This window comes from Streptomyces sp. NPDC059008 (assembly GCF_042749045.1).
In the GTDB taxonomy this organism is placed as follows: Bacteria; Actinomycetota; Actinomycetes; order Streptomycetales; family Streptomycetaceae; genus Streptomyces.
The window spans coordinates 1-113849 of sequence record NZ_JBHYJC010000012.1 but is presented as its reverse complement, the minus strand read 5'-3'; the positions used below and the strand labels follow the sequence as shown (position 1 = coordinate 113849).

General features: G+C 72.8%; 93 protein-coding genes, 4 tRNA genes and 2 pseudogenes. 53 read left to right on the top strand and 46 right to left on the bottom strand.

Annotated features, from left to right (window positions below; translation table 11 throughout):
• Nucleotides 1-112: 112 nt before the first annotated feature.
• The 3 genes from ACFWZH_RS17370 to ACFWZH_RS17360 are packed head-to-tail and all read right to left on the bottom strand — an operon-like array spanning nucleotide 113 to nucleotide 3371.
• Nucleotides 113-1033, bottom strand: a complete 921-nt coding sequence (locus ACFWZH_RS17370) for a sugar phosphate isomerase/epimerase family protein (protein ID WP_384431047.1) — start codon at nucleotides 1031-1033, stop codon at nucleotides 113-115.
• A complete protein-coding gene (locus tag ACFWZH_RS17365) occupies nucleotides 1030-2223 on the bottom strand; it encodes a dihydrodipicolinate synthase family protein (RefSeq protein WP_384431044.1) in 1194 nt (397 codons plus the stop codon). The genes ACFWZH_RS17370 and ACFWZH_RS17365 overlap by 4 nt, the downstream gene beginning before the upstream one ends.
• Entirely contained in the window at nucleotides 2220-3371 is a 1152-nt protein-coding gene (locus ACFWZH_RS17360; protein WP_384431041.1) for a Gfo/Idh/MocA family protein, read from the bottom strand. Before ACFWZH_RS17360 ends, ACFWZH_RS17365 begins: the two co-directional genes overlap by 4 nt.
• A 161-nt stretch (nucleotides 3372-3532) precedes the next feature.
• Here ACFWZH_RS17360 and ACFWZH_RS17355 point away from each other — a divergent pair, with 161 nt between their 5' ends.
• The 3 genes from ACFWZH_RS17355 (at nucleotide 3533) to ACFWZH_RS17345 (ending at nucleotide 7474) form a co-directional block, all read left to right on the top strand.
• Nucleotides 3533-4606 carry a GNAT family N-acetyltransferase gene (locus tag ACFWZH_RS17355; RefSeq protein WP_384431039.1) on the top strand — a complete coding sequence of 358 codons (1074 nt, stop codon included), beginning with the start codon at nucleotides 3533-3535 and terminating at the stop codon, nucleotides 4604-4606.
• 41 nt (nucleotides 4607-4647) lie between these two features.
• Nucleotides 4648-5463, top strand: coding sequence for a sugar phosphate isomerase/epimerase family protein (locus ACFWZH_RS17350; protein WP_384431036.1), 816 nt, complete (start codon nucleotides 4648-4650; stop codon nucleotides 5461-5463).
• Between the two features lie 178 nt (nucleotides 5464-5641).
• Entirely contained in the window at nucleotides 5642-7474 is a 1833-nt protein-coding gene (locus ACFWZH_RS17345; protein WP_384431034.1) for a glycoside hydrolase family 3 protein, read from the top strand.
• A gap of 76 nt (nucleotides 7475-7550) precedes the next feature.
• Here ACFWZH_RS17345 and ACFWZH_RS17340 read toward each other — a convergent pair whose 3' ends face one another.
• The 3 genes from ACFWZH_RS17340 to ACFWZH_RS17330 form a co-directional block, all read right to left on the bottom strand.
• Complete coding sequence (locus ACFWZH_RS17340) at nucleotides 7551-8969, bottom strand: S28 family serine protease (protein WP_384431031.1); 1419 nt, start codon at nucleotides 8967-8969, stop codon at nucleotides 7551-7553.
• A gap of 128 nt (nucleotides 8970-9097) precedes the next feature.
• Complete coding sequence (locus tag ACFWZH_RS17335; protein WP_384431027.1) at nucleotides 9098-12961, bottom strand: ABC transporter ATP-binding protein; 3864 nt, start codon at nucleotides 12959-12961, stop codon at nucleotides 9098-9100.
• 89 nt (nucleotides 12962-13050) lie between these two features.
• Entirely contained in the window at nucleotides 13051-15855 is a 2805-nt protein-coding gene (locus ACFWZH_RS17330; protein ID WP_384431024.1) for a discoidin domain-containing protein, read from the bottom strand.
• Between the two features lie 232 nt (nucleotides 15856-16087).
• Between ACFWZH_RS17330 and ACFWZH_RS17325 the strand changes: the two genes are divergently transcribed.
• The 3 genes from ACFWZH_RS17325 to ACFWZH_RS17315 all read left to right on the top strand — a co-directional run bounded on the left by ACFWZH_RS17325 (nucleotide 16088) and on the right by ACFWZH_RS17315 (nucleotide 19666).
• Nucleotides 16088-16876 (top strand): ATP-binding cassette domain-containing protein, encoded by a 789-nt coding sequence (locus ACFWZH_RS17325; protein ID WP_384431021.1) that lies wholly within the window; start codon nucleotides 16088-16090, stop codon nucleotides 16874-16876.
• On the top strand, nucleotides 16848-18968 hold the full coding sequence (locus tag ACFWZH_RS17320) for a YhgE/Pip family protein (protein WP_384431018.1): 2121 nt from the start codon (nucleotides 16848-16850) through the stop codon (nucleotides 18966-18968). The genes ACFWZH_RS17325 and ACFWZH_RS17320 overlap by 29 nt, the downstream gene beginning before the upstream one ends.
• Before the next feature lie 92 nt (nucleotides 18969-19060).
• Complete coding sequence (locus ACFWZH_RS17315) at nucleotides 19061-19666, top strand: TetR/AcrR family transcriptional regulator (protein ID WP_384431241.1); 606 nt, start codon at nucleotides 19061-19063, stop codon at nucleotides 19664-19666.
• A gap of 3 nt (nucleotides 19667-19669) precedes the next feature.
• Here ACFWZH_RS17315 and ACFWZH_RS17310 read toward each other — a convergent pair whose 3' ends face one another.
• Together ACFWZH_RS17310 and ACFWZH_RS17305 are read right to left on the bottom strand one after the other, a co-directional pair.
• Nucleotides 19670-21445 carry a thiamine pyrophosphate-binding protein gene (locus ACFWZH_RS17310; RefSeq protein ID WP_384431015.1) on the bottom strand — a complete coding sequence of 592 codons (1776 nt, stop codon included), beginning with the start codon at nucleotides 21443-21445 and terminating at the stop codon, nucleotides 19670-19672.
• 131 nt (nucleotides 21446-21576) lie between these two features.
• Complete coding sequence (locus tag ACFWZH_RS17305) at nucleotides 21577-23070, bottom strand: sodium:solute symporter (RefSeq protein ID WP_384431012.1); 1494 nt, start codon at nucleotides 23068-23070, stop codon at nucleotides 21577-21579.
• 209 nt (nucleotides 23071-23279) lie between these two features.
• Between ACFWZH_RS17305 and ACFWZH_RS17300 the strand changes: the two genes are divergently transcribed.
• The 4 genes from ACFWZH_RS17300 to ACFWZH_RS17285 all read left to right on the top strand — a co-directional run bounded on the left by ACFWZH_RS17300 (nucleotide 23280) and on the right by ACFWZH_RS17285 (nucleotide 32263).
• Nucleotides 23280-24806 carry a helix-turn-helix domain-containing protein gene (locus tag ACFWZH_RS17300; protein WP_384431009.1) on the top strand — a complete coding sequence of 509 codons (1527 nt, stop codon included), beginning with the start codon at nucleotides 23280-23282 and terminating at the stop codon, nucleotides 24804-24806.
• A 122-nt stretch (nucleotides 24807-24928) separates the two neighbouring features.
• Nucleotides 24929-25312 carry a WXG100 family type VII secretion target gene (locus tag ACFWZH_RS17295; protein WP_384431006.1) on the top strand — a complete coding sequence of 128 codons (384 nt, stop codon included), beginning with the start codon at nucleotides 24929-24931 and terminating at the stop codon, nucleotides 25310-25312.
• Nucleotides 25313-25414: 102 nt separating this feature from the next.
• Entirely contained in the window at nucleotides 25415-30019 is a 4605-nt protein-coding gene (locus tag ACFWZH_RS17290; protein WP_384431003.1) for a toxin glutamine deamidase domain-containing protein, read from the top strand.
• A 33-nt stretch (nucleotides 30020-30052) separates the two neighbouring features.
• Complete coding sequence (locus ACFWZH_RS17285) at nucleotides 30053-32263, top strand: SUKH-4 family immunity protein (protein WP_384431000.1); 2211 nt, start codon at nucleotides 30053-30055, stop codon at nucleotides 32261-32263.
• An 88-nt stretch (nucleotides 32264-32351) separates the two neighbouring features.
• On the opposite strand, the gene speB is transcribed toward ACFWZH_RS17285, so the two are convergent.
• The gene (gene speB / locus ACFWZH_RS17280) at nucleotides 32352-33335 is read right to left on the bottom strand and encodes an agmatinase (protein ID WP_384430997.1); all 984 of its coding nucleotides are present in this window, start codon (nucleotides 33333-33335) and stop codon (nucleotides 32352-32354) included.
• A 221-nt stretch (nucleotides 33336-33556) separates the two neighbouring features.
• On the opposite strand from speB, the gene ACFWZH_RS17275 reads away from it, so the two are divergent.
• The gene (locus ACFWZH_RS17275; RefSeq protein ID WP_384430995.1) at nucleotides 33557-34357 is read left to right on the top strand and encodes a phosphatase; all 801 of its coding nucleotides are present in this window, start codon (nucleotides 33557-33559) and stop codon (nucleotides 34355-34357) included.
• A gap of 158 nt (nucleotides 34358-34515) precedes the next feature.
• Nucleotides 34516-35004 carry a pentapeptide repeat-containing protein gene (locus ACFWZH_RS17270; protein WP_384430992.1) on the top strand — a complete coding sequence of 163 codons (489 nt, stop codon included), beginning with the start codon at nucleotides 34516-34518 and terminating at the stop codon, nucleotides 35002-35004.
• A 43-nt stretch (nucleotides 35005-35047) separates the two neighbouring features.
• Here the strand turns inward: ACFWZH_RS17270 and ACFWZH_RS17265 are convergent, their stop codons facing one another.
• The 3 genes from ACFWZH_RS17265 to ACFWZH_RS17255 all read right to left on the bottom strand — a co-directional run bounded on the left by ACFWZH_RS17265 (nucleotide 35048) and on the right by ACFWZH_RS17255 (nucleotide 37878).
• Nucleotides 35048-35941, bottom strand: a complete 894-nt coding sequence (locus ACFWZH_RS17265) for an acyl-CoA thioesterase (RefSeq protein WP_384430990.1) — start codon at nucleotides 35939-35941, stop codon at nucleotides 35048-35050.
• Between the two features lie 13 nt (nucleotides 35942-35954).
• Nucleotides 35955-37112 carry an acyl-CoA dehydrogenase family protein gene (locus tag ACFWZH_RS17260; RefSeq protein ID WP_384431239.1) on the bottom strand — a complete coding sequence of 386 codons (1158 nt, stop codon included), beginning with the start codon at nucleotides 37110-37112 and terminating at the stop codon, nucleotides 35955-35957.
• Between the two features lie 124 nt (nucleotides 37113-37236).
• The gene (locus ACFWZH_RS17255) at nucleotides 37237-37878 is read right to left on the bottom strand and encodes a TetR/AcrR family transcriptional regulator (RefSeq protein ID WP_384430987.1); all 642 of its coding nucleotides are present in this window, start codon (nucleotides 37876-37878) and stop codon (nucleotides 37237-37239) included.
• 134 nt (nucleotides 37879-38012) lie between these two features.
• Between ACFWZH_RS17255 and ACFWZH_RS17250 the strand changes: the two genes are divergently transcribed.
• From ACFWZH_RS17250 to ACFWZH_RS17235, 4 genes are read left to right on the top strand one after another with little or no spacing between them, the layout of a single operon-like run.
• On the top strand, nucleotides 38013-39644 hold the full coding sequence (locus tag ACFWZH_RS17250; protein ID WP_384430984.1) for a carboxyl transferase domain-containing protein: 1632 nt from the start codon (nucleotides 38013-38015) through the stop codon (nucleotides 39642-39644).
• 26 nt (nucleotides 39645-39670) lie between these two features.
• On the top strand, nucleotides 39671-41656 hold the full coding sequence (locus tag ACFWZH_RS17245; protein WP_384430982.1) for an acetyl/propionyl/methylcrotonyl-CoA carboxylase subunit alpha: 1986 nt from the start codon (nucleotides 39671-39673) through the stop codon (nucleotides 41654-41656).
• Nucleotides 41653-42594, top strand: coding sequence for a hydroxymethylglutaryl-CoA lyase (locus tag ACFWZH_RS17240; RefSeq protein WP_384430979.1), 942 nt, complete (start codon nucleotides 41653-41655; stop codon nucleotides 42592-42594). The genes ACFWZH_RS17245 and ACFWZH_RS17240 overlap by 4 nt, the downstream gene beginning before the upstream one ends.
• 5 nt (nucleotides 42595-42599) lie before the next feature.
• Entirely contained in the window at nucleotides 42600-43757 is a 1158-nt protein-coding gene (locus tag ACFWZH_RS17235; protein WP_384430977.1) for an acyl-CoA dehydrogenase family protein, read from the top strand.
• A 118-nt stretch (nucleotides 43758-43875) separates the two neighbouring features.
• On the opposite strand, the gene ACFWZH_RS17230 is transcribed toward ACFWZH_RS17235, so the two are convergent.
• Complete coding sequence (locus ACFWZH_RS17230; protein WP_384430974.1) at nucleotides 43876-45483, bottom strand: beta-N-acetylhexosaminidase; 1608 nt, start codon at nucleotides 45481-45483, stop codon at nucleotides 43876-43878.
• Nucleotides 45484-45689: 206 nt separating this feature from the next.
• Between ACFWZH_RS17230 and ACFWZH_RS17225 the strand changes: the two genes are divergently transcribed.
• Nucleotides 45690-45980 carry a hypothetical protein gene (locus ACFWZH_RS17225; RefSeq protein ID WP_384430972.1) on the top strand — a complete coding sequence of 97 codons (291 nt, stop codon included), beginning with the start codon at nucleotides 45690-45692 and terminating at the stop codon, nucleotides 45978-45980.
• A gap of 98 nt (nucleotides 45981-46078) precedes the next feature.
• A complete protein-coding gene (gene glmS / locus ACFWZH_RS17220) occupies nucleotides 46079-47905 on the top strand; it encodes a glutamine--fructose-6-phosphate transaminase (isomerizing) (RefSeq protein WP_384430969.1) in 1827 nt (608 codons plus the stop codon).
• 357 nt (nucleotides 47906-48262) lie between these two features.
• Here glmS and ACFWZH_RS17215 read toward each other — a convergent pair whose 3' ends face one another.
• Entirely contained in the window at nucleotides 48263-48784 is a 522-nt protein-coding gene (locus ACFWZH_RS17215) for a universal stress protein (RefSeq protein WP_384430966.1), read from the bottom strand.
• 400 nt (nucleotides 48785-49184) lie between these two features.
• On the opposite strand from ACFWZH_RS17215, the gene ACFWZH_RS17210 reads away from it, so the two are divergent.
• The 4 genes from ACFWZH_RS17210 (at nucleotide 49185) to ACFWZH_RS17195 (ending at nucleotide 51963) form a co-directional block, all read left to right on the top strand.
• Nucleotides 49185-49457 carry a hypothetical protein gene (locus tag ACFWZH_RS17210; protein WP_384430963.1) on the top strand — a complete coding sequence of 91 codons (273 nt, stop codon included), beginning with the start codon at nucleotides 49185-49187 and terminating at the stop codon, nucleotides 49455-49457.
• Between the two features lie 349 nt (nucleotides 49458-49806).
• Nucleotides 49807-51087, top strand: coding sequence for a GlxA family transcriptional regulator (locus ACFWZH_RS17205; protein WP_384430960.1), 1281 nt, complete (start codon nucleotides 49807-49809; stop codon nucleotides 51085-51087).
• Nucleotides 51088-51092: 5 nt separating this feature from the next.
• A complete protein-coding gene (gene orn, locus ACFWZH_RS17200; protein ID WP_384430957.1) occupies nucleotides 51093-51728 on the top strand; it encodes an oligoribonuclease in 636 nt (211 codons plus the stop codon).
• 159 nt (nucleotides 51729-51887) lie between these two features.
• Nucleotides 51888-51963: transfer RNA gene (locus ACFWZH_RS17195), tRNA-His, on the top strand.
• Between the two features lie 84 nt (nucleotides 51964-52047).
• Here ACFWZH_RS17195 and ACFWZH_RS17190 read toward each other — a convergent pair.
• Nucleotides 52048-52698, bottom strand: coding sequence for an NAD(P)-dependent oxidoreductase (locus ACFWZH_RS17190; RefSeq protein WP_384430954.1), 651 nt, complete (start codon nucleotides 52696-52698; stop codon nucleotides 52048-52050).
• Between the two features lie 137 nt (nucleotides 52699-52835).
• Between ACFWZH_RS17190 and ACFWZH_RS17185 the strand changes: the two genes are divergently transcribed.
• Nucleotides 52836-53774, top strand: coding sequence for an AraC family transcriptional regulator (locus tag ACFWZH_RS17185; protein WP_384430951.1), 939 nt, complete (start codon nucleotides 52836-52838; stop codon nucleotides 53772-53774).
• Between the two features lie 76 nt (nucleotides 53775-53850).
• Here the strand turns inward: ACFWZH_RS17185 and ACFWZH_RS17180 are convergent.
• From ACFWZH_RS17180 to ACFWZH_RS17170, 3 genes and pseudogenes are all read right to left on the bottom strand, one after another.
• A pseudogene (locus tag ACFWZH_RS17180) lies at nucleotides 53851-54747 on the bottom strand (chitinase); the annotation flags it as partial.
• A gap of 519 nt (nucleotides 54748-55266) precedes the next feature.
• Nucleotides 55267-56700, bottom strand: a complete 1434-nt coding sequence (locus tag ACFWZH_RS17175; protein ID WP_384430948.1) for a sensor histidine kinase — start codon at nucleotides 56698-56700, stop codon at nucleotides 55267-55269.
• Nucleotides 56701-56788: 88 nt separating this feature from the next.
• A complete protein-coding gene (locus tag ACFWZH_RS17170) occupies nucleotides 56789-57481 on the bottom strand; it encodes a response regulator transcription factor (RefSeq protein ID WP_384430946.1) in 693 nt (230 codons plus the stop codon).
• 118 nt (nucleotides 57482-57599) lie between these two features.
• Here ACFWZH_RS17170 and ACFWZH_RS17165 point away from each other — a divergent pair, with 118 nt between their 5' ends.
• Nucleotides 57600-58163 (top strand): hypothetical protein, encoded by a 564-nt coding sequence (locus tag ACFWZH_RS17165; protein WP_384430943.1) that lies wholly within the window; start codon nucleotides 57600-57602, stop codon nucleotides 58161-58163.
• Between the two features lie 28 nt (nucleotides 58164-58191).
• Here the strand turns inward: ACFWZH_RS17165 and ACFWZH_RS17160 are convergent, their stop codons facing one another.
• Together ACFWZH_RS17160 and ACFWZH_RS17155 are read right to left on the bottom strand one after the other, a co-directional pair.
• Nucleotides 58192-59052 carry a spermidine synthase gene (locus ACFWZH_RS17160; RefSeq protein ID WP_384430940.1) on the bottom strand — a complete coding sequence of 287 codons (861 nt, stop codon included), beginning with the start codon at nucleotides 59050-59052 and terminating at the stop codon, nucleotides 58192-58194.
• Between the two features lie 121 nt (nucleotides 59053-59173).
• Nucleotides 59174-59542 (bottom strand): chaplin, encoded by a 369-nt coding sequence (locus ACFWZH_RS17155; protein ID WP_384430938.1) that lies wholly within the window; start codon nucleotides 59540-59542, stop codon nucleotides 59174-59176.
• 266 nt (nucleotides 59543-59808) lie between these two features.
• Here ACFWZH_RS17155 and ACFWZH_RS17150 point away from each other — a divergent pair, with 266 nt between their 5' ends.
• The 4 genes from ACFWZH_RS17150 (at nucleotide 59809) to ACFWZH_RS17135 (ending at nucleotide 65392) form a co-directional block, all read left to right on the top strand.
• A complete protein-coding gene (locus tag ACFWZH_RS17150) occupies nucleotides 59809-60891 on the top strand; it encodes a hypothetical protein (RefSeq protein WP_384430935.1) in 1083 nt (360 codons plus the stop codon).
• Nucleotides 60892-61095: 204 nt separating this feature from the next.
• Complete coding sequence (locus ACFWZH_RS17145) at nucleotides 61096-62595, top strand: sugar transferase (protein ID WP_384430932.1); 1500 nt, start codon at nucleotides 61096-61098, stop codon at nucleotides 62593-62595.
• Between the two features lie 91 nt (nucleotides 62596-62686).
• A complete protein-coding gene (locus ACFWZH_RS17140) occupies nucleotides 62687-64027 on the top strand; it encodes a glycosyltransferase (protein ID WP_384430929.1) in 1341 nt (446 codons plus the stop codon).
• Nucleotides 64028-64093: 66 nt separating this feature from the next.
• Nucleotides 64094-65392 (top strand): NAD(P)-binding domain-containing protein, encoded by a 1299-nt coding sequence (locus tag ACFWZH_RS17135; protein WP_384430926.1) that lies wholly within the window; start codon nucleotides 64094-64096, stop codon nucleotides 65390-65392.
• A gap of 50 nt (nucleotides 65393-65442) precedes the next feature.
• Here ACFWZH_RS17135 and ACFWZH_RS17130 read toward each other — a convergent pair whose 3' ends face one another.
• Entirely contained in the window at nucleotides 65443-65922 is a 480-nt protein-coding gene (locus ACFWZH_RS17130) for a hypothetical protein (protein WP_384430923.1), read from the bottom strand.
• A gap of 213 nt (nucleotides 65923-66135) precedes the next feature.
• On the opposite strand from ACFWZH_RS17130, the gene ACFWZH_RS17125 reads away from it, so the two are divergent.
• Nucleotides 66136-67557 (top strand): tetratricopeptide repeat protein, encoded by a 1422-nt coding sequence (locus tag ACFWZH_RS17125; RefSeq protein ID WP_384430920.1) that lies wholly within the window; start codon nucleotides 66136-66138, stop codon nucleotides 67555-67557.
• An 11-nt stretch (nucleotides 67558-67568) separates the two neighbouring features.
• Here ACFWZH_RS17125 and ACFWZH_RS17120 read toward each other — a convergent pair whose 3' ends face one another.
• Nucleotides 67569-68162 carry a histidine phosphatase family protein gene (locus ACFWZH_RS17120; RefSeq protein WP_384430918.1) on the bottom strand — a complete coding sequence of 198 codons (594 nt, stop codon included), beginning with the start codon at nucleotides 68160-68162 and terminating at the stop codon, nucleotides 67569-67571.
• A 186-nt stretch (nucleotides 68163-68348) separates the two neighbouring features.
• On the opposite strand from ACFWZH_RS17120, the gene ACFWZH_RS17115 reads away from it, so the two are divergent.
• The 6 genes from ACFWZH_RS17115 to ACFWZH_RS17090 all read left to right on the top strand — a co-directional run bounded on the left by ACFWZH_RS17115 (nucleotide 68349) and on the right by ACFWZH_RS17090 (nucleotide 74021).
• Nucleotides 68349-69614 carry a hypothetical protein gene (locus ACFWZH_RS17115; RefSeq protein ID WP_384430915.1) on the top strand — a complete coding sequence of 422 codons (1266 nt, stop codon included), beginning with the start codon at nucleotides 68349-68351 and terminating at the stop codon, nucleotides 69612-69614.
• Nucleotides 69605-71155, top strand: a complete 1551-nt coding sequence (locus ACFWZH_RS17110; protein ID WP_384430912.1) for a hypothetical protein — start codon at nucleotides 69605-69607, stop codon at nucleotides 71153-71155. The genes ACFWZH_RS17115 and ACFWZH_RS17110 overlap by 10 nt, the downstream gene beginning before the upstream one ends.
• Before the next feature lie 40 nt (nucleotides 71156-71195).
• Entirely contained in the window at nucleotides 71196-72560 is a 1365-nt protein-coding gene (locus tag ACFWZH_RS17105) for an AAA domain-containing protein (RefSeq protein ID WP_384430909.1), read from the top strand.
• Between the two features lie 140 nt (nucleotides 72561-72700).
• Nucleotides 72701-73027 carry a hypothetical protein gene (locus ACFWZH_RS17100; protein ID WP_384430906.1) on the top strand — a complete coding sequence of 109 codons (327 nt, stop codon included), beginning with the start codon at nucleotides 72701-72703 and terminating at the stop codon, nucleotides 73025-73027.
• A gap of 255 nt (nucleotides 73028-73282) precedes the next feature.
• Nucleotides 73283-73891: a bifunctional DNA primase/polymerase gene (locus ACFWZH_RS17095; protein ID WP_384430903.1), complete on the top strand. Its 609-nt coding sequence runs from the start codon at nucleotides 73283-73285 to the stop codon at nucleotides 73889-73891.
• A 56-nt stretch (nucleotides 73892-73947) separates the two neighbouring features.
• A tRNA-Lys gene (locus ACFWZH_RS17090) sits at nucleotides 73948-74021 on the top strand.
• A gap of 96 nt (nucleotides 74022-74117) precedes the next feature.
• Here ACFWZH_RS17090 and ACFWZH_RS17085 read toward each other — a convergent pair.
• A complete protein-coding gene (locus ACFWZH_RS17085) occupies nucleotides 74118-75389 on the bottom strand; it encodes a M6 family metalloprotease domain-containing protein (protein WP_384430901.1) in 1272 nt (423 codons plus the stop codon).
• A 327-nt stretch (nucleotides 75390-75716) separates the two neighbouring features.
• On the opposite strand from ACFWZH_RS17085, the gene ACFWZH_RS17080 reads away from it, so the two are divergent.
• Entirely contained in the window at nucleotides 75717-77513 is a 1797-nt protein-coding gene (locus tag ACFWZH_RS17080; protein ID WP_384430898.1) for a putative bifunctional diguanylate cyclase/phosphodiesterase, read from the top strand.
• Here ACFWZH_RS17080 and ACFWZH_RS17075 read toward each other — a convergent pair.
• The 3 genes from ACFWZH_RS17075 to ACFWZH_RS17065 form a co-directional block, all read right to left on the bottom strand.
• Nucleotides 77510-78673: an LLM class flavin-dependent oxidoreductase gene (locus ACFWZH_RS17075; RefSeq protein ID WP_384430895.1), complete on the bottom strand. Its 1164-nt coding sequence runs from the start codon at nucleotides 78671-78673 to the stop codon at nucleotides 77510-77512. The genes ACFWZH_RS17080 and ACFWZH_RS17075 overlap by 4 nt on opposite strands.
• 62 nt (nucleotides 78674-78735) lie before the next feature.
• Entirely contained in the window at nucleotides 78736-79500 is a 765-nt protein-coding gene (locus ACFWZH_RS17070) for a decarboxylase (protein ID WP_384430893.1), read from the bottom strand.
• 140 nt (nucleotides 79501-79640) lie between these two features.
• Complete coding sequence (locus ACFWZH_RS17065) at nucleotides 79641-80564, bottom strand: decarboxylase (RefSeq protein ID WP_384430891.1); 924 nt, start codon at nucleotides 80562-80564, stop codon at nucleotides 79641-79643.
• 206 nt (nucleotides 80565-80770) lie between these two features.
• Here ACFWZH_RS17065 and ACFWZH_RS17060 point away from each other — a divergent pair, with 206 nt between their 5' ends.
• A complete protein-coding gene (locus ACFWZH_RS17060; protein WP_384430888.1) occupies nucleotides 80771-81745 on the top strand; it encodes a D-2-hydroxyacid dehydrogenase in 975 nt (324 codons plus the stop codon).
• Nucleotides 81746-81828: 83 nt separating this feature from the next.
• On the top strand, nucleotides 81829-83250 hold the full coding sequence (locus ACFWZH_RS17055; RefSeq protein ID WP_384430885.1) for an amidase: 1422 nt from the start codon (nucleotides 81829-81831) through the stop codon (nucleotides 83248-83250).
• Here ACFWZH_RS17055 and ACFWZH_RS17050 read toward each other — a convergent pair.
• A complete protein-coding gene (locus ACFWZH_RS17050) occupies nucleotides 83231-83731 on the bottom strand; it encodes a DUF3830 family protein (RefSeq protein WP_384430882.1) in 501 nt (166 codons plus the stop codon). The two genes, ACFWZH_RS17055 and ACFWZH_RS17050, sit on opposite strands and share 20 nt — an antisense overlap.
• Nucleotides 83732-83861: 130 nt before the next feature.
• Between ACFWZH_RS17050 and ehuB the strand changes: the two genes are divergently transcribed.
• The 6 genes from ehuB to ACFWZH_RS17020 all read left to right on the top strand — a co-directional run bounded on the left by ehuB (nucleotide 83862) and on the right by ACFWZH_RS17020 (nucleotide 88380).
• Entirely contained in the window at nucleotides 83862-84800 is a 939-nt protein-coding gene (gene ehuB, locus ACFWZH_RS17045; protein ID WP_384430879.1) for an ectoine/hydroxyectoine ABC transporter substrate-binding protein EhuB, read from the top strand.
• Nucleotides 84797-85528 (top strand): ectoine/hydroxyectoine ABC transporter permease subunit EhuC, encoded by a 732-nt coding sequence (gene ehuC, locus ACFWZH_RS17040; RefSeq protein WP_384430876.1) that lies wholly within the window; start codon nucleotides 84797-84799, stop codon nucleotides 85526-85528. Before ehuB ends, ehuC begins: the two co-directional genes overlap by 4 nt.
• A 32-nt stretch (nucleotides 85529-85560) precedes the next feature.
• Nucleotides 85561-86178 (top strand): ectoine/hydroxyectoine ABC transporter permease subunit EhuD, encoded by a 618-nt coding sequence (gene ehuD, locus ACFWZH_RS17035; protein ID WP_384431236.1) that lies wholly within the window; start codon nucleotides 85561-85563, stop codon nucleotides 86176-86178.
• Nucleotides 86168-86995, top strand: a complete 828-nt coding sequence (gene ehuA / locus ACFWZH_RS17030; protein WP_384430873.1) for an ectoine/hydroxyectoine ABC transporter ATP-binding protein EhuA — start codon at nucleotides 86168-86170, stop codon at nucleotides 86993-86995. The genes ehuD and ehuA overlap by 11 nt, the downstream gene beginning before the upstream one ends.
• A gap of 477 nt (nucleotides 86996-87472) precedes the next feature.
• Nucleotides 87473-88231, top strand: coding sequence for an IclR family transcriptional regulator (locus tag ACFWZH_RS17025; protein WP_384430870.1), 759 nt, complete (start codon nucleotides 87473-87475; stop codon nucleotides 88229-88231).
• Between the two features lie 75 nt (nucleotides 88232-88306).
• Nucleotides 88307-88380: transfer RNA gene (locus ACFWZH_RS17020), tRNA-Lys, on the top strand.
• Nucleotides 88381-88473: 93 nt separating this feature from the next.
• On the opposite strand, the gene ACFWZH_RS17015 is transcribed toward ACFWZH_RS17020, so the two are convergent.
• The 3 genes from ACFWZH_RS17015 to ACFWZH_RS17005 all read right to left on the bottom strand — a co-directional run bounded on the left by ACFWZH_RS17015 (nucleotide 88474) and on the right by ACFWZH_RS17005 (nucleotide 90872).
• Nucleotides 88474-89067: a lytic polysaccharide monooxygenase gene (locus tag ACFWZH_RS17015; RefSeq protein ID WP_384430867.1), complete on the bottom strand. Its 594-nt coding sequence runs from the start codon at nucleotides 89065-89067 to the stop codon at nucleotides 88474-88476.
• A gap of 162 nt (nucleotides 89068-89229) precedes the next feature.
• Nucleotides 89230-90453 (bottom strand): hypothetical protein, encoded by a 1224-nt coding sequence (locus ACFWZH_RS17010; protein ID WP_384430864.1) that lies wholly within the window; start codon nucleotides 90451-90453, stop codon nucleotides 89230-89232.
• Entirely contained in the window at nucleotides 90453-90872 is a 420-nt protein-coding gene (locus tag ACFWZH_RS17005) for an SsgA family sporulation/cell division regulator (protein ID WP_384430861.1), read from the bottom strand. The genes ACFWZH_RS17010 and ACFWZH_RS17005 overlap by 1 nt, the downstream gene beginning before the upstream one ends.
• A 455-nt stretch (nucleotides 90873-91327) precedes the next feature.
• Between ACFWZH_RS17005 and ACFWZH_RS17000 the strand changes: the two genes are divergently transcribed.
• Nucleotides 91328-91401 (top strand) — tRNA-Lys (locus ACFWZH_RS17000).
• 36 nt (nucleotides 91402-91437) lie between these two features.
• Here the strand turns inward: ACFWZH_RS17000 and ACFWZH_RS16995 are convergent.
• Entirely contained in the window at nucleotides 91438-92022 is a 585-nt protein-coding gene (locus ACFWZH_RS16995) for a hypothetical protein (protein ID WP_384430858.1), read from the bottom strand.
• Nucleotides 92023-92222: 200 nt separating this feature from the next.
• Entirely contained in the window at nucleotides 92223-92579 is a 357-nt protein-coding gene (locus tag ACFWZH_RS16990) for a hypothetical protein (RefSeq protein WP_384430855.1), read from the bottom strand.
• Between the two features lie 526 nt (nucleotides 92580-93105).
• Here ACFWZH_RS16990 and ACFWZH_RS16985 point away from each other — a divergent pair.
• Both ACFWZH_RS16985 and ACFWZH_RS16980 read left to right on the top strand, forming a co-directional pair.
• Nucleotides 93106-95013 carry a glycosyltransferase family 2 protein gene (locus ACFWZH_RS16985; protein WP_384430852.1) on the top strand — a complete coding sequence of 636 codons (1908 nt, stop codon included), beginning with the start codon at nucleotides 93106-93108 and terminating at the stop codon, nucleotides 95011-95013.
• Nucleotides 95010-96971 carry a galactose oxidase-like domain-containing protein gene (locus tag ACFWZH_RS16980; protein WP_384430849.1) on the top strand — a complete coding sequence of 654 codons (1962 nt, stop codon included), beginning with the start codon at nucleotides 95010-95012 and terminating at the stop codon, nucleotides 96969-96971. The genes ACFWZH_RS16985 and ACFWZH_RS16980 overlap by 4 nt, the downstream gene beginning before the upstream one ends.
• A 108-nt stretch (nucleotides 96972-97079) precedes the next feature.
• On the opposite strand, the gene ACFWZH_RS16975 is transcribed toward ACFWZH_RS16980, so the two are convergent.
• From ACFWZH_RS16975 to ACFWZH_RS16925, 11 genes and pseudogenes are all read right to left on the bottom strand, one after another.
• Nucleotides 97080-98159 (bottom strand): glycoside hydrolase family 6 protein, encoded by a 1080-nt coding sequence (locus ACFWZH_RS16975; protein ID WP_384430846.1) that lies wholly within the window; start codon nucleotides 98157-98159, stop codon nucleotides 97080-97082.
• A gap of 409 nt (nucleotides 98160-98568) precedes the next feature.
• Nucleotides 98569-98730 (bottom strand): annotated as a pseudogene (locus ACFWZH_RS16970) (class F sortase); the annotation flags it as partial.
• Nucleotides 98720-99082 carry a hypothetical protein gene (locus ACFWZH_RS16965; protein WP_384430843.1) on the bottom strand — a complete coding sequence of 121 codons (363 nt, stop codon included), beginning with the start codon at nucleotides 99080-99082 and terminating at the stop codon, nucleotides 98720-98722. The gene ACFWZH_RS16965 and the pseudogene ACFWZH_RS16970, both read right to left, overlap by 11 nt.
• Before the next feature lie 102 nt (nucleotides 99083-99184).
• Nucleotides 99185-99964 carry an HAD-IIA family hydrolase gene (locus ACFWZH_RS16960; protein ID WP_384430840.1) on the bottom strand — a complete coding sequence of 260 codons (780 nt, stop codon included), beginning with the start codon at nucleotides 99962-99964 and terminating at the stop codon, nucleotides 99185-99187.
• A 205-nt stretch (nucleotides 99965-100169) separates the two neighbouring features.
• Entirely contained in the window at nucleotides 100170-101243 is a 1074-nt protein-coding gene (locus ACFWZH_RS16955; protein ID WP_384430837.1) for a 2-aminoethylphosphonate ABC transporter substrate-binding protein, read from the bottom strand.
• 37 nt (nucleotides 101244-101280) lie between these two features.
• Entirely contained in the window at nucleotides 101281-102078 is a 798-nt protein-coding gene (locus ACFWZH_RS16950; protein WP_384430834.1) for an ABC transporter permease, read from the bottom strand.
• On the bottom strand, nucleotides 102065-102997 hold the full coding sequence (locus ACFWZH_RS16945) for a 2-aminoethylphosphonate ABC transporter permease subunit (RefSeq protein ID WP_384430830.1): 933 nt from the start codon (nucleotides 102995-102997) through the stop codon (nucleotides 102065-102067). The genes ACFWZH_RS16950 and ACFWZH_RS16945 overlap by 14 nt, the downstream gene beginning before the upstream one ends.
• A gap of 1 nt (nucleotide 102998) precedes the next feature.
• Entirely contained in the window at nucleotides 102999-104159 is a 1161-nt protein-coding gene (locus tag ACFWZH_RS16940; protein ID WP_384430827.1) for an ABC transporter ATP-binding protein, read from the bottom strand.
• A 1-nt stretch (nucleotide 104160) separates the two neighbouring features.
• Complete coding sequence (locus tag ACFWZH_RS16935) at nucleotides 104161-104874, bottom strand: phosphonatase-like hydrolase (protein ID WP_384430824.1); 714 nt, start codon at nucleotides 104872-104874, stop codon at nucleotides 104161-104163.
• Nucleotides 104868-105989: a TIGR03364 family FAD-dependent oxidoreductase gene (locus ACFWZH_RS16930; protein WP_384430821.1), complete on the bottom strand. Its 1122-nt coding sequence runs from the start codon at nucleotides 105987-105989 to the stop codon at nucleotides 104868-104870. The genes ACFWZH_RS16935 and ACFWZH_RS16930 overlap by 7 nt, the downstream gene beginning before the upstream one ends.
• Nucleotides 105990-106131: 142 nt before the next feature.
• Entirely contained in the window at nucleotides 106132-106902 is a 771-nt protein-coding gene (locus ACFWZH_RS16925) for a GntR family transcriptional regulator (RefSeq protein WP_384430819.1), read from the bottom strand.
• 96 nt (nucleotides 106903-106998) lie between these two features.
• On the opposite strand from ACFWZH_RS16925, the gene ACFWZH_RS16920 reads away from it, so the two are divergent.
• On the top strand, nucleotides 106999-107373 hold the full coding sequence (locus ACFWZH_RS16920; RefSeq protein ID WP_384430816.1) for a VOC family protein: 375 nt from the start codon (nucleotides 106999-107001) through the stop codon (nucleotides 107371-107373).
• Between the two features lie 27 nt (nucleotides 107374-107400).
• On the opposite strand, the gene ACFWZH_RS16915 is transcribed toward ACFWZH_RS16920, so the two are convergent.
• Nucleotides 107401-108531, bottom strand: a complete 1131-nt coding sequence (locus tag ACFWZH_RS16915) for an ROK family protein (RefSeq protein ID WP_384430814.1) — start codon at nucleotides 108529-108531, stop codon at nucleotides 107401-107403.
• 56 nt (nucleotides 108532-108587) lie between these two features.
• Here ACFWZH_RS16915 and ACFWZH_RS16910 point away from each other — a divergent pair, with 56 nt between their 5' ends.
• The 3 genes from ACFWZH_RS16910 to cutA all read left to right on the top strand — a co-directional run bounded on the left by ACFWZH_RS16910 (nucleotide 108588) and on the right by cutA (nucleotide 110599).
• Nucleotides 108588-109727, top strand: a complete 1140-nt coding sequence (locus ACFWZH_RS16910; RefSeq protein WP_384430811.1) for a Gfo/Idh/MocA family oxidoreductase — start codon at nucleotides 108588-108590, stop codon at nucleotides 109725-109727.
• The gene (locus ACFWZH_RS16905) at nucleotides 109724-110197 is read left to right on the top strand and encodes a heme-degrading domain-containing protein (protein WP_384430808.1); all 474 of its coding nucleotides are present in this window, start codon (nucleotides 109724-109726) and stop codon (nucleotides 110195-110197) included. The genes ACFWZH_RS16910 and ACFWZH_RS16905 overlap by 4 nt, the downstream gene beginning before the upstream one ends.
• A gap of 75 nt (nucleotides 110198-110272) precedes the next feature.
• Complete coding sequence (gene cutA / locus ACFWZH_RS16900) at nucleotides 110273-110599, top strand: divalent-cation tolerance protein CutA (RefSeq protein ID WP_384430806.1); 327 nt, start codon at nucleotides 110273-110275, stop codon at nucleotides 110597-110599.
• 164 nt (nucleotides 110600-110763) lie between these two features.
• Here the strand turns inward: cutA and ACFWZH_RS16895 are convergent, their stop codons facing one another.
• Together ACFWZH_RS16895 and ACFWZH_RS16890 are read right to left on the bottom strand one after the other, a co-directional pair.
• Complete coding sequence (locus ACFWZH_RS16895) at nucleotides 110764-111276, bottom strand: GNAT family N-acetyltransferase (protein ID WP_384430804.1); 513 nt, start codon at nucleotides 111274-111276, stop codon at nucleotides 110764-110766.
• Entirely contained in the window at nucleotides 111267-112523 is a 1257-nt protein-coding gene (locus tag ACFWZH_RS16890; protein ID WP_384430801.1) for an XRE family transcriptional regulator, read from the bottom strand. Before ACFWZH_RS16890 ends, ACFWZH_RS16895 begins: the two co-directional genes overlap by 10 nt.
• Before the next feature lie 219 nt (nucleotides 112524-112742).
• Between ACFWZH_RS16890 and ACFWZH_RS16885 the strand changes: the two genes are divergently transcribed.
• Nucleotides 112743-113090 carry a hypothetical protein gene (locus tag ACFWZH_RS16885; RefSeq protein WP_384430798.1) on the top strand — a complete coding sequence of 116 codons (348 nt, stop codon included), beginning with the start codon at nucleotides 112743-112745 and terminating at the stop codon, nucleotides 113088-113090.
• A 193-nt stretch (nucleotides 113091-113283) separates the two neighbouring features.
• A complete protein-coding gene (locus ACFWZH_RS16880) occupies nucleotides 113284-113529 on the top strand; it encodes a hypothetical protein (RefSeq protein WP_384430795.1) in 246 nt (81 codons plus the stop codon).
• Nucleotides 113530-113849: the final 320 nt, after the last annotated feature.

Sequence of the window (113849 nt, the reverse complement as noted above, 5' to 3'; positions counted from 1 at the left end):
CCCCGGATCCCTCCCCTGGTCGGGACCAGCGTCAGCTATGACCGACAGGGGCCGCCAACGGTTGCGCGCATCCGCAGAGTTATTTCACCGTCACCAGATGTATGCCTCGCGTTCACCTGCCGACGTGCCGTCGGAAGCGGTCGATCACCTCGGCCAGCACCTCGGCGCCGTCCCGGGCCCACAGCGCCGGGTTGAAGATCTCCACCTCGATCGGCCCCCGGTAGCCCGCCGCCTCGACCCGCTCCCGAAACCACCGCAGGTCCACCGCCCCGTCGCCGAGTTGCCCGCGTCCCAGCAGGACGCCCTCGGGCAGCGGGGTGACCCAGTCGGCGAGCTGGAAGGCCGCGATCCGCGTGCCCGCGGTGCCACAGGTCCCCGTCCCGCCGGCCTCCTCGCCGTCCGTGCGCGTGCCGTTGGTCCGCGGGCCGCCGCCCGCGCGGTCGATCTGCGCGCCGACCGTGTCATCCCACCACAGGTGGTAGGTGTCCACGACGACGCCCACCTGGTCGGCGGGGAACCGCTCGGCGAGGTCGAGCGCCTGCGCGAGCGTGGAGACCACGCAGCGGTCCGCCGCGTACATGGGGTGCAGCGGTTCGATCGCCAGCCGTACGCCGCGCTCCGCGGCGTACGGCGCCAGTTCGGCCAGCGCGTCGGCGACGCGTTCCCGGGCGCCGGGCAGATCCCGGCTGCCGGCCGGGAGCCCGCCGGACACCAGGACGAGCGTGCCGGTCCCCAGGGCGGCCGCCTCGTCGAGGGCCGCCCGGTTGTCGTCCAGGGCCGCGGTCCGCTCACCGGGGTCCTGCGCGGTGAAGAACCCGCCCCGGCACAGGCTGGTGACCCGCAGCCCGGCGTCCCGTACGAGCCGGGCGGCCGCGGCCACCCCGTACTCCCGCACCGGGGCGCGCCACAGGCCCACGCCCCGTACTCCCGCCCGTGCGCAGCCGTTGGCCAGGTCGGGCAGCGACCACTGCCTGACGGTCTCCTGATTGAGGCTCAGGCGGTCGAGGGGGGCCGGGGTGGCGGCGGGGGTCATAGGGGCCTCACGGTCCTTGCGGCCGGGGCGTCGACGCCGTGGAGCGCAAGCAGGGCGCGCATCCGGGCGGCGGCCAGCTCCGGGTCGGGGAACAGGCCCAGTGCGTCGGCCAGTTCGTGGGCGCGGCGCAGATGCGGCAGTGAGCGGGCCGACTGCAGGCCGCCGACCATGGTGAAGTGCGACTGGTGGCCCGCCAGCCAGGCCAGCAGCACCACACCGGTCTTGTAGTAGCGGGTGGGCGCCTGGAAGAGGTGGCGGGCCAGGGTGACGGTCGGGTCCAGGGCGGCGCGGAACGCGGCGGTGCCTTCGGGGCCCGGGGCGTCGAGGCGGCGTACGGCGTCGGCGGCCAGGGGGGCGAGCGGGTCGAAGACGCCCAGCAGGGCGTGGCTGAAGCCGTGGTCGTCGCCGGCGATCAGCTCGGGGTAGTGGAAGTCGTCGCCCGTATAGCAGCGCACGGCCTCCGGGAGGCGGCGGCGCAGCCGTACCTCTCGGCCGGCGTCCAGGAGGGAGACCTTGATTCCGTCCACCTTGCCGGGGTGTGCGGCGACGAGGTCGAGGAGGGTCGTGGTGGCGGCGTCGAGATCCGTGCTGCCCCAGTAGCCGTGCAGCGCCGGGTCGAACATCGGGCCGAGCCAGTGCAGGATCACCGGTCGGGTGGTCTGGCGCAGCAGGCCGCCGTAGAGCTCCAGGTAGTCGTCGGGCCCGGTGGCGGCCGCGGCGAGCTGGCGGGACGCCATGAGGACGGGCCGGGCGCCGGCGTCCTCGACGAGGGCGAGCTGTTCTTCGTAGGCGGCCCGGACGTCGGCCAGCGCCGCTCCTTGAGGCGGTAGTTGGTCGGTGCCCGCCCCGCAGGCGAGCAGGCCGCCGGCCGCCCGGGCCTCGGCGCCGGAGCGCCGGATGAGTTCGGCGGCGCCGGCCCAGTCCAGGCCCATGCCGCGCTGCGCGGTGTCCATAGCCTCGGCCACGCCCAGGCCGTGCGACCACAGGTGGTGGCGGAAGGCGAGGGTGGCGTCCCAGTCGAGGGCGGCCGGGCCGTCCGGGTGGGTGTCGGCGAGCGGATCGGCGACCACATGGGCGGCGGCGTAGACGGTGCGCGAGCGCAGCGGGGGCGGCGCCCCGCCGAGGGGCGCGGACGGGGTCGCGCCGGCCGCGGGCCCGGGGCGGGGCCGGTCGGCGGCCGGCGCGTTCACAGGCTCAGCTCCGGTACGTCCAGGCGGCGCCCCTCCGCCGACGAGCGGCGCCCCAGTTCGGCGAGTTGGACGCCGCGGGCGCCCGCGGCCAGGTCCCAGCGCCAGGGCTCGTCGCGGACAACATGTCGCAGGAACAGCTCCCACTGCGCCTTGAAGCCGTTGTCGAAGGCGGCGTTGTCGGGGACCTCCTGCCACTGGTCGCGGAACGGCTCGGACGCCGGAACGTCGGGATTCCACAGGGGTTTGGGGGTGGTGGAGCGGTGCTGGACGCGGCAGCGGCGCAGCCCGGCGACGGCCGAGCCCTCGGTGCCGTCCACCTGGAACTCCACCAGCTCGTCGCGGTGCACCCGGACCGCCCAGGAGGAGTTGATCTGCGCGACGACGCCGCCGGCCAGCTCGAAGATGCCGTACGCGGCGTCGTCGGCGGTGGCGTCGTAGGGGGCGCCGGACTCGTCCCAGCGGCGCGGGATGTGCGTGGTGATCCGCGCCTGGACGGTGCGCACCGGACCGAACAGCTCGTGCAGGACGTACTCCCAGTGCGGGAACATGTCGGCCGCGATGCCGCCGCCGTCCTCGGCGCGGTAGTTCCAGGAGGGGCGCTGCGCCTGCTGCCAGTCGCCTTCGAAGACCCAGTAGCCGAACTCGCCCCGTACGGACAGCACGCGGCCGAAGAAGCCGCCCTCGATCAGGCGGCGGAGCTTGCGCAGGCCGGGCAGGAAGAGCTTGTCCTGGACGACGCCGTTCTTGACGCCGGCGTCCCGGGCCAGCCGGGCCAGTTCCCGTGCGCCCGCGAGGTCGCCGGCGGTGGGCTTCTCGACGTACAGGTGCTTTCCGGCGGCGATGGCCTTCTTGGCGGCTTCGGGGCGGGCGGCGGTGGCCTGGGCGTCGAAGTAGACGGCGATGGAGTCGTCGGCCAGTACGGCGTCGAGGTCGCAGCTGAACTCCTTCAGGCCGTGGCGTTCGGCCAGTGCCCGCAGTTTGTGCGGGGAGCGGCCGACGAGCACCGGCTCCGGCCAGATCACCGTGCCGTCAGCCAGTGCGAGGCCACCCTGTTCGCGCAGGGCGAGGAGGGAGCGGACCAGATGCTGGCGGTACCCCATGCGTCCGGTCACGCCGTTCATGGCGATGCGTACGGTCGTGCGTGTCACGGCCCGGCCTCTCTCAGGATGCGAATCGTGTGAGCGGGGGTGTTCGTGCGCTGTCAGGTCGTACGTACCGGTCTGCGCCGGCGGCCAAACGGGGAAATGGGGGTGCGCGGACCGGCCCCGTCCGCGTACCCTTGACTGAGTCAAGGATGAGGTGGTCGACGATGACAACCGGTACGGCATCCGATACGGCGCCCGGCGCGGCGTCCCGCTCCGCGGCCGACATCCGCGAGCTGCGCAGATTCAACCGCTTCTACACGAACCTGATCGGCGCGCTCGACTACGGCCGGCATCTGTACACGCCCTTCACCCTCACCGAGGCCCGGGTGCTCTACGAGCTCGCCCACCACCAGCGGGTGGACGCCGCGGACCTGCGCTCCTCACTGTCCCTGGACGCCGGCTACCTCAGCCGGCTGCTCGGGAAGTTCGAGCAGCGCGAGCTGATCAGCCGCGGCCGGTCCGAGCGGGATCCCCGCCGGCAGCGCATCACCCTGACCGAGGACGGCAGGGAGGCGGCCGGCCTGCTGGAGGAGCGCTCGCAGGATGCCGCGGGCTCGCTGCTGCGCGACCTTCCGGCGGCGGACCGGGCCCGCGTGGTCGCCTCGATGCGGACGATCCGCGCCCTCCTCGGCGAGGGCGCACAGGACGGCGAAGGCACGGAGCAGGTGCAGGAGGCGGCGCCGCCGCGGGACGCGCAGGAGGCGGCGCGGCAGGCCCCGGCACCGCAGGACCGGACCGGTGGCCGGGCCCCCGCGCCCGAGGTCGCGCTGCGCACCTCCCGCCCCGGGGACCTCGGCTGGATGGTGGAGCGCAACGCCGCGCTCTACGCCGCCGAGTACGGCTTCGACCTGAGCTATGAGGCACTGGTGGCCCGGATCGTCGCGGAGTACGCCGAGAACTTCGACCCGCGGTGGGACCGCACCTGGATAGCGGAGCTGGACGGCGAGCGCGGCGGCGCGGTGATGTGCGTACGGGACGGCAGGCCCGGGGTCGCCCGGCTGCGGCTGCTGCTCGTGGAGCCCGGCGCCCGGGGGCACGGCCTGGGGCGCCGACTCGTCGACTGCTGTGTGGACTTCGCCCGGGACGCCGGCTATCAGGAGCTGGTCCTGTGGACCAACTCCCTGCTCGTGTCGGCCCGCCGGATCTATCAGCAGGCGGGGTTCGAGCTGGTCGCCGAGTCGCCGCACCACAGCTTCGGGCGCGACCTGGTCGGCCAGGACTGGCGGCTGGCCCTGTGACGGCGGTGCGATGGGCGTTCTCCACTCTCGGGGTGCCCGGTATGCCCGTGGCCGACGTCCTGCGGCTGGCGACCCGCGCCGGGTACCAGGGGGTCGAGCTGCGCGCCCATCCGGAGGAGCCGGTGCACCCCCTGCTCGGGACGCGCGAACGGGCCGCGGTGCGCGGGCAGTTCGCCGACGCCGGTGTCGAGGTCCTGGCCGTCGCCGGATACGCACAGGTCGCGGCCGCGCGGGACGCGGCGGGCGAGGAGGAGCTGGCGCACGAGCTGAGCGAGCTGGTGTGGCTCGCCGCCGATCTGGGTGCGCGCTTCGTGCGGGTGTTCCCCGGGGGCGGCGGGCGGCCGGCGGCCGAGGCGGAGGCCGATGCCGCCCGGCGGCTCGCCGCGGTGGCCCCGCTCGCGGCCGAGCGGGGCGTAAGGGTCCTGCTGGAGACCCATGACTCGCACCGCACGGGCGCGGCCGCCGCCCGGATCCTGGGCCCCGTGGGTCATCGCCACATCGGCGCGCTGTGGGACGTGCTGCACAGCTGGCTCGGCGGCGAGGAGCCCGCCGACACCCACGCCGCGCTCGCCCCGCAGCTGGGCTATGTCCAGGTCAAGGACGTCGTCTCGGCGCAGGACACCACTCCCGTCCCGCTCGGGGCCGGTTCCGTGCCACTGGACGCCGTCCTGGCGGCGCTCGTCCGAGGCACCCAGGGCCCCGCGCACGCGTTCGAGGGCGCCGACGGCCGGGGCGCGGGCGGCTGGCTGTGCTGGGAGTACGAGAAGCGCTGGTTTCCCCAGGCCCCGGACCTCCCCGCCCTGCTGGCGCCGGGCCGCGCACACCTCCAGCGCCTCCTGGAGGCCGCCGCCGGCTGACCGGCCCGCCCCGGTCCGCCGCCCGAGTCATGACGCCCCCTCACACACCCGGGCCCGCCCCGCAAGAGCTGGGCGCCGCCTCGGATGGAGTCATTGACCGACAATAGTTTTCCGGCTATCCGTGTCTCCTTGGAAGTTTCCTTCAACAAGTCGAGGAAGCCCCCCGGAAGGAGCGCAGATGCACTCCAGACGTACCGTCCTGACCACCGCGGCCGCCGCGGCCGCCGTCGCCGCCGCCGGCGCCGTGCCCGCCGGCGCCGCCCCACCCGCCGCCGGGCAGCAGCCCGTCCCCGATTCCGGCACCCGGGCACGACTGCGCCGCCTGATCGCCCGTATGACGCCGCAGGAGAAGGCCGGCCAGCTCTTCGTGATGCGCGTCTACGGGCACTCCGCCACCGACCCCGACCCGGCGGACGTGGCCGCGAACCAGAAGGAGATCGGCGTCGCCAACGCCGCGGAGCTGATCGCCAAGTACCACGTCGGCGGCATCATCTACTTCGGCTGGGCGCACAACACCCGCGAGCCGCATCAGATCGCCGATCTGTCCAACGGCATCCAGAAGGCCGCCGCCGCCCAGCGGGTCCCCGTGCCGCTGCTGATCTCCACGGACCAGGAGCACGGCATAGTGGCCCGGGTCGGCGCCCCCGCGACGCTGCTGCCCGGGGCGATGGCCCTCGGCGCGGGCGGCAGCGCCGCGGGGGCGCGTACGGCGGGCCGGATCGCCGGCCGGGAGCTGTACGCCATGGGCATCCGGCAGGACTACGCGCCGGTCGCCGACGTCAACGTCAATCCCGCCAATCCGGTGATCGGCGTCCGCTCCTTCGGCGCCGACCCCGAGGCCGTGGCCCGTATGGTCGCCGGCCAGGTGAAGGGCTATCAGGACGGCGGGGTCGCGGCCTGCGCCAAGCACTTCCCCGGGCACGGCGACACCGACACCGACAGCCATGTCGGACTGCCGTACATCCACCACAGCGCCGAGGAGTGGGAGCGGCTGGACGCGCCGCCGTTCAAGGCGGCGATCGACGCCGGCATCGATTCGATCATGACGGCGCATATCGTCGTGCCCGCCTTCGACCCGAGCGAGGACCCGGCCACCCTCTCCCGCCCGATCCTCACCGGCATCCTGCGCGAGCGCCTCGGCTACGACGGTGTGGTGGTGACGGACTCACTCGGCATGGAGGGCGTACGGGTGAAGTACGGCGACGCCCGGGTGCCGGTCCTGGCGCTCAAGGCGGGCGTCGACCAGCTGCTGAACCCGCCGGATCTGTCCGTGGCGCACGGCGCGGTCGTCAAGGCCATGGCGGACGGGGAGCTGACCGAGCGCGACATCGACGCCAAGCTGATGCGCATCCTGCTGCTCAAGGAGCGGCGCGGGCTGTTCGAGGACCCCTACACCACGCACCGGGCCGTGGACCGGGTGGTCGGCACCCGCGAGCATCTGGCCGCCGCGGACCGGATCGCGGGCCGTACGACCACGCTGCTGCGCAACGACGCCGGCATCCTGCCGCTGTCGCGGCGCCGGCAGCCCCGGGTGCTGGTGGTGGGGGTGGACGCGGCCGCGCCGTCGGGCACCGGCGGTCCGCCGACCGCGGTACTGGCGAAGGCCCTGACCGAGCTGGGCTTCACCGCCCATGCGCTGGCCACGGGCCCGACCCCGGACCAGCGGCGGATCGACGAGGCGGTGGCGGCGCTCGGCGAGCGGGACGCGGTGGTGGTGGCGACGTACAACGTCTCCGCCGGGTCCTCCCAGCGCAAGCTGGTCGCCGCGCTGCTGGGCACCGGCAAGCCGGTGGTGCAGCTGGCGGTCCGCAACCCGTACGACATCGCCCAGCTCGACGGCGTCCGGGCGGCCCTGGCGAGCTACTCCTGGACGGATGTGGAGCTGCGGGCGGCGGCCCGGGTGATCGCCGGGCGGCGGGATCCGGCGGGCCGGCTGCCGGTGGCGATAATGCGCGCCGACACCCCCGGCCAGGAGCTGTTCCCGATCGGCCACGGTCTGGGCTATCCCTGACCCGCCCCGGCGGCGCCGACGGTCACGGCGCGCTCCCCTGCTCGCGGGGAGCGCGCCGTGGCGTCTTCTCAGCGCGTCACGGCCGCAGCATCGGCACGCGGCGGATCTCCTGCCTGTCCAGCTTCTTGTTGTACGGGGCCAGCGGGGTGGCCCGGCCGCTCGGGGCGGGGACGCCGGCCCAGTCGAGGAGCTCGGCGGTGGCCTTGGTGCGGTCGGCCTCCTTCAGCTTGGCGATGCTGGCGCCGTGGTTGCCGCCGGGGACGGTGAACCGGTACGCGTCACGGGCGCCCGCGCCGACCTCGAAGTGCTCCGAACTCCACGGGTCGTACTCGCCGTTGACGAACATCATCCGTTCGGCGTGGTGGCGCACCCAGCGGTCGACGTCGGGCATCGCGCGCGGGTCGAAGCGCATCGGGATGTCCTCGGGGACGAAGCTGCGGGAGTTGTTGATGCCGGGGTACTTCAGCAGGCCGGCCAGGTTCGGGTAGGCGTAGCCGGGCTCGCCGAGCTGGGTGCCGGCCTGGTAGTAGTACGGCGTGTACGGCTCCATGCCCTGGTCGGTGTAGCTGTCGAAGCCGCCGACCTTGTCCATCCACTTCCACAGCTCGTCGGTGGAGACGGTCGGCTTGGGCACCTCGGGGCAGGCGGTCTCGGCGGGCTGGTACTGCCAGAAGCCGAACACCAGGTCCGTGACCATGACTTCATAGGCCCGGTCGGCGCTGCCGACGGTCTTGAAGGTCTGCTTCTCCTTGTCGGCCCAGGCCTGGAAGCGGTCGACCATCTCCCCGCGGCGCACCAGGGCCTCGCGCTCGATGGCGGCGAGGGCGGTGCGGCACTGCGCGGTCCCGACGGTCCGGAAGAACCGGTCGTAGGCGGAGTCCTCGTCGTTGCGCACGTCGTTGGGCGCGACGTAGGCGACGGTGCCGTTCATGTCGTGCGGGAAGAAGCGGCGGTAGTACGTGGCGGTCATGCCGCCCTTGCTGCCGCCGGTGGCTATCCAGTTCTTGCCGTAGATGCCGTGCAGCGCCTGGAATATGCGGTGCTGGTCGTTGGCGGCCTGCCGGATGTCCAGCTTCTGCCAGTCCGTGGGCGTGGGCCGCGACGGAGTGAAGTAGCGGTACTCCAGGGAGACTTGGTTGCCGTCGATGATCTTGGTGGGTTCGCTGCGGGACGGCGTGGTGCTGACGTTGTAGCCCGAGGTGAAGAACACCGTCGGGCGGTCGACCGACTTGTGCAGCAGGGTCAGTCGCTGCTGGAAGGTCCCCTTCGAGGGGTGCCGGTGGTCGATCGGCTGGGTGTAGTTCAAAACGAAGTAGCGGTAGCCGTCGACCGGCTTCTCCTCTACGAGGCTCATCCCCCGGATCGCCAGGATCCGGTCCTTGATGTCCTCGGTCTTCGGCTCGGCGGCGGTGGCCGCTCCCGCCGAGGCGCTGCCGGCTGTGGCCGTGCCTATGAGCACGGCGAGCGACAGCAGCCATCTGGTGGCCTTGCGCATGCACCCTCCCCTTGGGATAGCAAAGGTGGGCTGAACCTATCGGCGCGCGGGGGGTGCCACCAGCCCCCGGCGCCATCCGGTGGATCTCCGCCGAGCGGCGCGGGGAGGGCCCCGCGCCGCGGGGACCGTCAGGCCACCAGTTCCTCCTCCTCGCCCGTGAAGGTGCGCCACAGCTGCGCATACCGCCCGTTGCGCGCGAGGAGTTGCGCATGGCTGCCGTCCTCGGCTATGCGGCCCTGGTCGAGGACCACGACGCGGTCCGCGCGGGCGGCGGTCGTCAGGCGGTGGGCGACGATCATGGTCGTGCGGGCGCCGGCGAGGCGGTCGGTGGCCTGGTTGACGACGGCTTCGGTGGCGAGGTCGAGGGAGGCGGTGGCCTCGTCGAGCAACAGTACGTCCGGGTCGACGAGTTCGGCGCGGGCCAGCGCCAGCAGCTGCCGCTGGCCGGCGGAGAGGTTGCGCCCGCGCTCGGCGACCTCGTGGAGGTAGCCGCCGTCGAGCGTGGCGATCATCTCGTGGGCGCCGACGGACCGGGCCGCGGCCTCCACCTCGGCGTCGGTGGCGTCCGGGCGGCCGTAGGCGATGGCGTCGCGGACGGTGCCGGCGAAGAGGTAGGACTCCTGGGGGACCACCCCCAGGCGGCGGCGGTAGCCGGTCAGGTCCAGTTCGCGCAGGTCGGTGCCGTCGACCCGGACGGCGCCCGAGGACGGGTCGTAGAACCGCGCCACCAGCTTGACGAGGGTGGACTTGCCGGCGCCCGTCTCGCCGACGAAGGCCACGGTCTGGCCGGCCGGTATGGCGAGCTTGATGCCCGCGAGCGCCGGCTCCTGGCTCGTGCCGTAGTGGAAGTGCACATCGTCGAAGATGATCTCGCCGCGCAGCGCGGGTACGTCGCGGGGGCGCTCGGCGGCGGGGGTGGTGGTCGGCTCGCGCAGCAGCTCCTGGATGCGGCCGAGCGAGACGGAGGCCTGCTGGTAGCCGTCGAAGACCTGGGAGAGCTGCTGGACGGGGGCGAAGAACAGGTCGATGTAGAGCAGGTACGCCACCAGGGCGCCGGCGGTGAGGGTGCCCGAGCCGACCCGGCCGGCGCCGACGATCAGCACCAGGGCGGCCGCCACCGAGGACAGCAGCTGGACGAACGGGAAGTAGACGGATATCAGGAACTGGCCGTGGACCCGGGCCCGGCGGTAGGCGTCGCTGCGCGCGGCGAACCGCTCCTGGCCGCGCCCCTCGCGCCGGAAGGCCTGGACGATCCGCAGCCCGGCCACGTTCTCCTGGAGGTCGCCGTTGACGGTGCTGATCCGCTCGCGGGCCAGCTCGTAGGCCTTGACGCTCTGCTTGCGGAAGAAGTACGTGCCGATGATCAGCGGCGGGAGGGTGGCGAAGACGACCAGGGCGAGCTGGACGTCGATGGCGAGCAGCGCGATGAGGATGCCGAAGAACGTCAGCATCGAGACCAGGGCGGTGACCAGTCCGGTCTGCAGGAACGTGGAGAGCGCGTCCACGTCCGTCGTCATCCTGGTCATGATCTTGCCGGTCAGCTCGCGCTCGTAGTAGTCGAGCCCGAGGCGCTGCAGCTGGGCGAAGATCTTCAGGCGGAGGGAGTACAGGACCCGCTCGCCGGTGCGCCCGGTCATGCGGTTGCCGCCGATCTGCGCGGCCCACTGGGCGAGCACCACGATCAGGGCGAGTGCGGCGGCGGCCCAGACGCCGGCGAGCACGCCGCGGCGGACGCCCTCGTCGATGCCCTGGCGGATCAGCACCGGCAGCATCAGCCCGGCGAGGGCGTCCACGGCGACCAGCGCCAGGGCGAGGGCCAGCGGTCCGCCGAAGCCGTGCAGCAGCCGGCGCAGGCCGTAGGAGCGCTCGGGGCGCACCGCCCGGTCCTCGTCGATGCCGGGGGTGTCCTGCGCCGGCGGCAGCGCGGCGACCTGGGCGAGAAGCTCGGGCGTGGCCGGCGTCCCGGCCGTCGCGGCGCCCAGGCCGGGCCCGGCGGCGGCCGCGCGGGGCGCGACGCCGGCCCCGCCCGCCTCGGCGTCCTGCTCGCGGCGGACCCACAGCTCGGGGGTGACGGCGCCGGCCGCCGGGACCGTCCGGCTCCGCTCGCCGTCCGCCTCGCCGTCGAGGCCGTCGAGGCCGTCCGGTCCGCCCCCGTCGGGTGTGTACGCCGGCAGTCCGGTCGCGGTGGGGGCGCCGGCCGGGTCGCGCTCGATGCCGCCCAGTTCCTCGGGGTCGGTCAGCAGCCTGCGGTAGAGGGGACATCGCTCGGCCAGTTCGTCCTGGGTGCCGACGTCGACCAGCCGCCCGCCGTCGAGGACGGCGACCCGGTCGGCGAGCGCCAGGGTGGAGGCGCGGTGCGCGATGAGCAGGGTCGTGCGGCCCGCCATGACGCCGCGCAGCGCCTCGTGGATCTCGTGCTCGACCCGGGCGTCGACCGCGGAGGTGGCATCGTCCAGCACCAGCAGCCGGGGGTCGGTGAGGATGGCCCGGGCCAGCGCGATGCGCTGCCGCTGGCCGCCGGACAGGGTCAGTCCCTGCTCGCCGACCTTGGTGTCGTAGCCCTCGGGGAGCGCGGAGACGAAGTCGTCGGCCTGGGCGGCGCGGGCCGCGGCGCGCACCTGCTCGTCGGTGGCCTCCGGATGGCCGTAGGCGATGTTGTCGCGCACCGAGTCGGAGAACAGGAAGCTGCTCTCGGGGACCAGGCCGATGGCGGCCCGCAGCGACTTCAGCGTCAGCGTGCGCACGTCGTGGCCGCCGACCAGGACGCGGCCCGCGGTGACGTCGTAGAAGCGGGGCAGCAGCAGGGAGACGGTGGACTTGCCGCTGCCGGACGTGCCGACCACGGCGACCGTCTCGCCCGCCTCGATGCGCAGCGAGAAGTCCTCCAGGACGGGGCGGGCGGGGCCGGCCCCGTCGCCGTCGTGTGCCGGGGCGTAGCCGAACGTGACCCGGTCGAAGGCGACGGTGGCCGGGGCGTTCGCGGGCAGCTCGTGGGCGTCCGGCCGCTCCTGGATGAAGGGTTCGGTGTCGATCAGCTCGTAGACCCGCTCCACGCCGGCGCGCGCCTGCTGTCCGACGGTCAGCATCACCGCCAGCATCCTGACCGGTCCGACCAGCTGTGCCAGGTACGTGGAGAAGGCGACGAAGGTGCCGAGGGTGATCTGCCCCCGGGTGGCCATCCAGCCGCCGAGGGCGAGCATCGCGACCTGACCGAGGGCGGGCACGGCCTGCAGCGCGGGGGTGTAGCGGGCGTTGAGGCGGACCGTGCGCAGCCGCCCGGCGAACAGCCGGCCGGAGACCTCGCGCAGCTTGCCGGTCTCCTGCTCCTCCTGGCCGAAGCCCTTGACCACCCGGACGCCCGATATGGCGCCGTCGACGACGCCGGCCACCGCGGCCGCCTGGCTCTGGGCGTACCAGGTGGCGGGGAACAGCCGCACCCGGCTGCGCCGGGCGATGAACCACAGGGCGGGGGCGACGGCGAGCGCGACGACGGTCAGCAGCGGGGACAGGACCGCCATCACCACCAGCGAGACCACGAAGAGCAGCACGCTGCCGATCATCATCGGCAGCATGAACAGCAGGCTCTGGATCAGCTGCAGGTCGCTGGTGGCGCGGCCGACGACCTGGCCGGTGCTCAGCTCGTCCTGCCGTCGGCCGTCGAGCCGGGAGATGGCGGCGAACATCCGGGTCCGCAGATCGTGCTGGATGTCCAGGGCGAGCCGGCCGCCGTAGAAGCGGCGCAGGTAGGTCAGGACGTAGACGACCACGGCGGCCGCGATCAGCACGCCGGACCACACGGCGAGGGAGCGCTCGTGCCGGACGATGACATCGTCGATGATCAGCTTGGGCACGAGCGGGACCAGCGCCAGCACGCCCATCCCGGCGAGCGAGGAGCCGAGCGCGAACAGGACGTCCTTCCTGTACTGCCAGCAGTCCCGGGTCAGCCGCCGTGCCCAGCCCACCCGGACCGTGTCCGTATCCGCGCCCGCCACCCCATGCCTCCCGCCCGTCGACGCCTACTCGCCAGGCACCAACGCCGCGGGGTGCGATTTTCATCCCGTCGTAACAATCCCGTTCGTGATCACTTCACCCGCTGCACCGTGAGCTCCGTGATCCCCGGGTGCGGCCTGGGCTTTTTGTCGGGCGCCGGGCTCCGGTCGCCCTCCACCACGACGCGTACGTACCGGGCGGGGCTGCGGCCCGCGTACCCCGTCCCCGTCCAGTGCTCGCCGTCCGTGGAGACCTCCGCGCGATAGGCCTTGGGGCGGGTGGCGGTCCAGTGCGGGGTGATCTGGCCGATGCGGGTGGTGCGGCCGAGGTCGACGGTGAGGGTGCCGGTGGCGGCGTTCGGGACCCAGGCGGTGGTGTCGTTGCCGTCGACCGCGGCGGCCGCGTACATCCCGGGCTCCTGCGAGGTCGCCGTGGCCGGGGCGCACCGGGCGGCGTTCGAGGTCGCGGCCAGGTCGGGGCGGCGGGTCTTGAGGACGGCCGGCACGCCCCGGCTGACGAGCTGCTCGCCCTGGGGCGACTCGACGGTCATCGGCGCCCCGGAGGTCAGCCGCACGGTGGTCTGGTGCGCCCCGATCGCCACGTCGTACGTCCGCCCCTGCCAGCGCAGCCCGCGCAGGGTGACGCCGGCGGACAGCTGCGGCGGCAGCATCGGGTCCAGCCGCACCCGGTCCTCCCGCAGCCGCAGGCCGGTCAGCCCGTGGGTGAAGGTCTGCAGGAATCCGCCCTTGCCGGTGAGGAAGTCCTGCGCGGGCTGCCCCGCGTGCGGGTCCGAGGCGCCGGCCTTGCTGCCGCGCGCCTCGGAGAACTGCGCGAACGGCCCGCGCACGAACGGCTTGATGGAGCGCAGCAGATAGGTGTACGTCGAGCAGCCCGGCTCGCCGATCCCGGCCGCGTCGACGGCGTGCACCGAGTCCGTCATAGCCGGGCCGTCGGGGTCGGTGCGCGCGGCGTAGTAGTCCAGCGTGCGCGCGGCCCGTGCGGGCGTCATCGGCCATTCCAGCGGATACATCAGCAGTACGGTGTCGGCCTGCTTGATGGTCGTGCCCCGGTAGCCGGCGTACTGCTCGAAGACCTTGTTCGTGCTGTCGTAGGGGATCCGCAGGTGGTCGGCGACCGTGGTCCAGGAGGCGGGTGCCCGCTCGCCGAGGAGGGCGGCGGCGCGGGTGGCGTGGCGCAGCGCGGTGGCGGCGCCGGCGTTGGTGAAGACGCCGTCGGTGACGCCGTTGCTGTACTCGTCCGGTCCGGCGACGTTCTTGACCGAGTAGCTGCCGTCGGCGTTGTGGGTGGCCCGCGAGGCCCAGAACTCGGCGATGCCCTTGAGGACCGGCCAGCCGCGGGAGCGCAGCCAGGCGGTGTCCTTGGTGGCGAGGTAGTACTGCCAGGCGGCCAGGGAGACATCGCCCATGAGGTGGTTCTGGGTCCGGCAGTGCGGCGGGTCCCAGCTGTGGCACTCGCTCCACAGGGCGCCGTCGCTGCCGGACGTCCAGGGGTAGAACAGCCCGTCGTAGCCGAGCTTCTCGGCGTTGGCGCGGGCCCGGTCCCGGGTCCGGTAGCGGTAGTCGACGATCGACCTGGCGAGTTCGGGGTGGCTGGCCAGCAGCCCCGGATACATCCAGGTCTCGGCGTCCCAGAAGACCTCGCCGGCGTAGTTGTCGCTGGTCAGACCGGTCGGGCCGATGCTGTTGGCGCTGCCGGGGCGGGTGGCCGACAGCAGCCCGTACTGCGCCGAGCGCACCCAGGACTGCAGCTCGGGCTGCCCGTGGACCTCGATGTCGGCGCGCCACAGCCGCTGCCAGGCGGCGGTGTGCCGGGCGAACAGGTCCTGCCAGCCGCGGCCGGCGGCCCGCAGTGCGGCGGCGCGGGCGGCGGCGCGCGGGGTGCGGGAGGTGAGCGCGGTGTCCACGCCGACGTACTTGGTCAGCTCGTACGTCCGTCCGTCGCGGACCGGGAAGGTCACCCGCTGCCGGCTGGTCAGCCCGTCGGCCCGGGGCTCCGGCCGGGGCCGCTCGGGGCGCACCTGCGGACCGGGGCGCAGCGTGGAGGCCACCGCGCCCTCGGTCTTCGTGCCGTCCGCGCGGAAGCCGACGTCCATCGTGCCGGGGCCGGCCGTGCCGTCGGCGGGGGCCCTGGACGGCTCGATCCGGCGGGCGCCGCGTCCGTCGAGGGTGTCGGTGACGGTGGCGGCGCCGCTCCAGTGGGGCGTCATCCGCAGGCGTACGGCACCGGTGTGCGCGTCGTCGCGGGCGGCGAGCACGTCGTAGACCAGGTCCGTGCTGCGGCCGTCGGCGGCCGTCCAGGTCAGCGACGTACGGACGAATCCGCAGCGCAGCGAGAGGGTCTGGCGGTAGTGCGAGATCCGGCCCGGCCGGGTGGCGGAGGAGAAGGTGTCGGGGCGCTCGCCGCCGGTGGTGACGTCGAGGGTGGTCCAGGTGGGGATCGCGGCGATGGCCTGCCGCCCCTCGACGTTCTTGGGTCCCTTGGCGTACAGCCCGGAGACGAACGAGCCGTCGTAGGCGGGGGTCTTCAGCGGCCAGCCGGTCGTGCCGCCGGGGGCCGCGTAGCCGGTGCCGTTGGGCGGCACCCGCTGTCCGAGGTAGCCGTTGCCGACGTAGGCGTGGTAGCCGTCCGCGGGGTCGATCGTGGTGGCGGTGGCGCTCCAGCCGTCGCCCTGCTCGCAGGGGTCTTGGGCGGCCGCGGCGTCGGGCAGGGGCGGGGGCGGCGCGGCGGACGCCGATATGGGCGCGAGGCCGGCGACCAGCGCGGTGGCGAGTAACGGGGCGACGAGGCCGCGGGAGCGGCGGGCGGCGGGCCCGCCGCCCGGCCGGTCCGGGCCCTGCGGTGAGCGGTCCGCGGGGGAAGCTGCCGTGTGTTCCATGGTTCTCCGTCGTACGTACGCGGTCCGCGCCGCGGTCCGCGACACGGACTTCACCTTGAACATCATCAGGCCCCCGCCTGCCCCGCACCTTAGGACGAATAGGCCGTCCGGGTCACGGACTTGGTCGTATCGACGCGCCGGCGCGCTCGACCCGTACTGCTCCGATTGGTCAAAGCGCCGCACTTGCGGCACACTTTTAGACTGACCAGTCAGATCAAAAGGGGAGGGGTTTGTGAACACCACCCGCCAGGGGGCGGCGGTCAGCGCCAGGGGGATCGGAGTGCGGGGCCCACGGGGATGGGCCTTCCGCGGCGTCGACATCGCCGCGGACCCGGGCTCGCTGATCGCCGTCCAGGGCCCCTCGGGCTCCGGGCGCACCTGCCTGCTGCTCGCCCTCACCGGCCGGATGCGGATCACCGAGGGGACGGCGACGGTCGCCGGATTCCCGCTGCCCAAGCGGATGGGAACGGTGCGCGCCCGTACCGCCATCGCCCACGTACCGGGCGTCGCCGACCTCGAACCGGCCCTCACGGTCGGCGAACACCTCAAGGAACAGGCCCTGCTGGGGCGGCGCCTGAAGGGCTCGCTCCCCTGGGGCAAGCAGCACAAGGCCGCCACCCGGGCCCGGGTCGACGCCGCGCTGACGGCCGCCGGGCTCGACGCCGGTGCACTCCCCAAGGGTCTGGGCACCGCCGTCCGCGACCTGGAGCGCATCGAGGCGCTGCGGCTGTCGATCGCGCTCGCGGTGATGCACGGCCCGCGGCTGCTGGCCGTCGACGACGTCGACCTCAAGCTCTCCGCGGCCGAACGCGACCAGGCCTGGCAGCTGTTGCGCGACCTCGCGCTGGCGGGCACCACCGTCGTGGCCGCCGGCAGCGACGCACCGGCGGACGCGCTGATCGTCCGCACCGCGGCCGCCGCGGCGCCCGCCGACCCGGCACCCGGCCAGGACGTCCCGGCCACCGCACACACCACCGAGGAGGAAGCGGCGCATGCGTTCGCCGAAACTGGCCGCGCTTGAGCTCAGGCGCTTCGGCAGGGGAAAGCTGCCCCGGCTGGGGTTGGTCGCCCTGATGCTGATCCCCCTGCTGTACGGGGCCCTGTACCTCTGCTCCTTCTGGGACCCCTACGACCGCCTGGACAAGATCCCGGTGGCGCTGGTCAACGACGACCGGGGTGCCACCGCCGACGGCAAGAAGATCACCGCCGGCGACGACCTGGCCGAGAAGGTCAAGGACAGCAACACCTTCGACTGGCAGGAGGTCAGCTCCGCGGACGCCGCCAAGGGCGTCGAGGACGGCACGTACTACCTCTCCCTGACGGTCCCCGCGAACTTCAGCGAGCGGATCGCCTCCAGCTCCGGCGACGACCCGCAGACCGGTGCGCTCAAGGTCCGTACGAACGACGCCAACAGCTACATCGTCGGCTCGATCTCCAAGACGGTCTTCTCCGAGCTGCGCGCGAAGACCTCGGCCACGTCGTCCCGGGCCATGCTCGACAAGATCTTCGTGTCCTTCTCCGACCTGCACGACAAGACGGCCGAGGCGGCCGACGGGGCGGGCAAGGTCGATGACGGGCTCGGCACGGCCAAGGACAAGACGGGTGAACTGGCCGACGGGCTGGGCAAGCTCGACGAGGGCTCGGGCGCGGTCAGCAAGGGCGCGGGCGATCTGAGCAAGGGCGCCAGGGAGGCCGCCTCGAAGGCCAGGCAGCTCAGCCAGGGCGCGGGCCAGGTCGCCGACGGCACCCAGCAACTGGCCGACAAGGTCCAGGGCATCGCCCGCAAGGACCTCCCCTACCTGCGGGAGCACGGCAAGGAGATCGGCGAGAAGGCGCGGACCGTCGCCGACCTCACCCAGGCGCTCGACGAGGACCTCGACAAGCTGCCGGGCAACTCCGCCAAGGCGGCCGCACAGGCGCGCAAGAACGCCGACGACGCCGCGGAGCTGTACCGGGAACGCTGCGGCCAGCTCGTCTCCACCGACCCCGACTGCGCCAAGCTGAAGGGGATCGCACAGGGCAGCGCCCTCGCCGCCGACGCGGCGGAGAAGGTCAACGACACCATCGCCCGTACCGACTTCGGGCAGCTGCACGGCAAGCTGCGCGAGCTGAACCGGATCGCCGAGCGGGTCGCCGACGAGGCACCGGGCATCGCCGACCGGGCGGACGCCGCGATCGGCCAGATCAACCAGCTCAACGCCGGCGCCCACAAGGTCTCCCAGGGCGCAGGCCAGTTCGCCGACGGCATCGGTGCCCTCTCCGACGGCGCCGGCAAGGTCGCCGACGGAGCCGGCAAGGTCCACAGCGGGCTCGGCGACGCCAAGGACGGCGCCGAGAAGCTCACCGGCGGCCTGTTCAAGCTCAAGGACGGCGCCAACCAGCTCGCCGACGGGCTGCACAGCGGCGTCGCCAAGATCCCGGACTACGACAAGAAGGACCGCGACGCCCGCACCGAGGTGATGGCCGACCCGGTCGAGCTGGCCGCCAAGTCCCTGCACAAGGCGCCCAACTACGGCACCGGCCTGGCGCCGTACTTCATCCCGCTCTCCCTCTGGGTCGGCGCGATGGTCGCGTTCATGCTGCTCCAGCCGCTGGGCAAGCGCGCACTGGCCGCGGGCGCCCCGGGCTGGCGGATCGCCCTCGGCTCCTGGCTGCCGGCCTTCGCCGTCGGCGTCGTCCAGGTGCTGGCCCTGATGGCCGTACTGCACTGGGCCCTCGGCCTGGAGATGGTCCGCTCGGCCGGCACCATCGGCTTCCTGCTGCTGGCCACGGCCTGCTTCACGGCCATCATCCAGCTGCTGAGCGCCTTCTTCGGCCCGGCCGGCCGGGTGCTGACCCTGGTCGTGCTGATGCTCCAGCTGACGTCGGCGGGCGGCACCTACCCGGTGCAGACCAGCCCCGGGTTCTTCGCCGCCATCCACCCCTTCCTGCCGATGAGTTACGTCGTCGACGGTCTGCGCCGCCTGATCACCGGCGGCGACCTCACCGTCGTCTGGCAGGGCTGCGCGGTCCTTGGCGCCTTCACCCTCGGCGCGCTGGCGCTCACCGCCCTCGCGGCGCGCGGCCGGCAGGTCGTACGGATGAAGGACCTGCACCCGGAACTCAGCCTGTGAGCCTTCCCCCGGGTCCCCGGTGCGGTGCCGTCCCCGGCCCCCCCCCCGGGCGCGCCCCCAACGCCCGCCCCACGGCCCCCCCCCCGCCGCTCATAGGCCCCCCCCGCACCCCAAAAGGCGAACAAGGGGTCTCCCCCCCCACCGTCGACGAGATCGCCGACCGCGCGGGCGTCGCCAAGGGCACCGTCTACTACAACTTCGCCAGCAAGAACGTCCTCTACGAGGAGCTGCTGCGAGACGGCCTCGACCAGCTCGCCGACTCCCTCCAGCACGCCGCCGACACCACCGCGGGCCGCGGCGGCACCCGGGTCGACGCGCTCGACGCCATGATCCGCGCGGGCCTGGACTTCATCGCCCGCTCCCCGGCCCTCACCCAGCTCTACGTCGCCGAGCTGTGGCGCACCAACCGCAGCTGGCGCGCCACGGTGGCGTCGGTACGCGGCCGCGCGCTGACCGTCGTCGAGTCCGTCCTGCGCGACGCGGTGCGCACCGGCGAACTCTCCGAGGAGCTCGACATCCCCCTGACCTCCTCCGCCCTCCTCGGCATGGTTCTGGTCGCGGCCCTGGACTGGCTGTCCTTCCAGCCGGACCGGTCGGTCGAGGAGGTACACGCGTCGCTGTCGCGGCTGGTGCAGGGGCGGGTGGGGGCGCGGGCGCCCCAGGGGGGTCGGGGCGACGCCCCCGGAGTCACCGCCTAGGCGTCAGGCGTCGGCCGTCAGGTGCGTCGGGGCGAACATCCGCAGCCGGGCCGGGAGTACGACCACCGACGGGCCGGGGGCGGCGAGTGCGGCCGACAGGTCCGTGGCCAGGTGCTCGGGGCTCGTGGTGACGGCGGGGACGCCGAAGGCCCCGGCGAGAGCCGCGAAGTCCGGGCGGGCGAGTTCGGTGGCGGTGGCCGCGCCGAACGCGTCGGTCATGTAGGCGCGCAGGATGCCGTAGCCCCCGTCGTCCACGATGAGCCAGGTCAGCGGTAGGTCGTACTGCCGGGCGGTGGCCAGCTCGGCGATCGAGTACATCGCGCCGCCGTCGCCGGAGACCGCCAGCACCGGCCGGGCCGGGTCCGCGGCGGCCACGCCCAGCGCCGCCGGGAGGCCGTAGCCCAGGCCGCCGGCGCCCTGCGCGGAGTGCAGCGCGTTGGTGCCCCGCGGGTCGAAGGCCGACCAGGCCCAGTAGGCGAGGATCGTCATGTCCCAGCAGCTGACCGCGCCGTCCGGCAGCGCCTGCCGCACCGAGGCCAGCACCTGCTGCTCCAGGTCGAGATCCTGACCGGCGAGGCGGTCGCGGACGCGGGCGAGGAGACCGCGGACGGCGGCTTCGGGGTCGTAGGCCTCACAGTCGTACGCCTCGGAGCCCGGGGCCGAGGCCGCGGCAGAGCCGGCGCCCGCGTCGCCGCGCGCCGCCACCTCCTCGACCAGCGCGGCCAGGGCCGCCCGGGCGTCCGCGTGGATGCCCAGCGCGGCGTGGTTGGACTCCAGCTTGCCGAGGTCCGCCTCGATCTGCACGACGCGGCCGCGCGGCCGGAACGTGTGGTAGTTCGAGGAGAGTTCGCCCAGCCCGGAGCCGACGACCAGCAGGGTGTCCGCGTCCTCCAGGAAGGACGTGGTGTGCCGGTCCTCCAGCCAGGACTGCAGGGAGAGCGGATGCTCCCACGGGAAGGCGCCCTTGCCGCCGAAGGTGGTGGCCACCGGCGCCCGCAACCGCTCGGCGAGCGCCAGCAGCTCCGCCTCGGCCCCGGCCCGTACGACTCCCCCGCCGGCCAGGATCACCGGCCGCCGGGCCCGGGTTAGCCGGTCGGCCGCCGCCGCGATCAGCTCGGGGCGGGGCGCCGGCTCCGTCGGCGCGACGTCGAGTCCGGTCACCGGCGGCACCTCCACCTCGGCCAGCAGTACGTCCTGCGGGATCTCCAGCCAGACCGGACCGTGCGGGGCGCTGAGGGCCGACTCCCAGGCGGCGGCCACCGCCGACGGGATCTGCGAGGCGGTGCGCACCGTGTGGACGGACTTGACCACGCCCCGGAACGCGGCGCTCTGGTCGGGGAGTTCATGCAGATAGCCGTGGCGTCCGCCGCCGATCCCGGCCAGCGGCACCTGACTGCCGATGGCCAGTACGGCGGCCGATGCCGCGGCCGCCTCCTGGAGCGCGGGCAGCGTCATCAGCGCGCCGGGGCCGGTGGAGACCAGCAGCGGCGCGACGCCGTGGGTGGTCCTGGCGTACGCGTCGGCGGCGAAGCCCGCGTTGTTCTCCACCCGCAGCCCCACGTAGCGCAGCGCGGAGCGGCGCAGCGCGTCGAACACCCCGAGGGCGTGCTGGCCGGGGAGGCCGAAGACGGTGGTCGCGCCGAGGGCGGCGAGCGACTCGACGACCAGGTCGCCTCCGCTGCGCGGTGCCGGCGTCGGCGAGGGCTTCGGCGACGGTTGCGGCGACGGTTGCGGCGACGGTTGCGGCGACGGTTGCGGCGACGGTTGCGGGGTGCTCATCGTTTTCGGCTCTCCGTATCGGTGTGGTGGTTCGCGGCCGGGCGGCCGCTCGTCCTCGATCGCCGACGGGCTTGATGCGGTGGCCGCCTCGACGCACACGCCGGACAGGGGTGAGGGAGCGGCCGCCCGCCTCACACGCCGGACGGGCTCGGTGCGCTCGGTGCGCTCGGCGCGGAGGCCGTCCGCCCGGCCAGCCGCTCGCGCCAGGCGGCCAGTACCGCCGCGTCCGTGGGCCTGGTGGCCAGGCTCACCGCCACATAGGCCACGAGGGAGGCGATCAGCCCGTAGGAGATCGGCTCGTTGGCCAGGACGCCGAAGGAGACCATCAGGCCGACGACGGCCAGGCCGCCCACCGCGACCGAGGCGAGCGCGCCCGCCGCCGTGCCGCGCTTCCACAGCAGCCCGCCCAGGATCGGCACCAACAGCCCGCCGACCAGCAGGTTGTAGGCGACGGTGAGGGCCGCGACCACGTCGTTCAGGCCGATCGCGATACCGATGACCGCGACGCCCATGAGGAGGATGAACAGCCGGTTGCCGCGCACCTCGTCGTGCGCCGGCTCGTGCGCCTCCTCGTCCGCCGCCTCCGGCCCGCGCACCGCGCCCCTCACCCGGGCCCAGATGTCGTTGTTGGCGACCGTGGCGCAGGCGATCAGCGCCCCCGAGGACGTGGACATCACCGCGGACAGCGCCGCCGCCAGCACCAGCCCGCGCACGCCCATCGGCAGCGCGTCCTTGACGATCGTCGCGAAGGCGTCGTCCGGGCTGCCCAGATGCGGGTAGAGCACCTTGGCCGCGGTGCCGATGACCGCACCGGCGAGCGCGTACGCCAGGCAGTACGTCCCGGCCGCGGTGCCGCCCAGGCGCGCCACCTTGTCGCCGCGCGCGGTGAACACCCGCTGCCAGATGTCCTGCCCGATCAGCATGCCGAACGAGTAGATCAGCACGTAGGTGAAGACCGTCTGCCCGCCGATGCCCAGCGGCGCGAAGTAGTCGTCCGGCAGCTGCGCCTTCATCGCGGCGAAGCCGCCCGCCTTGACGACGGCGATGGGCAGCAGGAGCAGCAGCACACCGATCGTCTTGACGACGAACTGGACCATGTCGGTGAGGGTGATCGACCACATGCCGCCGAGCGTCGAGTAGGCGACCACGATCGCCCCGCCGAGGACGATCGACAGCGACCGGTCCAGGCCGAAGAGCACATCGAAGATGGTCGCGTAGGCGATGGTCGAGGTGACCGCCAGCATCAGCGTGTACGCCCACATCACGACGCCGGAGATCAGCCCGGCGGAGCCGCCGTAGCGCAGGTCCAGCATCTCGGAGACCGTGTAGACCCTAAGCCGGGCGATCCGGGCCGAGAAGAAGACGCTCAGCGCGAGCAGCCCGAGGCCGATGGTGAAGACCATCCAGGCTCCGGAGAGGCCGTACTGGTAGCCGAGGCCGACCCCGCCGATGGTGGAGGCGCCGCCGAGCACGATCGCCGCCATGGTTCCCGAGTACATCGCGGGGCCCAGGCGCCGCCCCGCCACCAGGAACTCGCTCTTGGACTTGGCGCGCCGCATCCCCCACCAGCCCATGGCGAGCATTCCGGCCAGGTAGAGCACGATCACCGCGTAGTCGACAGCCATGGGCCATCCCTTCCAGGTGCGCCGAGGGGAGAGGGGGTACGGGGGTGGGGTTACGGGGTGGGGCTTTGCTGCGGGGGGAGAGACGGGCGCCCGGTGGGCGGGGGTCCCGGGCGGGCGCCGCGTCTGGGGGTTGACCCTAGGAGGCGGGAAGGCGGCGCTGAAGTGTACGTTTCCTCCACTCGCCGCCCCTGAACGTGGAGGGTTCGCACATGTCGTCGCACAGGCCGCACCCGACGCCCCCGCCGTCCACCCCGCCGGTCCCGCTGGCGGCTCTCCTGGCGCGGACGGACCTGGGCCTGCGCCAGATCGCCGGCCCCCGCGAGGGCGTCGCGATCCACTGGGTGCACACCTCGGAGATGGCGGACCCGGTGCCCTACCTCCTGGGCGGCGAGATGCTGCTGACGGCGGGGGTGCATCTGGCGGAGGTGAGCGGGGGCGCCCGGGACGCCTATCTCGACGGCTACGCGGCCCGTACGGTCGCGGCCGGCGCCGCGGCCCTCGGGTTCGGGATCGCGCCGGTGCACGACACCGTCCCGCCCGCCCTGGTGGCGGCCTGCGACCGGCACGGTCTGCCGCTGGTCGAGGTCCCGGCGGGCACCCCGTTCACCGCCGTGGAGAGCGCCGTGTGGCAGGCCGTGACCGAGGCCCGACACCGCGAGCTGACCCGGCTCAGCGAGGCGCAGCGCGCCCTGGCCACGGCCGCCGGCCGCCCCGAGCCGGCCGGCGCCGTGCTGCGCGCCCTGGCCCGCCATGTCCACGGCTGGACCGCGCTGCTCGCACCGGACGGCACGGAGCACGGCGCGGCCGGCCCCCGCCCCGCCGACGCCGTACGCGCCGCGGCCGGCCGGCTCGCGCAGGTCGTCGGCGCCGGCGGCCCGTCCTCGGCCACCGACGCGCTGCCCGGTACCCAGCTGTCCGCGTACGCCCTGACGGGGCGCACCGCCGGCCCGCAGGCGCTCGCCCTCGTGGTCGCCGCGGACCCGCACGATCCGCCCGCGTACACCATCGCGGGCGTCGCCGCCGTCCTGCTCTCGCTGATCACCGGCCCCGCCGCCGACCGCGGCCCGGACGGCCCGGAGCACTCCGCGGCCCTGGTGCGCCTGCTCCTCGGCGCCCGCCCGGCCGACGTCGCCCCGCTCCTGGGCCCTCCCCTGTGGACCGTCGTCCATGCCGAGCGCCGCCGGGAGACGACGGAGTCGGCGGCTTCACTGGCCGCCGCGCTCGGTACCGCACTGGTCGCCCCGGCCCCTGATGCCGGCGTGCCCGCCCTGCGCGCCCTGGTCCCCGCCGGCCACGACATCGCCGCGCAGCCCGGCTGGACGCTCGGCGTCAGCGAGCCCGTACCGGTCGAGGAGCTGCCGGCCGCCGACCGGCACGCCGCCACCGCCCTGCGCCGTGCCCTCGCCCGCCGCGCCCCCCTCGTCCGCCGGCACACCCCCGGCCCCCACGACCTCACCTCCCTCATCGCCCCCGGTGACGCCCGTCAGCACGCCCGGGCCCTGCTCGCCCCGCTGGACGGTTCCCCACCTCTGCTCGACACCCTGCACACCTGGCTCGCGCTGCACGGCAGTTGGGATCGCACGGCGAACTCCCTGGGCATCCACCGCAACACCGTCCGCCAGCGCATCGCCCGTATCGGCACGCTCCTGGACGCCGACCTGGACGACGCCGACGTCCGTATGGAGCTGTGGTTCGCGCTGCGCTGCCTCGACCGGGACACCCGCCCCGCCCGGTGACGCCGGCCCCCCGGTGACAGCGTTGTGACAGTCAACTCCTTGATGGCACAAGGGAGTACGCCACTAAACTTTCTCCCGCGTTGTACTGCACGTCACGACGAGCATGTGGAACGGGGGCCGCGATGGCCGGAGATGGACTGCAGGCCGACATCCCGTCGCTGAAGGCCGGGGGCAAGGACTTCACCAGTGTCGGGCAGCGCTACCAGACCGCGGTCGGCAAGCTGAAGAACGCCCTGACCGGGCTGGAGGGCCAGGACACGCCGCCGTGGGGCGACGACGACATCGGCGAGAAGTTCGGCGTGGTCTACGAGGGCCTGCGCGACGGGATGTACGAGTCGATGGGGCATCTGGCCGCCAAGCTCCAGGAGATCGGCGGCGCCCTGAACACCATGGCCGACAACCACCAGGCCGACGAGGACTTCAACGAGTCCCTGATGAAGCAGCACGTCGCCAACGCCGAGGCACAGAGCCAACTGATCAGCGGTTTCAAGGCACCGCAGGTCTGACGCGCCCGCGGCGTCACCGCCCGCGCAAGCACGAAGACCAGCGCCAGCTCTCCTTCTCCGCTCGTCCATCATCGTCTCGACGTTCTACGGGGGATCGCCGTCATGTCGCTCATGCTGCCGGACTGGCTGGAGTGGGTCCTCGAGATGCTCGGCTACGACTGGCCGACGGGCGACGAGGACAAGATGAACGAGTCCGCCAACCACTGGCGGGAGTTCGCCAGTGCCGTCGAGCAGCTGCAGTCCGAGGGCGTCTCCGCCGCCGGCGGCGTCCTGTCGGCCAACTCCGGCGAGAGCATCGAGGGCTTCAGCAAGACCTGGGAGAAGTTCTCCGGCAGCGGCTCCGGCTACCTCGACGACGCCCGTACGGCCGCCGAGCTGATCGCCTTCGCGATGGACGCGGGCTCGGTGATCATCATCGGGATGAAAGTCGCGGTGATCGCCCAGTTGGCGATCCTCGCGGCGGAGATCATCGCGGCCCAGGCGGCGGCGCCCTTCACCCTCGGCCTGTCCGAAATCGGTGCGGCGGGCGCCACCCAGGCCACCCGTCTGATCGTGCGTCGGATCCTCAAGGAAGCGCGCGAGGCCCTGGTGGAGGCCATCGTCGAGACGGTCAAGGAGCCCGCGGTCTCCGCGTTGGAGGCCATGATCTCCGACGCCATCGCCCAGGGCATGAACATGAACTTCGGGGCCCAGCAGGGCTTCGACGTCGGCCGCAGCCTCAAGACCGGCGCGGACGCGGGCATCGAGGCGGCCAAGAACTCCGGTCAGACCTTCACCGAGGCGCTGCGGGACGGCGCGGGCGGCAGGGCCGGTCACCATGCTCGCGGCGGCCTGGACCACGCCGCCGGGCGGGGCGGCGACGGCGGCGACGGCGGGGACGGGAACGGCGGGGGGTCCGGCGAGTCCGCGGGGTCCGGGAGCGGGTCCGGGTCCGGGTCCGGCAGCGGCAGCGGGTCCGACAGCGGCAGCGGATCCGGCTCGGGGAGCGGATCGGGGTCCGGCAGCGGATCGGGGTCCGGCAGCGGGGGCGGCTCCGGGAGCGGTTCGAGTTCCGGTAGCAGCTCCGGCAGCGGCTCGGGGAGCGGCTCCGACGGAGGTGGGTCCGGCTCCGGTACGTCGAGCGGAGGCGGTACGGGGACGCATGCGGGTGCGGGAGGCAGTACCGGCACCGGTGGCGGGAGCGGCGCCGGGGGGACCGGGGCGACCGGCGGTGGCTCCGACTCCGGTCATGCGGCGGGAGGTTCGGGCGCCACGGACACCGGCTCCGGCGGCACCCCGTCCGACCCCTCCCACGGTTCCTCCCCCGGCCAGGACGGTCGCCACGTCCCCCAGGCCCAGCCGCTGCCGCCCCCGAGCCAGCGCACCGCCTTCGACGAGGGCTACACCGGCGGCAGCGACCACAACCCGTACGGGGGCTCCGATCGGGCACCGGGCGGGCCCACCGCGGACTCCGGGCACACCCCGGCACCGAGCGGCCCCACCTCGGACACCGGCCACACCCCGACACCGAGCGGCCCCACCTCGGACACCGGCCACACCCCGACACCGGGCCCCACGTCCGATCCGGGGCCGGTGAGCACCCAGCCCGCCCCGGACAACGCCTCCGACAACGCCCCTGACAACGCCCCTGGCAGCACCCCGGATTCCGCCCGACCGGACTCCGGGCCGGACTCGATCCGTACGCAGCCGGCCCCGGACACGACGCCGGCGCCCGGCCCCGGACCGGCCCCCGATTCCGGACCTGCCCCCGGATCCGGAACCACCCCGGACCACGCCTCCGGGCCCTCCCCGGACCACACCGCCGCGAACCAGCCGGCCGCCGCCGCTCCCGACGGCCCGTCCCATCCAGACGCGGGGCCGTCCCCACAGCAGTCCTCCCCGGCCCCCGCCGCCGACCCGGCCGGCGGCCACGCGCCCGGCAACACCGACACCGCCCCCTACGGCAACGGCACCGGCGACGGCGGGACCGGTGGCGCAAGCGGCACGCACGACGGGGACGGCTCCAACAGCGGTACGGGAGGCGGGCGTCCGGCCACGCCCCATGTGGGCGTGCCCTCCCAGGGCGCCCCGGTGCAGCACTCACCCGCGTCGGGGCCGCCCGTCGGACAGCGCGATCCCTCGCCCGGCGACCCGATGCCGCACGTCCGTGACGAGGACGACACCACCGTCACCACCCAGTCCGCCGACACCATGACCGCACCGCCGCCCACCGCGCACCCGGCGACGGACCCCGGTCCCCACACCCCCGCCACCCCGCAGCAGCAACCGTCGCAGAGCGCTCCGCAGACCCCGGGCCCGATGGGCGTGCCCACCGCCGTCCCCGCACAGGGCGGACCCGCGACGCCGAACGCCGCCCCGCCGCGCGGCACCCCACCGCCGTCCGCCGCGGGCCCCACCGCCGCGCCCAACCGCCGCCCGGACGGCTCCCAGCCGGTCCACGACGTCACCCAGCAGCGCCGCCCGGACCGCCCGGCCCACGACCCCCGCCTCGACGGACCACGCCGCCCCCAGGCCCCGCAGAGCCCGTCGAACCCCGACAACGGCCGCCCCGACCCGCGCCGGCAGCGCCCCACCCCGCCGCCCACCCGCCCGGACGCCACACGGCCCGACACGACGCGCCCCGACACGACGCGCCCGGACACCACACGCCCCGACGCCACACGGCCGGACCCGCGGACCACCGGCCCCGGCCGCCCGACCGACCCCGGCCGCCCCACCGACGCCGACAGGCCCACCAACTCCGACCGCCCCACCGTCCCGGACCGCGCCGACGACCGGCCGGACCGTAACGGGACTCCCCCGAACGGCGACGGCCACACCGACTCGCCCCAGCCCCACGGGGACGGCACCGGCACCGACGGCCACACCGACCCACCGGGCGACCACCCGCCCGCCTCCGAGACGCGTAACCGTGAACGTCCCGGCGGCCTCGAAGGGCCCACCGACGCACACCAACAGCACGTCGAGAACTCCATCCCCCGCGACGACGACGGCACACCCCAACGCCACCCCGACCCCGACGACGGCAACTGGGTCGACTCCATCAACGACCCCGGCCCCGACACCCCCGGCCGCAACAACAACTGCGTCGACGCCGCCCTCGCCACCGCCGACACCTACTCCGGCAACCCCACCGCCGCCGCCCACCGCACCCCCGACACCCACCCCGACGGCACCCCCTCCGACCGCGGCGAGAACAACGGCCGCGACCGCATCGAAAACACCCTCGGCGCCCGCTTCCACGACTACGGCAACGGCAACGACGCCTTCCACCGCCTCGAAAACGACCTCCACGACGCCGGCCACGGCTCCCAAGCCGTCATCATCACCCAGGACAGCAACGGCCGCGCCCACGCCTGGAACGTCGTCAACCACAACGGCAACATCACCTACGTCGACGCCCAAACCGGCCAACGCAGCAACACCCCCCTCCACGACGGCACCAACGGCGTCCACGCCATCCCCCTCGACCCCATCCGCCGCCCCCTCCCCACCACACCCACCACCCCCACCACCGACAACCACAGCAGCGACAACCACAGCAGCCAGAGCGACCGTCGACCCGCCGCCGAACCCGCCGGGGCTCAGCCGAAGCCCCCGCCCGTCGTCCCGAAGGACGAGCCCGAGAACGCGGAAGCGGCACGGAACGAGCCGCACCGCCAAGAGGGAGCGCACCCCCGGATCGGCCCTGCGGAGACGGCCGACTCAAGGCACCACGGCATGTACCCGATGGAACACCAGGCGAATGTGCGCGACAGCAACGACGTTCGCCAGGTGGACACCGATGTCCCCTACCAGCGCATGAGCCAATGGGCGGAGATCCCGGAGGGCGAGACCCAGAGCCCGCTGGCGGCCGTCCTCAACCGCTGTGTGCCCACGCCGGACGAGAACGGGGTGCCGCGGTACCCGCTGCTCCGCCGGCGCGACCTCATCGACGCCCTGCCCGGCTTCGACACCCTGCACCCCGGCGAGCAGGGTGCGGTGGTCGCCGCCATGGCGCGTATGAGCCACTCCTTCCACGCCGCGCATGCCGTCGGAATGAGCCCGGAGCCCCGCGAGCACCCCTACGCCGGCGACAAGGACAAGGACGGAAAGCCCATCCAGCAGGGGGCGAACGTCACGACCTCTCCCCCTGTCGTGGCACACCAGTCGAACCAATGGCCCTCGGCCAGCCGTCAGGACGCCGACCTCAAGCAGGCGATCAAGGACGCCTTCGGCCAGGCGGGATTCTCCGGAGCGCTCAATGCGTCCGGGGACCACCGGCCGGACTTCACCGGCCGGAACTACGCCGTCGTCGAGGTCTACGACCCGAAGACGAAGGAAACGAGCTTCGTGGTCGACTCCTCCTTCGGAAACGACGCCCCCATTCCCGGAAAGCACTCCGAACCACATATCCTCGACTATCTGGACTCGCTCGATGCGGGCCGAAAGGACGGAGAAAAATACGAGCGCCTCAGCCTTTATACGGATCGTGAGCCGTGCGGCCGGGGCCAGGGGCTGGCGAACTGCTCGGATACGCTGCGGGAAAGGATTCCCGGGGTGGATGTCTATTACGCGACGGAGTACCGGAAGAACGCGGAGACCGTCCCCGAAGAAGTACCTGCCGGCACGACTCGCAAAAAGCTGAACGACGGGGCCCATGTCGCCAATATGCTGGAAATTGGTAAGCTATGGGTCAAAGTAAAGCATCAGGGCGGCCTCTCATAACGCCACCCGACGGCAGCACTTGAAAGGCGAAGCATGACGGACCGTGAATCCGGGAAATCAGGCAGCACCTCGCCCCACCAGGAAGTACAGAAATGGGTCGAGGGCGAGGACCGGGCGCCGAGCGGGTTCGTCTTCCTCACCGGGGCGGCCGGTTCAGGAAAGACCCGCCTGCTGCGCACCCTGGATTCCCGGTCCGACGAGACGCTCCTCGTCGATGCGGCAGGACTCTCGGCGGAGCAGGTCTTCCTCAAGATCGTCGAGCTGCTGGACGTCCCGTACGACCTGTATGAGCGCAACCCCGTCCAGTACGCCAACGCGCTGCGACGTGCCAGGATCGAGCGGGTCGTCGCAGTGGGCGAGGTGCATCTGGCGGGCGGTGTGCGGACCTCGTCCGAACCCGGCCGCGTCATGCGGTCCGTCGTCTGGGCCCTGGGCGCCGGCGCCGCCCGGACCGGCGTCCGGCTGATCGCGGAGGTGGATTCCTCCGTCGCACCGCTGCCGAAGAAAGCCCCGGCCATTTCCCTCGACGGCGCCGGGACGGCGAAAGAGGAATCCCCACCGCTCCCCGACCCGCACTCCGTGGAAAGCGCCGCCCTACGGGCACTGGCCCAGGCCGAACTTCGCACGCTGCGCCTTGAGGAATGGTGCGCGCTGGCTGAGATCATCGGTGTTCGGCTCGACGTCGAGCAGGTGCGGCGCATCGCCGAAGAACTCGGTTCACTGTCGCTCGACGGCGATACGGTGCGTTTCCGCCACGAGGGATACGCGCACCGCATCCGGCGCGCCATGGCGGACGAAGGGCGTGAAATGAACGACCGGATCGTGGCGGCACTGCGCCACCTTCCGCCGGGCCCGCTCGCCTCCTATGCGGCGCGCGCCCTGCCCGCCCATGCGGCCCGATCGGGGATTTTCGAGCAGGTGATCTCCGACCCGCGCGTACTGGTCGCCTGCGAGCGCACGGCCCTGCTGGAGCCGCTTCCGCTCGCCTTTCCCGACGGAATCCCCGTGGGATCGCTCGCCGCGGATATCCACTATCTCGACAAGCTGGGCATCGCACCGGACGCGCACGAGGAGTGGATCGCCTTCCTACACCGCAACGCCGTGTGCCGGAACGACCTCGACACCGCGGAGGCCCTCGACCGGGCCGTCGACCTTCCCTGGCGGACGGAATGGGCTCGCTGGCGGCGGGGAGGCCAGTTCACCCCTTCGCCCGACCATGTCGGAGAGGTCGAGTCCCTGGTGGCCGTACCCGGTTCGGCCGTGGTGGAGAGCACGGGAAGCACCGGCGCCCGGCGCCGGTGGAACGCCCTGACCGGGGCCCCGGCCGAGGCACCGGACGATGCGTCAGACGCCGCGCAGGGTGCGACGACAGCCCCCGCACCAGCACCCGTCTGGGAAGCGGACACCGGTTGGAACAAGGTGGATCTGCGCCGCTCCCGGGCTTCGGCGACCCACGACACCCGACTCACGCTGCGCGTCCCAGGGCTGAACGCGGCGGCGGTGGTGGGGGACGTCGTGGTGCTGGGCGGCACCCAGGGCGTCTACGCCGTGACCGTGCCCGAGAGCGACCCGCGTACGGCGCCTTCTCCCGCGACCGCAACCGCACCGGCACCGGCCTTCGCCCTGCCGATGCTCGCTCCGCACGGCTTCGTCGCCACCCGCCCCTACCGCCCAGCCGACGACTGCCGGCCCACCCACGAGCGCCTGTGTGCGGTCTTCGGCGCCGACCGTACCCACCGGCCGGCCGGCTCCCGCCTCCCCGACGGCCTCACCCATCAGCCCTCGCGCGACTTCCTGCGGGAGGTCGGCTTCCCACAGGTCGAACTCTTCCTCGGCCTCACCACCCTGCCGCTGTCGGAAACGGGCCTGGAGGAAGTCGACTGGGGCCGGTCGCAGGGCGCCGAACGCCCCGATGGCGAGGGCCCGTTCTATCTGCTGGGCGAATGGATCGAGGGCGTGCTCTGCCTGGACGGCACCTCGGGCGCGGTCCACCGGGCGCCGAAGGCCACCGCACTCGACGCCGGGGCGGGCACAAAGACCCTGGTCGGGACGAGTCTGGCCCACTTCACCGCGATGGTGGCGCTGCACTGGCAGCGGATGGTGGTCTACGACCAGTCGGGAAATCTGGACTCGGAGGAGTTGCTGGCCGAACTGGCCGACTGGCTGAAGGGCATCGCCCCCGCGGCGGGGACGTCCGCACCCTGGCAGCACGTCCTCGACCCGGACAATTTCGACACGTTGTGACGCGACGCGACGGCCCGCCACGGTCGTTCCGTGGCGGGCCGTCGTCGTGCCGTACCGGACCGTGTCCGCACGCGGCGGACGGTGGCCGTCAGCCCTGGCGGCCGGCGGCGATCTGCCGCGACATGATCGTCGTCAGCTCGTACGCGGTGTGCGAGGCGGCCACACAGGTGATCTCCGCGTGGTCGTACGCCGGAGCGACCTCCACCACGTCCGCCGAGACCAGGTTGCAGGAGGACAGTCCGCGCACGATCTCCAGCAGCTCGCGGGAGGTCAGGCCGCCCGCCTCGGGGGTGCCGGTGCCGGGCGCGTGCGCCGGGTCCAGCACGTCGATGTCGATGGAGATGTACAGCGGGCGGTCGCCGATGCGCTGGCGCAGCTGGTCGGCGACCTCGTCCACCCCGCGCCGCATGACGTCCGCGGAGGTGACGATGCCGAAGCCCATCTTCTCGTCGTCGTCGAGGTCCTTCTTGCCGTACAGCGGGCCGCGCGTGCCGACGTGCGAGAGCGCGGAGGTGTCGAGGATGCCCTCCTCGACGGCGCGGCGGAACGGCGTGCCGTGGGTGTACTCGGCGCCGAAGTAGGTGTCCCAGGTGTCCAGGTGGGCGTCGAAGTGGAGCAGGGCCACCGGGCCGTGCTTCTTGGCGACCGACCGCAGGATCGGCAGGGCGATGGTGTGGTCGCCGCCGAGGGTCATCATGCGGGCGCCGGTGCCGAGCAGGTCGTCGGCCGCGGCCTCGATGGTCTCGACCGCCTCGTTGATGTTGAACGGGTTCGCGGCGATGTCACCGGCGTCGGCGACCTGGGCGAGCGCGAAGGGGGAGGCGTCCTGGGCCGGGTTGTACGGGCGCAGCAGGCGGGAGGCCTCGCGGATGGCGTTGCCACCGAAGCGGGCGCCGGGCCGGTAGGAGACACCGGTGTCGAAGGGGACACCGACGACGGCCACGTCGGCGCGGCCGCCGACCTCGTCGAGGCGCGGCAGGCGGGCGAAGGTCGCGGGCCCGGCGTAGCGGGGGACGCGGGAGGAGTCGACGGGGCCGACGGGCTCGTGGGATGCGCTGGCTGCGGTGGTCATGAGGGTGAGGTTACGGACGGGCACCGGTCCGGCCCATGGACATTTTCGGCAGGGAGGTCGACCGCGTTCGACGTTTTGGACAGCGGGTGGCTCCGCTGCTCCCCGCCCCCGCCCGCTCGGACGTCCGGGCCGCGGTGCGCTGCGCCCGCCCGGCGGCCCCCGCACCGTCCGGGGTGTGGAAGTGCCCCGCCCCGGATCACCCGTCCGGGCACAATGGCGCTATGCCGATAGCCTCCGCAGCCGCCGTCCCCTCGCGCGCCGAACTCGTCGACCATCTCGTCCGCACCCGCATCGCCGGTGATGTCGCCACTCCCCGCGAGAACAACCTCTCCCACTACCGCAGGCTCGCCAACGGCGACCGCCACTACTGGTTCGGCCTGGAGTTCGGCGACCGGTGGTCGGACGAGCAGGACGTGCTGGCCGTGATGGCGGAGCGCTGCGGGGTGAGCGACGATCCGCACCACCGGCAGGGCCAGGACACCATCGACCCGGAGCTGACGGTGGACGCGCTGGACCGTACGGCGGCGGTGCTGCGCAAGGCGGCGGCCGACCGGCAGAGCGTGCTGTTCGCGACCGGCCATCCGGGCGGGCTGCTCGATGTGCACCGTGCGACGGCCGAGGCGCTGCGGGCGGCCGGCTGCGAGATCGTCGTCATTCCCGACGGGCTGCAGGCGGACGACGGCCTGGTCTTCCAGTTCGGCGACGTGGCCATGCTGGAGCGCGGCGCGACGCTGTGGCACACCCACTCCCCCGAGCCGATGGCCGCGATCCTCAACGGGCTGGAGCGCGAGGGCCGGCCGCAGCCGGATCTGGTGATGGCCGACCACGGCTGGGCGGGCTGCGCGGGCCAGCGCGGCCTGGACGCGGTGGGCTTCGCGGACTGCAACGACCCGGCGCTCTTCCTCGCCGAGGCGGAGGGCACGCTGCAGGTGACCATCCCCCTGGACGACCATGTCCGCAGCCCGCGCTACTACGACCCGCTGACCGCCTACCTGCTGGACGCGGCGGGGCTGCTGGGCTGAGGGCGCCGGGCGGCTGGGGCACGGGGCCGAGGGGCCGACGGGCCGGGCCCGAGGGACCCCGTCGGCTGCCGATCGGCCCGACCGGCCCGACGAGAAATCGGCAGCGGAGTGTGTTCCCATCTTGACTGTCCGTGCTTCACCGGCAGAAAGGATGAGCCATGCGCGCGCTTCCCCCCACCGGCCTGCGGGCCGCGGCCGTCGCCCTGGCCGCGGCCGCCTGTGTGCTGGGCACCCCCACCCCGAGCCCCGCGGCCACCGCGCCAGGCGCCCCCGCTCCCCGGGCCGCCGACGAGCCACCGGCCGACGCCGCCCAGATCGCCCTGCTCAAGCGCGGCGTGGCGGAGTGGAACAACTGGCGCAGGGCGCACCCCGGCGTCAGACCGGCCCTCGCCGGCGCGTACCTCCCCCACGCCGACCTGCGCCACGCCGATCTCACCGGCGCGCGTCTGCGCGGCGCCGACCTGCGCCGCGCCGAGCTCTCCGGAGCCGACCTCACCGGCGCCGACCTCTCCGGCTCCGTCCTCGTCGAGGCCGACCTCACCCACGCCGACCTCACCCGCACCGATCTCTCCGGCGCCTATCTGGAAGGCGCCAGGCTGACCGGCGCCAAGCTGGGCTGCAAGGGCCATACGACCTGCAAGGGATGACGGCCGACGCACCAGGGACGTCGGCGGCCGGGGCACGACTCGCCTAGTGCGCGCGCGGAGCCCTGATCACGCCCTCCTGGATCACCGAGACCGCCAGTCGGCCGTCGGCCGTGAAGATCCGGCCCTTGCCCAGTCCCCGGCCGCCCTGGGCGGTGGGGGACTCCTGGTCGTACAGGAGCCACTCGTCGGCGCTCAGCGGCCGGTGGAACCACATCGCGTGGTCCAGGCTCGCGCCGACCACGTCGCCGACCGCCCAGCCGCCCCGGCCGTGAGCGAGCAGGACGGAGTCCAGCAGGGTCATGTCGGAGACGTAGGTGACCAGGCAGATGTCCAGCAGGGGGCGGGGGATCTCCCCGTCGTCCTCCAGCTTGCCGTGGGTGCGGAACCAGACCTGGGAACGGGGCTCGCGCACCTCGCCGACGGTGCCGAACGGCGGCTCGCCCACGTACCGCAGATCGATCGCGGCCCGAGCTTCCAGCAGCCGGTCGACGACCCCCGGGCCGGCGAACCGGTCGGCGTAGCGGGGCAGCATCTCGGCGGCGGTGGGCAGTTGCAGCGGGTCCGGTGCCGCCGGCATCGGCTCCTGGTGCTCCATCCCCTCCTCGTGCACCTGGAAGGAGGCGGAGAGGTGGAAGATCGGCTGGCCGTGCTGGACGGCGACGACCCGGCGGGTGGTGAAGGACCGGCCGTCGCGGATGCGGTCGACGGTGTAGACGATGGGCGCGCCGGGGTCGCCCGGCCGCAGGAAGTACGCGTGCAGGGAGTGCGGCGGCCTGTCGGCCGGAACCGTGCGCCCGGCCGCGACCAGGGCCTGGGCGGCGACCTGGCCGCCGAAGACCCGGGGTACGACCGAAGCCTGGGACTGCCCGCGGAAGATGTCCTGCTCGATCCGCTCCAGGGCGAGCAGACCGAGCAGGGACTGCAGTGCGTCGTTCACGTGCGGGGGACCCCTACAGGCCCATCGACTTGGCGATGATCGACTTCATGATCTCGCTGGTGCCGCCGTAGATGCGGTTCACCCGGTTGTCGGCGTAGAGGCGGGCGATCGGGTACTCGTTCATGAACCCGTAGCCGCCGTGCAGCTGCAGGCAGCGGTCGATGACGCGGTGCGCGACCTCGGTGCAGAACAGCTTGGCGCTGGCGGCCTCGGCCGGGGACAGCTCACCCGCGTCGAGGGCCTCCAGGGTGCGGTCGGCGACGGCCTGCGCGGCGTCCACCTCGGCCTGGCAGGCGGCCAGCTCGAACTTGGTGTTCTGGAAGGCGGCGACCGGCTTGCCGAAGACGGTGCGCTCCTGCACGTACTGCGTGGCGAAGCGGACGGCCGCCGCGGCCTGCGCGTAGGCGCCGAAGGCTATGCCCCAGCGCTCGGAGGCCAGGTTGAGGCCGAGGTAGGAGAAGCCCTTGTTCTCCTCGCCCAGCAGGTCCTCGACCGGCACCCGCACGTCGACGAAGGCCAGCTCGGCGGTGTCGGAGACCTTCAGGCCCAGCTTGTCCAGCTTGCGGCCGACGGAGTAGCCCTCGGACTTGGTGTCGACGGCGAAGAGGGAGATGCCGAAGCGGCGGTCGTCCTCGCGCGGGGCGGCGGTGCGGGCGCAGACGATGACGCGGTCGGCGTGGACGCCGCCGGTGATGAAGGTCTTGGCGCCGTTGAGGACGTAGTGCGTGCCGTCCTCGGAGAGCTTGGCGGTGGTCTTCATGCCCGCGAGGTCGGAGCCGGTGCCCGGCTCGGTCATCGCCAGCGCCCACATCTCCTCACCGGAGACGAACTTCGGCAGGAACCGCTTCTTCTGCTCGTCGGTGGCGAGCATCTTGATGTACGGCAGGCCGAGCAGCACATGCACGCCGGAGCCACCGAAGGAGACGCCGGCACGCGCGGTCTCCTCGTACATCACGGCCTCGAACTTGTACGAGTCGATGCCCGCGCCGCCGTACTCCTCGCCGACGCGGATGCCGAAGACGCCGAGCTCGGCGAGCTTGTAGTAGAAGTCGCGCGGCGCCTGGCCCGCGGCGAACCACTCGTCGTAGACGGGGACGACCTCGGCCTCGATGAAGGCGCGCAGGGTCTCCCGGAACGCCTCGTGGTCCTCGTTGAACACCGTACGGCGCATCTGCGTCGCCTCCTCCAGCTCACCGGCCAAAGCCTGAATCTAAGCGCTTGCTCAGCGAAAGCTACCGGCCGGTCACCAAAACTGTCCAGAGGTCAACGAAAACCCGTGCGGGCCGGGGCGCGCCCTATGTGCCCGACACCCCCAGCGCCACCGACTCCCCGCTCGCCGACTCGTCGGCCACCGCCCCGAAGGCCCCCAGCGCCAGCCGGTGCAGCAGCTCCGCCATCTCCGTACGGCCCGGCAGGGAGCCGGGGCGGCCCAGGTGGGGGGTGGAGTTCAGCAGGCCGAAGACGGCGTGCACCGCGGCGCGGGCCTGGGACTCGGAGGGCCCGGGGTGGACCTGGCGGACGACCCCCACCCACAGCTCGACGTACTGCCGCTGGAGCTGGCGCACCCGCTTGCGGTCGGCCTCGCGCAGCCGGTCCAGCTCGCGGTCGTGCACGGTGATCAGCGGCCGGTCGTCCAGCGCGAAGTCGATATGGCCGTCGATCAGCGCGCGCAGCACCGCCTCGGGGCTCTCGCCGCCCTCCGCGACCCGCATCCGGCCTCCCGCGAGCAGCCGCTCGCTGATGCCGACCAGCAGCTCGGCGAGCATCGCGTCCTTGCCGGCGAAGTGCCGGTAGAGGCCGGGGCCGGAGATGCCCACGGCCGCCCCTATCTCGTCGACGCCGACGCCGTGGAAACCACGCTCGGCGAAGAGCCGGGCGGCCTCCTTGAGGATCTGCTCGCGGCGGCTGTTCGGGGCGGAGGCCTGCGCATTACTCATGACGTCGATTGTAGACAGCCGGGTTAGTGCTCGTTAACCTGAGGGAAATGAGGTTAACGGCCATTAACCCGGATGGCCCGGCGGACGCCGATCGCGGCGCCGGGGCAGGTGATCGAGCAAGGGGGCTCGTACTGATGGAACAGGCACCGGTGCTGGGGAGCGCGGCCGTTCCGGCGTCCGACTCCTGGCGGGCCAACGAGGCCGCGCACCGCGAGCTGGCCGCCGAACTGCGCGAGAAGCTCGCGGCGGCCCGGCTGGGCGGCGGCGAGAAGGCCAGGACACGGCACACCGCACGCGGCAAGCTGCTGCCCAGGGACCGGGTGGACGCCCTCCTGGACCCCGGCTCGCCGTTCCTGGAGGTGGCGCCGCTGGCGGCGGAGGGCATGTACGCGGGCGCGGCGCCGGCCGCCGGGGTGATCGCGGGCATCGGCCGGGTCAGCGGCCGCGAGGCGCTGATCATCGCCAACGACGCCACGGTCAAGGGCGGCACGTACTACCCGATGACGGTCAAGAAGCATCTGCGGGCCCAGGAGATCGCCCTGGAGAACCGCCTGCCCTGCCTGTATCTCGTCGACTCCGGCGGCGCGTTCCTGCCCATGCAGGACGAGGTCTTCCCGGACCGCGAGCACTTCGGGCGGATCTTCTACAACCAGGCCCGGATGTCGGGCGCCGGCATCCCCCAGATCGCCGCCGTCCTGGGTTCCTGCACGGCGGGCGGCGCCTACGTCCCCGCGATGAGCGACGAGGCGGTGATCGTCCGCAACCAGGGCACGATCTTCCTGGGCGGACCGCCGCTGGTGAAGGCCGCGACCGGCGAGGTCGTCACGGCCGAGGAGCTGGGCGGCGGCGAGGTGCACTCCAAGGTCTCCGGCGTCACCGACCACCTCGCCGAGGACGACGCGCACGCGCTGCGGATCGTGCGGACCATCGTCGCCACGCTCGGCGAACGGCCCCCGCTGCCCTGGACGGTGCGCAAGGCGGACGAGCCCGAGCTCGACCCGGCCGGGCTGTACGGCGCGGTGCCGGTGGACTCCCGCACCCCCTACGACGTCCGCGAGGTGATCGGGCGGATCGTGGACGGCTCGCGGTTCGCGGAGTTCAAGGCCGAGTACGGCACGACGCTGGTCACCGGCTTCGCCCACATCCACGGCCATCCGGTCGGCATCGTCGCCAACAACGGCATCCTGTTCTCCGAATCCGCCCAGAAGGGCGCGCACTTCATCGAGCTGTGCGACCAGCGCGGCATCCCCCTGCTGTTCCTGCAGAACATCTCCGGCTTCATGGTCGGCCGCTCCTACGAGGCGGGCGGCATCGCCAAGCACGGCGCGAAGATGGTGACGGCGGTGGCCTGCACCCGCGTCCCGAAGCTGACCGTCGTCATCGGCGGCTCGTACGGGGCGGGCAACTACTCCATGTGCGGGCGGGCCTATTCGCCGCGCTTCTTGTGGATGTGGCCGAACGCCAAGATCTCGGTGATGGGCGGCGAACAGGCCGCCTCCGTCCTCGCGACCGTCAAGCGCGACCAGCTGGAGGCACGCGGCGAGGAGTGGAGCGCCGAGGAGGAGGCCGCCTTCAAGGCGCCGGTCCGCGAGCAGTACGACACCCAGGGCAACGCCTACTACGCCACCGCGCGGCTGTGGGACGACGGCGTGATCGACCCGCTGGAGACCCGGCAGGTGCTGGGGCTGGCGCTGACCGCCTGCGCCAACGCCCCGCTCCCCCAAAGGGACCCCGCGGCGCCCGGCTACGGCGTCTTCCGGATGTGATCTTGATGAGGGGAATGCCCACACCCATGGCAACGACGATGTTCGACAGCGTCCTGATCGCCAACCGCGGCGAGATCGCGGTCCGTGTGATCCGCACGCTGCGCGCCCTCGGCATCCGCTCCATCGCCGTCCACAGCGACGCGGACGCCGACGCCCGGCACGTCCGCGAGGCCGACACGGCCGTACGGATCGGCCCGGCCCCGGCCGCGGAGAGCTATCTGTCGGTGGAGCGGCTGCTGGACGCGGCGGCGCGCACCGGCGCACAGGCGGTCCACCCCGGCTACGGCTTCCTCGCCGAGAACGCCGGCTTCGCCCGCGCCTGCGCGGCGGCGGGGCTGGTCTTCATCGGCCCGTCCGCGGAGTCCATCGAGCTGATGGGCGACAAGATCCGCGCCAAGGAGACGGTGCGCACGGCCGGCGTCCCGGTCGTCCCCGGCTCCTCGGGCAGCGGGCTGGACGACGGCCAACTGGCCGCCGCCGCACGGGAGATCGGCCTGCCCGTGCTGCTCAAGCCGTCGGCGGGCGGCGGCGGCAAGGGCATGCGGCTGGTCCGCGACGAGACGCTGCTGGCCGACGAGATCGCCGCCGCCCGCCGCGAGGCCCGCTCCTCCTTCGGCGACGACACCCTGCTCGTCGAGCGCTGGATCGACCGCCCCCGGCACATCGAGATCCAGGTGCTCGCGGACGGCCATGGCAACGTCGTCCACCTCGGCGAGCGCGAGTGCTCCCTGCAGCGCCGCCACCAGAAGATCATCGAGGAGGCCCCCTCGGTCCTGCTGGACGAGGCCACCCGCGCCGCGATGGGCGAGGCGGCCGTCCAGGCGGCCCGCTCCTGCGGCTACCGCGGCGCCGGCACCGTCGAGTTCATCGTCCCCGGCAAGGACCCGGCCTCGTACTTCTTCATGGAGATGAACACCCGCCTCCAGGTCGAACACCCGGTCACCGAGCTGGTCACGGGCCTGGACCTGGTGGAGTGGCAACTGCGGGTCGCGGCCGGCGAGCACCTGCCCTTCGCCCAGGAGGACATCACCCTCACCGGGCACGCCATCGAGGCGCGACTGTGCGCCGAGGACCCCGCCCGCGACTTCCTGCCGACCGGCGGCACGGTGCTGGCGCTGCAGGAGGTGCAGGGCGGCGGGATCCGCACTGACTCCGGCCTGACCGAGGGCGGCGAGGTCGGCAGCCGCTACGACCCGATGCTCGCCAAGGTCATCGCCCACGGCCCGGACCGGGCGAGCGCGCTGCGCCGGCTGCGGGCCGCGCTGGCGCAGACGGTCACCCTGGGCGTGACCACCAACGCCGGCTTCCTGCGGCGGCTGCTGGCCCACCCGGACGTGGTCGCCGGCGAGATGGACACCGGGCTCGTGGAGCGCGAGGCGGCCGGCCTGGTCGACGGCGAGGTGCCGCACGAGGTGTACGCGGCGGCCGCGGCGGTGCGGCAGGCCGCCCTGGAACCCCCGGCGGCGCAGGGCGGCTGGCGCGACCCGTTCGCCGCGCCCAGCGGCTTCCGGCTGGGCGGCGAGCCGGCGCCGGTCCGCCACTGGCTGCGGGTGCCGGGCCGCGACCCGGTGCACTACGACGTACGGCCCGCCGCCCCGGCCGGTCGGGTCGAGCCGGACCGCGTACGGATCACCGTCGACGGGGTCCTGCACACCTTCCACCGCAGCGGCGACTGGCTCGGCAGGGACGGCGACTCCTGGCAGGTGACCGACCACGACCCGGTGGCGGCGGCGCTGCGCGGGGCCGCGGGCGGACAGGGCGCGGACACCCTGGCGGCCCCGATGCCGGGCACCGTCACCGTCGTCAAGGTCGCCGTCGGCGACGAGGTGGCCGCCGGGCAGGGCCTGCTGGTGGTGGAGGCGATGAAGATGGAGCACGTCATCTCCGCACCGCACGCCGGGACCGTCACCGAGCTGGACGTCGGCGTGGGCACGACCGTCGCCATGGACCAGATCCTGGCCGTGATCGCGCCCCATGAGACACCCGAGGGCGAGCAGGAGGGCACGTCATGACCGCGGCCGGACTGCCGATGGAGATCCGGGCGGAGAGCCTGCCCACCCGCGTGACGATCCATGAGGTGGGCGCACGCGACGGGCTGCAGAACGAGCAGACCGTCGTCCCCACGGAGGTCAAGGCCGAGTTCGTCCACCGGCTCGCCGACGCCGGCCTGCCGACGGTCGAGGCCACCAGCTTCGTGCACCCCAAGTGGGTGCCCCAACTCGCCGACGCGGAGCAGCTGTTCCCGCTGCTGGGCGACCTCGACCCGCACCGGCTGCCGGTGCTGGTGCCCAACGAACGCGGTCTGGACCGCGCGCTGGCACTGGGCGCCCGCCGGATCGCGGTGTTCGCCAGCGCCACCGAGTCGTTCGCCAAGGCCAACCTCAACCGCACGGTCGACGAGGCGCTGGCGATGTTCGCCCCGGTCGTCGCGCGCGCCAAGGACGCCAAGGTCCATGTCCGCGGCTATCTGTCGATGTGCTTCGGCGACCCCTGGGAGGGCCCGGTGCCGCTCGCGCAGACCGTACGGGTCTGCCGGGAGCTGCTGGACCTGGGCTGCGACGAGCTGAGCCTGGGCGACACCATCGGCGTGGCCACCCCCGGACACGTCCAGCACCTGCTCGCCTCCCTCAACGAGGCCGGCGTGCCCACCTCCCGGCTGGGCGTGCATTTCCACGACACCTACGGGCAGGCCCTCGCCAACACCCTCGCCGCCCTCCAGCACGGCGTCACCACCGTCGACGCCTCCGCGGGCGGCCTCGGCGGCTGCCCGTACGCCAAGAGCGCCACCGGCAACCTCGCCACCGAAGACCTCGTGTGGATGTTGCACGGCCTCGGTATCGAGACCGGCGTCGACCTGGACCGACTGGTCGCCACGAGCGTGTGGATGGCCAAGGCCCTGGGCCGGCCGAGCCCCTCGCGCACCCTTCGAGCCCTCTCCCACAAGGAGTGACCCCCATGTCACTGGACCACCGCCTGCCCGATGAGCTGGAAGAACTCCGGCGTACGGTCGAGGCGTTCGCGCATGACGTCGTCGCCCCGAAGATCGGCGAGTACTACGAGCAGCATGCGTTCCCCTACGAGATCGTGCAGGAGATGGGCCGGATGGGCCTGTTCGGCCTGCCGTTCCCCGAGGAGTACGGCGGCATGGGCGGCGACTACCTCGCGCTCGGGATCGCCCTGGAGGAGCTGGCCCGGGTCGACTCGTCGGTGGCCATCACCCTGGAGGCCGGCGTCTCCCTGGGCGCCATGCCGGTCTACCGCTTCGGCACCGAGGAGCAGAAGCGCGAGTGGCTGCCCAAGCTGTGCAGCGGGGAGATGCTCGGCGCCTTCGGCCTGACCGAGCCGGACGGCGGCTCGGACGCGGGCGCCACCCGCACGACCGCGGTGCGCGACGGCCAGGACTGGGTGATCAACGGCAGCAAGTGCTTCATCACCAACTCCGGTACGGACATCACGGGAGTGGTGACGGTCACCGCGGTGACCGGCCGCAAGGACGATGGCAGCCCGCTGATCTCCTCGATCATGGTGCCGTCCGGCACACCCGGCTTCACGGTCGGCGCCCCGTACTCCAAGGTCGGCTGGAGCGCCTCGGACACCCGTGAGCTGTCGTTCTCCGACGTCCGGGTCCCGGCCGGCAACCTGCTGGGCGAGGAGGCCCGCGGCTACGCCCAGTTCCTGCGCATCCTGGACGAGGGCCGGATCGCCATCGCTGCGCTGGCCACCGGCCTCGCACAGGGCTGTGTGGACGAGTCGGTCGCCTACGCCAAGGAGCGGCGGGCCTTCGGGCGGCCGATCGGCGCCAACCAGGCGATCCAGTTCAAGCTCGCCGACATGGAGATGCGCGCACACACCTCCCGGCTGGCCTGGCGCGACGCCGCCTCCCGGCTGGTGCACGGCGAGCCCTTCAAGAAGGAAGCCGCGCTCGCCAAGCTCTACTCCTCCGAGATCGCGGTGGACAACGCCCGCGAGGCCACCCAGATCCACGGCGGCTACGGCTTCATGAACGAGTACCCGGTCGCCCGGATGTGGCGGGACGCCAAGATCCTGGAGATCGGCGAGGGCACCAGCGAGGTCCAGCGGATGCTGATCGCCCGGGAGCTGGGCCTCACCTGATCCAGCCCGTCTGGGGGCACCTCCCAGCGGTAGCTGGGGGAGTTCGAGGACGGACCCTGGGTCCCACCGGGCCGCAGCCGGCGACGAAGCCCACCACGGCCCGGTGGGCCTCATCGGCTCACCCCCGATGGGGCCACGGCACCTCCGGCGAGCGGTAGTAGTTGATGCCCAGCGCGTCCCAGCGCGGGCCCTGGGCCGCCAGCCGGTACTTGTACGTCTCCCAGTCGTGGGTGCTCGCCGGGGACCAGCCCAGCTCCGCGATGCCCGGCAGCCGCGGGAAGGCCATGTACTCCAGGTGCGCCGAGGTCGAGAGGGTCTCGGTCCACATGGGTGCCTCGACACCCAGGACCGACCCCTCGGGGGCGCCCTTGAGGTAGCGGCCCGGGTCCCAGTCGTAGGAGCGCCTGGCGTCGACGAAGCCGGCCCAGGACAGCCCCAGCGGCGTGTTCTTGTCGTACTTCATGTCCAGGTAGGCCCGGTCGGCGGGCGAGAGGATCAGCGGGGTGCCGTTGCGGGCCGCGTCGACGACCTGGGCCTGCTCCTGCGCGCCGGTCTTGTCGTAGCCCCAGTACTGGGCGACGGCGCCCTTCGCCGGGTGCGCTCCGGTCAGCTGGTGCCAGCCGATCACGGTCTTGCCGTACTTGGCGACCACCGGCTGCACCTTGTCCATGAAGGCGACGTAGTCCTCGTGGCTGGTGGAGTGCGCCTCGTCGCCGCCGATGTGGAGGTAGGGGCCGGGGGTGAGCGCCGCGATCTCGCGGAGCACGTCGTCGACGAAGTCGTAGGTCACCGCCTTGGGCACGCACAGCGAGCTGAAGCCGACGTTGGTGCCGGTGTAGAGCGGCGGCGCCTGGCCGTTGCAGTTGAGCTCGGCGTAGGAGGCCAGGGCCGCGTTGGTGTGGCCCGGCATGTCGATCTCGGGGACGACGGTGAGGTAGCGGTCGGCTGCGTAGCGGACGATCTCGCGGTAGTCGTCCTTGGTGTAGTGGCCGCCGGGGCCGCCGCCGACCTGGGTGGAGCCGCCGTAGGTCGCCAGCCGCGGCCAGGACTCGATCGCGATCCGCCAGCCCTGGTCGTCGGACAGGTGCAGATGCAGCTTGTTGATCTTGTATGCGGCGAGCTGGTCGATATAGCGCTTGACCTGCTCGACGGTGAAGAAGTGCCGCGAGACGTCGAGCATCGCGCCGCGGTAGCCGTAGCGCGGGGAGTCGGCGATGGTGCCGCCGGCGATCCGCCAGGGGCCGGGCCCGGCGCCGTGCCGCTCGGCGCCGGCGGGCAGCAGCTGGCGCAGGGTCTGCACGCCGTGGAAGAGGCCGGCCGGGCGGGCGGCGCTGATGGTGACCGCGCGGCTGCCGGAGGTCAGCCGGTAGCCCTCCGCGCCCAGCCCGCCCGTGCCGCGGCCGCCGAGCCGCAGGACGATGCCGTCCGGGCCGCCCTTGGTGGTCACCGGCAGGTCGTAGCCGGTGGCAGGGCGCAGCAGCCCCGCCAGATAGCCGGCGATCCGCCTGGCCTCGCCGGAGCCGCCGGGCACCCGGATCCGGGTGCCCTCGCCGAGGGTGAACCCGCTTTTGCCGCCGCGCACGGAGGCGGGCGCGGGGACCACCTGGTCCAGCGGGGTGGCGGCCTGGCCGGCGCCGCCGGCGGCGCCCTGCGGGGGTACGGCGGCGGTTCCCAGCCCCGCGGCCGCGACCAGCAGCAACGAGAACAGCAGTCTGCGTCGTCTCATCGACGGTCCCTTCGGCGAACGTCGTTCATGGCAGCGTGCGTGCGTGACACCGTGCATGGCATGGAGCGACCGAGCGGTGACCATGCGTACCGCGAGCCTGGATCAGGGGTCAAGGTGTAGACCACTTTCCCGCACCCAAACCGGGGACCTGCCCGATTCCGGGCAGATTTCTTGCGAATCCTCGCGCGGCCCCGCAGTATCGACGGGTGCTCGAACGCCGTAACCGCAGCGCTGACGCGCCGCACGATGACCTGGTGGACCACCTGGTGCGCAGCACACCGCTGCAGCGCGGTGAGGCCGCCCGGGTGGTGCTCGACGTGCTGGCCTACTTCGACGAGACGACGGAGGAGTTCGTCCGCAGACGCCATCGCGAGCTGCAGTCCCAGGGGCTGCGCAACGAGGCGATCTTCGAACGGATCCGCCAGGAGATGCCGCATCGCGCCGTGGCGCCGCCCGATCTCTCGCCCCGCCAGCTGCGCCGCATGGTCTACGGCTGACACCCGAACGGCGCGCCGGACACGGCGACCGACGCAACGTCTTTCATCGGCACACCGTCTTCAACCGACGACAACTGTCTTTCTCGGAGGGTCACTGTATGTGCGGGATCGTTGGGTATATCGGCAAACGTGATGTCGCTCCGCTGCTCCTCGAAGGCCTCCAGCGCCTGGAGTACCGCGGCTACGACTCGGCCGGTATCGCCATCCACGCGAGCGGCACCGGAAAGGCCGGGGGTCTGAAGACCGCCAAGGCCAAGGGCCGGGTCCGCGAGCTGGAGTCCCGCCTGCCCAAGCGCTTCGCGGGCACCACCGGCATCGCGCACACCCGCTGGGCCACCCACGGCGCGCCCACCGACGAGAACGCCCACCCGCACCAGGACGCCACCGGCAAGGTCGCCGTCGTCCACAACGGCATCATCGACAACGCCGCCGAGCTGCGCGCCCGTCTGATCGCCGACGGCGTGGAGTTCGCCTCCGAGACCGACACCGAGGTGCTGGCCCACCTGATCGGCCGCTCCGGGGCCGAGACGCTGGAGGAGCGGGTCCGCGAGGCGCTGCGGCACATCGAGGGCACCTACGGCATCGCCGTGCTGCACGCCGACTTCACCGACCGCATCGTCGTCGCCCGCAACGGCTCCCCGGTCGTCCTGGGCATCGGCGAGCACGAGATGTTCGTCTCCTCCGACGTCGCCGCGCTGGTCTCGCACACCCGCCAGGTCGTCACCCTCGACGACGGCGAGATGGCCACCCTCAAGGCCGACGACTACCGCACGTACACCACCGAGGGCTCCCGTACGACGGCGACGCCGGAGACCGTCGAGTACGCGGCCGAGTCCTACGACATGGGCGGCCACGACACGTACATGCACAAGGAGATCTCCGAGCAGGCCGACGCGGTGGACCGCGCGCTGCGCGGCCGGATCGACGACCGCTTCTCCACCGTGCACCTCGGCGGCCTGAACCTCGACGCCCGCGAGGCGCGCGGGGTGCGCCGGGTGAAGATCCTGGGCTGCGGCACCTCGTACCACGCCGGCCAGATCGGCGCGCAGATGATCGAGGAGCTGGCCCGGATCCCCTCGGACGCCGAGCCGGCCTCCGAGTTCCGCTACCGCAACCCGGTCGTGGACCCCGACACGCTGTACGTGGCGGTCTCCCAGTCCGGTGAGACCTACGACGTCCTCGCGGCCGTCCAGGAGCTCAAGCGCAAGGGCGCGCGGGTGCTGGGCCTGGTGAACGTGGTCGGCTCGGCGATCGCCCGGGAGACCGACGGCGGCATCTACGTGCACGCCGGCCCCGAGGTCTGCGTGGTCTCCACCAAGTGCTTCACCAACATGGTGGTCTCCTTCGCGCTGCTCGCCCTGCACCTGGGCCGCATCCGCGACCTGTCCGTCGCCGACGGCAAGCGGATCATCGAGGGCCTGCGCAAGCTGCCTGGGCAGATCGACGAGATCCTCAAGGGCGAGGACGAGGTCAAGAAGCTGGCGGCCCACTACGCCGACGCCAAGTCGATGATGTTCATCGGCCGGGTGCGCGGCTACCCGGTGGCCCGCGAGGCCTCGCTGAAGCTCAAGGAGGTCTCCTACATCCACGCCGAGGCCTACCCGGCCTCCGAGCTCAAGCACGGCCCGCTGGCCCTCATCGAGCCCGCGATGCCGACCGTCGCCATCGTCCCGGACGACGACCTGCTGGAGAAGAACCGCGCCGCGCTGGAGGAGATCAAGGCCCGCAGCGGCCGCATCCTGGCCGTCGCGCACCAGGAGCAGGAGAAGGCCGACCACACCATCGTCGTCCCGAAGAACGAGCCCGAGCTGGACCCGATCCTGATGGGCATCCCGCTCCAACTGCTCGCCTACCACACGGCGTTGGCCCTCGGCCGGGACATCGACAAGCCCCGCAACCTCGCCAAGTCGGTGACCGTGGAGTAGTCGCGGCCTTAAGGACGCAAAACCTTAAGGACGCAAAGAGGGGGCGGTGGCCCGCGCGTGCCACCATACGCGCGGAGCACCGCCTCCCCTGCGCCGGCATCGCCCAAACGCCGGCGGGATGCCGCCGCCCCGGGAACCGTCACCTCCCGGCCGGCAGCACGCAGTTGCCGTGCGCGCGGCCGCCCGGGCCCGTGACGCGGCGCGCCCACGTGACCGTTTTCTACCCCTCAGGGGCGCGTAATCCACCTCCGCGCAGCGGCGGAGAGGGAGAAGTCGCCGCGCACGACGTCCATGCCGCGCCCTCAACTATGCGTGGCGCGAGGAGAGATGACCACGCGGCGAAGCCGCCGGCGCGGGTCAGGGAATCACGATCACCGGGCGCTGCGCCCGGCGGGCCAGCCGGCCGGCGACCGAGCCGAAGATCCGGCCGACGATGCCGTGCGTGGAGCCGACCACGATCGCGTCGGCCTCGTACTCCCGGCCGACCTCCTCCAGCTCATGGCAGATGTCGCCGCCGCGCTCGACGAGGATCCAGGGCACCTCGCTGAGGTGGTCGGCGCAGGCGAGCTCCAGGCCGAGCACTTCGGTGCGGTGGTCCGGCACGTCCACGAAGACCGGGGGCTCGCAGCCCGCCCAGACCGTCGTCGGCAGCCGGTTGGCCACGTGGACGATGATCAGCCCGGCGCTGTGGCGCCGTGCGATACCGATTGCATACGCCAACGCTCGCTCGCTCGACATGGAACCGTCGAAGCCGACCACGACGCCGTGCCGGAACACGGGGTCGCAGGAGTGTCGTGGCTCTTCCGCCGCTTCCAGGTCCGCCGTCGGTTCGGCGACCTGCTTGCGGTCCGCGGGTTCGGGGAATTCGTGACCGGCCATGGGTGTCTCGGCGAAGGCGTCCTCTTGCGGAGGGGCGAACGGGGAACGGCGATTGACTTGATCCGGCAGTTGACTGAGCTGGCTCTATCGAGGCGCGGGAGCCATAGTTCAATGAGGAACAATACGACTGGGAATCATCTTTCCAAGTCGATACCCCAAGAGTACGGCTCCACTCCCCCGCTGCCCAGAGCCTGCCGCGGGCGCCGGGCGCCCGTGCGAGGCGGGGCGGGGCCTCGAACGTTCCCCGGAGCATGCCGGAGCGTGGCGCGGAAGGCAATGCCCCGGCCTGCCCCCGTACGTACCCCCTCGCGGTGACCCATGATCGTCGGCGGCGTTGTAGTAGCAGCCCGTCCGAGGGGAGTACGAGATGCCGTCGCGGCCGGACAGATCACCCGACCCAGTGAGCGATGTCGTGCGCTGGGGCGCGTTCGGATGCGCCCTGGTGCCGCTCGTCCTGCTCGCCAGCGGCGCCTCCTGGGCCGGCGCGGCCGGCACCGCCGCCGGCCTCGCGGCGCTGACCTGCGCCTGCCGCGCACTGCTGCGGCGATCCGAACGGACCGCCGCCCGGAAGCGCACCCGCGACACCGGACGCCACCGGGACAAAAGGGGGCGTTCAGGGGTAGCGGCGCGCAGAGGCGGACGCCATTCCGAAGGGCGTACGCCGGTCGATTGAGGCGCTCGCAAGTCCGCGCGCGACCGTTTTCAGCCAACTTCCGGCCGGGTCCCCCACCTTGCCCCGGACCCCCCTCAACCCTTGTGTGAGCAGGGAGGAAAGGACCGCTGGGCATGGTTGTGTCCTACTGCGAACGGGCAGAGCCGAGACGCGTACTTCCCATGCAGGCCCGACGAGTGGAACGCTTCGTGATCGAATGCTTCGCGCCAAGTTGCCATATCGACATACCAGTGGGTGGTGAACTTGGCACTCCATCCTCACGGAACACAGTAGATTCGATCTTGGTAGTTACGGCGGGGGAACTGTGCAGGACCGAGAGGGCGAGACGACCGAGGGGGGCTTAAGTGCCATGAGCCAGGACTCCGCTGCCGTACCAGATGCCGCACGCAAGCTCGCCGCCCGACGACGCCGCGAAATAGTCGCGGTGCTCCTCTTCAGCGGCGGACCTATTTTCGAGAGCTCCATTCCGCTCTCGGTCTTCGGCATCGACCGACAGGACGCCGGCGTTCCGAGGTACCGGCTACTTGTGTGCGCGGGCGAAGATGCGCCTTTGCGCACGACCGGGGGGCTCGAACTATCCGCCCCCTACGGGCTGGAGGCGATCTCCCGTGCCGGGACGGTCGTCGTGCCGGCCTGGCGTTCCATCACACAGGCCCCACCGCCCGCCGCGCTCGACGCGCTGCGCCGGGCGCATGAAGAGGGGGCCAGAATCGTCGGGCTGTGCACGGGGGCGTTCGTCCTCGCCGCGGCCGGACTTCTCGACGGCCGACCGGCCACGACCCATTGGATGTACGCGCCGACGCTCGCCAAGCGTTATCCGTCCGTCCATGTCGACCCCCGCGAGCTCTTCGTCGACGACGGCGACGTGCTCACCTCCGCGGGGACCGCGGCGGGAATCGACCTGTGCCTGCACATCGTGCGCACCGACCACGGCGCGGACGCCGCGAACGCGCTGGCCCGCCGGCTGGTCGTACCGCCCCGCCGGACCGCCTCCGACATGGGGCACCAGCGCTACCTGGACAGGTCATTACCAGAAGAGATCGGCGCCGACCCGCTCGCGGAGGTCGTCGCCTGGGCGCTGGAGCACCTCCACGAGCAGTTCGACGTGGAGACCCTCGCCGCGCGCGCGTACATGAGCCGGCGCACCTTCGACCGGCGCTTCCGCTCCCTGACGGGCAGCGCTCCTCTGCAGTGGCTGATCACTCAGCGGGTGCTGCAGGCCCAGCGGCTGCTGGAGACCTCCGACTATTCGGTGGACGAGGTCGCCGGGCGCTGCGGGTTCCGCTCGCCGGTCGCCCTGCGCGGCCACTTCCGGCGGCAGCTGGGCGCCTCGCCCGCCGCCTACCGCGCGGCCTACCGTGCGCGCCGGCCGCAGAACGGGGCACCCGAGCCCGCGCTCAGACCGGAGCGGGCCGAGCGGCCCGAGCGGGAGCGGGCGGCGCTGGGGGCGGGCGGCGCGGAGCGGTTCTCCGCCGCCGCACTGGCCGGCCACGGCCTGGCGACGGCGGAAGCGGGCGATGCGGGCAAACCCCAGTCGGACGCGTATGCCTCCCGGCTGGCGGAGACCCCGGTCGGCCGCGGAGTGGGACGACCCGTGCTGCCCGGACAGCGCGAGCGCCCCGTAGGGTGAGATGTATGAACGATCGCATGGTGTGGATCGACTGCGAGATGACCGGACTCTCGCTGGCGAATGACGCGCTCATCGAGGTGGCCGCGCTGGTCACCGACTCCGAGCTGAATGTGCTGGGCGACGGGGTGGATGTGGTGATCCGCCCCCCGGCCGAGGCGCTGAGCACCATGCCGGAGGTGGTGCGCCAGATGCACACCGCCTCCGGGCTGCTGGCGGAGCTGGACGGCGGAACGACGCTGGAGGCGGCCGAGGCGCAGGTGCTCGCTTACATCAAGGAGCATGTGCCGGAGCCGGGGAAGGCGCCGCTGTGCGGCAACTCCGTCGGCACCGACCGCGGCTTCCTGCTGCGCGACATGCCGACGCTGGAGAGCTACCTCCACTACCGGATCGTCGATGTGTCGTCCGTGAAGGAGCTGGCCCGGCGCTGGTTCCCGCGGGCCTACTTCAACAGTCCGGACAAGAACGGCAACCACCGGGCACTGGCGGACATCCGCGAATCCATCGCGGAGCTCCGCTACTACCGGGAGGCGGTCTTCGTGCCGCAGCCCGGCCCCGACTCGGACACCGCGAAGGCCATCGCCGCCAAGCACGTCCTGCCGGCCGAACCGCAGCCGGCACCGCAGTCCGCACCGTCGCCGTAAGGCGGCCGGGGCTGTCTTTCGGGTCACGGCCTGACCTGCCGTGACCCGAAAGACACGCCCGCGCCCGGCAGGTGGAAAACCTGGGCGCGAGCACCCCTCCGGACCCTGTACACTTTTTCTCAGCCGGTGGGGAAAAGGAACCACACAGCACCGGTCATGGTGGGTATAGCTCAGCTGGTAGAGCACCTGGTTGTGGTCCAGGATGTCGCGGGTTCAAGTCCCGTTACTCACCCCATGTCAAGGCCCCCGACCTCAGGTCGGGGGCCTTGAACGTTATGGGCTGCGCCCGGCGGGGCGGCAGGGAGCCGGGCGGCGCGGATCAGTAGCCGACGGTGAAGCGCTCGCCGATGTGCCGGGGGCGCTCGATCTCGTCGAGGACGGCGACGGCGTAGTCCTCGGTGGAGATCCGGCTGCTGCCCTCGGCGGCGGTGACCAGGTCGTCGGTGGCGGTGCGGTAGCCGCCGGTGCGCTCGCCGGGCGCGATGGTGGCGGCCGGGCTGAGGTTGGTCCAGCGCACGTCGGAGACGGTCCGGTAGAAGTCCAGCGCGTCGCCGTGGGCGTGCATGATCTGCAGCAGGAACTCGGGCAGGCCCTCCGCGTCCCAGACCTGCTTGCCGTCCGGGGTGCGCAGCGAGCCGGCGCCGCCGACCGCGATCAGCCGGGGCGCGGCGTCGCCGAGGGTGCGCAGACCGGCGACGAGGGACTCGGCGGCGGGCTTGATGGTGGCGACATGGCCCGGCCCGTCGCCGCCGCCGACGGCACTGACCAGCACGTCCTGGCCCTCGGCCGCCGCGGCGACGGAGGCCGGGTCGAGGATGTCGCCGGTGGTCACGGTCAGGTTCGGGTGGGTCGTGGTGATCTTCGCGGGGTCGCGGACGACCGCGGTGACCTGGTGACCGCGCTGGAGGGCCTCGTGGAGGATGCGGCTTCCGATGGTGCCGTTGGCTCCGAAGAGGGCGATCGTGGACATGGTGACTCCCAGCTGTGCTGTGTCCGGTGGTCGGCGTGGCCGGTGCTGCGGACTGACGTTTTCGGTCAGCTGACTCGCTGACGTCTTCTACGCTAGAGCTGGTAGCGGGACATTTCGGGGTGGCGAAGGGACCGGGGATGGTCAAAAAGCGACAGCAGGAGCCGGAGCCCGTTCCGGAGATCCGGGAGGTCGCGTTCGCCGCGCCGGCCGGGCGGCCCGCGGGCCTGGAGGTGATGACGCTCGCCGAGCTGCGCGAGCGCGCGGACGCCTGCCAGCTGGCCACCCCGCACCGCCCCGGCTTCCACCATCTGCTGACCCTGGACAGCGGCCGGCTGGTGCACAGCGTCGACTTCCGGGAGCATCCGCTCGCCCCGGGCGATCTGCTGTGGTCGCGCCCCGGGCAGGTCCAGCACTTCGGTGATCTGAGCGGTGCACAGGGGCGGCTGGTGCTCTTCGAGGCCGGCTTCCTGGATCCGGCGACCGCGGCCGCGGCCCGGATCGAGGACTGGTACGGGCCGCCCGTACGGCATCCGCAGGGCGCGGCGGCGCGCCGGGTGGAGGAGGCGATGCGCCAGCTGCACCAGGAGTTCGGGGCGCTGGGCGGGCTGCCGCTGGAGATCCATCTGGAGGTGCTGCGGCACCTGCTGGCCGTACTGGTGCTGCGGGTCGCCCACGCGGGCGGGCCGGCCGACGGCGAGGCCGCCGGCTGCGAGGCGAGCGAGACGTACCTGCGCTTCAGGGACGCGGTGGAGCGGGGCTTCACCCGCAGCCGCCGGGTGGCCGACTACGCCCGCGCGCTGGGTTACGCGCCGCGCACCCTCTCGCGGGCCACCGAGGCCGCCGCGGGGACCGGGGCGAAGGAGTTCATCGACCGCAGGGTGGCGCTGGAGGCCAAGCGGCTGCTGGCGCACGGCGACCAGTCGGCGGCCCGGATAGCGGACCGGCTGGGCTTCGCCGACGCCACCAACTTCAGCAAGTTCTTCCAGCGGCAGACCGGCAGCACCCCGATCGCCTTCCGGGTGGCGGTGCGGGGCGGGGCGCAGCGGGTGGGGGGTGGGCCGCCGCGCCCCGCCTAGGGCGTGTGCGGACACGCCCTGGGGGACGGTGGTCCGGGACGACGGGCCGGACCTCCGGTGGGGGTGGGACCTGGTATCAGCCGGTGTAGGCGCCGAAGGCCTTGGTGAAGTCCAGCGGGCCCTGCTCGATGGAGCTGCAGGTCGGCTGCGCGGAGGGGGACGGGCCGCCCTCGCAGGCCTTGTCGCGGGTCGAGGACCACATCGACAGCCCGCCCAGGTGCTTGGCCTTGGCGAACTTCACCAGCTGGGTGGCGTCCTCGACCTTGAAGACCTCCTTCTGGACGTCGTTGACGCCGATCATGGGCGTCACGGCGACGGCCTTCCAGGCGGCCGCGTCGCTCAGGCCGAGGGCCTTTTTGATCTGCCCCTGGGTGGCGGTGGCGGCCTTGGTGGCGTAGGTGCCCATGTCGCCGTCGTAGGAGGGGCCGTAGTCCATCGCCATGATGTTGACGGCTGAGACCTTGACGCCGTTCTTCTTGGCGTCGGCGACCAGGTTCACCCCGTCCTGGGTCAGGCCCTCGGGCATGACCGGGAGGGTGAAGGAGACGTCCAGGCCGGGGTGCTTCTTCTGGAGCTGGGCGACGGCCTGGGCGCGGCGGGTGTTGGCGGCGGTGTCGGGCAGCGCGCCGCCCTCGATGTCGAAGTCGACCTTGGTGAGCTTGAACCGGTCGATGACCTTGCCGTACGCGGCGGCCAGTTCGTCCGCCGAGCCGCAGGCCAGGCCGAGTTCGGAGCCGTTGGCGCCGCCGAAGGAGACCCGCACGTCGCCGCCCGCCGTGCGCAGCCGGGGTATCTGCTGGGCCACCGGGTTGTCGCCGAGCTCGCCCGTACCGCCCCACTTGGGAGTGCAGCCGCCGCCGGAGGTGATGAAGGCGAGGTGGAAGTTCTTCACCCCGGTCTTCTCGGCGGTGCCGGTCAGGTCGTAGGCGGGGCTGAGGGAGGTGTCGACGTACGGGGCGAAGCCGGCCGCGGCCTTGGCGGCGCCGGGGGTCCGTGGCGCCTTGCCGGCCATGGCGGAGCCGGCGACGGCGAAGGCGCCGCCGGCCGCGACGGCCACGGCCGCGCCGGCCACGATCAGCTGGGTGGTACGACTCTTGTGCCGGCGGTGTGCCGAGGGGGTCATCTGGTGCCTGCCTGTCGTCACGTGGGGGGGGCTGGGGTGCACCGTGGTGCGTCCCGCACGCTAGCGGCAGCGAAACGGACAAATGCCGGTATCTGTACGGCGGTTGGCGGAATTATGGCTGCCTTAAGGGAGCGGAAGGGGGTGGTTAAGACCACCGGTCTATGCCGCGGGCCCGGTCGCCGGAGCGGGTCTTGACGGACACGTCCTAGGGCCTGTCCGATGGTCAGGGTCGGAAAGGCCGCGGCGTCTGGTGCGGTACATCGCAAGGCGCCGGAGCGTCCCGATAGCGGAGCTCTCGGGACGTTTCGGCAACGCCGCGAGGTGCCGTGCCAGACGCCGCGGACCCGGCCATGACCCATCGGACAGGCCCTAGGAGCCGGCGCGGGCGGCCCGCCGTCCCCGACCGCCGAGCGTGCGGCGCAGCCGGTGGCCGCGGCGTACGCCGTGCCGGTCGCGGCCGCCGTCCAGCGCCAGCCAGACCCGCACCTCGGTGCCGCCCAGGACCGAGCGCCCCAGGCGCACATCGCCGCCGGTGGATTCGGCCAGCCGGCGCACGATGTCCAGGCCGAGGCCGGTCGAGCCTCCCCCGGCTACCGCTGGGAGGTGCCCCCACCCACCACCGCCCGACCAGCCGCGGCGCAGCGCCGCGTCGGGGTCGGCGATGCCGGGACCGGCGTCCGAGACCAGCACGATCACGGCCTCCTCGGCGTTGTGCACATCGACCGCGAAGGCGGTGCCCTCGGGGGTGTGCCGGAAGACGTTGCCGAGCATCGCGTCCAGGGCGGCGGCGAGTTCGGGGCGGGCGACCGGGATGCGTACGGGGTTCTCCGCGCCGGCGACGCGCACGGTACGGCCCTCGTCCTCGGCCAGCGCCGACCAGAAGGCCATCCGCTCGCGGATCACCTCCGCGGCGTCGCAGCCGGCCGCGGCCGCCGCCTGACGGGTCGGCGCCTTCTGCTCGCGCGCGGTGCGGATGATCTGGTCGACCTCGCGCTCCAGCTGCTCGACGGCGGCCCGGGTCTGCTCGGCGGCCGGAGTGTCGCCGAGCGAGGCGGTGTTGAGACGCAGGACGGTCAGCGGGGTGCGCAGCCGGTGCGAGAGGTCGGCGGCCAGTTCGCGTTCGTTGGCGAGCAGCTGGACGACCTGGTCGGCCATGGAGTTGAAGGCGCTGGCCGCGGACCGCAGCTCCTTGGGGCCGTCCACCGGGACGCGTACGCCGAGTCTGCCCTTGCCGAGGTCGAGGGCGGCGCCCGCGAGCCGCTCGGCAGGCCGCACCATACGGGTGCCGAGCCGGTCGGCGACCGCCACCGAGCCGATGACCAGCGCGAGGCCGACGCCGGCCAGCACCACCCAGGAGGTGGCGACGCCGTTGGTGAGCGCGGCGTCGGGGACGAAGACCTCCACGACCGCGATGCCGGAGGCGACGGCGGTCGGCTGCAGGAGCGAGGAGCCGCCGGGGACCGGCGAGATGGAGGCCCGGCCGAGCCGGACGGCGGCCGCGACGGCGGCGGGGGCGGCCCGCCGGGAGCCGATCTCGGCCGGGGCGCCGTTCTTGCCGGCCGCCGGGACGTGGACGCCGATCCGGCCGCCCGGCCCGGTCTCGGCGCTGGCGACCGCCCGCTCCAGCTGGGCACGGTCGGTGGTGATGGCGAGGACCGGGCCGATGGTCGCGGCCTGCCGTTCGGCGTTGGAGTAGGCGCGGTCGCGGGCCAGCTCCTTGACGACCAGTCCGAGAGGGACGGCGAAGGCGACCACGACCATCGTGGTGACCGCCAGTGCCACCTTGACCAGGGCCCATCTCACGGTGTCCCATCCTTCGCTGCTCCGCCCACGAGGCGCACAGGTACGACTCTCGGCGCCGTCCGCGGCCCGGCGGCCTCGCGCGCGACGCTCACTGTGGCGGCTCCAACTTCACCCCCACACCCCGCAGGGTGTGCAGATACCGGGGGCGTGCCGCGGTTTCGCCCAGTTTGCGGCGGAGCCAGGACAGATGGACGTCGATGGTCTGGTCGTCGCCGTAGGACTGCTGCCAGACCTCGGCGAGCAGCTCCTTGCGCGGCACGACGACACCGGGGCGTCCGGCGAGGAAGGCCAGCAGGTCGAACTCCCGGCGGGTCAGGTCGAGCGCGACGCCGTCGAGTTCGGCCTGCCGGCGCAGCGGGTCGATGGCCAGGCCGCCGACCCGGATCACTCGTGAGGGCGGTTCCGCGCCGGCCGCGCCGGCCCGCGAGCGGCGCAGCACGGCGGACATCCGGGCCGAGAGGTGCTCGACGGAGAACGGCTTGGTGAGGTAGTCGTCGGCGCCGTCGTTCAGCAGCCGGACGATCTCGGCCTCGTCGTCCCGGGCGGTGGCGATGATCACCGGGACGTCGGTGATGCCGCGCAGCATCTTCAACGCCTCGCCCCCGTCCAGGTCGGGCAGGCCGAGGTCGAGGATGACCACGTCGAAGCCGACCTGCGCCACCTCGCGCAGCGCCTCCAGTGCGGTCCCGACGCTGCGCACCGTGTGGGCGGCCTCGGTCAGATGCCGGATGAGGGCCGAGCGGACGAACTGGTCGTCCTCGACCACGAGCACACGTGCCATGGGCGGCACCGTACGCCATTCGAGTCAGTCCCTTTACCCGAGGTTGACGCCGGAACAGTCTGTTCCGCCCCCGCAGACCGGCTGCAACCGGACGGGCCGGTGGTGCAGTATGAGCCAAATGCAACGAGGACTGGTTCACGCGGCGGCCTGGACCCTGGCGACCGGCGCCGCGGTCACCCTGTCGTGGTTCGGCGTGCACACCGTGCTGTCCGGCACGGTGTACGACGCCCCCCGCGCGCTGCCCCTTTCCGACCAGGTGGCCTCCTCGGGGGCGAACGGCGGCGCGACGCCGCGGGTCTCCTCGACCCATCGCCCCAAACCGTCCGCCTCGGCGGGACGCGGCCCCGCACCCGCCGACGGCAAGTCGTCGAAACCGGCCACGCCCTCGCCCACCGGCGCGACCCGGCCGGGCCGGTCCGCCGTACCGCCGGGCGGTTCCGGGTACCCCTCCCGCGGCGAGATCAAGAGCTACTCCACGGCGGGCGGCCGGGTCGTCTTCAGCGTGGCCGGCTCCTCCGCCGAGTTGGTGTCGGCGACCCCGAACTCGGGCTGGGAGATGCAGGTCTGGAAGCAGGAGCAGTGGATCCGCGTCGACTTCACGGGCGCCGGCGCGCACACGTCGGTGTTCTGCACCTGGAACGGGCATCCGCCGGCGGTGCAGATCAGCAACCAGGCGGCCTGAGCCGGGCCGGCGCCGGTGTTGCGCCGGGTCAGTCGAAGGTCTTCGCCGGCGGGGCCGGGGAGGCGACGGCCGTGGCGTCGGTGACCGGGGCCGCGCCGCCGGTGAAGTCCGCCAGCGCGCGGCCGTGTTCGACCCGCCCGGACTGGGGGTCGGTTGCCGCGCGGCGGGTCAGTTCGGCGAGCGGGAGTGCGGTGTCGCAGGCCAGCAGGACGGCGTTGCCGAAGCGCTTGCCGCGCAGTACGGCCGGGTCGGCGGTCAGGCAGAGTTCGGCGAACGCGGCGGCGACGGTGGCTATCTGGCCGCGCAGAAAACGCAGCGGCGGCCCGTCCGCGAGGTTGGCCGCGTAGTACCCGCCGGGCCGCAGCGCCCGGTGGACCTCCGCCACGAACTCGGTGCTGGTCAGATGCGCGGGGGTGCGCGCCTGGCCGAAGACATCGGCGATGATCAGGTCGGCCCAGCCGTCGGGGATCTTCGCCAGGCCCGCGCGGGCGTCGCCACCGCGCACCCGGATCCGCCAGCCGCCGTCCCACGGCAGCTGCCGGCGGACGAACTGGACCAGTGGCGCGTCGATCTCCACCACCTGCTGGGTGGAGCGGGGCCGGGTCGCGGCTATGTAGCGGGCCAGGGTCAGCGCGCCGCCACCGAGGTGGACGACGCGCAGCGGGGCGCCGGGCGGCCCGACGAGATCGGCGATGTGCCCGAGCCGGCGCTGGTAGGGGAAGTCGAGGAAGGCCGGGTCGTCGAGGTCCACATGCGACTGCGGGGCGCCGTCGAGCAGCAGCGTCCAGCCGCGCGGCCGGTCCCGGTCGGGCCGCAGCTCCGCGAGCCCGCCGTCCACCGGTTCCGTGACGGACTCCGCTGCTCCGCGCCCGCGCCTGCTCCTTGCCATGCCCTCCAGTATGACTGTCGTCCCGCATGCCGTACCCCCTGGTCAGGGTGGTGCGACGGTGCGGGGACGGCAGAGCGGCGGACCGCCCGCGACCGCGAGGCCGGGCGGTCCGCCGAATGCACTACTTGCCTCCGATGCTGCCGTTGACGCAGCGGTTCCCGAACGCCGGGTTCAGCAGCGCAAAGAGGTTGAGGCTGTTGCCGCAGGCGTTGATCGGGATGTTGATCGGTACCTGGATCACGTTGCCGCTCAGGAAGCCCGGGGAGCCCTTGGCGTAGCCCTTGGCCACGGCGACGTTCCCGGCACGGTGGTGTCCGTGACGGTGCTTCTTGTGGCCGCCGTAGCTCTGCTGGATGTACTGAACGTGACCGGCACGCTCGTGACCACCCTGCTGGGGGACGCCGCCACCGGCAGACGCGATGCCTGCGCCACTGACCACCAGGGCGCAGCCGGCTGCAGCCGTCGCGACGGACTGGACGAACCGCTTCATCCCATTCTCCTTTCAGTTCGCGAATGGGGCACCCGGTCACAACGAGCCGAATGAGGCGGGGATGCGGGCATTCCCCCTTACGGGAAATCATTGGCCCTTCTGGCAGTAATCATTAGCCCTTCTGGCAGCAAGCCGCCCCGCCGGCAAAATCCGCCATTGTGCCGATCGGGCTCCCCCCGGGGTATCCGGCGTGCCTGTCGCGGTTTCCAACATGATTTCTGTCAGAGTGCTCTCCTGTTTGACTGATAGAAGTCGGAGAGGAAGACATGCGGAAGTCGATGGACCGCACCGGGCGCGGCGTGTGCGCGCTGGCTTCCTTGGCATTGTCGGCCGCCCCGGCTTCGGCGGCCGCGCCGACTCCCAAGGAATCCGCCCGCATTCCCTTCGCCGAACGGTTCCATGCGACCCAGCACGGCGGTGTCGCACGCGCCGCCAACTCCGCGGTCACCTGCGGCGGGACGGACCGCCGGGCGGCGGCGGCCTGCGCGGCCGAACGGCAGGGCGGCGCCGGCGGCCACCACCGGCTGGCGTACGTCGACATCGACTCCGACCGCGGCACCGCCAACTCCAGCGCGGCGGACCTGCGCCTCCCGGCCGGCTCCCGGGTCAGCTACGCCCGGCTGTACTGGGGCGGCAACCTGCGGGTCGGCGGGCGCAAGGCGGCCGAGGACAACGGCCGGGTGCTGATCGCCGGGCCCGGCGGCCGCTACCAGGAGGTGCGCGCCGACTCCGTGACCGGCCGCCGCACCGCCCTCGCCGCCGCCGACGGCTTCCAGGCGTCCGCGGACGTCACCGATCTGGTGCGCAGAAGCGGTCCGGGCGGCTACACGGTGGGCCGGATCAACGTCGCGACGGGCCGGTCCACGGCCGGCGCCTGGGGCGGCTGGACGCTGGTGGTCGCGTACGAGAACGCCCAGCTGCCGCTGCGCAGCATCGCGCTGTGGGACGGCTTCGAGCCGCTGGGCGGGCAGGGCCGCACACTGTCGGTGCGGCCGGCGGGGCTGCGGGTCCCGGCGAACGCGAACGGCCGGCTGGGGACGGTGGCCTACGGCGCGAAGCGGGGCGTGGGAACGGACGGGCTCACCGTCCAAAGCGGCCGGCGCCGCCCGCACGCGCTACGGGACACCGCCAACCCGGCGAATGATGTGATGAATTCGACGATCACCGATTTCGGCCGGGAGACCGCCCGGAAACCCGCCTACCGCAATACCTTCGGAATCGATTCCGATGTATTCGACCTGAAGCCCGCACTGCGGTACGGCGGCGATCGGCTCACTTTCCGCTTCACCACTCGCGATCCCGGATATCTGCTCGGTGCGTTCTTCTTCCAGGCCGACGCCGGGCGCTGAGCCACGCGTCCCAGAATTGTCCGCGAAGACCGCCGAAAGACCCGCGGTCCGTAGAGGGTCCGCTGAGAGTTCTGTCAGCTCGGAGTCAGGGGAGCAGTGCGTGCCGGCCCAAGACGAGCCGTGGCGGGAGAGGCCCGCGGTGCTCCACATGTACCGCGGGCTCCCCGGTGTGCCGTGCCCCCAGCGCGGGGGGCGGATCGAGCGATGACGACGGAGAGCACCGACGCACCCCGTGCCGCCCGGGTCCGGCCCCCGTCGGCGGTCCCCCGACCGCCGGCCGTCGCGGTCGGTCCGCCGCGCGCATCGGGCCGGGCGACCCTGCCGCCGCCCCGGCCCGGCCGCGGCCTGCGGCGGCGCACCGTCGCCCCGCTGATGGCCGCCGACTGCCTGGCCGCCGCGGGCGCCGCGCTCCTCGTCCTCGGCCCCGACGTGCCGCCGGCGTTGCCCGTCGCCGCGCTGCTGGCACTGCTGCTGCTCCACGGCCGGGCCGGGCTCTACCGTCCCGGCCCCGCGCCGACCGCGCTGGGCGATCTGCCGGCGCTGCTGGGCCGGGGCGCCGTCTGCTGGTGCGCGACGGCCGCGGTGCTCGCCGCCGTACGCCCCGACCGGGCGCTGTCGCCCGCGCTGCTGGTGCTCGCCGTGTCCGCGCACGGCGTGCTGGTGTGCGGCGGCCGGGCCGCGGTCTACCGGGCGCGCCGCGACCTCGCCCGCCGCCGGCCGCGCGCCGCGCTGATCGTCGGCGCCGACCCGGCCGCCCGGCAGCTGGCCGCGGTGCTCGCCGCCCACCCCGAGTACGGGATGCGCCCGGTGGGCGTGGTCCCGCCGGTGCCGGTGCCGCCCTCTCCGCCCGAGGACGCCACGAGCCGGACCGCGCTGCCGCGGCTGAGCTCGCCCCAGGACATCGCCCGGGCCGTCGTCCAGCACACCGTGCGGGACGCGGTCTTCACCCTGCCGCCGTACGCCGATGCGCACACCGCCGCGCTGCTGCGCAGCTTCGTCGACCAGGGTTCGGCGATCTGGCTGGCCGGCGCCGCGGCCGCCCGCGAGGGCCGCACGCCCCATCCGGGGACCGACCACCTGTGGGGCTTCGCCTGCCGGCCGCTGGACACCGCTCCGCCCCGGCACGGCAGTTGGGGAAAGCGGGCGCTGGACCTCACGCTGGCCGCGCCCGCGCTGGCGGCCCTGGCGCCGGTGCTGCTGGGCTGCGCGCTGGCGCTACGGCTCGCCGACGGGCCCGGCGTGCTCCTCCGGCAGGAGTGCACCGGCCGCGGCGGCAGCACCTTCGCCCGGCTGACGTTCCGCACTCTGCGCCGCGGCGACGGGCACGGGGCGACGACGGCACCGCCGAGCGCGGTGGACGACGCCCCGGCGAGCCGGGTCGGGCGGCTGCTGCGGCGCACCTCGCTGGACGCGCTGCCGCAGCTGTGGAACGTGCTGCGCGGCGAGATGAGCCTGGTGGGGCCGAGCCCGGAGCCGGCCTGCCGCGTCCGGCTGTCGACCCGGCACTGTCCGGAGTACGCCGACCGGCACCGGATGCCGGCGGGCATCACCGGACTCGCCCGGGTGCACGGGCTCGGCCGGGACGCCTCGGCCGAGGACCGGGCCCGGTTCGACAACCTCTACATCGACAGCTGGTCGCTGTGGCAGGACATCGGGATCCTGCTGCGCACCGCGGCCTTACTGCTCCGGCTGGAGGGCAGATGAGCGCGGGCGCGGCGGCGGGCGGCCGGCTCGCCGCACGGCCCTCCGACGAGACCGTCCCTCCGGCCGCTACCCCCACCCCTGGAGGCACCCGGTGAAGGTTCTGCATGTCATCACGGGCCTCGACATGGGCGGCGCCGAGCAGCAGTTGCGGCTGCTGCTGCGCCGGCTGCCCGCCCAGTGCGAGGTCGTCACCCTGACCGGTCCGGGGCCGGTCGCCGACGGCATCGAGGCGGACGGCACCCCCGTCACCCACCTCGACATGACCGGCGACCGCGATCTGACCGTACTCCCCCGCCTGGCCGCACTGATCCGCGCCGGCGGCTACGACCTGGTGCACACCCACCTGTACCGGGCGTGTGTCTACGGACGGATCGCCGCCCGGCTGGCCGGTGTACGGGCCGTGGTCGCAACGGAGCACTCCCTGGGCGACGCGGTCATCGAGGGCCGCCGGCTCACCCGCGGCGTCCGCGCGCTCTACCGGGCCACCGAGCGGCTGGGCGCGGCGACGGTCGCCGTCTCGGACACGGTCGCCGCCCGGCTGCTGCGCTGGGGCGTGCCCGAGCGGCGGATCCACGTGGTGCACAGCGGCATCGAGGCGCACCGCTTCGGCTTCGACCCGGCCGCCCGCGCCCTGGTCCGCACCCGGCTCGGGCTGCCGCTGGACGCCTTCGTGGTCGGCGGCGCCGGCCGGCTGGTGCCCGGCAAGCGGTTCGACGTCCTGGTCCGCGCGGTGACCCAACTCCCGGGCGTCCACCTGCTGCTGGCGGGCGAGGGACCGGAACGGGAGACGCTGCGGCGAACGGCGGAGCAGTTCGGGTCGGGGGATCGCATTCACCTGCTGGGCGCTGTCGGTGACGCGGCGAGCGTCCAAGCAGCGCCACCAGGCGCCGTGGGTGGCGCCGAGCGCGTCCCAGCGGCTCCGCCGAGCGCCATGGGTCACGCGGCGGGCGTCCGGGCGGCGCCGCCAGGCGCCGTGCCCGGCTGCCGGCCCGACATCCCCGGCCTGCTCTCCGCCCTCGACGTCTTCGTCTCGCCGTCCCCGGACGAGGCGTTCGGACTGGCCGTCCTGGAAGCGCTGGCGTCCGGGCTGCACGTGCTCTACGGCAGCTGCCCGGCGGTCGAGGACCTGCCCGCGGACCAGGCGCCCGGCGCCCGGCGCTTCAGCCCCGGCGTCCACGAACTGGGCACCGCGCTCAGGGAGTTGCGGCGCCACGAACCGGGCCGGCTGCCGGTGCCGCCGGTGGTGCGGCGCTATGACATCGCGCGCAGCGCCGAGGCGCTGATGAGCGTGTACGAGCAGGCGGTGGCCACCGCCGCCGCGCCCCGGTGGCGCCGCCCCGTGCCGGTCCCCGCGCCGCCGGCCCACCCCTCCGCCGTCCCGCTGCCGGACCCGCCCCGGTCGCCCGCCCCGTCCCCGCTCTCGAACAGGTAGGCGGCGTCACGGCGAGCCGCCCGCACCGATTGAGTCCGCACCGATGAGAAAGCGCAGGCAGCATCCATGTACGACCTCGTGGTGGTGGGCGCCGGCCCCTACGGACTCTCGATCGCCGCGCACGCGGCGGCGGCCGGGCTGCGGCTGCGGGTCCTGGGCCGGCCGATGGCCTCGTGGCGCGAGCACATGCCCGAGGGCATGCTGCTCAAGTCCGAGCCCTGGTCCTCCAGCCTCTCCGCCCCCTCCGGCCGCCACAACCTGGCCGAGTACTGCGCCGTCCACGGCCTGACCGCCGAGCACGGCGTCCCGCTGGCCCTGGACACCTACCTCGCCTACGGCAGGTGGTTCGGCGAGCGGGCGGTGCCGCCGGTCGAGGAGGTCGCGGTCACCGCCGTACGCCCCGACGGCGACGACGGCTTCCAGGTCGAGACCGGCACCGGCGAGCTGATCGCGGCCCGGACCGTCGCGCTCGCCGTCGGCATGGTGCCGTTCGCCCACCGCCCCTGGCCGCTGCTCGAACTGCCCCCGGAACTCGCCTCGCACAGCAGCGACCACCGCGATCTGCGCCGCTTCGCCGACCGGGACGTCGCGGTGATCGGCTCCGGGCAGTCCGCGCTGGAGACCGCGGCCCTGCTGGCCGAACAGGGCGCCCGGCCCTCGCTGGTGGCCCGCGCGGACCGGCTGAACTGGCACAGCCCGCCGCAGCCCCTGGACCGCGGCCTGCTGCGCGCGCTGCGCGATCCGCGCTCCGGACTCGGCACCGGCTGGCCCAACTGGGCGTGGTCGCGCCTTCCGTGGGCGGTGCGCCGGCTGCCCGCGGCGACCCGGGTCCGGATCGCCGAGACCGGGCCGGCCCCGGCCGGCGCCTGGTGGCTGCGGGGGCGCTTCGAGCCCGCGGTACCGGCCCGGCTCGGCCACCGGGTCCGGGCCGCGGTCCCGCACGGCGACGGGGTGCGGCTCCATCTCACCCATACGGATGGCGGCTTGGAGACCCTCGACGCCCACCATGTGGTGGCGGCGACCGGGTTCACCCCCGACCTCCGGCGGCTGCGGCTGCTCCACCCCCGGGTGCGCACCACCCTGCGGACCGTGGCCGGCAGCCGCGCGCCCGAGCTGAGCTCCGGATTCGAATCGTCCTGGCCCGGGCTGTTCTTCGCGGGGCTGCTCAGCGCCCCGTCGTTCGGCCCGTCGATGCACCTCGTGCACGGGGCGGGCTTCACCGCGGCGCGGCTGCTGCGCGGCGTACAGCGCCGGCTGGGCGACCGGCGGGGCGCCACCACCATCCCGCGCCCGGCACGGGACGGCGCTCCGGCGGCCGCGAGCGGCCCGACACCGGAGGCGGCGGCCGGCGAGCCCGCGCACTGACCCGGCCCGCGGGCCCGGCCCGGCGGCCCGATCCGCACCCGGCCCGGCGCTCACTGGCAGCGGTCGCAGGCCTCGATCGTCCGCGCCGCCTCGCCGAGCGCCGCGCGCAGCACGACCGGGTCGGTGGCGGCGGCGCCCGCGCCCTCCGGTGACACCAGCCAGCCGGTGCCGGTGACCGGCGGCTGCGCCGCTACGCCCTCACCGGCCGGTACACCGGCCCGCCCGTAGGTCTGGGTGCACGCGCTGCCCGGCACGTCCCAGCCGTCGGCCGTGCCCGCGGGCACCAGGAAGCCGAGGGTGTCGCAGGCCCCGTCGTGCAGTACGGGGCCGACGCCGTCGCGCAGCCGGAGGATGTCGACGGCCTCCAGCCCCTGCCGGGCGGGCACCGTGACGAGATCACAGGGCTGGACCGGTACGGCGGCCGTGCCGCCGGGGACGACCTGCTTGCGCCGGCCCTGGGCCTGGCCCGCGGACCCGTTGCCGCCCCTGCTCACGCCGGTCTCCCACACGGAGAACCCCTCCTCCTGCACGCGCCGCACCCTTTACACCGAGTTCAACGGTCCGGCACGTCAACAGCTACGGCGGCGTAACGCTGCAAAGGATGGCAGTTCATGGCAGATCACGCGCGAGATATCCGATTTGTAGCCAAAGGGTGTGTATCGGCGCCATGACAGCCGGTACCGTCGTCCCGCCGCACCGCCAGGAGGCGGCATCGCCACAAGATGGCACGGAGAGGGTCCGCCATGGCGTCGCCAGCAGCACGTTCAGCGTCGTCCCGCACCGTACCCGCTCGCCCGAACACCGCATTCCGGCAGCTGCGCGGCCGGCTGTCACCAGGCGAGTTCGCGGCGGCGGTCCGACGGGCCGCCCGTGAGATCGGTGAGCAGGTCTCGTGCGACGCCCGCTATGTGGGCCGCGTCGAGTCCGGGGAGATCCGGTGTCCGAACTACGCCTACGAGCGGGTGTTTCGGCACATGTTCCCCGGGCTGACGCTGCCCGACATGGGATTCGCGCCTCGCGAGGCGGTACGCGGACGGGGGGCGCGTACGGCGGCGGTCAGCGCCGCGCCCCTGGCAACCGACCCCGACCACCGCGATACCTGTATCCAGATCTGCGAGGAGAGCGACGTGCTGCGTCGCGCGTTCATCACCGGCGGCCCGGCGGCAGCCCTGGGCTTCGCCGCCCTGCACCCCGTCGAAGCCGCCGCCACCGCCGCGTCCGTCCATGTGCCGCCGCCGCGCACCCCGGTCGGCGGCCGGGCCGGCGCGGCCGAGGCCACCGCCGTCGAACAGGCCGTGCGCCACATCCGGCTGCTGGACGACCGGCACGGCGCGGAGGGCATCTACCGCCGCGCCACCCAGCCGCTGCGCGCCGCCTACGAGTTGCTGGACGCAGACGTCCAGCACCGCAAGGTGTCCGACCGGCTGCACTCCGGGGCGGGCGAACTCGCCATCACCGTCGGCTGGTTGGCACACGACTCGGGCCGCTTCGACGACGCCCGCTCGCACTACGCGGAGGCGCTGGCCACCGCCCGGGTCTGCGGCGACGCCGCCCTGGAGGCGCACGCCTTCTGCAACACCGCCTTCCTCGCCCGGGACGCCGGCCGCCCGCGCGAGGCGGTGCGCGCCGCGCAGGCCGCGCAGCAGGCCGCCAAGCAGCTGGCCTCGCCGCGGCTGCTGTCGCTGCTGGCGCTGCGGGAGGCGGGCGGCTGGGCGGGGCTGGCCGACCGCGCCGGCTGCGAGCAGGCGCTGGCCCGCGCGGAGCGGCTGTTCGCGGCCGGGCAGCGGGACGGCGACCCGGAGTGGATGACGTTCTACGGCGAGGCGGAGCTGGCGGGCCTGGAGGCGCAGTGCTGGTCGGCGCTGGGTGACGCGCAGCGCGCGGCGGAGTACGCGCAGCGCGCGGTGGCCCTGCAGGATCCGCACTTCACCCGCAACATCGCCCTGTTCACCGCGGAGCTGGCGGGCGACCTCGCCGACAGCGGTGCGCCCGAGGAGGCCGCCGCGGCCGGTACCCGGGTGCTGACGCTGCTGACGCAGGTCCACTCGGCCCGGATCCGTACGATGCTCGACCGCACGGCCCGTACGCTGCGGCCGCACCGCGGGATCGCCCCGGTCGCCGTGTTCCTGGAGCGGCACGCGGCCTCGGCCTCCCCGGGCGGCTGACCGGCGGCGGGTCAGCCCAGGTGCCCGGTGTCGTTCCAGCGCTCGATCGCCGGCTCCCCGTAGGCCCAGCCGAGCACCGACAGGGACGTCGGCTCCAGCCGGATGCGGGCGGCGAAGGAGACGTCCAGGCCCAGCCAGCGGGCGCCCAGGACGCGCAGGATGTGGCCGTGCGCGAAGACCAGCACATCGCGGTCGGCCGACCGCGCCCAGTCGACGACCTCGTCCGCCCGGGCGGACACCTCGGCGAGAGTCTCGCCCTCGGGCACGCCGTCGCGCCAGATCAGCCAGCCCGGCCGCCCGGCCTTGATCTCGTGCGGGGTCAGGCCCTCGTACGCGCCGTAGTCGAACTCCATCAGCGCGTCCCACTCCTGCGCCCGGTCGCCGAAGCCGGCCAGCTCGCAGGTCTCCTTCGCGCGCACCAGGGGGCTGGTGCGGACCTCGACGCCTGGCAGGCCGTTCCAGGGGGCGTGGTGCAGCCGCTCGCCCAGGAGCTTGGCGCCGCGCCGCCCCTCGTCCAGCAGCGGGATGTCCGTACGGCCGGTGTGCCTGCCGGAAAGGGACCATTCGGTCTGCCCGTGCCTGGCCAGGAATATGCGCGCTGCCATGGTCGTACCTCTCGCCGATCGCTCGGCTGATTCGTTGCTCGGTGCGGGCAACGTTGACCGCGGGACTCCCATTCTCGCGCACGGGGGCGTTTTGTCCGCGGGCGGGGAGGGGGCCGGCTCACGGGCGGGGGCCGGATCGCGGACGGGGCCGGTGGGGTGTCAGTGCGGGATGCGAGACTTCGGCGGGTGAACACCTTCCGCGACAGCCGACCCGCGTCGGCCGCCCCTGGGGCGGGGCGGCAGGCGCCGGGCCCGCGGCCGGCGGCGCCCCCACCCGGCGTGGGCCGGGCCAGGCTCACCGAGCTGCGCGGCCCCGGCGTACGCCCCCGCTCGCTGGACGCCCGGGCGCTCGCCGCCCTGGCCGCCAACCCGGGCTGCCGGCGCCGCGCACTGCTGGACGGCGCGGGCATCGACAAGGGCGCGCTGGCCCAGGCGCTGGGCTCGCCCGCGACGCACGGCCAGTCCCAGTTCGCGCTCATCCGGGGCAACGCCTTCGAGGCCCGGGTGAAGGCCGACGGCGGCACGGAGCTGCTGCGGCTGCTGCACGAGCGGTTCGCGCCCGGCACCCCGCCGCCCGGGCCCGAGGAGATCGCCGCCCCCGATCTGTCCGCGGCCGGGCCCGAGGGCCGGGCGGCGCGTACGGCGCTGGCGCTGCGCGAGGCGACCGCGGCCGGCGGCTGGGCGCTGCTGGACCACCCGATGCTGGTCCTGGAGGTGGCCGGCTCGCCGGCCTATGTGGAGCCGGACGCGGTGGTGGTGCATCCGGACGGCGGCTGGACGGTCGTCGAGATCAAGTCCTTCCCGATGATCGACGGTTCGGCCGACGCCGCCAAGGTGGGGGCCGCGGCCCGTCAGGCGGCGGTCTATGTGCTCGCCCTGGAGCAGGTCGCCGGGCATGCCGCCGCGCATACGGGCCGCGCGGTGCGGGTGAGCGACCGGGTGCTGCTGGTGTGCCCGAAGGACTTCTCCAACCTCCCCGCGGCCGCCGCCGTCGACGTCCGCAAGCAGCTGGCCACGACCCGGCGGCAGCTGACCCGCCTCACCCGGGTCGAGGAGATCGCCGCGGCCCTTCCGCAGGGCACGACGTTCGACCTCCGGCTCGCGGACGACGGCCGGACCCCGACCCGCCCGCCCGAGGAGCTGGCCGAGGCCGTGGAGGCGGTCGGCGCGGCCTACGCCCCCGAGTGCCTGGCCGCCTGCGAGCTGGCCTTCCACTGCCGCAAGCGCTCGCGCCAGGAGGGCGCGGTGGAGGCGCTGGGGCGCGGCGTACGGGGCGAGCTGGGCGGGCTGGGCACCGTCGAGGAGGTGCTGGCCGCGGCCGCCTCGACGGACCCCGGCGGCTTGGACGATCCGGCGGTCCTCGCCCTGCGCCGGGCGGCCGCGCTGCGCGCCCGGGCGCTGGCCGGCGCGACCGCGGCGGCTGAGCGGGCATCGGAGCCGGTATGTCGATGATCGAGACGCTGGCCCGGATGGAGGCGGTGGCGGCCGGCCGCGCCCAGCCGCGGTGCACGGTCCGCCACCGCCATCTGTCCGAACGGCCGCTGGTCCTCGTCCCGTTGACGACCGCGGGCGAGGCCGGCGCCCCCCTGGGCGCGCTGGTCGGCACGGACCGCGACAAGCCCGCGCTGCTGGTCGTCCCGCAGCCGCGCGACCGCGATCTGCGCTTCGCGTTCCTGGCCGAACTGGCCGATGCGATGCTGCCCTACGTGGACGGCTTCGCGGACGCCGTCGAGTGGGAGGAGCGCAAGGAGACTGACCCGGAGACCGGCAAGAAGGTCCCGGTGCAGGTCGAACTGTGCGCGGACGCACCGCAGTTGATCGTGCCGAGCGCCGCCGGCATCGACTACGTCCGGCTGCTGGGCCGTTCGATGCGCTTTCGGCGGACGGCCGAGCAGGAGCCGGAGGCGCCCTACCCCGCGCCGCCGCACGTCCCGCTGCTGGGCCGCTGGCTGACGCACTTCGGCGAGCGGGCCAGGGTTCCCGGCTCCGGTCTCCTGCAGTCCATGACGGGCCTGCTGACCCGCCATTGGGTGAGCGGCCAGAGCGCGCTGGAGGACCAGCACCTGGGCGCGCTGCTCGCCTGGATCGACCCTCCCGGCGGACTGTCGGGCCAGGAGGCGGCCGAGCGCGCGGAGTCGGCGCGGGACGCGGATGGGCAGCTGCTGTGCCCGCCGGCCGGCCCGGCCACGGACCCGGCGTTCGACAACCGGCTGCTGGCCCCCGCCATGGCCCGTTACGACGCCGGGCTGCCGGGCGCCGAGGACGCGCTCCGGACCCTGGTGGCAAGCCAGTTGCGGCCGGCCTGGGACGCCGTGTGGCACGGCGTCGACCTGCTGCGCGCGCTCCCGGAGGGCGCGCATGTCGCCGACCGCTGGAAGCGCGACCGCTGGTCGTACACGGCGCACCGCGACCGGGTGCGCGCCGGGGAGCCGCCGCAGCCCAAGCGGGACGACGCGGTCACCGCCGCGCAGAAGCTGTCCGCACGGGAGACCGCGCAGGCTCAACTGGACGCCCAGGAAGCCCTGGACGACCCGCTGGTGATGGCGGGGCGCCGGCTGGCCGGCGAGGCGTTCGAGGGCACGGTCACGGCCGTCGAGATGGCGATGTCCCAGGGCCGGCGCCCGATGCCGCGCCCGCTGGTCACGCTGGAGACGGCCGACCTCCCTCAGCTGTCCCGGGGCACCAGGCTCCACCGCGCCCTGGCGGACGGCAAGACCCAGCCCGCCGAGTTCGTAGCGTACGCGGACGGCGGGCCGGGCAGGCTGGTGGTGCGGCTGACGGGCGGGATGGGGCGCGGCAGGACACCGGAGCCCGGTTCCGTACCGGAGCCGGACGACACGGTGTGCTGGACGCTGTTCGAACACGCCCCGCGCGGCGGCCCGGAGCTGCCGGACCCCGAGGACACGCCCTGGACGCACGGCGGCCCGCCGCCCGCCGCCGGGGACGCACCGAACGAGACCCCCGACCCCGTGACACCGGAGGACTTCCTTTGATGCGCGCCCGCTGCTGGACCGGCCCGGAGCACACCGCCGTATGACGGCCGCCCAGGACCCGTCCGCCGCCACCCGGTCCGCCTTCGACCCCGGTGCCGCGGCCACCGCAGCCACCGACGCGATCCTGCACGACACGCTGCACGGCCCCGGGCGCGGCGTGGTCGTCGACTCCCCTCCCGGTGCCGGGAAGTCCACCCTGGTGGTCCGCGCGGCCCGCGAACTGGCCGCCGCCGGGCGCCCGCTGATGGTCGTGGCGCAGACCAACGCCCAGGTCGACGACCTGGTCCTGCGGCTGGCCGCCAAGGACCCCGAGCTGCCGGTCGGCCGGCTGCACAGCAGCGAGCCCGGCGCGTTCGACCCGGCGCTGGCCGAGCTGCCGGCGGTCCGTACGTCCGCGAAGGTCGCCGATCTGGCCGGGATGGACATCGTCGTCTCGACGGCCGCGAAGTGGGCCTACACCAAGGTCGACGAGCCCTGGCGGCACGCCATCGTGGACGAGGCCTACCAGATGCGGTCGGACGCGCTGCTGAGCGTGGCCGGGCTCTTCGAGCGGGCGCTGTTCGTCGGCGACCCCGGGCAGCTGGACCCGTTCAGCGTCGTCGGCGCGGAGCAGTGGGCCGGGCTCGCCTACGACCCCTCCTCCAGCGCGGTCGCCACCCTCCTGGCCCACAACCCCGGCCTGCCCCAGCACCGCCTGCCCGTCTCCTGGCGCCTGCCCGCCTCGGCCGCGCCGCTGGTCTCCGCCGCGTTCTACCCCTATACGCCGTTCCGCAGCGGCACCGGCCACGGCGACCGCCGGCTGGCGTTCGGCGTGGCGGGCGACGGCTCGGGCGTGGACCGCGTCCTGGACGAGGCCGCCGAGTCCGGCTGGGGCCTGCTGGAGCTGCCCGCCCGCCACACGCCGCGCACGGACCCCGAGGCGGTCGGCGCGGTGGCCCTGGTGGTGCGCCGGCTGCTGGACCGCGGCGGCGCGGCGACCAGCGAGCTCTCGCCCGATCCGGCGCCGCTCACGGCGGACCGGATCGCGGTCGGCACCGCCCACCGCGACCAGGCCGCGGCGGTCCGCGCCGCGCTCGCGGGCCTGGGCGTCGCCGAGGTCACGGTCGACACCGCCAACCGCCTCCAGGGCCGCGAATTCGACGTCACGGTCGTCCTCCATCCGCTCTCCGGCCGCCCCGACGCCACCGCCTTCCATCTGGAGACCGGCCGGCTGTGCGTGCTCGCCTCGCGGCACCGCCACGCCTGCATCGTCGTCTGCCGCGCCGGCGTCACCGACCTCCTGGACGAGCACCCCTCGACCGAGCCGGTCAGCCTGGGCGTCACGGTCAAGTTCCCGGACGGGTGGGAGGCCCACCACTCCGTGCTGGCGCATCTGAACGAACATCGCGTCGCCTGGCGTCCGTAGCGCCCCCGCACGGGCGCACGGTTTCCGGCCCCCTTGCGCGGGGCGGGACAATGGAATGCGGCACACGATCTGGAGGTAGGTACATGTCCGAGCCGCGACCGGCTCCCGACCCACGTGGTACGGCGCCGGGGCCCCGGCGCATGAGGCCCGCGCAACTGCTCTTCGAGCCCCCCGAGGCAGCCGCCGACCCCGAGCACTTCTTCGACCTGGAGTCGATGGAGGACCCGCGCGAGCTGCTCAGCCGCGCCACGGAGCTGACCCTGGCCTTCCGCGCCGCGGCCGACCGCGCCACGGAGTTCCAGGCGCTGGCCGCCGCCCAGCTGTCCGACCCCAGCAGGTTCGACCGGCTGCCGCTGGCCGTGCTGGCCGAGCAGGCGGAGTGGACCGAGGACTACGCCCGCAAGATGGTCGAGTTCGGCCGCAGCCTGATGCGCAGCGGCAGCACCCTGCCGGGCGACATGGACTGAGCACACCAGATCGCGCCGGACGGCGCGCACACCCTCCCACCCCGCTGTGCGGCTCATGGTCCGTGACCATGAGCCGCTGGCATATGCGAGGGGGCAAGATACCCGGTCGCGTACCGCCCCGTCCTGATTTCCGCCAATCAGCCAAGGCCGTACGCGTCGTATCGGTAGACCTGTCCCCATGAGTGAGCGCAGGGAGCGAATCATGAAAAGGTGCGCGTGTCGCGAATGCCGGGCCGGGCGAAGCGAGGTTTCGGCATGAGCGACTGGCTGCCCGAGACTCCCCGCACCCTGGACTTCCCCACCACCTCATACGTCACACTCGCGGGCGCCGAGTGGCTCGCCTCCGCCAGCCCCCGCCCGGACGAGATGCACGCGCTGTGGGCGCTGGAGCCGACCGCGCCCAGCGCGCTGCCCTGCGGCACCGCCTTCGACGTGATCAACGCTCCGGCGCTCTTCGGGCGGCGCATGGTGGACCGCTTATGGTCCGACGGCCCCGGCTCGGGTCCGGTCGCGGCGCACCGCGGCCGGATCCTGCTCTTCGCCGCGCCCGGCACGGCCCAGCGGCTGCCCGCCCTGCTCGTCTGGGAGGAGTGGTCCGCCTCGGTCCCTCCGCTGCTGTGCCACGGCAGCGGGGACGCGGTGACCATCCCGCCGCTGCACCCGCGCACCGGCCCGGCAGGTGATCCGGAGGACCCCGCCGGCCCCGCCGCCTCCCGCTGGCTGGTCGCCCCCGGCACCCGCGATCCCTGGCTCCCCGGGCCCGACGTCCTGCTGTGGGCCTGTGTCCGCGCCGCCCGCGCGACCGCCGGGGCGGAGCGGGAAACCGCAGCTCAGCACCCCGTTTCCGCGCTGATGCCGGGCTGAGGGAAACCGATTTTTGTCCTCCCCGACCAGGATGCTAATGTTTTCCCCGTCAGCAGGCGCCGCTAGCTCAGTTGGTTAGAGCAGCTGACTCTTAATCAGCGGGTCCGGGGTTCGAGTCCCTGGCGGCGCACAGACAGTCGAAGGCCCTCACTCCGGTGGGGGCCTTCGTCGTGTGCCGTGTACGCCCGTCCGGCGCGCCACCGCGCGTGCACCACCGCCGCGGGCCTCAGCCGCGCCCGATCTTGACCGCCCAGTCGCCGTCGCTCGACCGCCCCGCGACCTGGATGCGTACGCCGTCCTCGGCGGCGTCCATGCTCTCCCCCACGCCCAGCGGTGCGTCCGCGAGCGGCGGGTAGACGGACGTGCCCCAGCAGGCGGAGGTGCCGGGGTGCCCGTCGAGGACCTGGACGGGCCCCGACCCGGACGGGGTCTGGCTGCGGACGCGGTAGACCAGGACGCCCTCGGTGCACACGCCGCGGTCGTTTCCCACGGCACCGCGTGCCTCGATCACCAGCGCACTGTCCTCCCCTGTACGGACCACCAGCAGCCGCGGCCGGCGCTGGCTGCGGGGCTCCCTGGGGGCGGACAGGGTCCTGAGCGAATGCATGGTGGGGCCGGTGAGATCGGCGCAGTCGACCTGGTTGTCGGCGATCCAGCCGAGCTTCCACTTGTGCCAGGCGAAGGGGTCCGGGGCCAGCCCGAACTGGCTGCCCATGAGGTCCCAGTCACCCACATAGGTGTCCCAGTCACCCTTGCCGTCCCGCGGACGGTGGTAAAGGTCCGGGAGGTCGAAGACGTGACCGGTCTCGTGGGCGAGGACATTGCGGTCCGGTGGGCTCTGCTCGAAGACGGTGACGAATCGGTGCAGGTCACGGTCGTCGGCATGCATCGGCTGGTCGAGGTTGACGACCTTGGTGGCGTCCGAATCGACGCCGGGAGCGTCCGGATCGGCGACGAAATAGACCATGTCGTAGCGGCTGAAGTCCACCGACGGATCCGCGGCGGCGACCGCGTCGCGCAGATAGGACGCGCGCCGGGCGGCGTCCCAGTCGCGCCGTATCCCGTACGCGTCCGACGAGCGCGGCATCTTCACCCAGGCGGGGTGCACATGCGCGCGCAGCCGGAACTTCCCGTAGGAGGCGCGCGCGAAGAAGGCGGAGGTGGCGGGGAAGTAGTCGCGCGAGAGCGCCCGCGGGGCGGCGACGGGCCGGGAGTCGGGGAAGGAGAGGTAGATCATGACGGCGCGCAGCGGGCGGTCCGGGCGCGTGTAGGAGCCGTTCCAGCTGTCCACGCCCTCGGAGTGGTGCGCGTCGGTGCGCCCCAGCGCACACGACAGGGCGGCCTCGGAGGCGGTGGCGGGTCCGGCGACGACGGAGGTGGCGATCAGCGCGCTCAGGGAGGTGATGACGGCCGCCACGCGCCGCAGGCGGTGGTCCGCCCCGTCGGGCGTCAGGGCGCGCGGCACATATACCTCCAGGGACGGATTCGGAGACCTCATCTACCCTGTCGGGATTTAAAGCTATTCGTCCTGTTTCGGAGGCCCAGACGAGTGACCGGCGCGTCTCCGCCGCCTCGTAACGGAAAGTCACAAACGACCAAGGGGGCAATCGGTACGAACAGAGCCGAGCAGAAATGGCTGAAGTTCCGTCATGGGTGCCGACGATCACGGCTGCGTCGCTGGATCGGCTGTTGTGCCAGCCTCTATGATCGCCACACTTTCCAGCGCGAGAAGCACCCTCCATACGAGACAAGCGCCATGCGGGAGCGAGCAGTGAGCGGACACCCCGACGGCCCGGGCCGCACACCCGGAGCGACACTGCCCTCAGTGACGGAACGTAACGGCACGACCAAAGAATCCGCCGACGCCCGGCACACCCCCACCGGCCGCTGCGACGACACCGCCGCCTCGCTCGGCGACTATCGCGCCGCCTTCCACGCCGGGCGTCTGGCGATGGCCGTCCTCAACCGCGACGGGCTGGTCCTCGCGGCCAACCCCGCCTTCGGCGAGCTGGTCGGCACCGATCCGGACCAGCTGGTCGCCGCCACCGCGGCGGACCTCACCGACCTCGGCGCCGACCCTCGGGTGTGGACCGCCTACCGCGAGGTGCTGTGCGGCCGCAGCAAACGGCTGCGCTGCACCCGCCGCCTCAAACACCCCGAGGGGCACTCGGTCTGGGTGGAGGTGACCGTCGAGCCGCTCACCCCGGAGCCGCTCAGCGGCGAGGAGCGGATGCTGCTGTCGGTGGCGGACATCAGCGACCGGCACGACCTGCTGGCCCGCCTGCGGCATCTGCAGATGCACGACCCGGTGACCCGCCTGCCCAACCGCGCGCTGTTCTTCGAGCGGCTCTCCACGGCGCTGGAGACGGCGTCCTTCGAGCCGACCGGCACCGGCCGGATCGGGCTGTGCTACCTCGACCTGGACGGCTTCAAGGCCGTCAACGACACCCTGGGGCACCGCGTCGGCGACCGGCTGCTGAGCGCGGTGGCGCAGCGGCTGACGCGCTGCGCGCAGAGCGCGGTGGAGCGCGCGACGGGGCGCGGCGAGCATCTGGTGGCGCGGCTCGGCGGTGACGAGTTCGCTCTTTTGGTGGAGGACTCCACCGGCACCGACCAGCTGGCCGAGCTCGCCCAGTGCGTGCTCGACGCGCTGCAGCGCCCGTTCGACCTGGCCGGGCAGCGGCTGTCGGTGTCGGCGAGCATCGGCGTCGTGGAGCGGGCCGCCACCGGCACCACCGCGACCGGTCTGATGCAGGCCGCGGACACCACGCTGTACTGGGCCAAGGAGGACGGCAAGGCCCGCTGGACGCTCTTCGACCCGGAGCGCAACGCGCACCGGATGACGCGCCAGGCGCTCTCCAGCACGCTCCGCCCGGCGGTCGACCGCGGCGAGTTCACCCTGGAGTACCAACCGCTCGTCGGCCTCGGCGACGGCCGGGCACAGGGCGTGGAGGCCCTGGTGCGCTGGCGGCATCCGCAGTTCGGCACGCTGTCGCCGAATCGGTTCATCGCACTGGCGGAGGAGAACGGCGCGATCGTCGAGCTGGGCCGGTGGGTCCTGGAGCGGGCCTGCCATCAGGCACGCGCCTGGCAGCTGGCGCACCCCGGGGGCCAGCCGCTGTTCGTCAGCGTCAATGTGGCCGTGCGTCAGGTGTGGGACTCCGACCTGGTCGCCGACGTGGCCGGGATCCTCGCCGAGACCGGGCTGCCGCCGGAGCTGCTGCAGCTGGAGCTGACCGAGTCGGCGGTCATGGGCTCGGCCGGCCGGCCGCTGCAGGCCCTGCAGGCCCTGAGCGACATGGGCGTGCGCATCGCCATCGACGACTTCGGCACCGGCTACTCCAACCTCGCCTACCTCAGCCGCCTCCCGGTCTCCGTACTGAAGCTGGACGGCTCCTTCGTCCACGGCTTCCGCTCCCAGGAGCACCCCAATCCGGCGGACGAGATGATCGTCGAGGCGCTGGTGGCGCTGGCGCACCGCCTGGGCCTGACGGTCACCGCCGAGTGCGTGGAGAGCGCCGAGCAGGCCGAGCGCCTCCGGCGGATCGGCTGCGACACCGGCCAGGGCTGGCTGTACTCCCGGCCGGTGGCCCCGGAACGGGTCGCGGCGCTCTTCATCTAGGGCCTGGCCCCACCGGCCGGGCCCTCGGGCGGCTCCATGCCGTAGGCGTCCGCGATCAGCTCGTACGAGCGCAGGCGCGCCTCGCCGCTGTGGACGTTGGCCGTGATCATCAGCTCGTCGGCGCCGGTCCGCTTGGCGAGGTCGTCCAGGCCCTGGCGGACCGCGTCGGGGGTGCCGTGGACGACGTTGCCGAGCCAGCCGTCGACGAAGCCGCGCTCCAACTCGTTGAAGCGGTGCGCCTCGGCCTCCTCCGGGCTGGGGACCAGGCCGGGGCGGCCGGTGCGCAGCCGGACCATGGCCAGGGCGCCGGTCATCACCTGGCGGCGGGCCTCGCGCTCCTCCTCGGCGGCCAGCGCCCCGACCCCGATCAGGGCGTACGGCTCGGCGAGCACCTCCGAGGGGCGGAAGGCGGCGCGGTAGAGGTCGAGCGCGGGGACGGTGTTGGCCGCGGAGAAGTGGTGCGCGAAGGCGAACGGCAGACCGAGGGTGCCGGCGAGCCGGGCGCTGAAGCCGGAGGATCCCAGCAGCCACACGGGCGGCCGGTGGGGGGACTGCACGCCGCCGGGCGAGGTGGCCTGGACCGGGCCGGGGACCGCGTGGATCTTGGCGTACGGGTGCCCGTCGGGGAAGGAGCCGTCCAGGAAGCGGGTCAACTCGGCAAGCTGCTGGGGAAATTCGTCGGCGCCCTCGTGCAGGCGCTCGGTCCGGCGGAGCGCGGCGGCGGTGGCGCCGTCGGTGCCCGGGGCGCGGCCCAGGCCCAGGTCGACCCGGCCGGGGGCCATCGCCTCCAGGGTGCCGAACTGCTCGGCGATGACCAACGGGGCGTGGTTGGGCAGCATGACGCCGCCGGAGCCGAGCCGGATCCGCCGGGTGTGCGCGGCGAGATGGGCGAGCAGCACCGCGGGGGAGGAGGAGGCGACGCCGGGCATGGAGTGATGCTCGGCGACCCAGTAGCGGTGGAAGCCGCGGCGTTCGGCCGTACGGGCGAGGTCGACGGCGGTGCGCACCGCGCCGGACGCGGTGTGGCCCGCGCCCACCGTCACCAGGTCGAGCACCGACAGCGGGACCGGGGCGCTGCCCTGGGCACTGCCCCGTATCCCGTCGCCGCCGTCGCGGCCCGCCTCGTGGCCGGCCCGGGTCTCGTCGTCTTCGCCGCTCACGGTGCGGGTCCTCCTCGCTTGGCGCTGTGTCTGCGAGGGAGACAACCGGAGAGGTTCTCCACTTATTCCCGGCGGGCTGTTCCCGCCGGCGCAGCGCGGCCCGCTACGCGCGCGGTCCGCGAGAACAGCGCCCCCAGCCGCGGGCAGGAGATCGTCCGGTCCAGCAGCCGCAGCCCCTCCCAGGCCGTCACCTGATTGGCGGTGAGCACCGGCTTGCCCAGTGCCGCTTCGAGGGCGGGCAGATGCGCGGCGGTGTGCAGGGCGGTGTCGGGCAGCAGCACGGCCTCGGCGTCCGGGTGGTCGCCGGCGCGGGCGAGCGCGAGCACCTCCTCGATGCCCCAGGTGCCGACCTCGGCGGCGGTGATGATGCCGCTGCCGCGGGTGGCGACGACCTCCGCACCGGCGGACTTCAGAAACGACCGGAAGTGCTCGGCCACGTCCTCCGGATACGTCGCGGCGATCGCCACCCGGTGGGCGCCGAGCGCCCGGACGGCGTGCGCGAAGGCGAACGACGTACTGGAGGCGGGCAGGCCGGCGGTGGCGGACAGCTCCCTCACCTGATCGTGGGCGCCCTCCCAGCCGAAGACGAAGCTGGCGCTCGTACAGGCCCAGACGACGGCCTGGGCGCCGCGCTCCTTGAGTTCCGCCACGCCGGCCGCCAGCCGGGCGGCCGAGCCCATCTCCAGCAGCGCGTCGACCCGGTGGGCGTCCTCGCCGATGTCGGTGTGCACGAGCGGCAGGCGGACCGCGCCGCCCAGGATCTCCTCCAGCCGGGGGTAGTCGTCCTCGGCGGAGTGGCCGGGGTAGAGGAAGCCGACCGATGCCATGCAGGTCTCCCTTGCGTGTACGACTGCGGGTGCCGTGGTGTTCATGGTGCGGGTGCGCTCTCGGGTGGTGCGGTTGAGCTGTCGGACAGGAGCGCTGCCGGCGGCACGGGCGGCGCCGGCAGCGTCCGGGACCGGGACCGTCAAACCGGGGGCAGCGGACCGGAGTCCTCGGGTGGGTAGAGCGGCGGATCGACGCCGTCCCCCACCTCCCCCTCCGGCGGCGCGGGGGGTCCGGCGAAGGCCGCCTCGGGGGTCGCCCGCAGTGCGCCTTCTCCCGGCCCTCCCGGTACCACCGGCTCCGACCCGGTCATCGCGGCCGGGCCGCGGCGCGCCACCGGATCGAGCAGCGCCTGGTACGGGCCCACCGCCGGCACGCCGATGGCGCGCAGCGCGGCCCACATCGTCACCTGATTGGCGGACAGCACCGGCATCCGCAGCTCGGCCTCCAGCTGCGGGATGACGTCGTAGGTCGGCAGGTTCGTACAGCTGATGAAGAGGGCGTCGGCGGCGCCGATCACGGCCGCGCGGGCCATGTCGACGACGTCGCGGTAGGGCACCTTCCAGATGTGCCGGGTCAGTCCGAGGTAGGCCCGGCCGGTGACCGTGATGCCCGCCTCGCCGAGATAGTCCTCCAGGGAGTCGGTGACCGATTTGGTGTAGGGCGTGACCACGGCGATGCGCCGCGCGTCGATCTCGCGCAGCGCCTCGATCAGCGCGCCCGAGGTGGTGAGGGAGGGAACCTCCCCCGCCTGGGCCATGGCAGCGCACATGGCCCGCTCGCCCGCGACCCCGCCGACGAAGCTGCCGGAGGTACAGGCATAGCAGATGACCTGCGGTGATACCGCGCACAGCGCCTGGACGGCGGCGTCCAGTGTTTCGTGCTCGCTGACCAGGCGGGCCAGGTCGAGGCTGACCTCGACGGGCACGAACGGAGTTCGGGTGAGGTGGAGGGACACGTCGTCGGGAACCCAGCGCCACAGCTCGCGGTCGAGCGCGAAGTCAAAAGGGGCGACAACGCCCACACCGAGCTGAGGCTGGGGACCACCCAGAAAGGAGACGTCCATTGAAGGCCCCTAGAAAACGAAGGGCTGATGGCCAGGCCAGTGGCCGGGGAAGGAGGTGCAGCCGGATCAAGCCGGGACGTCGGGACAGATGCCGTTGTTGACACGGTAGATACGACTTCTTAGCGTGGTCAATCCTCGCATCTCAGGCATCTGTCGGCGCCCCTTTCCAGTGAAAGGGGCTCACGTTTCAGAACGGTTTCTGACCTATGTCCGAAAGCACCGGAAGCACGGTCCTCGTCCTGGGGTCCGATCCGCCGCCGAAGCTCGACCGGCTGACCGGCCGAGCCCGGGTGATCTTCGCGGACGAGACGTCGCTGGCGGAGCTACTGCCCACCGCCGACGTGCTGTTGGCCTGGGACTTCACCTCCGACGCGATCCGCGAGGCCTGGCCCCGCGAGGGCCCCAGGCCGCGATGGGTGCACACCGCGAGCGCGGGCGTGGACCGACTGCTGTGCCCCGCCCTGATCGCCGACGACACGGTCGTGACCAACGCCCGCGGCGTCTTCGAGCAGCCCATCGCCGAGTACGTCGCCGGCCTGGTGATCGCCATGGCCAAGGACTTCTACGGAAGTTGGGAGCTGCAGCGGCAGCGGCGCTGGCAGCACCGCGAGACGCTGCGGCTGGGCGGCACCCGCGCGGTCGTGGTGGGCTCCGGGCCGATCGGCCGGGCCATCGGCACCACCCTCCTGGCACTGGGTGTCAAGGTCGATCTGGTCGGCCGGCGGGCGCGGTCCGACGACCCGCAATTCGGCTTCGTACACCCGAGTGACGCACTGAACGACCTACTGCCCCAGGCGGATTGGGTGGTCTGCGCGGCGCCCCTGACAGACGCCACCCGCGGCCTGTTCGACCAGGCGGCGTTCGCGCGGATGCCGCCCCGGGCGCGCTTCATCAACGTCGGGCGCGGCCCGCTGGTCGTCGAGGCCGACCTGGTCGCGGCGCTGCGCGGGTGGCGGATCGCGGCGGCGGCGCTGGACGTCTTCGAGCACGAGCCGCTGACGACGGACAGCCCGCTGTGGGACGTGCCGCATCTGATCATCTCCCCCCACATGAGCGGCGACACGCTGGGCTGGCGCGATGCGCTGGCCGAGCAGTTCCAGGACAACTTCGACCAGTGGTCGGCCGGCGAGCCGCTGCACAACGTCGTCGACAAGCGGCTCGGGTACGTACCGGTGCAGTGACGGCGCGGACCGCCGGGCCGCGGCGCGGCGCGGCGCCCCCCACCCACCGCCCCGCCCCGGGGCGGCCGACGCGCGGAGGACGCATGACCACCGAACCGACCCACCTCGCCGACCTGACCGCCACCCGACTGACGGCCGGGTACGCGGCCGGCGAGTTCTCCCCCGTCGAGGCCGCCCGCGCGGTCCTGGAGCGCGCCGAGGCCGCGCAGGCCGCCACGAACTGCTTCACCCGGATCGACGCGGACGAGGCGCTGGCGGGCGCCAAGGAGTCGGCGGAGCGCTGGCGGGCCGGTGAGCCGGCCGGCCCGGTGGACGGCGTGCCGGTCACGGTCAAGGACATCCTGCTGACGCGGGGCGCGCCGACGCTGCGCGGTTCGCGGACGGTGCGGGCCGAGGGGCCGTGGGAGGAGGACGCGCCGTCGGTGGCCCGGTTGCGGGAGTCCGGTGCGGTGTTCGTCGGCAAGACCACCACTCCGGAGTTCGGCTGGAAGGGCGTCACCGACAGCCCGCGGCACGGGGTGACCGGCAATCCGTACGCCCCGGGGCGCACCGCGGGCGGCTCCAGCGGCGGCAGCGCGGCGGCGGTGGCGCTGGGCGCAGGGCCGGTGAGCCTGGGCACGGACGGCGGCGGCTCGGTGCGCATCCCGGCGTCCTTCTGCGGGATCTTCGCACTGAAGGCGACCTACGGGCGGGTGCCGCACTATCCGGCGAGCCCGTTCGGAACGCTGGCGCACGTCGGCCCGATGACCCGCGACGCGGCGGACGCGGCGCTGATGATGGATGTGATCACCCGCGCGGACTGGCGGGACTGGTCGCAGCTCGGGCCGGCCGCCGGCTCGTTCCGCGACGCGCTGGCCGGTCCGGTCTCCGGGCTGCGGGTGGCCTACAGCCCGTCGCTCGGCTGGGATGTGGCCGTCGCGCCGGAGGTCGCCGCGGCGGTGCGGGGCGCCGTCGAGACGCTCGCCGGGCTCGGCGCGTCCGTCGAGGAGATCGACCCGGGCATCGCGGACCCGGTGGAGGCGTTCCACACGCTGTGGTTCAGCGGTGCGGCGCGGGTGGTGCAGCACCTGGACGACGCGGACCGCGCGCTGCTCGACCCGGGGCTGCGGGAGATCTGCGAGCAGGGCGCCCGCTACAGCGCGCTGGACTATCTGGCCGCGGTCGACACGCGGATGGCGCTCGGCCAGGCGATGGGGCGCTTCCACAGCGCCTACGACCTGCTGGTGACCCCGACCGAACCGATCACCGCCTTCGAGGCCGGCGCGGAAGTGCCGCCCGGATCCGGCCACACCCGCTGGACGGGCTGGACGCCGTTCACCTACCCGTTCAACCTCACCCAGCAGCCGGCCGCGTCGCTGCCCTGCGGGGTCGACGGCGACGGGCTGCCGATCGGCGTCCAGCTGGTCGGTGCGCGGCACGCGGACGCGCTGGTGCTGCGCGCCGCGCACGCCCTCTACGAGGCGGGGGTGGCGCAGATCCCGCCGCCTAGGCCCGCCGGAAGTTGAGGGTCTCGCCCAGGGCGCCGGCCCGCCACAGGTCCTGGCAGGCGTCGGCCATCCGGTCCAGGCCGTCGACGACGCTGCCCCACACGATGCCGGGCACCCAGCCCGCGTCACCGTTGATCAGCAGGTTGTTGCGCTCGTAGAAGAGCGCGAGATCGACGACGGTGGCGCGGCCCCGGTGCTCGGCCTGGCTCTCGTAGCCGTAGGACGCGGTGCCCAGTTGGGTGTCGCTGAAGGTGAAATAGCACAGGTCGCCGGGGATCGGGGTGATGGTGGGGTTCTCCAGCGGCGGCTCCTCGGGCGCGAACGGCGCCAGCAGGGCGTAGATCTCGTTACGGGCGTACTTCGCGTGGTAGACGTCGCCGCCGAGCGGGAGGGCGTCCCATACGGCGTTGCAGGTGATCGGCGCGCGGTCGTCGAGCAACTTCGCCGTGCAGCGCACGCCGCGCTTGTCCAGCGAGACTTCGATGAAGCGATCGGTCATGCTTCGGATCGTAGGGGGCAATACCGGCGTACGGAACGGCATGGAACAGTACGGCACAACTCCCAACCGCTTGTATCAAGGGCCGGAAACGATCGGCATACTCGCCAGACGTTCGGGTAGCCGCGCGCCCATGGCTCCACCACCATGGAACACCACAGAAACCACAGGCCAATTGACACGCGGCATCCGCCGCCGGTCGCTGCTCGCGGGGGTAGCGGCGCTCGGCGCAGCGGGTGCCGTCGGGGCGGCCACCGGCTGCTCCCGCGTCGACGTCACCGGCGCCACGGGCGGCGGCCATCTGCTCGACGACCTGCGCACCAAAGGCACGGTCCGCATGGGCATCGCCAGCGAACCACCGTACGCCTCGATCAACAGCAAGGGCGAGCTCACCGGCGAGGCGCCGGCGGTGGCCAAGACGATCTTCCAGCGACTGGGGATCAAGCACTTCGAGCCGGTGCCGGTCGAGTTCGGCGCGCTCGTGCCCGGCCTGCACTCCTTCCAGTACGACGTGATCGTCGCGGGCATGTTCATCAACAAGGCGCGCTGCCAGGCGGTGCTCTTCTCCGACCCGGACTACGAGTCGAAGGACGCCTTCCTCGTCCCCAAGGGGAACCCGAAGAAGATCAAGGACTATCCGGACATCGCCGAACAGGGCCTGCGCATGGGCACCGGTATCGGTTACGCGGAGATCGACTACGCGGTCGGCAACGGCGTCAAGCAGGGCACGATCCAGACCTACGGCGACCAGATCGCCGGCATGGAGGCGCTGGAGGCGGGCCGGATCGACGCCTTCGCCGGTACCGCCCTGACCATGATCGAGGCCCTGAAGACCGGTCAGCACCCCAAGGTGGAGATGACCGAGCCGTTCACCCCGAAGGTCGACGGCAAGCCCCAGCGCGACGGTGGCGGCTACGGCTTCCGGATCGGCGAGACCAAGCTGCGGGACGCCTTCAACCGCGAGCTGCACAAGATGAAGAAGAGCGGCGAGCTGCTGCGGATCGCCAAGCCGTACGGCTTCACCGAGGAGTTCATGACCGACCTCACCGCGAAGGAGCTCTGTAACAAGTGACCTCTGCGCTGTGGGGACTGTTCTTCGAGGGGCTGTGGATCACCGTCCAGCTGATGGTCTACAGCGCCGCCCTGGCCGCCGCTGTCGCCTTCGGCATCGGCCTGGCGCGCACCTCGCGCCTGTGGATCGTCCGCTTCCTGTCCGGTGTGTATGTGGAGTTCTTCCGCGGCACCTCGGCACTGGTACTGATGTTCTGGCTGTTCTTCGCGCTGCCGCTGCTGGGCTGGCAGCTCGTCGGCATCTGGGCGGGCACGCTGGCGTTGGGCCTGTCGTACGGCGCGTACGGCTCCGAGATCGTGCGCGGCGCCCTCCAGGCGGTGCCGGCCGCCCAGCGGGAGGCGGCCATCGCGCTGAGCTTCTCGCCCTGGCAGCGGCTGCGCAAGGTGCTGCTGCCGCAGGCCGTTCCCGAGATGATGCCGCCGTTCAACAACCTGCTGATCGAGCTGCTCAAGGGCACCGCGCTGGCGTCGCTGCTGTCCATCGGCGAGCTCACCTTCCAGGCCAAGCTGGCCCGGCTGTCGACGGGCCAGAGCGCCCAGGTCTACGGAATCATCCTCGTGCTGTACTTCGTGGTCGCGTTCCTGGTGACCCGGGTCATGCGGGTGCTGGAGCGCCGCGCCAAGGCCTCGGTCGGCCGGGCGGTGCCCAAGGGCGAGGGCTGGTTCTCCCGCAAGCTGCCCGTCGAGAAGCAGGGACCCGAGGCACTGGCCACCGGAGGTAAGCCGTGAACAACTGGTCGTGGAGCTACATCGGCGAGATCATGCCCGACCTCCTCAAGGGGCTGTGGATCACCGTCCAGGCGACGATCTACGGCTCGCTGGTGGCCTTCGCGCTCGGGCTGGTGTGGGCGCTGGCCCTGCGCTCGCCGAGCCGCTGGGTGACCTGGCCGGTCAGCGCCGTCGTCGAGTTCATCCGCAACACCCCGCTGCTGGTGCAGCTGTTCTTCCTGTTCTTCGTGCTGCCGAGCTGGGGGCTGACCTTCGCGCCGCTGACCACGGGCGTGATCGGTCTGGGCCTGCACTACTCGACGTACACCGCCGAGGTCTACCGCGCCGGCATCGACGGCGTGCCGCCCGGCCAGTGGGAGGCCGCCACGGCGCTGAGCCTGCCGCGCCGGCGCACCTGGATCGCGGTGATCCTGCCGCAGGCGTTCCGCCGGGTGGTGCCCGCGCTCGGCAACTACGTCATCGCGATGTTCAAGGACACGCCGATGCTGGCCGGCATCACCGTCGCCGACATGCTCTTCCAGGCGAACAGCATCAGCGCCACCACCTTCGACTACCTGGAGCCGATCACCGTCGTCGGCATCCTCTTCGTCGTCATCTCCTACCCCACCTCCCTGCTTCTGCGAGCCCTGGAGCGTCGTCTTGTCCGCTGACAGCAATCCCCCCAAGGACCACTCCGAGGAAGCGGCCGCACCCGCGGGTGAGGGCACCGAGCTGATCCGCTTCGACAACGTCACCAAGCGCTTCGGGGCCAACACCGTCCTGGACGCGCTGGACTTCACCGTCTCCTCGGGCAAGCACGTCACCCTCATCGGCCCGTCCGGATCCGGCAAGACCACGATCCTGCGGCTGCTGATGACGCTGCTGAAGCCGGACGAGGGCACCATCAAGGTGGGCGGCGAGTACCTGACGCACGAGGAGAAGGGCGGCAAGCTCGTACCGGCCGGGGAGAAGCACACCCGGGAGGTCCGCAAGAACATCGGGATGGTGTTCCAGCAGTTCAACCTCTTCCCCAACATGAAGGTGCTGCGCAACATCACCGAGGCGCCGGTGCACGTCCTGGGCATGAGCAAGGACGCCGCCGAGGAACGGGCCCGCGAGCTGCTGGACCTGGTGGGGCTGACCGAGCACCTCGACAAGTACCCCACCCAGCTCTCCGGCGGCCAGCAGCAGCGGGTCGCCATCGCCCGCGCGCTGGCGATGCGCCCGCAGGTGCTGCTGCTGGACGAGGTGACCTCGGCGCTCGACCCGGAGCTGGTGGCCGGTGTGCTGGACGTGCTGCGGGACATCGCGCACACCACGGACATCACGATGCTGTGCGTCACCCACGAGATGAACTTCGCCCGGGACATCTCCGACGACGTCCTGATGTTCGACGCCGGCCGGGTCATCGAGTCCGGTTCCCCGGAGAAGATCTTCACCGAGCCGGAGCACGAACGCACCCGGGAGTTCCTGAGCGCCGTGCTGTGAACCGCGCGCCATCGGCGTGGTGAGAGAGGTGGTGTGTCCCGCCCGGGGCGCACCACCTCTCTCCTTCCGGTACGCCCCGCACGCCCGGCCGGCGGCAGGACCGAGGGCGCCCGTGGCGAGAAGGCGATGACGACGTCCTGAACCGGCGCTCGGGGCACATGACGGAACCGGCCGCGGAAATGGCCGATTCCGCACCCTCCGGGGGGTCCTCACGCGGTTCCGCCCCGGCGCGACCGGGTGACACCGGAGCGTGCGGCACCCCGGCGCCCGGCTTCGTGACCTTGGCATATGCCAGAGTCTCAAGCCCCTGTACAGAAAACCGAGACGCACTGCTTTTCAGTCAAGACCCCCTCCATCGAGGGCCGTTGACCGCTATCGTGATAGCAGCCTCGTTGTCCGGGCGCGGTCGCGCATGTGCCGACCGTGCCGCTCAGCGCGGTCACGACGCAAGCGGTAACAACCTGCTAGGGGGACACCGTGGCGCTGAAGCCCGAGCCGACCGCGCCGTTCCATTCGGTGCAGTACGCCCTTCGCGTGCTCGAAACGATCTCCAGGCACGCCGGTGGCGTGACGGATGCGCAGATCGCCCGGGAGACCGGCCTGCCCCCGGGCCAGCTCGCCCACATGCTGTCGATGCTGCGGCGCGAGGGCTATGCGGAGCAGCTCACCGACGGGGCGTATGTCGTCGGTGAATCGCTCCTGCTCCTGGGGTCGGGCGGCGACCGCGACCGGGCCCTGCGCGACAAGCTGCAGCTGACCCTCGACCAGCTGCGCGACTCGGTCGGCGCGGCGGTCTACATCAGCCGGTACATCGACGGCGAGGTCAAGATCCTCCACTACGCCGACGGACCGCTGGCCCCCAAGGTCAACGAATGGGCCGAGTTCCACCGCACGGCGCACGCCAGCGCGGTCGGCAAGTGCCTGCTCGCGCAGCTCGACCACGACGGGCGCAAGGACCACCTCTCCCGGCACAAGACCGCCCGGCTCACCTCCCGGACGATCACCAACGAGAAGGTCCTCTTCCACAAGCTCGACAGCCAGCCGCCGACGGTCCCCGTCCTGGATCTTCAGGAGTACGCCGTCGGTACGGTCTGCGCGGCCGTACCGATCACGGCCGGCTCGACGGTCGGCTGCCTCGCGCTGTCCATGCCGCTGGAGCACGCCCATCGCCTGCGCCAGGCGGCCGACACCCTCAACCGCAAGGCCGCGCCGGTGCTGCTGTCGCTGGCGATCTGAGCGGGGCGGGGGCGGCCCCACGGACGGTGGTCACGAGCACCCCTCTCGACCAGGTAGTATTTCTTTCGTCAGCGCGCGCCGCTAGCTCAGTTGGTTAGAGCAGCTGACTCTTAATCAGCGGGTCCGGGGTTCGAGTCCCTGGCGGCGCACGTAGGAAGTGGGCGTTTCCGGTTCTCCGGGAACGCCCACTTCGTTGTGTCCGGGCCTGCCTCACGGGGGAGGCGGGCAGGCCCGTCTTCGGGTCAGGAGAGATCGACGTCCGAGCAGGCGTAGAAGGCGTTGCCGGTGTCGGCGATGTTCCAGACGCCCAGGATGAGGTGCCGGCCGGACTTCTGGGTGGGGACGGTGCCCTGGTGCTGGACGGTCTCGCCCGGCCGCGCGCCGCCCATGGGGACCGTCATGAACGGCTCGGGTTCGAGGTCGGCGCGGGTGAGCGGCTTGCTCGGGTCGTAGCCGTCCTTGGTGATGAAGTACTGGAAGTCGGTGGTGGCGTGGCGTGCCGTCAGCCGCCAGGTGAAGGTGTAGCCCTGGCCCGGGGAGAGCGCGGTGCCGGGCCACTTGCCGCCGCGCGGGTCGTCCAGCTCGGCGAAGTTCTCATGGCCGCCGGAACAGATCTTGCCGTCGGCGGGGCCGGCCGCCGGGAAGCCCTTGGGGGCCTCGACGCTCTGCGGCTCGTACTGGATCGCGCCGCAGTCCTTGACGGCGCCCTGGGCGCAGAGCGCCTGCCGACTGGGGGGTGCGTCGCTGTAGCCGTGACTGGCGGCGCTGCCCGTGGAGAGCAGGGAGACGCCGAGGACACCGAGACCGATCACGGCAGCGCTGATCTTTTTGCGCATGCTTCGCTCCTGAAGAACGTGGGGGAGGTTCCGTGAGCTGAGGAGGGAGGTGCGGGAAGCGCGGTCTAGACCAAGCGGCACACTAGACACTGTCACTGGTCATGTCCAGACCAATGACAGTGTCCGGTCCCCGACCGACGGCCGGGTCGGGCGGGCGGGGCGTCAGGCGGCCGCCGGGAACGGGTCCGTCGCGGGGCGGGCGGCGGCCTGCACCAGCGCCGTGTACGTGCGGCGCAGGGCGATCAGCGACTCCTGGGCCTCGCGGTAGACGGCCGCGTCGGGACCGCCGCGGTGGGCGAGGGTGCGTACGGGGGCGCAGTGCCGGTCCATCGCGCTGAGCCAGGCGCGGTGCTGCGCGGGGAGGTGGCGGCGCAGCAGCTGACGCCGGCCGTCGCCCACGCGGCGGCCGCCGATGCCCAGCACCGCGTCGGCGGCCTGCAGCACCGGGGGTTCCAGGGCGCCCTGTTCGGCGAGCGCGGCGAGCACGGCCCGCTGCTGCGGCGTCGCGGGCGCGGCCGCCAGTTCCGCCGCCTCGGCGTGGAGCTGGGCGCGCAGGGCGTGCTGGACGCGGACCAGGCGGCGCAGCGCCGTGGGGGTGGAGGAGTCGTCGGGCGAACGGCCGGCGAGGGTCTCGGCGAGCCGGAAGAGCCAGATCCCGTGCGCCTCCAGCCGGGTCGCGGCCAGCATCAGCCGGTCGAGCCGGCTGAGCGGCTGGCCCTCCGGGGCCCAGCGCACGATCGGTACCAGCGCTTCGGTGCGGGCCAGCTGGTCGATGGGGATATGGCGACGCGGTTTGCGTTCGGGGGCCCAGTTGTGGAGGGCGAGGGTGGGCAGCGCGACGAACTGGTCGTGGTCGATGCGGTGCGCGATCGCCGCCCACAGGTCGAGGAACGCCTCGTCGGCGACCTGGCGGGCGGCCGGCGCCTGCGGATCGAGCCCGCACCATCCGCACGAGACCGCGACGACCGCGATCCGCATGGCGGCCGCCTCGGCGTTGCGCAGGGAGAGGCGGGAGACCCGCTGCCGCAGCGCGGACAACTCGTCGTCCCGGCGGGCGCGTTCGACCAGGGCGATCGCGGCCTCCCGGTCGGGCGCGACCGCGGCCGCCCGCGCCATGGCGTCCAGCCTGGTCCAGGTCCCGATCATGGAACGGACCGGCGGCCGCTCGGGCAGGAAGCCGTGTGCGCAGGGGTCGTGGGGCGCGGGGGCGGCGGGATCCGCGGTGGCGGGGGGTATGCCGGAGCCGGGCGCGGGTATGGGCGGGCCGGACCGGGCGCCGCCCTCCGGGCCGGGAGCGGTCACCGCCCGCGGCGCGCCGTGCGTCGCCCGCGCGGCCTCGGCCGCCACCTCGTCCATGGCCGTCGTCATCATCGCCGTGCCCCCCATCAGCACTTCCCCGCCAGCAGCCGGGCCAGGTGGGTGTCCATGTCGAGGAAGCGGTCCTCGCGGCCGGGCGGCACGATCGCCGCCGTCTGCTCCAGCCAGGCGGTCAGCTCGCTGGCGCGCACGGACAGCTCGCACACCGAGTCGCCGGTGGACAGCTCCATGTGGACGCGGCGCACGTCGCCCGGCCGGCGGAAGGACCACACCCGTACGTCCCCCTCCCCCACTTCGCCGGACAACCCCTCCAGCAGCAGATCGCGGGCGAACCGCCAGGTCGAGACCGTGCGACCGCGGCTGAGGAAGGCGACCTCGACCTCGTACGGGCGGTCGCTGCGGTAGCCGAACCGGCCGGCCACCGTAACGGCGTCGTCCGGCCCGAGGAGGAGCCGCATCTCAAGGGTGCGCTTGGCTGTCGACACCATGACGATCAACCTTTCCGACGGAGGGGCGAGTCCCGGGGACCCGGTCCGGGGCGCGCGTCCTGGCAGACGTTGCTGTGGTGGGTGGGGTTGCGGGAGACGCGGGAGGAGTGACGGACGCCATGGCCGGCCCCCTTCTCGTTCGCTTCGTCCCCGCACCCCGGTACGCGCCTCAGCCTCTCAACCGGCAGGAGATATCGCATGTTGACGGGGCAACTGCTGACCTACGCCACGGACTCCCCGAACTCGATCCTCACAGAGCAATTCGGGCGGCCCGGCAGCCGAAGGTCCCAAGATCGCGGGACTTCCGGCCCGTGCGGGAGGGGGCTGCGTGCGGTAGGGCCGCCTTTGGGGCGCAGGGCGTGAGTGACGGGGGTCACAGAAGCCGAGTGCGTGGGCGACCCGGTTCTGGGTACGGAGCACGCCCCGAGGTCGTGTAAAGTTCTTCAGGTCAGCGCGCGCCGCTAGCTCAGTTGGTTAGAGCAGCTGACTCTTAATCAGCGGGTCCGGGGTTCGAGTCCCTGGCGGCGCACGTAACACTGAGGGCCCCTCGCCATGCGAGGGGCCCTCAGTCATATGGCGGATGCGGACCGGTCAGGCGGCCGGGCCCGCCTCGGCCTCCGCGGCCGCCCCCTTGGCGGCCGGAGCGGTGAACAGACCCGCGACCCTCCAGACGAGGAGCGGTGCGAGGGCGTCCGCCACGGCCGTCCAGACGCGCCATCCGCCGTCCACCGGCAGGAGCAAGTGCCCCGGCGGCGGCCACCGAGACGATCGCGCCGAGCAGCACGCCGACCGGGACGCCGGGGGTCGGGGTGCGCCCGGTGAGCTGGGCCTCGACGGCGGAGCGGGTCACGGCGACGACCGGCAGCTCCTTGATCACATGGTCGGCGTCGGCGATCCGGGCGGCCGTGGCGCCGCGTGCCGGGTCGCCGGCGCCCAGGCTGCCGAAGAGCACCAGGGAGGTGGGGACGGCGAGAGCGACGGCGGTGATCCGCGCCCAGGTCCAGCGGGAGCCGTGCGGCGCGGGCGGTCCGGCCCGCGGCCGTACGGACCGCTCCCGCGTCCAGGAAGAGCCAGCCGGCCGTGAGCACGACGAGCCCGGCAGCCCCACCGCGGTCACGCCGGGGCCGAGCCGTACCGCTCCGGCGCTCATCGGTGGGGTCGTCCCCCTCCCCCTTGATCGCGTTGTCGGCGAGGTCGCCGACGACGCCGGCGCCGGATCCGCCCAGCGCGCCCGATACCGCGCTCTCCGCCAGACCGCCGTCGAAGCGGCCGCCGATGAGGGCGCCCGCGCCGGCGCCGCCCAGTGCCTCGTGACCGGCGTTGACGGCATTGTCACGCCATTCGGGTCCTTTACCAATGATCACGCTGGTGCCGACACCGGAGACAGAGCCACCCGCGTACCGTGCCCCCGTTTCGACCGGCAAACGCTGCCATTACCGGCACGGGCGACGGTCTGCCGATGGCGTCGAGAGGGCGATGCAGATTACCCAGCGACTTGGTCATGTGTTCAGCCAATTTGATGTAGGCAGAGGCCGCTTCCTCGGGTTCGGTCAGCAGGCCGAACCCATCATGGATCCGTTCATCACCGGTTTTGCCAGTGAATTCCTTTACATACTGCTCCACATCGTACGTATGGGCCTCAAAGCCCTTGCCCAGCTCGTTCAGCTTGTTCAGCTGCGCCGCATCGATATGCATGTCGTCGGCCATGCCGCCTCCGGTCCGTCAACTTTCCTTTGTGCCTTTCCAGTCGGCGACTTTGCCCATGCCTGGGAATCGCTTTACGAACCGGAGTGCATGACGAAGCCGAGTGGGCGGTATCGGCCACCACTCCAAAAGCCGCCAGAAACCGGCCAGTTGCGGCCGACATCGGGCTCAAGTGATGCGCACTGCGCCATACACCGTCCCGCATTGCACACTCTTGTCCGTATCCCTCTCGGACGACCTTGCGATCATGCGGTCGGTTCGGGACCCTGACCTGGGAACTCGGCTGAAAGCAGCGGGTCCTGGCGAGTTGGGGACAGGGGAAACGCCGGTTGGCGTGATGTGGACGCGGGGAGCCCGCCGCTTGGCAGGAGGTCGCGGGGGCGTTCATCATGCAACCGGAAGGTGGCCTTCACCGTCTGACGGTGTGGGCGGCCGACACCAGTGAGCCCGAGTCGGTCGAGGGGGACCGTGGACTCGGGCCATCAGCAAACAGCACGCAGCCCGTTCTGCGTTGTGGGGGGATGGACTCATGACGTCGCCGCCTGACGGCGCCCGGCCGCAGCAGTCGTACGACTCGTCCGCCACGGCACGCCTGCGCGTGCCACGCCAGCACTGGCAGCGGCGGATCCAGCGCAAGCCGCTGCCGCGCTACGACTACGAGCACTACAGCCGGCTGGCCGGGCCGCTCACCCAGCCCGATCCGGACAAGCCCTACACGGTCCGCTACCGCTCGCTGCTCGCCGGCGAACCGCACCGCATCCGGGCGGCGCTGCTGCTCGGCGCGGCCCCGCTGGTCTCGCTGGGCCTGCTCGCCTGGCTGCTGCAGCCCGCTCACTGGACTCAACGCGACTACCCCGCGTATGAGTTCCTGCCGGTGCTGGACACCGTCATGCTGGTCTCGATCGCGCTGATCGAGTTCTTCCGGTGCATGAACGTGCTCTCCAACGCGCACGCCACGCTCGTCGCCCGCGACCCCGTGCCGGTCATACCCGAGAGCGGCACCCGCGTCGCCTTCCTGACCTCCTTCGTCCCCGGCAAGGAACCGCTGGCGATGGTCACCAAGACGCTTCAGGCGGCGGTACGGGTGCGCCACCGCGGTCTGCTGCACGTCTGGCTGCTGGACGAGGGCGACGACCCGGAGGTCAAGGAGGTCTGCCGGCGCCTGGGAGTGCACCACTTCACCCGCAAGGGCGTGCCGGAGTGGAACCAGGCCAAGGGCCCGCACCGCGCCAAGACCAAGCACGGCAACTACAACGCCTGGCTGGACGCCCACGGCGACGACTACGACTACTTCGCCTCCGTCGACACCGACCACGTCCCGATGCCCAACTACCTGGAGCGGATGCTCGGCTTCTTCCGCGACCCGGACGTCGGCTTCGTCATCGGCCCGCAGGTGTACGGCAATTACGACACCTTCGTCACCAAGGCCGCGGAGTCGCAGCAGTTCCTCTTCCACGCGCTGATCCAGCGGGCCGGCAACCGCTACGGCGCGCCGATGTTCGTCGGCACCTCCAACGCCGTGCGCATCAGCGCCCTCCGGCAGATCGGCGGGCTGTACGACTCGATCACCGAGGACATGGCGACGGGTTTCGAGATGCACCGGCACCGGAATCCGGCGACCGGGAAGAAGTGGAAGTCGGTCTACACCCCGGACGTGCTCGCGGTCGGCGAGGGACCGACGGCCTGGACGGACTTCTTCACCCAGCAGCTGCGCTGGTCGCGCGGGACGTACGAGACGATCCTCAAGCAGTTCTGGAAGGCGCCGTTCACGCTGCCGCCGGGCCGGCTCTTCAACTACACCATGATGGTGATCTTCTACCCGATGTCGGCGCTGAACTGGATCCTGGCGGCGCTCAGTTGCGCGCTGTTCCTGGGCCTGGGGGCCTCCGGTGTCCAGATCGACCCGTCGGTGTGGATGATGCTCTACGGCAACGCCTCGGCGCTGCAGATCGGGCTGTACGTCTGGAACCGGCGGCACAACGTCTCGCCGCACGAGCCGGAGGGGTCCGGCGGCGTCGCAGGGATGGTGATGTCCGCGCTGTCGGCGCCGATCTACGCGCGGTCGCTGTTCGACGCCGTACTACGCCGCAAGAGCAAGTTCGTGGTCACGCCGAAGGGCGACTCCTCCAGTCCGGACACGCTCTTCGGCACCTTCCGGGTGCACCTGTTCTTCCTGCTCGTCTTCGGGGGCTCGCTGGGCGCCTCCTTCGTCCTGGGACACAGCCATCCGGCGATGATCACTTGGGCGTCGCTGGCGATGCTGATCACGGCGGCGCCGATCGCGGCCTGGCGGCTGGGCGTACGGGGGGCGCGGCGCAAGGCGGCGGCCGGCGGCGACGGCGGCGAGGACGGCGCGAGCCCCGCGGACCCGTCCGCCGACCAGCCCGCCTCCACCGAACAGACCATGCAGATCGCCCTTGGGGGACGTCACACATGAAGTACCGTCCGAGCCGTCGCACCCGCAGAGTGGCGATAGCGACCGCGGTGGTGCTGGCGCTGGCCGGGATGAACGGGCCGGCCCTCTACGGCTTCGCCTCGGAGCAGTACCACCAGTACAAGATCAACGAGCCCGAGTACAAGGCGGCGAACGGCCATTGGGACGTCGTCGACGTCCCCGACAAGTACCGCATCAACACCATCCACGCGGCCCTGCTGCACACCGGGAAGGTGCTGCTGGTCGCCGGCTCCGGCAACAACGCCGCGAACTTCAGGGCCAAGTCCTTCCGTACGGTGCTGTGGGACCCGGAGAAGAACACCTTCAAGAACATCCCCACGCCCAAGGACCTCTTCTGCGCCGGGCACACCCAGCTCCCGGACGGCAAGCTGCTGGTCGCCGGGGGGACGCAGCGCTACGAGAAGCTGCAGGGCGATGTGAAGAAGGCCGGCGGCCTCATGATCATCTACAACGAGAACCCGGACGGCCCCCGAACCTTCCCGGCCGGCACGCTCTTCACCGGCAAGCAGAACGGCAAGACCTTCACCTCGAAGGACCCGGTCGTGGTGCCGCGGGCGAAGAAGACCAAGGACCCGGTGACCGGCAAGGTGACCGTCACCCACAGCGAGGCCCGGGTCTACGTCGAGGCGCTCAAGAACGGCCCGGCGCACTCCACGGGCGCCCAGGACAACTACCGCATCCGCGGCCTGACCGGCACCGACGCCCACAACTTCTACGGCATCGCACAGAAGCTGTCCTTCGACAAGAAGGACTTCCAGGGCATCAAGGACTCCTTCGAGTTCGACCCGGTGGCCGAGCGCTACGTCCCCGTCGACCCGATGAACGAGGCCCGCTGGTACCCGACGCTGACCACCCTTCAGGACGGCAAGGTCCTCTCGGTCTCCGGACTGGACGAGATCGGGCAGGTCGTCCCCGGCAAGCAGGAGATCTACGACCCGGCGACGAAGAAGTGGAGCTACCTCCCCCGGCAGCGCTTCTTCCCGACCTACCCCGCGCTCTTCCTCACCGACCGGGGCCGGATCTTCTACACCGGCTCCAACGCCGGCTACGGCCCGGACAACATCGGCCGCACTCCCGGCATCTGGGACCTGAAGTCCAACACCTTCCAGGTCGTGCCCGGGATGAGCGATCCGAAGATCCTGGAGACGTCGATGTCGGTGCTGCTGCCGCCCGCGCAGAACCAGCGGTACATGGTGCTGGGCGGCGGCGGGGTCGGCGAGGACCCCCGGTCGACGGACAAGACCCGGATCGTGGACCTGCACGCCCCCGCACCGCGCTTCAAGGACGGGCCGCCGCTCTACGCCAAGGCCCGCTACCCGAGCAGCGTGATCATGCCGGACGACTCGGTGCTGACCACGAACGGCTCCGGCGACTACCGCGGACGCAGCGACTCCAACGTGCTCAAGGCGGAGATCTACGATCCGGCGTCCAACACCGCGCGGCAGGTGGCCGACCCGCTGGTGGGTCGCAACTACCACTCGGGCGCGCTGCTGCTGCCGGACGGCCGGGTGATGACCTTCGGCTCCGACTCGCTGTACGCCGACAAGGACAACACCAAGCCGGGCGTCTTCCAGCAGCAGATCGACCTCTACACGCCGCCCTACCTCTTCCGGAAGTCGCGCCCCGAGCTGACGTCCTCGGGCGGTGCCGCCAAGACCGTCGCGCTCGGCGGCACCGCGACGTTCGGCGCCCCGCATGCCGACGCCATCAAGAAGATGCGGCTGATCCGGCCCGGCTCCTTCACCCATGTCACCAACATCGAACAGCGGTCGATCGCGCTGGACTTCACGGTGACCAAGGGCAAGGACGGCGTGACGGTCACGCTGCCCAAGGACCCGTCGCTGGTGCCGCCGGGGTGGTACATGCTCAACGCGGTGGACGGGGCGGGCACACCGTCGAAGGCGGTATGGATCCACGTTCCCGTGGCGGGGCAGAAGTAGCCGGCCGGCCGTGCCGTACGGGGCGGGGGCGGTCGCCGGCGGCCGCCCCCGCCTCCGTCGCGGCCGGCCGCGGTCGGCTACCGCGCCCGGCGTCCGGCCCGAGGCCGGCTACTTCGCACCGCGGGCCAGCTCCAGGGCGTACTTCGGCCACCAGGCCCCCGCCTTCGGGCCGCCCTTGCAGGTGCCGTCGGACTCTCCGGGGCGCTTGATCCAGAGGTAGGCGGCTATCCGAGGGTCGCCGGTCTTGGTGGTGGGCGGGGTGCCCAGGGCGCGGCCGGGTGGGTTGCACCAGTTCTCCCGGTCGTCGCCGCCGGGGGCCGGGCCGTTGCCGTTGCGGCTGGTGTCGATGACGAAGGGCTTGCCGCCGACGAGGGCGGAGAGCCGCTTGCCGTACTTCGCGTTCTCCTGCGTGGTCTGGTAGTTGGAGATGTTCAGTGCGAAGCCGTCGGCACGGTCGATGCCGGCCCGCTTGAGCGGTTCGACCATCGCGCCCGGGTCCTTGATCCAGTGGGGGTTGCCGGCGTCCAGATAGACCTTGGTGTGCGGGAGCGCCTTGAGCTTGCCGACGGCCTCGGTCAGCAGGGCGTAGCGCTCCTCGTGGAACTGCTGCGGGGTGCACTTGTCCGCGATGTGCGGCAGGGCGTCGGGCTCCAGGACGACGGTGGTGGCGCGGTCGCCGATGCCCTTGAGGACGCCGTCCAGCCAGGCGCGGTAGGCGTTGCCGTCGGCGGCGCCGCCCTGGGAGTAGCGGCCGCAGTCGCGGTGCGGGATGTTGTAGAGGACCAGCAGCGCCTCGCGGTCGGCCTTGGCGGCCGCCTGGGTGAAGCCGCGGGCCTCGCCCTGCGGGTCGTCGACGCCGATCCACTCGGCGACCGGCTGCGCGGCGATCCGGTCGACGAGCCGGGCGTCGGCGGCCTTGCCGTCCTTGCCGTACGCGGAGACCTGACGGGCCGCCTTGCTGTCGGGGTTGACCCAGTACGGGGCGACGGACTTGGGGCGCTGCCCCGGTCTGCCGGGGACCCGGTCGTCGCCGTCGCCGTCCGACGAGGAGCAGCCGGCCAGCAGCAGCGCGGCCAGCGCCCCCACCACCGCCGTGCGCGGCACCGTGCCGCCGCGCGCCGTACGCCACCGGTCGCGGCCCGGGGCCGGCGGCCCGCTCCCGGCAGCCCATCGAAGATCGCCGTACATCCACTCCCCCCTCGGAGCACTGATCCGGCCGGCGCGAGACCACCGGCCGGATCCATCGTGGCACACGGCCGCGCGCCGGAGCCGGGCTGTGGACAGTCCGTCCACAGGTGGCTACCGCGCTTGACGAATGCCGGCCGTAGGAGGTCGCGGTTGCCGGTCGTAGGGCGCCCGCCGCGGCTCGGCCGCGGGTCGCCTCCGGCGCCCGAGAGGCCTACTGACGCTCCGTCAGGCAGGCGGACAGCAGGACCAGGTCCCCGTCACCCGCCCGTTCGGCGCGGACGCCGTCGCCACCACGGCCGTCGCCGCCGACGCCGCCGACGCTGAACAACCGGAGTGCGCGGCGCCCGTGTCGGTGGCCCGCGCAGGCCTGGTGGGGATCGAAACGGTGCACGGCGCTCCGGTGGGGCGACGGGCGCCCCACGGCGGCGACATCGCCGGTCGTGGCGTGCCGCGCGGCCGCCCCGTCCGGCACCCCGCGCCCCCACAGCCACCCCGCCAGCAGCAGCACCGTCCAGGCCGCACCGGCCAGCAGCCGCCCGGTGCGGCGACGCCCGTCCTCGTCAGCTCTCATCGGCCTCGCCGCCCTGCCGCTCGCGGCGCAGTCGCAGCCGCAGTCGCAGCAGCTGCCCCGCGACGACGAGGACGGCGCCGCCGGCCAGCACCAGGCCGACGGCCGACGTGCTGCTCAGTTCGCCGCGCTGGGTGACCTTGGTGGGCGGGCCGGCAGGTGTCCGGTCGCCGGCGGCCGGCCCCGCGGAGCCGTCCCCGGCGGGCGGTGTGACCTCGCGCCCAGGGGCGGGGGCGGCCGGGGCGACGTGGACCGCTTCGGCCCCGGCGCCGCGTGCCTCCCCGCCGTACGCGGGCGCCGTCGTCACCGCGCAGGCCGCGACCGCGGCACAGAGAGCGTATTGCGGTGCGCGCATGGTGAACCTCCGATAATTCCGAAGGTCCGCCCGCGCGCGCCCGGCCGCATCCCGGTGCGGCCCGCGACTGCGCCGTTCGGGTGGCCCGGCCGCCGGACCGCGTCAGACCAGGTCGACCAGGTCCGCGATCGAGTCCACGACCCGGGACGGCCGGAACGGGTGCCGGTCGATCTCCTCGGGCCGGGTCAGGCCCGTCAGCACGAGGAAGGTCTCCATCCCCGCCTCCAGGCCGGCCAGCACATCGGTGTCCATCCGGTCGCCGATCATCGCGGAGGTCTCGGAGTGGGCGCCGATGACGTTGAGCCCGTGCCGCATCATCAGCGGGTTGGGCTTGCCGACGAAGTACGGCTCGACGCCCGTCGCCTTGGTGATCAGCGCGGCCACCGACCCGGTCGCGGGCAGCGGCCCCTGGGGCGAGGGGCCGGTCTCGTCGGGGTTCGTCGCGATGAACCGGGCCCCGTCGTTGATCAGCCGGATCGCCTTCGTCAGCGCCTCGAAGGAGTAGGTCCGGGTCTCGCCGAGGACGACGTAGTCGGGGGCGTGGTCGGTCAGGACGTAGCCGATGTCGTGCAGGGCGGTGGTCAGGCCGGCCTCCCCGATGACGTGGGCGGTGCCGCCGGGCCGCTGCTCGTCCAGGAACTGCGCGGTGGCCAGCGCGGACGTCCAGATCGACTCCCAGGGCACGTCCAGCCCGATCCGGCTCAGCCGGGCGTGCAGGTCACGCGGGGTGTAGATGGAGTTGTTGGTCAGCACGAGAAAGGGCTTGCCCGATTCGCGCAGCCGCTTGATGAAGGCGTCCGCCCCGGGGACCGGGACGCCCTCGTGCATCAGGACGCCGTCCATGTCGGTGAGCCATGACTCGATCGGCTTGCGCTCTGCCACTGCCGGACTCCTGCCGTGCGTGATGACCAGGTGCGCCGACCGCCTCCCGCACGCGCGGTGGGCCATACGCCTGTCCCACGTGTCGTACGTACGGCCGACGCCCCCACCCTAAGTCAGCGGCCGTTCTCCCGACCCCGGCGATCGGCTTCCCGAGGGGGCCCGTGCCCCGCCCCCGAGGGGAGGGGCACGGGCCGGGGGCCGGGGGTCAGCTGTTCGTGGCCGTCTTCCAGGCGTCCACGTACGAGTCCAGGTTCTTGTCGATGTCGTTCCAGTCGGGCTGGAAGACCTCCACGCCGGCCATGAGCCGGGCCAGGGCCTTGGCGTTGGGGTCGGTGGGCCTGGTGTCCTTGCGGGCGGCGAAGCCGCCGCCGATGGCGGAGACCTGGCGCTGGACGGGCTCGGAGAGCAGGTAGTCCAGGAACTTCTCGGCGTTGGCGCGGTGCGGGGCGTTCTTGACCAGACCGGCGGCGTAGGGCAGCGCGAAGGTGGTGGGCCGGGCGCCGGGCGCGGCCGCGGGGAAGAAGATGCCCTGGTTCGGCATCGACTTCATGTTGGCGAAGTTCATCTGGACGTCGCCGTTGGCGACCAGGAGTTCACCCTTGTCCGTCTTGGGGGCGAGCTGGCCGGTGGAGGAGGACGGGCCGACGTTGTTGGCCTGGAGTCTGCCGAGGAACTTCATGGCCGGGCCCCGGCCGCCGAAGTCGTGCAGGGCCTTGATCAGGACGGCGGTGCCGTCACCGGCGACTCCGGGCGTGGAGTACTGCAGCTTGTGCGCGAACCTGTCGTCCAGCAGGTCGTGCCAGGTGGCGGGGGCCTTCGCCAGTTCCTTCTTGTTGTAGACGAAGCAGAAGTAGTTGTTGACGATCGCGGTCCACTTGCCGGTCGGGCTCTTGTCGCCGGCGGCCACCTGGTCCGCGCCCTTGGGGCGGTAGACCTGGAGCAGGCCCTTGCCGTCGGCCTGCTGGATGAAGGGCGGGAGGGTGACGACGACGTCCGCCTTGGTGTTGGCGCGTTCGCGGGCCAGGCGCTGGACGGCCGCGCCGGAGCCGGACTCGACGTAGTTGACCTTGATGCCGGTCTTCTTCTCGAAGTCCTTGAAGACCTGGTCGTAGAAGCCGTCGCCGTTCTCGCTCTTGAGGCCGTCGGCGCTGTAGACGGTGATCTCCTTGGCGTTCGGGTCGGCGCCGGAGGCGCCGCCGCAGGCGGTGAGCGCGGCGGCGAGGGCGAGGGCGCCGCAGCAGGCGGCGAGCGGCTTGCGGAGGGCGGGGGCAGCGGACATGGCGTAGCAACTCCTGGTAAGTGCACGGGTGTGGGACTCAGCGGTAGGTGGCTCGGGTGCGGATACGGGAGACGCCGAGGAGGGCGAGCAGAGTGGTGGCCATCAAGGTCACCGCGAGTGCGGCGCCCACGAAGAGGGAGCCGCGGTCGGTGGAGGCGAAGATCTGGACGGGCAGGGGCGTCCAGTCGGGGGGATAGAGCATCATCGTGGCGCTCACCTCGCCCATGGACAGGGCGAAGCAGAGGCCGGCGGCCGCGGTGAGGGACGGCAGCAGCAGGGGGAGCCTGATGCGCCACAGGACGACGGCGGGCCGGGCGCCGAGGCCGGCCGCGCTCTGCTCGTACGCCGGGTCCAGACGGGCCAGCGCGGCCGTCACGGACTGGTAGGCGAAGGCGGTGACCAGCACGGTGTGGGCGACGACCACGATCTGGGGCGTGCCGTTGAGCAGGAACGGGGGCCGGGAGAAGGCGACGAGGAGGGAGAGGCCCACCACGACGGAGGGCACGGCGACGGGGAGGAGGAAGAGGCCGTCGAGGAGGCGGCGGGCGCGGCGGCCCAGCTTCTCGGCGGCCAGGGCGGCCCAGGTGCCGGCGGTGAGTGCGGCGGCGCTCGCCGCCAGGGCCGTCAGGACGCTGGTGAGCAGGGCGTCGGGCGCGTCGCCCCGGGCGATGTCCTGATAGTGGGTCAGGGTCGCGCCGGAGGGCAGGGCGCCGCTCCAGTTGGTCGCGAGGGACGCACCGACGATCACCAGGAGGGGCAGGGCGAAGACGGGGACGAAGAGGGCGAGGAAGAGGATGTGGACGGCCCGGCGGGCGGTCCGGCTATGCACCAGCACGGTGGGGGGCACCTCCGGTGTGCGGGCCGGCTCGGCCGCCCGTACGGGACATCACGGTCCGGTAGAGGGCGTAGAGCGCGACGGACAGGGCGATGTTGACGACGGCGACGACGCAGGCCCCGGTGTAGTCGCCGTCGAGGATCGCCTTGGTGTACACGAGCATCGGGAGGGTGACGACGTCCTTGGCGCCGGTGAAGAGCACGATGCCGAACTCGTTGAGGCACAGGACGAGCACCAGCGCGCCGCCCGCCGCCAGTGACGGCAGCGCCTCGGGCAGGATCACCGTCCGCACGATCCGCCACGGCCGGGCGCCCAGCGACGCGGCGGCCTCCAGCTGACCGGTCTCCATCTGCGCGAAGGCGGCGAGCAGCGGGCGCATCACGAACGGGGTGAAGTAGGTGACCTCGGCCAGCAGGACGCCCCAGGGGGTGTGGAGGAACGCAAGCGGCCCGTGGGCGGCGCCGGTCACGTCCGTCCACAGGCCGTTGGCCACACCGACGGTGCCGTAGAGGAACAGCAGGGCGAGGGTGATCAGGAAGGAGGGGAAGGCCAGGAAGACGTCGATGAAGCGGCCCAGCGCCCGGCCGCCGGGCAGCGGGACGAAGGCGATCACGAGGGAGAGCGCCAGGCCCAGCAGCAGCGCGCCGGCGGTGGCGCCGGCGGCGATCAGCACGGTGGTGGTCAGGGCGTCGCGGAAGGACGCCTCGGCGAAGACCTCCGCGTACGGGGCGGTGGAGGGGCCGGCGCCGTCGGGGGTGAGGGACTGCCACACCACCAGGGCCAGGGGGTAGAGGAAGACCAGGGCGAGGGCGGCGACGGGCGGCAGGGCCCACAGGGCGGCCCCGGCCTTCGCCGGGCGGGTGCGCCGCGCCGGCGCCACCGGAGTGCGCGCCGCTGCCGCTGCCTTGTCGACGGCCATGTCACGCACCGTCCTCGCGCCGCGCGGCGGCATCGGTGAGCCCGGCCGGTATCAGCACCGCGTCCTGTGGCGCGAAGTGCAGCGCGGCCTCGTCTCCCGGTGCCGGGGGACGGCGCAGTTCGCGCACGTCGGCCAGGACGCGGTGGCCGTCGACGGACACCTGCAGCCGGTGGGTGGCGCCGCGCCACTGCACGTCGGTGACCGTGCCGCGCAGGGTGTTGCCGGTGCCGTCGCCGTCCCCCAGGCCGACCAGATGCGGCCGTACGCACAGGGTCGCGGCGGCGCCCGTGGCCGCCCCCTCCCCCACGGGCACGGCCAGCCTGCGCCCGCCGAAGTCGACGCCGTCGCCGCGCACGGTGACCGGCAGCAGGTTCGCGGTGCCGACGAAGGAGGCGGTGAACTCGCTGCGCGGGCGCCGGTAGAGCTCCCGCGGGGTGCCGCACTCGCGCAGCCGGCCCGCCTGAAGCACCGCGATCCGGTCGGCCAGGGTCAGCGCCTCGACCTGGTCGTGGGTGACGTAGAGGACCGAGACATCGGGCAACTCCCGGTGCAGGCGGGCGAGTTCGGCGAGCATGCCGGAGCGCAGCTGGGCGTCGAGGGCGGAGAGCGGCTCGTCCAGCAACAGCACGCCGGGGCGGATGGCCAGGGCCCGGGCGATGGCGACCCGCTGCTGCTGGCCGCCGGAGAGCTCGCGGGGGTGCCGGCCGGCGTAGGCGGCCATACCGGTCATCTCCAGCGCCTCGGCGACCCGGCCGGGGATCTCAGCGCGCGGGGTCTTGTGCGCCCGCAGGCCGAAGGCGACGTTGTCGGCGACCTTCATGTGCGGGAAGAGCGCGTACTGCTGGACGACCATGCCGATGCCGCGCCGGTGCGGCGGCAGCCCGGTCACGTCCCGGCCGCCGATCAGCACCCGCCCGGAGACCGGCCGGACGAATCCGGCGACCGCCCGCAGTGCGGTGGTCTTGCCGGAGCCGGACGGGCCGAGCAGCGCCATCACCTCACCCGGTTCGACGGTCAGGTCGAAGGAGTCCAGCACGGGGTGCTCGCCGCGCCTGCCGTAGGCGACGGTGACGTGGTCGAAGCGGATGCCCGACGGGGGCCGGGCCGGGGGCGCGCCGGCGGTCGCGGCAGATGGGGCAGATGCGGCGGCTGGGGCGGTCATCTCACACCACCCCCAGCAGCGCGGGCAGTTCGGCGACCGAGCCCAGGACGTGGGTGGCGCCGGCGGATGCCAGCTGCGCCGCGTCGTGGGCGCCGGTGAGCACGCCGGCGACGACCGAGGCGCCGGCCCGTCGGCCGCAGAGCATGTCGTACGACGTGTCGCCGGCCACCGCGACCCGCTGGACGGAGTCGGTGGCCCGGGTGCGCAGCAGCGCGGTGAGGACCAGGTCGGGGTAGGGGCGGCCGCGGCCGCCGGCGTCGGCCGGGCAGAGGGTGAGCGGGACCAGGTCCTGCCAGCCGAGCGCGGCCAGGACGGCGTCCTGGGTGACGCGGGCGAAGCCGGTGGAGAGCACGACGGTGCGCCCGGCCGCCTGCAGCGCCTCGATCGCCTCGCGGGCGCCGGGGACGGGAGCGATCCGCCCGCCGTCGACCAGCTCGCCGTACGCCGTCTCGAAGGCGGCGTTGGCGCGCCGGGCGGCGGCCTCGTCGCCGAAGAGGTGGCGGAAGACGGAGATCTTGGACTCGCCCATGGTGGCGCGTACGTAGGCGAGCTTCTCGGCGTGGTCGGGGCTGCCGGGCTCGACGCCCAGGCGCCGGGCGGCGGCGTCGAAGGCCTGCTCGACCAGTCCGCCGTCGGCGACGGTGGTGCCGGCCATGTCGAGGACGACCAGCTCGATGCCGTGGTCGGGGGTGTGGTGCGTCAACGCGCTCACCATCCCAGTTCGTTCGCGGTGGTCTCGGCGATGGCCGGGGAGCAGGTCATCCCGCGCCCGCCCGGCCCGGTGACCAGCCAGACGCCCTCGCGCGCCTGCTGGCGGTGGACGATCCGGGTGGTGTCGGTGCACTGGGCGTAGACCCCGGCCCAGCGGCGGCGGATCCGGGGCAGCGGGCGGCCCAGCAGCGCTTCGACGACACCGGTCAGATGCTCGTAGGGCTCTTCGACGGTGTCGAAGGCGAACGGCGTCTCGTACTCGTGGGTGTCGCCGATGGTCAGCCCGCCGTCGGCGCGCTGCACCATCAGCAGTTGCATCCTGTGCTCGGCGGCGGTCGGTTCCTGGGCCTGGCCGGCGTCGAGCGCGTCCAGGGCCTCGCTCCTGTACGCCGGGTAGTAGCGGAAGCTGTCGGCGTCGGCGACGGAGGTGGTCAGCGCCTCGCCGAGCGGGTCGGTCTGCATCATCTGCAGCCGCACCCGGCGCACCGGCAGGTCGGGGACCAGCTCGCGGACCAGTCCGCCGAGCCAGGCGCCGGTGCACAGCACGACCGCGTCGCCGTGGTGGGTCTCGCCGTGGTCGTCGCGTACGGCGCGTTCGCCGACCACCGCCCGGACCTCCCGGCCGCCGAGGTAGGTGTACCGCCCGGACCGCAGCAGCTCGTCCTTCAGGGCGCGTTGGGCGACCCGCGGCTCCACGGCGGCGTCCCGCTCGCACCACAGGGCGCCGGTGAAGTCGCCGCGCAGGGCGGGGTTGAGGGCGCGGGCCTGGTCGGCGTCGAGCAGCCGGTAGCCGCGGTCGGCGGCGTCGAGGCGGCGGGCGGCGGCCTCGGCGACCGCCCGCTCGGCGTCGTTCCTGACCACGGTCAGCGAGCCGATGGCGCGGAAGCCCAGTGCGGGGACGCGGGCGCCGATGCCCTCCCACAGTGCGCGGGCGCGCAGGGCGCACTGAAGCTCGGCGCCGCCGGCCCGGCCGCTGACCCAGATCTGTCCGAAGTTACGGACCGAGGCGCCGCGGGCCTCGGCCTCCCGTTCGAGGTGCAGGACCTCGTGGCCCCGCTCGATGGCATGCCAGGCGTGCATGGTGCCCAGCACGCCGGCTCCGACAACTATGACTCGCATGCCCCAGACGGTCGTGGCGGCGGGTGGCCCGCGAGGGGTGGTTCGGCGACGCGACGGTGAACGGGTCCCCAAAGTTGGCCTAGACCCGTTATCCGTTCGTGATATTCATGGGTGCGGTGCGCCTGCTCCGCGAGCCCTCGCGTCAGCCCTGCGCCGGTGTGCCCAGATGGGTGGTGAAGGAGAACCGGTCGCCCCGGTAGAGGGAGCGCACCCGCTCCAGCGGGCGGCCTTGGGTGTCCCGGGACAGCCGGTGGATCAGCAGCATGGGCAGCGCGCCCGGTGTGCCGATCAGCAGCGCCTCGCGCGGGGTGGCCAGTACGGTCTCCAGCCGCTCGTCCGCGTCGCCGAAGCCGATGCCCAGCCGCTGGTGGAGGTAGGCGTAGAAGGACGAGTCCGGCGCGAAGTCGGTGGCCAGGTCAGGGACCCGCTCGACCGCGACGTAGGTGCTCTCCAGCCCGACCCGCTCGTCGTCGGCGAGCAGCACCCGCTCCATGTGCCATACCGCGTCCCCGGCCGCAAGGCCCAGGTCGGCGGCGAGCGCGGGCGGGCAGGGGAAGCGGTCCAGGCCGACGAGGTGCCGGCCGGGCCTGCGGCCCTGTTCGCGTACGCCTTCGGTGTAGCTGGCCAGGGAGAGCGGCTGCGCCAGCTTGGGTCCGGCGACGACCGTGCCGCGCCCCAGCCGCCGCAGCCGCCCCTCCAGGACCAGCTCGCGCAGGGCCTGGCGCAGCGTCTCGCGGGAGACCTCCAGGCGCGTTGCCAGCTCACGCTCGGTGGGCAGCACCTCCCCCTCGCCCAACTCGTCCAGCAGCGCGGCGATTTCGACCTTGGCCGCGTAGTACTTGGGGATGCGCCCGTGCTCGGGGACGCCGGACCGGACGGGTGCGCCAGGATCCTGGCCGTAGGGGAACTCCACGGCGCGATCCTCGCACCCGCGGGCGCGGCGGCCGGGGATCGGGGTGCGCCCGGATATCGGCGGACAGGATCCGGCAGGGCGTGGAACGCTGGACACATGCTTGATCACATAGCGATCCAGGTGAGCGACGTGGCGGCCAGCGCCCGCTTCTACGACCAGGCCCTCGCCCCGCTCGGGGGCAGGCGGACCAAGGAGTTCGGCGAGTTCGTCGGTTTCGGCACCACGGGGCACACGCTCTGGCTCGTGCCCGCCACGCACGAGGGTCCGGGCCGCGAGCTGCACCTCGCCTTCCAGGCGCCCGATCGCGCGGCGGTCGAGGCGTTCCACGCCGCGGCGGTCGCGGCCGGCGCCGAGTCCCTGCACGCGCCGCGGGTGTTCCCCGAGTACCACGCGTCGTACTACGGGGCGTTCGTCCGGGACCCCGACGGCAACAACGTCGAAGCGGTCTGCCACACGGCACAGGGCGGATAGCCCCGGCTCACCCGGGGCGGGGCGGCGTCACCCGAAGAGGGGGGCGAGCACCAGCTCCGCCGCCCCGTCGGCGACCGCCCGCCCGGGGGCGAGCGCGACCGACACCGCGGCCCTGGCCCCGGCGCTGCCACGGGTGCGGGCCTGTGCGGCCAGCGCCCGGGACACTCCGCTCAGGAACGGCTCGGGGGCGCCCAGTACGGTGCGTCCGCCGAGCAGTACCCGGTCGATGTCCAGCAGCTCGACGAGGTTGGCGGCGCCGACGCCCAACGCCTCGGCCGCGGCCGGCAGATCACCGCCGGCCACCGCCGCCAGGCACAGCGCCTCGATGCAGCCGCGCCGTCCGCAGCCGCAGCGCGGACCGTCCAACTGGACGATCTGGTGGCCGAATTCACCGGCGCCGGTGCGCGGGCCGCGGTAGAGGCCGCCGTCCAGCACGAGCCCGGCGCCGAGGCCGGTGCCCAGGTGCAGATAGCCGAAGGAGCCGGCGCCGGCGGGCAGGGCACGGGCCAGGCCGAGCGCCGCGGCGTTGGTGTCCTTGTCGAGCGCGACGGGCAGGCCGAGCCGGGCGGCGAAGGCTTCCCGCAGGGGGAAGCCGTCCCACTGGGGGGCGCCGGTGACGCGGTGCAGCACTCCGGTGGCGTGGTCCAGCGGGCCGGGGCAGGCCACCCCCGCCCCCAGCACCAGCGGCCCGCCGGCCTGCGAGAGCAGCTCGGCGACCTCGCGTTCGGCCGTGGTGAGCACCTGCTCCGCGCCCGCTTCGAACGCCAGCGGGGCCCGGCGCACCGCGACCGCGCGGCCGGCGAGGTCGGCGAGCACGGCGGTGAGCTCGTCGCGGTCCAGGTGCAGGCCTATCGCGTGCCGGGCGCCGGGGACCAGGCGCAGGACCGTGGCGGGCTTGCCGCCCGTGGAGGCGCGGCGGCCCGCCTCGGCGGCCAGGCCCTCGGTCCGCAGCCGCGCGGTGATCTTGCTGACGGCCTGCGGGGTGAGCCCCGTCTGGGCGGCGAGCTCCAGCCGGCTGACGCCCTCCTCGCCGGCCGCGCGCAGCAACCCCAGCACCAGCGCGGTGTTGTGACCGCGCAGCGCGGGGAGGTTGGCGCCCGGACTGCCGGCGAAGCCGCCCTGACGGGAGGCGCGGGAGGGGATGTCATCGCTGCTCACCCGCCCATTGTCGGCAGTGGCTTGCACTTTGGCAACAGCGTTGCTTAAGTAGGGGCATGAGTGAGACGAGCGAGGAGAGTGCGATGAGCCGCCCCACCGGTACCCCCGCCCCCGGCGACCCGCTGCGCGTCGGCCTCCTCGGCTACGGCCTGGCGGGCTCGGTCTTCCACGCCCCGCTGATCGCCGCCACCGACGACCTGCTGCTCGACACGGTCTCCACCTCCGATCCCCAGCGGCAGGCACAGGCCCGCGCCGAGCATCCGCAGGTGCGCACGGTCAGCACCCCGGAGGCGGTGCTCGACCGCGCCGCGGACCTCGACCTGATCGTCATCGCGACGCCGAACAAGACCCATGTACCGCTCGCCACCGCCGCCCTGGAGGCCGGTGTGCCGGTGGTCGTCGACAAGCCGCTGGCCGCGACCGCCGCCGAGGCCGAGAAGCTCGCCGCGCTCGCCGAGGAGCGCGGACTGCTGCTGTCGGTCTTCCAGAACCGCCGCTGGGACAACGACTTCCGCACCGTCCGCAAGCTGATCGAGGACGGCGCGCTCGGCGACATCACGCGCTTCGAGTCCCGCTTCGAGCGCTGGCGGCCGCAGCCCAAGGGCGGCTGGCGCGAGTCCGGCGACCCGGCGGAGATCGGCGGGCTGCTCTACGACCTCGGCAGCCACCTCGTCGACCAGGCGCTGACCCTCTTCGGCCCGGTCGTCTCCGTCTACGCCGAGTCCGACGTCCGCCGCCCGGGCGCGGAGGCCGACGACGACACCTTCCTCGCCCTCACCCACGCGAACGGCGTCCGCTCGCATCTGTGGGTGAGCGCCACCACCCCCCTGCTGGGCCCCCGTTTCCGCGTGCTCGGCAACAAGGCCGGCTACACCAAGCACGGTCTGGACCCCCAGGAGGCCGCGCTGCGCGAGGGCCGGCGGCCCGGCGACGAGGGCGTGGAGTGGGGCGTGGAGCCGAAGTCCGGCTGGGGCCGGCTCGGCGCCGGGGCCTCCCCGCGGTCCGGGGGCGGCGAGCCCGTACCGACGCTGCCCGGCGACTACCCCGCGTACTACACCGCGATCGCCCGGGCCCTGCGCGAGGGCGGCGCGCCGCCGGTGAGCGCCACCGAGGCCGCGGCCGCGCTACGCGTCCTGGAGGCCGCCAAGCTCTCCGCGACCGAGGGCCGCACGGTCCCGATCGAGGCGGGCGTGTGACCAAGGCGCCGAAGACGGACGAGGTGCGCGCCCTCGAAGAGCACGAACGGCGCCTGGTCTTCGACACCTTCAGCAATGACGACGCCTGGGAACTGGGCTCACGTCTGGTGGCGTTGGCGCGGGAGCGCGGCGCCGCGGTGACGATCGGGATCCGGCGCGGCGCCCAGCGGCTGTTCCACTGCGCGCTGCCGGGCACCTCCGCCGACAACGACGCCTGGATCGCCCGCAAGTCCGCCGTCGTCGAGCGCTACGGCGAGTCCTCGTTCCTGGTCGGCGCCCGCTTCCGCGCCAAGGGCCGCACGTTCGAGGACTCCTCACGACTGGACCCGGACCGCTTCGCCGCGCACGGCGGGGCGTTCCCGATCCGCGTGCGCGGCACGGGCGTGGTGGGGGTGGTCGCGGTGTCGGGGCTGCCACAGGCGGAGGATCACGCGCTGGTGGTCGAAGCGGTGCGTTGGCACTTGGCGTAGGTTGCCACTCCGGGGGCCGGTATCCGTTGCTTCGGCGAACGCCGACGGCCGACGGCCGACGACTATGCTCGCCGCATGGCTGACTTCCTGCAGGTCTCCACAGCGACGGAGACACGCGAGCAAGCGGTAGAGCTGGCCCGTTCCGTAGTGACAGGTCGTCTCGCGGCCGGCGCCCAGATCATTGGCCCCGTGGTCTCCGCCTTCTGGCATGAGGGCGAGTTCGGGACGGGCGAGGAGTGGCAACTCCTTCTCAAGAGCCGGGCCGACGGATACGCCGCGCTGGAGGCGCACCTCCTGAAACATCACCCGTGGAAGAACCCCGAAGTCTCGGCCGTTCCCCTCGCGACCGGGTCGGATGCCTACCTCCGCTGGATCGCCACTACCGCCGGGCCGGTCTCCTAAGCCGTTCCCGTGGGCGTACCGAAGCCAAGCCTGGTACTCACCGAGGTAGAAGCGGTAGGTGTCACCTCCGCCGAGCACGTCATCAAGGCGCCGCAATCTGGCCGTATGCTCCCGGAGTTGGCCAGGGATATTGATCGCGATTCGGCGGCCCGGCCCCCAGGTACTCAGATGCGCTTCAGGCCCTTGGCCATGACGGCATATAGCGGCGAGTCATCTGATGGCTTGGCTTCACCTACTTTGATGTAGTTCCAACGCTCGTACAGCGCTTGGACTTTGTGGTGAGTGGAGTCAACCTGGAGCGTTACGATATCGGCTTCGACCGATTCGAGCAGTGCATCGTGAATCTGCTGAGCCCGGCCGGTCCCTTGCCATTGGGGAACTACCACCAATTCTGACAGCGCGAAGACCGACCCACGGGTAGTGGATGGCCGTTGATGCCCCGTCCACCATCCACCAGGCTTCAACATGGATCCGTAGGCGTACCCGACGGGTCCGCCCTCTTCCCAGCCAGATACGCACTGCCAGTTCTCACGTGAGGACCACAGATCGACGAAGTACGCAAAGCGCTCGCGCGAGTGAAACGGGTCCGGATCGTCTGAGTATGCCTCGTCGTGGATATCGAGCAGCAGGGACCTGACGTCCCGCGCATCGGAATGTGTGTAGCGCTTCAGATCCATTGATGGGACTCCTCGATCCACTCGACGACTTCGGGACTCTCCGCCCCTGAGGCTACGATCACATTTCGTGTCGCGGCCAGAGTGTGCGCGGTTCTTCTCGATCCGGAAGATGGCGGTAGTAATGCATGCGCCTGCCTACCTGTCGCACAGGCTAACTCCAGGTCCCCTTGTCGGGCCTGAGCCAGCGACAGGTGGGCCGTATACAGGGCCTTGTTGCGGGCCATGGTGTCAGGGATAGCAGCGAGCGTGCGATGCAGGCAGTACTCCGCTCGTCCGTGATCACCCAGTGCCGACCATATGAATGAGGACAGAGCGTCCATCTCACTGGAGTCGAAGAACCTGATCCACTCAGGCCGTTGCCGATCGGCGCTACGGGCGAAGGCACGTTCCCCCTCGCTGAGGGCTCGCAGAGCTTCTGAGCGATGCCGGAGGCGCGCAAGTCCATTAGCGTTCCGGATGTGCCCGAGAGCGGCGTACAACGGGTCTCTCCGGGCGATGGCGGAGCGCTTCAGAACCTCTGATCCGGCGACGGCCTCGGCGTGATTCTCGCGCTGACTGGAGGTGAGGGTGAGATGGTTCCAGACGTGGTACAACGTCTCACTGTCGCGGGACAGGCCCGCGAATGCCAGAGCCTTGTCGAGATGGGCGCGTGCCCGCTGCGGAGAGCTTGCGTCAATGGCTGCGAAAGCCGCAGAGCTGAGGACTTCGGCGGCGAGCCGGTGAAGCATGTTCCGCACCCGAGTTGAGCATGACGCCATGGCAAGCGTTGACTGAATCCGGGAAGCCATTTCCACCGCGAGGTATTCCACCTTCCGTGCTCCTCCTCCGGCTTGATCCTTTCGGAGGATGGCCACGTAGTCCTGATGGAATCGCCGGACATCGTCGACGCCAAGGCGCCCAGGTACAGGTGCGTACGGAGCGGCGACGACCAGGGCTGTACCGCCTACGGCGGTGAGAAGCTCACGTCGGTGCACGGGATCTTCCTCCGCCGGTGCGATGCACTTCTTGCGTGGCACGAACCCCAGGTCTTCGGCACTGGCATCAAGAACCTTCTCCAGGCAGAGCCTGATGCGGTCTTGCGGCCACTTCGTCACGCCGCGCAGCCAGCGCCGGATGTCAGCGTCGGTGACGTTGCCCTGCTTGCCTGTCAGAAGTTCGATCTCGGCATTGATCTGACGTGCTAACTCGGCCTGAGAGAACCCGAATTCGGCGATCCGAGCGGCGAGCTTACGGTTCCCCTGCGTCATGCCCTCACGGTAACGGCGTGCGGTCGCCCAGACACGGGCCGAGGTAAAAATCACCGGGGTCGCGCCAGGGGGAGACAGGCTCTTTCACCTGTCCGCTGTGCCGTGCCGGCCGTTGACTAGGCATCGCCAGATCAAAGGCCGACGGAGCGCAAGCCCGTCAGACAGCACGTGTTCGTGCCTGACGGCAAGCACCCCCGCGACGGGCGAACGTCCGGGGGCATGGCCACCAACCCCCTGGAGGTTGACGACATGCGCAAACATAGCGCGTGGATCTTCGAACTGCTGTTGCGGGTATTACTGCCCGCGCGAGGGCGTCACCGGTCCGCCGTCACAGTGCCCGCCGTCAGGTGGACGGACGCGCCGACGCTCACGCTTCCCCGCACCCCCGTCCGGCATCAGGGGCTGCTGCGTGGTGAGGACGTGCACCTGATCCGTCCGTACGTCCTCACATCCGAGGAGCGGCAGAGGCGGCGGTTGCAGCGTGGGCGGCGGCGGGCGTTGTGGCTCGCTGCGTACGGGGTCGATGCCGGACCGCGATGGATTGACGGTGTGGAGGTGGTGGGCTGATGCCCCGCAACTGCCGCCCCGTTCATCTGATGGACCCGGGTCCGGTAGCGGAGCCTGTGCCGGTTGCCGGGTGCGATGTGTGCACAGCTTTGGCCAGGCAACGTGCGGCGGCGCGCGCCGTCGGGGACACGTCGAAGGCGATCGACTGCCACATCGAAATCGGCCGCCACCCCCACGCAAAGGCGGCGCGGTCGTGAGCGCGGGTGTGTGGTCGCGGCTGCGGGACCGGGTCGAGGAAACGTGGCACCGACACGTCAGGTACCGGGAGTTGTACCGGCAGCTTGACCAGATGCGGGCGGAGGTCAAGGCCCGTACCGCGTGGATGGATGACCTGACCGAAGAGGAGATCGCGGCGATGCTGCGCGGTCTCGCCGAGTGCATCGACGCCATGGAGGCGGCAGGCGGCGATGCCCGGGAGCGTCCGGAGCGGCTGGTATGAGGGCGCGTTATCGGTTTGCCGAGTGGACGCTGGCGGCTGATTCGGAAGTGCGGTTCGTCGGTGAGTGCCTGGACTGCGGGGAACGCTGCGTCGATACCGAGTCTGCTGATGATGCGCAGGGGTGGTGTCTCCAGCACGCCGGGCTCACCGGGGACAGGCGCTTTGAGATGAAGGGCTTCCAGCTCTTCACCGCCTACATGACCAACGCGGCGGCGGACAGCGCTCCTCCTCCTGCGACGTAGGCCGGGGGCGGGGGCCGCAGTAGCACGTCCTCCGGCCGCCCCGTCCGCACAACTTCCCCCGACCGTACAAGCCCGGAG

Bases quoted from the DNA above. Each gene is read 5' to 3' on its own strand.
- ACFWZH_RS17345 (WP_384431034.1), top strand. From the start codon at position 5,642: ATGCACTCCAGACGTACCGTCCTGACCACCGCGGCCGCCGCGGCCGCC.
- glmS (WP_384430969.1), top strand. From the start codon at position 46,079: ATGTGCGGGATCGTTGGGTATATCGGCAAACGTGATGTCGCTCCGCTG.
- ACFWZH_RS17310 (WP_384431015.1), bottom strand. From the start codon at position 21,445: ATGAGCACCCCGCAACCGTCGCCGCAACCGTCGCCGCAACCGTCGCCG.
- ACFWZH_RS17005 (WP_384430861.1), bottom strand. From the start codon at position 90,872: ATGGTGTCGACAGCCAAGCGCACCCTTGAGATGCGGCTCCTCCTCGGG.
- ACFWZH_RS17330 (WP_384431024.1), bottom strand. From the start codon at position 15,855: ATGGAACACACGGCAGCTTCCCCCGCGGACCGCTCACCGCAGGGCCCG.
- ACFWZH_RS16935 (WP_384430824.1), bottom strand. From the start codon at position 104,874: ATGGTGAGCGCGTTGACGCACCACACCCCCGACCACGGCATCGAGCTG.
- ACFWZH_RS17145 (WP_384430932.1), top strand. From the start codon at position 61,096: ATGACGACGGAGAGCACCGACGCACCCCGTGCCGCCCGGGTCCGGCCC.
- ACFWZH_RS17105 (WP_384430909.1), top strand. From the start codon at position 71,196: ATGACGGCCGCCCAGGACCCGTCCGCCGCCACCCGGTCCGCCTTCGAC.
- ACFWZH_RS17060 (WP_384430888.1), top strand. From the start codon at position 80,771: ATGTCCGAAAGCACCGGAAGCACGGTCCTCGTCCTGGGGTCCGATCCG.
- ACFWZH_RS17055 (WP_384430885.1), top strand. From the start codon at position 81,829: ATGACCACCGAACCGACCCACCTCGCCGACCTGACCGCCACCCGACTG.
- ACFWZH_RS17135 (WP_384430926.1), top strand. From the start codon at position 64,094: ATGTACGACCTCGTGGTGGTGGGCGCCGGCCCCTACGGACTCTCGATC.
- ACFWZH_RS16965 (WP_384430843.1), bottom strand. From the start codon at position 99,082: ATGCGCGCACCGCAATACGCTCTCTGTGCCGCGGTCGCGGCCTGCGCG.
- ACFWZH_RS17100 (WP_384430906.1), top strand. From the start codon at position 72,701: ATGAGGCCCGCGCAACTGCTCTTCGAGCCCCCCGAGGCAGCCGCCGAC.
- ACFWZH_RS17240 (WP_384430979.1), top strand. From the start codon at position 41,653: ATGACCGCGGCCGGACTGCCGATGGAGATCCGGGCGGAGAGCCTGCCC.
- ACFWZH_RS17295 (WP_384431006.1), top strand. From the start codon at position 24,929: ATGGCCGGAGATGGACTGCAGGCCGACATCCCGTCGCTGAAGGCCGGG.
- ACFWZH_RS17320 (WP_384431018.1), top strand. From the start codon at position 16,848: ATGCGTTCGCCGAAACTGGCCGCGCTTGAGCTCAGGCGCTTCGGCAGG.
- cutA (WP_384430806.1), top strand. From the start codon at position 110,273: ATGGCTGACTTCCTGCAGGTCTCCACAGCGACGGAGACACGCGAGCAA.
- ACFWZH_RS16955 (WP_384430837.1), bottom strand. From the start codon at position 101,243: ATGTCCGCTGCCCCCGCCCTCCGCAAGCCGCTCGCCGCCTGCTGCGGC.
- ACFWZH_RS16975 (WP_384430846.1), bottom strand. From the start codon at position 98,159: ATGTACGGCGATCTTCGATGGGCTGCCGGGAGCGGGCCGCCGGCCCCG.
- ACFWZH_RS17305 (WP_384431012.1), bottom strand. From the start codon at position 23,070: ATGGCTGTCGACTACGCGGTGATCGTGCTCTACCTGGCCGGAATGCTC.
- ACFWZH_RS17205 (WP_384430960.1), top strand. From the start codon at position 49,807: ATGAGCCAGGACTCCGCTGCCGTACCAGATGCCGCACGCAAGCTCGCC.
- ACFWZH_RS17110 (WP_384430912.1), top strand. From the start codon at position 69,605: ATGTCGATGATCGAGACGCTGGCCCGGATGGAGGCGGTGGCGGCCGGC.
- ACFWZH_RS16945 (WP_384430830.1), bottom strand. From the start codon at position 102,997: ATGGCCGTCGACAAGGCAGCGGCAGCGGCGCGCACTCCGGTGGCGCCG.
- ACFWZH_RS17170 (WP_384430946.1), bottom strand. From the start codon at position 57,481: ATGGCACGTGTGCTCGTGGTCGAGGACGACCAGTTCGTCCGCTCGGCC.
- ACFWZH_RS17160 (WP_384430940.1), bottom strand. From the start codon at position 59,052: ATGGCAAGGAGCAGGCGCGGGCGCGGAGCAGCGGAGTCCGTCACGGAA.
- ACFWZH_RS17235 (WP_384430977.1), top strand. From the start codon at position 42,600: ATGTCACTGGACCACCGCCTGCCCGATGAGCTGGAAGAACTCCGGCGT.
- ACFWZH_RS16920 (WP_384430816.1), top strand. From the start codon at position 106,999: ATGCTTGATCACATAGCGATCCAGGTGAGCGACGTGGCGGCCAGCGCC.
- ACFWZH_RS17245 (WP_384430982.1), top strand. From the start codon at position 39,671: ATGGCAACGACGATGTTCGACAGCGTCCTGATCGCCAACCGCGGCGAG.
- ACFWZH_RS17285 (WP_384431000.1), top strand. From the start codon at position 30,053: ATGACGGACCGTGAATCCGGGAAATCAGGCAGCACCTCGCCCCACCAG.
- ACFWZH_RS16910 (WP_384430811.1), top strand. From the start codon at position 108,588: ATGAGTGAGACGAGCGAGGAGAGTGCGATGAGCCGCCCCACCGGTACC.
- ACFWZH_RS16930 (WP_384430821.1), bottom strand. From the start codon at position 105,989: ATGCGAGTCATAGTTGTCGGAGCCGGCGTGCTGGGCACCATGCACGCC.
- ACFWZH_RS16890 (WP_384430801.1), bottom strand. From the start codon at position 112,523: ATGACGCAGGGGAACCGTAAGCTCGCCGCTCGGATCGCCGAATTCGGG.
- ACFWZH_RS17275 (WP_384430995.1), top strand. From the start codon at position 33,557: ATGCCGATAGCCTCCGCAGCCGCCGTCCCCTCGCGCGCCGAACTCGTC.
- ACFWZH_RS16985 (WP_384430852.1), top strand. From the start codon at position 93,106: ATGACGTCGCCGCCTGACGGCGCCCGGCCGCAGCAGTCGTACGACTCG.
- ACFWZH_RS17015 (WP_384430867.1), bottom strand. From the start codon at position 89,067: ATGCGCAAAAAGATCAGCGCTGCCGTGATCGGTCTCGGTGTCCTCGGC.
- ACFWZH_RS17340 (WP_384431031.1), bottom strand. From the start codon at position 8,969: ATGCGCAAGGCCACCAGATGGCTGCTGTCGCTCGCCGTGCTCATAGGC.
- ACFWZH_RS16895 (WP_384430804.1), bottom strand. From the start codon at position 111,276: ATGGATCTGAAGCGCTACACACATTCCGATGCGCGGGACGTCAGGTCC.
- ACFWZH_RS17185 (WP_384430951.1), top strand. From the start codon at position 52,836: ATGGTCAAAAAGCGACAGCAGGAGCCGGAGCCCGTTCCGGAGATCCGG.
- ACFWZH_RS17050 (WP_384430882.1), bottom strand. From the start codon at position 83,731: ATGACCGATCGCTTCATCGAAGTCTCGCTGGACAAGCGCGGCGTGCGC.
- ACFWZH_RS17120 (WP_384430918.1), bottom strand. From the start codon at position 68,162: ATGGCAGCGCGCATATTCCTGGCCAGGCACGGGCAGACCGAATGGTCC.
- ACFWZH_RS17230 (WP_384430974.1), bottom strand. From the start codon at position 45,483: ATGAGACGACGCAGACTGCTGTTCTCGTTGCTGCTGGTCGCGGCCGCG.
- ACFWZH_RS16995 (WP_384430858.1), bottom strand. From the start codon at position 92,022: ATGAGCGCCGGAGCGGTACGGCTCGGCCCCGGCGTGACCGCGGTGGGG.
- ACFWZH_RS17350 (WP_384431036.1), top strand. From the start codon at position 4,648: ATGCCCGTGGCCGACGTCCTGCGGCTGGCGACCCGCGCCGGGTACCAG.
- ACFWZH_RS16980 (WP_384430849.1), top strand. From the start codon at position 95,010: ATGAAGTACCGTCCGAGCCGTCGCACCCGCAGAGTGGCGATAGCGACC.
- ACFWZH_RS16940 (WP_384430827.1), bottom strand. From the start codon at position 104,159: ATGACCGCCCCAGCCGCCGCATCTGCCCCATCTGCCGCGACCGCCGGC.
- speB (WP_384430997.1), bottom strand. From the start codon at position 33,335: ATGACCACCGCAGCCAGCGCATCCCACGAGCCCGTCGGCCCCGTCGAC.
- ACFWZH_RS17065 (WP_384430891.1), bottom strand. From the start codon at position 80,564: ATGGACGTCTCCTTTCTGGGTGGTCCCCAGCCTCAGCTCGGTGTGGGC.
- ACFWZH_RS17300 (WP_384431009.1), top strand. From the start codon at position 23,280: ATGTCGTCGCACAGGCCGCACCCGACGCCCCCGCCGTCCACCCCGCCG.
- ACFWZH_RS17150 (WP_384430935.1), top strand. From the start codon at position 59,809: ATGCGGAAGTCGATGGACCGCACCGGGCGCGGCGTGTGCGCGCTGGCT.
- ACFWZH_RS16885 (WP_384430798.1), top strand. From the start codon at position 112,743: ATGGCCACCAACCCCCTGGAGGTTGACGACATGCGCAAACATAGCGCG.
- ACFWZH_RS17190 (WP_384430954.1), bottom strand. From the start codon at position 52,698: ATGTCCACGATCGCCCTCTTCGGAGCCAACGGCACCATCGGAAGCCGC.
- ACFWZH_RS17255 (WP_384430987.1), bottom strand. From the start codon at position 37,878: ATGAGTAATGCGCAGGCCTCCGCCCCGAACAGCCGCCGCGAGCAGATC.
- orn (WP_384430957.1), top strand. From the start codon at position 51,093: ATGAACGATCGCATGGTGTGGATCGACTGCGAGATGACCGGACTCTCG.
- ACFWZH_RS17070 (WP_384430893.1), bottom strand. From the start codon at position 79,500: ATGGCATCGGTCGGCTTCCTCTACCCCGGCCACTCCGCCGAGGACGAC.
- ACFWZH_RS17155 (WP_384430938.1), bottom strand. From the start codon at position 59,542: ATGAAGCGGTTCGTCCAGTCCGTCGCGACGGCTGCAGCCGGCTGCGCC.
- ACFWZH_RS17370 (WP_384431047.1), bottom strand. From the start codon at position 1,033: ATGACCCCCGCCGCCACCCCGGCCCCCCTCGACCGCCTGAGCCTCAAT.
- ACFWZH_RS17125 (WP_384430920.1), top strand. From the start codon at position 66,136: ATGGCGTCGCCAGCAGCACGTTCAGCGTCGTCCCGCACCGTACCCGCT.
- ACFWZH_RS16990 (WP_384430855.1), bottom strand. From the start codon at position 92,579: ATGGCCGACGACATGCATATCGATGCGGCGCAGCTGAACAAGCTGAAC.
- ACFWZH_RS17250 (WP_384430984.1), top strand. From the start codon at position 38,013: ATGGAACAGGCACCGGTGCTGGGGAGCGCGGCCGTTCCGGCGTCCGAC.
- ACFWZH_RS17095 (WP_384430903.1), top strand. From the start codon at position 73,283: ATGAGCGACTGGCTGCCCGAGACTCCCCGCACCCTGGACTTCCCCACC.
- ACFWZH_RS17270 (WP_384430992.1), top strand. From the start codon at position 34,516: ATGCGCGCGCTTCCCCCCACCGGCCTGCGGGCCGCGGCCGTCGCCCTG.
- ACFWZH_RS17165 (WP_384430943.1), top strand. From the start codon at position 57,600: ATGCAACGAGGACTGGTTCACGCGGCGGCCTGGACCCTGGCGACCGGC.
- ACFWZH_RS17355 (WP_384431039.1), top strand. From the start codon at position 3,533: ATGACAACCGGTACGGCATCCGATACGGCGCCCGGCGCGGCGTCCCGC.
- ehuB (WP_384430879.1), top strand. From the start codon at position 83,862: ATGGCTCCACCACCATGGAACACCACAGAAACCACAGGCCAATTGACA.
- ehuD (WP_384431236.1), top strand. From the start codon at position 85,561: ATGCCCGACCTCCTCAAGGGGCTGTGGATCACCGTCCAGGCGACGATC.
- ACFWZH_RS17290 (WP_384431003.1), top strand. From the start codon at position 25,415: ATGTCGCTCATGCTGCCGGACTGGCTGGAGTGGGTCCTCGAGATGCTC.
- ACFWZH_RS17260 (WP_384431239.1), bottom strand. From the start codon at position 37,112: ATGCGCCGTACGGTGTTCAACGAGGACCACGAGGCGTTCCGGGAGACC.
- ACFWZH_RS17010 (WP_384430864.1), bottom strand. From the start codon at position 90,453: ATGGGGGGCACGGCGATGATGACGACGGCCATGGACGAGGTGGCGGCC.
- ACFWZH_RS17215 (WP_384430966.1), bottom strand. From the start codon at position 48,784: ATGGCCGGTCACGAATTCCCCGAACCCGCGGACCGCAAGCAGGTCGCC.
- ACFWZH_RS17085 (WP_384430901.1), bottom strand. From the start codon at position 75,389: ATGAGGTCTCCGAATCCGTCCCTGGAGGTATATGTGCCGCGCGCCCTG.